General features: G+C 70.2%; 104 protein-coding genes and 1 pseudogene. 59 read left to right on the forward strand and 46 right to left on the reverse strand.

Translation table 11 applies throughout. The features are described 5' to 3' along the window. The first annotated feature begins 586 nt into the window (after positions 1–586). The gene (locus IZR01_RS02960; protein WP_194922779.1) at positions 587–1,417 is read left to right on the forward strand and encodes an alpha/beta fold hydrolase; all 831 of its coding nucleotides are present in this window, start codon (positions 587–589) and stop codon (positions 1,415–1,417) included. Positions 1,418–1,541: 124 nt separating this feature from the next. Here IZR01_RS02960 and IZR01_RS02965 read toward each other — a convergent pair whose 3' ends face one another. From IZR01_RS02965 to IZR01_RS02975, 3 genes are all read right to left on the reverse strand, one after another. After that, on the reverse strand, positions 1,542–4,526 hold the full coding sequence (locus IZR01_RS02965; RefSeq protein ID WP_194922780.1) for a carbohydrate-binding protein: 2,985 nt from the start codon (positions 4,524–4,526) through the stop codon (positions 1,542–1,544). A 277-nt stretch (positions 4,527–4,803) separates the two neighbouring features. Beyond that, positions 4,804–5,823, reverse strand: a complete 1,020-nt coding sequence (locus IZR01_RS02970) for a LacI family DNA-binding transcriptional regulator (protein ID WP_194891829.1) — start codon at positions 5,821–5,823, stop codon at positions 4,804–4,806. A 65-nt stretch (positions 5,824–5,888) separates the two neighbouring features. Continuing rightward, on the reverse strand, positions 5,889–6,923 hold the full coding sequence (locus IZR01_RS02975) for a LacI family DNA-binding transcriptional regulator (RefSeq protein WP_194891828.1): 1,035 nt from the start codon (positions 6,921–6,923) through the stop codon (positions 5,889–5,891). A 373-nt stretch (positions 6,924–7,296) separates the two neighbouring features. On the opposite strand from IZR01_RS02975, the gene IZR01_RS02980 reads away from it, so the two are divergent. The 7 genes from IZR01_RS02980 to IZR01_RS03010 all read left to right on the forward strand — a co-directional run bounded on the left by IZR01_RS02980 (position 7,297) and on the right by IZR01_RS03010 (position 18,280). Further along, entirely contained in the window at positions 7,297–8,691 is a 1,395-nt protein-coding gene (locus IZR01_RS02980; protein ID WP_194922781.1) for an ABC transporter substrate-binding protein, read from the forward strand. 101 nt (positions 8,692–8,792) lie between these two features. Next, positions 8,793–9,797 (forward strand): carbohydrate ABC transporter permease, encoded by a 1,005-nt coding sequence (locus tag IZR01_RS02985; protein ID WP_194891826.1) that lies wholly within the window; start codon positions 8,793–8,795, stop codon positions 9,795–9,797. Between the two features lie 13 nt (positions 9,798–9,810). Then, on the forward strand, positions 9,811–10,692 hold the full coding sequence (locus IZR01_RS02990; RefSeq protein ID WP_194922782.1) for a carbohydrate ABC transporter permease: 882 nt from the start codon (positions 9,811–9,813) through the stop codon (positions 10,690–10,692). 20 nt (positions 10,693–10,712) lie between these two features. Continuing rightward, the gene (locus tag IZR01_RS02995) at positions 10,713–12,416 is read left to right on the forward strand and encodes a glycoside hydrolase family 13 protein (protein ID WP_194922783.1); all 1,704 of its coding nucleotides are present in this window, start codon (positions 10,713–10,715) and stop codon (positions 12,414–12,416) included. 245 nt (positions 12,417–12,661) lie between these two features. Beyond that, positions 12,662–15,007 (forward strand): serine/threonine-protein kinase, encoded by a 2,346-nt coding sequence (locus tag IZR01_RS03000; RefSeq protein WP_194922784.1) that lies wholly within the window; start codon positions 12,662–12,664, stop codon positions 15,005–15,007. 68 nt (positions 15,008–15,075) lie between these two features. Then, complete coding sequence (locus IZR01_RS03005; protein WP_194922785.1) at positions 15,076–17,646, forward strand: protein kinase domain-containing protein; 2,571 nt, start codon at positions 15,076–15,078, stop codon at positions 17,644–17,646. A 97-nt stretch (positions 17,647–17,743) separates the two neighbouring features. Next, positions 17,744–18,280: a hypothetical protein gene (locus IZR01_RS03010; RefSeq protein WP_194922786.1), complete on the forward strand. Its 537-nt coding sequence runs from the start codon at positions 17,744–17,746 to the stop codon at positions 18,278–18,280. Positions 18,281–18,323: 43 nt separating this feature from the next. On the opposite strand, the gene IZR01_RS03015 is transcribed toward IZR01_RS03010, so the two are convergent. The 3 genes from IZR01_RS03015 to IZR01_RS03025 form a co-directional block, all read right to left on the reverse strand. Continuing rightward, positions 18,324–19,862 carry a flavin-containing monooxygenase gene (locus IZR01_RS03015; RefSeq protein WP_194922787.1) on the reverse strand — a complete coding sequence of 513 codons (1,539 nt, stop codon included), beginning with the start codon at positions 19,860–19,862 and terminating at the stop codon, positions 18,324–18,326. A 2-nt stretch (positions 19,863–19,864) separates the two neighbouring features. After that, positions 19,865–20,329 (reverse strand): cupin domain-containing protein, encoded by a 465-nt coding sequence (locus tag IZR01_RS03020; RefSeq protein ID WP_228553876.1) that lies wholly within the window; start codon positions 20,327–20,329, stop codon positions 19,865–19,867. Positions 20,330–20,447: 118 nt separating this feature from the next. Beyond that, the gene (locus IZR01_RS03025) at positions 20,448–21,215 is read right to left on the reverse strand and encodes an IclR family transcriptional regulator (protein ID WP_228553875.1); all 768 of its coding nucleotides are present in this window, start codon (positions 21,213–21,215) and stop codon (positions 20,448–20,450) included. A gap of 97 nt (positions 21,216–21,312) precedes the next feature. On the opposite strand from IZR01_RS03025, the gene IZR01_RS03030 reads away from it, so the two are divergent. From IZR01_RS03030 to dmpG, 7 genes are read left to right on the forward strand one after another with little or no spacing between them, the layout of a single operon-like run. Continuing rightward, positions 21,313–22,077 carry an SDR family oxidoreductase gene (locus IZR01_RS03030; protein ID WP_194922841.1) on the forward strand — a complete coding sequence of 255 codons (765 nt, stop codon included), beginning with the start codon at positions 21,313–21,315 and terminating at the stop codon, positions 22,075–22,077. After that, on the forward strand, positions 22,077–22,580 hold the full coding sequence (locus tag IZR01_RS03035; protein WP_194891818.1) for a cupin domain-containing protein: 504 nt from the start codon (positions 22,077–22,079) through the stop codon (positions 22,578–22,580). The genes IZR01_RS03030 and IZR01_RS03035 overlap by 1 nt, the downstream gene beginning before the upstream one ends. After that, complete coding sequence (locus IZR01_RS03040) at positions 22,577–23,455, forward strand: alpha/beta fold hydrolase (protein ID WP_194922788.1); 879 nt, start codon at positions 22,577–22,579, stop codon at positions 23,453–23,455. The genes IZR01_RS03035 and IZR01_RS03040 overlap by 4 nt, the downstream gene beginning before the upstream one ends. Continuing rightward, positions 23,452–24,387 carry a DODA-type extradiol aromatic ring-opening family dioxygenase gene (locus IZR01_RS03045; RefSeq protein WP_194922789.1) on the forward strand — a complete coding sequence of 312 codons (936 nt, stop codon included), beginning with the start codon at positions 23,452–23,454 and terminating at the stop codon, positions 24,385–24,387. Before IZR01_RS03040 ends, IZR01_RS03045 begins: the two co-directional genes overlap by 4 nt. Before the next feature lie 19 nt (positions 24,388–24,406). Beyond that, positions 24,407–25,255 (forward strand): 2-keto-4-pentenoate hydratase, encoded by an 849-nt coding sequence (locus IZR01_RS03050; protein WP_194922790.1) that lies wholly within the window; start codon positions 24,407–24,409, stop codon positions 25,253–25,255. Further along, entirely contained in the window at positions 25,252–26,211 is a 960-nt protein-coding gene (locus tag IZR01_RS03055; RefSeq protein WP_323746887.1) for an acetaldehyde dehydrogenase (acetylating), read from the forward strand. Before IZR01_RS03050 ends, IZR01_RS03055 begins: the two co-directional genes overlap by 4 nt. Then, complete coding sequence (gene dmpG / locus IZR01_RS03060; protein ID WP_194922791.1) at positions 26,208–27,239, forward strand: 4-hydroxy-2-oxovalerate aldolase; 1,032 nt, start codon at positions 26,208–26,210, stop codon at positions 27,237–27,239. The genes IZR01_RS03055 and dmpG overlap by 4 nt, the downstream gene beginning before the upstream one ends. 57 nt (positions 27,240–27,296) lie before the next feature. On the opposite strand, the gene IZR01_RS03065 is transcribed toward dmpG, so the two are convergent. Further along, positions 27,297–27,743 carry a winged helix-turn-helix transcriptional regulator gene (locus tag IZR01_RS03065; RefSeq protein ID WP_194922792.1) on the reverse strand — a complete coding sequence of 149 codons (447 nt, stop codon included), beginning with the start codon at positions 27,741–27,743 and terminating at the stop codon, positions 27,297–27,299. 195 nt (positions 27,744–27,938) lie between these two features. Here IZR01_RS03065 and IZR01_RS03070 point away from each other — a divergent pair, with 195 nt between their 5' ends. Genes IZR01_RS03070 through IZR01_RS03080 form a run of 3 tightly spaced genes read left to right on the forward strand, consistent with a single transcriptional unit; the run spans position 27,939 to position 30,793 of the window. Beyond that, positions 27,939–28,202, forward strand: coding sequence for a ferredoxin (locus IZR01_RS03070; RefSeq protein WP_194891811.1), 264 nt, complete (start codon positions 27,939–27,941; stop codon positions 28,200–28,202). Beyond that, positions 28,199–29,503: an NAD(P)/FAD-dependent oxidoreductase gene (locus IZR01_RS03075; protein ID WP_323746888.1), complete on the forward strand. Its 1,305-nt coding sequence runs from the start codon at positions 28,199–28,201 to the stop codon at positions 29,501–29,503. The genes IZR01_RS03070 and IZR01_RS03075 overlap by 4 nt, the downstream gene beginning before the upstream one ends. 54 nt (positions 29,504–29,557) lie before the next feature. After that, on the forward strand, positions 29,558–30,793 hold the full coding sequence (locus tag IZR01_RS03080) for a cytochrome P450 (protein ID WP_194922793.1): 1,236 nt from the start codon (positions 29,558–29,560) through the stop codon (positions 30,791–30,793). 98 nt (positions 30,794–30,891) lie between these two features. On the opposite strand, the gene IZR01_RS03085 is transcribed toward IZR01_RS03080, so the two are convergent. The 4 genes from IZR01_RS03085 to IZR01_RS03100 all read right to left on the reverse strand — a co-directional run bounded on the left by IZR01_RS03085 (position 30,892) and on the right by IZR01_RS03100 (position 33,450). After that, positions 30,892–31,332 (reverse strand): putative quinol monooxygenase, encoded by a 441-nt coding sequence (locus tag IZR01_RS03085; protein ID WP_194891809.1) that lies wholly within the window; start codon positions 31,330–31,332, stop codon positions 30,892–30,894. A 3-nt stretch (positions 31,333–31,335) separates the two neighbouring features. Continuing rightward, positions 31,336–32,082 (reverse strand): MBL fold metallo-hydrolase, encoded by a 747-nt coding sequence (locus IZR01_RS03090; RefSeq protein WP_194922794.1) that lies wholly within the window; start codon positions 32,080–32,082, stop codon positions 31,336–31,338. 13 nt (positions 32,083–32,095) lie between these two features. Beyond that, entirely contained in the window at positions 32,096–32,902 is an 807-nt protein-coding gene (locus tag IZR01_RS03095) for an alpha/beta fold hydrolase (RefSeq protein WP_194922795.1), read from the reverse strand. 110 nt (positions 32,903–33,012) lie between these two features. After that, the gene (locus IZR01_RS03100) at positions 33,013–33,450 is read right to left on the reverse strand and encodes an ester cyclase (RefSeq protein WP_323746102.1); all 438 of its coding nucleotides are present in this window, start codon (positions 33,448–33,450) and stop codon (positions 33,013–33,015) included. Between the two features lie 192 nt (positions 33,451–33,642). On the opposite strand from IZR01_RS03100, the gene IZR01_RS03105 reads away from it, so the two are divergent. Further along, positions 33,643–34,632 (forward strand): helix-turn-helix domain-containing protein, encoded by a 990-nt coding sequence (locus IZR01_RS03105; protein WP_194922796.1) that lies wholly within the window; start codon positions 33,643–33,645, stop codon positions 34,630–34,632. 80 nt (positions 34,633–34,712) lie between these two features. On the opposite strand, the gene IZR01_RS03110 is transcribed toward IZR01_RS03105, so the two are convergent. After that, positions 34,713–35,186 (reverse strand): MarR family winged helix-turn-helix transcriptional regulator, encoded by a 474-nt coding sequence (locus tag IZR01_RS03110; RefSeq protein ID WP_194922797.1) that lies wholly within the window; start codon positions 35,184–35,186, stop codon positions 34,713–34,715. A 132-nt stretch (positions 35,187–35,318) separates the two neighbouring features. Between IZR01_RS03110 and IZR01_RS03115 the strand changes: the two genes are divergently transcribed. Then, entirely contained in the window at positions 35,319–36,212 is an 894-nt protein-coding gene (locus IZR01_RS03115; RefSeq protein ID WP_194922844.1) for a dioxygenase family protein, read from the forward strand. A gap of 90 nt (positions 36,213–36,302) precedes the next feature. Then, positions 36,303–37,238, forward strand: a complete 936-nt coding sequence (locus IZR01_RS03120; RefSeq protein ID WP_194922845.1) for an NADP-dependent oxidoreductase — start codon at positions 36,303–36,305, stop codon at positions 37,236–37,238. Positions 37,239–37,364: 126 nt separating this feature from the next. Here IZR01_RS03120 and IZR01_RS03125 read toward each other — a convergent pair whose 3' ends face one another. The 3 genes from IZR01_RS03125 to IZR01_RS03135 are packed head-to-tail and all read right to left on the reverse strand — an operon-like array spanning position 37,365 to position 39,980. Beyond that, entirely contained in the window at positions 37,365–38,447 is a 1,083-nt protein-coding gene (locus IZR01_RS03125; RefSeq protein WP_194922798.1) for an L-idonate 5-dehydrogenase, read from the reverse strand. Position 38,448: 1 nt separating this feature from the next. Then, complete coding sequence (locus IZR01_RS03130; RefSeq protein ID WP_323746890.1) at positions 38,449–39,264, reverse strand: SDR family oxidoreductase; 816 nt, start codon at positions 39,262–39,264, stop codon at positions 38,449–38,451. Beyond that, positions 39,261–39,980: a FadR/GntR family transcriptional regulator gene (locus IZR01_RS03135; RefSeq protein ID WP_194922799.1), complete on the reverse strand. Its 720-nt coding sequence runs from the start codon at positions 39,978–39,980 to the stop codon at positions 39,261–39,263. The genes IZR01_RS03130 and IZR01_RS03135 overlap by 4 nt, the downstream gene beginning before the upstream one ends. A 67-nt stretch (positions 39,981–40,047) precedes the next feature. Between IZR01_RS03135 and dgoD the strand changes: the two genes are divergently transcribed. From dgoD to IZR01_RS03175, 8 genes are all read left to right on the forward strand, one after another. Beyond that, complete coding sequence (gene dgoD, locus IZR01_RS03140; RefSeq protein WP_194891802.1) at positions 40,048–41,199, forward strand: galactonate dehydratase; 1,152 nt, start codon at positions 40,048–40,050, stop codon at positions 41,197–41,199. Positions 41,200–41,238: 39 nt separating this feature from the next. Continuing rightward, entirely contained in the window at positions 41,239–42,207 is a 969-nt protein-coding gene (locus IZR01_RS03145; RefSeq protein WP_194922800.1) for a sugar kinase, read from the forward strand. A 350-nt stretch (positions 42,208–42,557) separates the two neighbouring features. Next, positions 42,558–43,706 carry a substrate-binding domain-containing protein gene (locus IZR01_RS03150; RefSeq protein ID WP_194922801.1) on the forward strand — a complete coding sequence of 383 codons (1,149 nt, stop codon included), beginning with the start codon at positions 42,558–42,560 and terminating at the stop codon, positions 43,704–43,706. Beyond that, positions 43,703–44,110 carry an ATP-binding cassette domain-containing protein gene (locus IZR01_RS03155; protein ID WP_194891799.1) on the forward strand — a complete coding sequence of 136 codons (408 nt, stop codon included), beginning with the start codon at positions 43,703–43,705 and terminating at the stop codon, positions 44,108–44,110. The genes IZR01_RS03150 and IZR01_RS03155 overlap by 4 nt, the downstream gene beginning before the upstream one ends. Positions 44,111–44,154: 44 nt before the next feature. Further along, complete coding sequence (locus IZR01_RS03160; protein ID WP_194922802.1) at positions 44,155–45,237, forward strand: Gfo/Idh/MocA family protein; 1,083 nt, start codon at positions 44,155–44,157, stop codon at positions 45,235–45,237. Between the two features lie 3 nt (positions 45,238–45,240). Then, complete coding sequence (locus IZR01_RS03165; protein WP_194922803.1) at positions 45,241–46,143, forward strand: SMP-30/gluconolactonase/LRE family protein; 903 nt, start codon at positions 45,241–45,243, stop codon at positions 46,141–46,143. Positions 46,144–46,192: 49 nt separating this feature from the next. Beyond that, positions 46,193–46,870, forward strand: a complete 678-nt coding sequence (locus tag IZR01_RS03170; protein ID WP_194922804.1) for a bifunctional 4-hydroxy-2-oxoglutarate aldolase/2-dehydro-3-deoxy-phosphogluconate aldolase — start codon at positions 46,193–46,195, stop codon at positions 46,868–46,870. Between the two features lie 109 nt (positions 46,871–46,979). Beyond that, the gene (locus tag IZR01_RS03175; protein ID WP_194922805.1) at positions 46,980–49,841 is read left to right on the forward strand and encodes an RICIN domain-containing protein; all 2,862 of its coding nucleotides are present in this window, start codon (positions 46,980–46,982) and stop codon (positions 49,839–49,841) included. 36 nt (positions 49,842–49,877) lie between these two features. Here the strand turns inward: IZR01_RS03175 and IZR01_RS03180 are convergent, their stop codons facing one another. Next, positions 49,878–50,072 (reverse strand): hypothetical protein, encoded by a 195-nt coding sequence (locus IZR01_RS03180; protein ID WP_194891844.1) that lies wholly within the window; start codon positions 50,070–50,072, stop codon positions 49,878–49,880. 50 nt (positions 50,073–50,122) lie between these two features. After that, positions 50,123–51,154 (reverse strand): aldo/keto reductase, encoded by a 1,032-nt coding sequence (locus tag IZR01_RS03185; protein WP_194922806.1) that lies wholly within the window; start codon positions 51,152–51,154, stop codon positions 50,123–50,125. 207 nt (positions 51,155–51,361) lie between these two features. On the opposite strand from IZR01_RS03185, the gene IZR01_RS03190 reads away from it, so the two are divergent. Further along, complete coding sequence (locus IZR01_RS03190; protein ID WP_194922807.1) at positions 51,362–51,886, forward strand: hypothetical protein; 525 nt, start codon at positions 51,362–51,364, stop codon at positions 51,884–51,886. Between the two features lie 16 nt (positions 51,887–51,902). Here the strand turns inward: IZR01_RS03190 and IZR01_RS03195 are convergent, their stop codons facing one another. Together IZR01_RS03195 and IZR01_RS03200 are read right to left on the reverse strand one after the other, a co-directional pair. Continuing rightward, positions 51,903–52,343: a nitroreductase family deazaflavin-dependent oxidoreductase gene (locus tag IZR01_RS03195; RefSeq protein ID WP_194922847.1), complete on the reverse strand. Its 441-nt coding sequence runs from the start codon at positions 52,341–52,343 to the stop codon at positions 51,903–51,905. Positions 52,344–52,504: 161 nt separating this feature from the next. Then, a complete protein-coding gene (locus IZR01_RS03200) occupies positions 52,505–53,119 on the reverse strand; it encodes a TetR/AcrR family transcriptional regulator (RefSeq protein ID WP_194922808.1) in 615 nt (204 codons plus the stop codon). A gap of 104 nt (positions 53,120–53,223) precedes the next feature. Here IZR01_RS03200 and IZR01_RS03205 point away from each other — a divergent pair, with 104 nt between their 5' ends. Both IZR01_RS03205 and IZR01_RS03210 read left to right on the forward strand, forming a co-directional pair. Next, on the forward strand, positions 53,224–53,787 hold the full coding sequence (locus IZR01_RS03205; RefSeq protein WP_194891790.1) for an NADPH-dependent FMN reductase: 564 nt from the start codon (positions 53,224–53,226) through the stop codon (positions 53,785–53,787). A gap of 177 nt (positions 53,788–53,964) precedes the next feature. Then, positions 53,965–55,272: an SAM-dependent methyltransferase gene (locus IZR01_RS03210; protein ID WP_194922809.1), complete on the forward strand. Its 1,308-nt coding sequence runs from the start codon at positions 53,965–53,967 to the stop codon at positions 55,270–55,272. Positions 55,273–55,339: 67 nt separating this feature from the next. On the opposite strand, the gene IZR01_RS03215 is transcribed toward IZR01_RS03210, so the two are convergent. After that, positions 55,340–56,038 (reverse strand): TetR family transcriptional regulator, encoded by a 699-nt coding sequence (locus tag IZR01_RS03215; protein WP_323746892.1) that lies wholly within the window; start codon positions 56,036–56,038, stop codon positions 55,340–55,342. Positions 56,039–56,164: 126 nt separating this feature from the next. On the opposite strand from IZR01_RS03215, the gene IZR01_RS03220 reads away from it, so the two are divergent. The 5 genes from IZR01_RS03220 to ppgK all read left to right on the forward strand — a co-directional run bounded on the left by IZR01_RS03220 (position 56,165) and on the right by ppgK (position 60,097). Further along, a complete protein-coding gene (locus tag IZR01_RS03220) occupies positions 56,165–57,064 on the forward strand; it encodes an esterase/lipase family protein (RefSeq protein ID WP_194922810.1) in 900 nt (299 codons plus the stop codon). A gap of 52 nt (positions 57,065–57,116) precedes the next feature. After that, a complete protein-coding gene (locus IZR01_RS03225; RefSeq protein WP_194891787.1) occupies positions 57,117–57,560 on the forward strand; it encodes a hypothetical protein in 444 nt (147 codons plus the stop codon). Positions 57,561–57,571: 11 nt separating this feature from the next. Continuing rightward, on the forward strand, positions 57,572–58,480 hold the full coding sequence (locus tag IZR01_RS03230) for a TIGR01777 family oxidoreductase (protein WP_194922811.1): 909 nt from the start codon (positions 57,572–57,574) through the stop codon (positions 58,478–58,480). A 77-nt stretch (positions 58,481–58,557) separates the two neighbouring features. Further along, the gene (locus IZR01_RS03235; protein ID WP_194922812.1) at positions 58,558–59,271 is read left to right on the forward strand and encodes a methyltransferase domain-containing protein; all 714 of its coding nucleotides are present in this window, start codon (positions 58,558–58,560) and stop codon (positions 59,269–59,271) included. 85 nt (positions 59,272–59,356) lie between these two features. Continuing rightward, positions 59,357–60,097 carry a polyphosphate--glucose phosphotransferase gene (ppgK, locus tag IZR01_RS03240; RefSeq protein ID WP_194891784.1) on the forward strand — a complete coding sequence of 247 codons (741 nt, stop codon included), beginning with the start codon at positions 59,357–59,359 and terminating at the stop codon, positions 60,095–60,097. A gap of 16 nt (positions 60,098–60,113) precedes the next feature. On the opposite strand, the gene IZR01_RS03245 is transcribed toward ppgK, so the two are convergent. After that, the gene (locus tag IZR01_RS03245; RefSeq protein ID WP_323746893.1) at positions 60,114–60,722 is read right to left on the reverse strand and encodes a TetR/AcrR family transcriptional regulator; all 609 of its coding nucleotides are present in this window, start codon (positions 60,720–60,722) and stop codon (positions 60,114–60,116) included. 107 nt (positions 60,723–60,829) lie between these two features. On the opposite strand from IZR01_RS03245, the gene IZR01_RS03250 reads away from it, so the two are divergent. The 3 genes from IZR01_RS03250 (at position 60,830) to IZR01_RS03260 (ending at position 63,644) form a co-directional block, all read left to right on the forward strand. After that, positions 60,830–61,774, forward strand: a complete 945-nt coding sequence (locus tag IZR01_RS03250) for a zinc-binding dehydrogenase (protein ID WP_194922814.1) — start codon at positions 60,830–60,832, stop codon at positions 61,772–61,774. A gap of 27 nt (positions 61,775–61,801) precedes the next feature. After that, a complete protein-coding gene (locus IZR01_RS03255; protein ID WP_194922815.1) occupies positions 61,802–62,554 on the forward strand; it encodes an SDR family oxidoreductase in 753 nt (250 codons plus the stop codon). 121 nt (positions 62,555–62,675) lie between these two features. Further along, positions 62,676–63,644, forward strand: a complete 969-nt coding sequence (locus IZR01_RS03260; RefSeq protein WP_194922816.1) for an NADPH:quinone oxidoreductase family protein — start codon at positions 62,676–62,678, stop codon at positions 63,642–63,644. A 32-nt stretch (positions 63,645–63,676) separates the two neighbouring features. Here IZR01_RS03260 and IZR01_RS03265 read toward each other — a convergent pair whose 3' ends face one another. The 12 genes and pseudogenes from IZR01_RS03265 to IZR01_RS03320 all read right to left on the reverse strand — a co-directional run bounded on the left by IZR01_RS03265 (position 63,677) and on the right by IZR01_RS03320 (position 75,076). Further along, complete coding sequence (locus IZR01_RS03265; RefSeq protein WP_194922817.1) at positions 63,677–65,014, reverse strand: ammonium transporter; 1,338 nt, start codon at positions 65,012–65,014, stop codon at positions 63,677–63,679. 31 nt (positions 65,015–65,045) lie between these two features. Beyond that, the gene (locus IZR01_RS03270; RefSeq protein WP_194922818.1) at positions 65,046–66,410 is read right to left on the reverse strand and encodes an ammonium transporter; all 1,365 of its coding nucleotides are present in this window, start codon (positions 66,408–66,410) and stop codon (positions 65,046–65,048) included. 27 nt (positions 66,411–66,437) lie between these two features. Beyond that, positions 66,438–67,391, reverse strand: coding sequence for an urease accessory protein UreD (locus tag IZR01_RS03275; RefSeq protein WP_194922849.1), 954 nt, complete (start codon positions 67,389–67,391; stop codon positions 66,438–66,440). A 35-nt stretch (positions 67,392–67,426) separates the two neighbouring features. Next, positions 67,427–68,059, reverse strand: a pseudogene (ureG, locus tag IZR01_RS03280) (urease accessory protein UreG); the annotation flags it as partial. Between the two features lie 33 nt (positions 68,060–68,092). Further along, a complete protein-coding gene (locus IZR01_RS03285; RefSeq protein WP_228558860.1) occupies positions 68,093–68,806 on the reverse strand; it encodes an urease accessory protein UreF in 714 nt (237 codons plus the stop codon). A gap of 17 nt (positions 68,807–68,823) precedes the next feature. Continuing rightward, positions 68,824–70,548: an urease subunit alpha gene (gene ureC, locus IZR01_RS03290; RefSeq protein ID WP_194922820.1), complete on the reverse strand. Its 1,725-nt coding sequence runs from the start codon at positions 70,546–70,548 to the stop codon at positions 68,824–68,826. Further along, positions 70,548–70,946, reverse strand: coding sequence for an urease subunit beta (locus IZR01_RS52085; RefSeq protein ID WP_194891775.1), 399 nt, complete (start codon positions 70,944–70,946; stop codon positions 70,548–70,550). Before IZR01_RS52085 ends, ureC begins: the two co-directional genes overlap by 1 nt. Positions 70,947–70,977: 31 nt before the next feature. After that, positions 70,978–71,778: a sirohydrochlorin chelatase gene (locus IZR01_RS03300; protein WP_228558861.1), complete on the reverse strand. Its 801-nt coding sequence runs from the start codon at positions 71,776–71,778 to the stop codon at positions 70,978–70,980. A gap of 2 nt (positions 71,779–71,780) precedes the next feature. Then, complete coding sequence (locus tag IZR01_RS03305) at positions 71,781–72,086, reverse strand: urease subunit gamma (protein ID WP_194891774.1); 306 nt, start codon at positions 72,084–72,086, stop codon at positions 71,781–71,783. A gap of 63 nt (positions 72,087–72,149) precedes the next feature. Next, complete coding sequence (locus IZR01_RS03310; protein WP_194922821.1) at positions 72,150–73,133, reverse strand: urea transporter; 984 nt, start codon at positions 73,131–73,133, stop codon at positions 72,150–72,152. A gap of 135 nt (positions 73,134–73,268) precedes the next feature. Further along, positions 73,269–74,066 carry an ABC-2 transporter permease gene (locus IZR01_RS03315; protein ID WP_194891772.1) on the reverse strand — a complete coding sequence of 266 codons (798 nt, stop codon included), beginning with the start codon at positions 74,064–74,066 and terminating at the stop codon, positions 73,269–73,271. Next, complete coding sequence (locus IZR01_RS03320) at positions 74,063–75,076, reverse strand: ABC transporter ATP-binding protein (protein ID WP_323746894.1); 1,014 nt, start codon at positions 75,074–75,076, stop codon at positions 74,063–74,065. The genes IZR01_RS03315 and IZR01_RS03320 overlap by 4 nt, the downstream gene beginning before the upstream one ends. A gap of 156 nt (positions 75,077–75,232) precedes the next feature. Here IZR01_RS03320 and IZR01_RS03325 point away from each other — a divergent pair, with 156 nt between their 5' ends. The 3 genes from IZR01_RS03325 to IZR01_RS03335 all read left to right on the forward strand — a co-directional run bounded on the left by IZR01_RS03325 (position 75,233) and on the right by IZR01_RS03335 (position 78,953). Next, a complete protein-coding gene (locus IZR01_RS03325; protein ID WP_194922822.1) occupies positions 75,233–76,450 on the forward strand; it encodes a sensor histidine kinase in 1,218 nt (405 codons plus the stop codon). Next, positions 76,447–77,133: a response regulator gene (locus IZR01_RS03330; RefSeq protein ID WP_194922823.1), complete on the forward strand. Its 687-nt coding sequence runs from the start codon at positions 76,447–76,449 to the stop codon at positions 77,131–77,133. Before IZR01_RS03325 ends, IZR01_RS03330 begins: the two co-directional genes overlap by 4 nt. 98 nt (positions 77,134–77,231) lie before the next feature. Continuing rightward, complete coding sequence (locus IZR01_RS03335) at positions 77,232–78,953, forward strand: alpha/beta fold hydrolase (protein ID WP_194922824.1); 1,722 nt, start codon at positions 77,232–77,234, stop codon at positions 78,951–78,953. 173 nt (positions 78,954–79,126) lie between these two features. Here IZR01_RS03335 and IZR01_RS03340 read toward each other — a convergent pair whose 3' ends face one another. From IZR01_RS03340 to IZR01_RS03355, 4 genes are all read right to left on the reverse strand, one after another. After that, positions 79,127–79,648 (reverse strand): glycoside hydrolase family 26 protein, encoded by a 522-nt coding sequence (locus tag IZR01_RS03340; protein WP_228558862.1) that lies wholly within the window; start codon positions 79,646–79,648, stop codon positions 79,127–79,129. 95 nt (positions 79,649–79,743) lie between these two features. Next, positions 79,744–80,805 carry a glycosyl hydrolase family 18 protein gene (locus tag IZR01_RS03345; protein WP_194922825.1) on the reverse strand — a complete coding sequence of 354 codons (1,062 nt, stop codon included), beginning with the start codon at positions 80,803–80,805 and terminating at the stop codon, positions 79,744–79,746. A gap of 46 nt (positions 80,806–80,851) precedes the next feature. Continuing rightward, positions 80,852–81,964 (reverse strand): glycosyl hydrolase family 18 protein, encoded by a 1,113-nt coding sequence (locus IZR01_RS03350; RefSeq protein ID WP_228558863.1) that lies wholly within the window; start codon positions 81,962–81,964, stop codon positions 80,852–80,854. Positions 81,965–82,070: 106 nt separating this feature from the next. After that, the gene (locus IZR01_RS03355; protein ID WP_194922826.1) at positions 82,071–82,901 is read right to left on the reverse strand and encodes a GntR family transcriptional regulator; all 831 of its coding nucleotides are present in this window, start codon (positions 82,899–82,901) and stop codon (positions 82,071–82,073) included. Positions 82,902–83,140: 239 nt separating this feature from the next. Here IZR01_RS03355 and IZR01_RS03360 point away from each other — a divergent pair, with 239 nt between their 5' ends. From IZR01_RS03360 to IZR01_RS03380, 5 genes are read left to right on the forward strand one after another with little or no spacing between them, the layout of a single operon-like run. After that, on the forward strand, positions 83,141–84,538 hold the full coding sequence (locus IZR01_RS03360) for an ABC transporter substrate-binding protein (RefSeq protein ID WP_228558864.1): 1,398 nt from the start codon (positions 83,141–83,143) through the stop codon (positions 84,536–84,538). Positions 84,539–84,561: 23 nt separating this feature from the next. Continuing rightward, on the forward strand, positions 84,562–85,551 hold the full coding sequence (locus IZR01_RS52950; RefSeq protein ID WP_194922854.1) for a carbohydrate ABC transporter permease: 990 nt from the start codon (positions 84,562–84,564) through the stop codon (positions 85,549–85,551). Next, a complete protein-coding gene (locus IZR01_RS03370) occupies positions 85,548–86,450 on the forward strand; it encodes a carbohydrate ABC transporter permease (RefSeq protein WP_323746896.1) in 903 nt (300 codons plus the stop codon). Before IZR01_RS52950 ends, IZR01_RS03370 begins: the two co-directional genes overlap by 4 nt. Next, on the forward strand, positions 86,447–87,706 hold the full coding sequence (locus IZR01_RS03375; RefSeq protein WP_194897929.1) for a 6-phospho-beta-glucosidase: 1,260 nt from the start codon (positions 86,447–86,449) through the stop codon (positions 87,704–87,706). The genes IZR01_RS03370 and IZR01_RS03375 overlap by 4 nt, the downstream gene beginning before the upstream one ends. Further along, a complete protein-coding gene (locus tag IZR01_RS03380; RefSeq protein ID WP_323746897.1) occupies positions 87,703–88,689 on the forward strand; it encodes an N-acetylglucosamine kinase in 987 nt (328 codons plus the stop codon). The genes IZR01_RS03375 and IZR01_RS03380 overlap by 4 nt, the downstream gene beginning before the upstream one ends. Before the next feature lie 5 nt (positions 88,690–88,694). Here IZR01_RS03380 and IZR01_RS03385 read toward each other — a convergent pair whose 3' ends face one another. Next, on the reverse strand, positions 88,695–89,537 hold the full coding sequence (locus tag IZR01_RS03385) for a helix-turn-helix domain-containing protein (protein ID WP_194922827.1): 843 nt from the start codon (positions 89,535–89,537) through the stop codon (positions 88,695–88,697). A 139-nt stretch (positions 89,538–89,676) separates the two neighbouring features. On the opposite strand from IZR01_RS03385, the gene IZR01_RS03390 reads away from it, so the two are divergent. The 3 genes from IZR01_RS03390 (at position 89,677) to IZR01_RS03400 (ending at position 92,065) form a co-directional block, all read left to right on the forward strand. After that, on the forward strand, positions 89,677–90,480 hold the full coding sequence (locus IZR01_RS03390; RefSeq protein ID WP_194922828.1) for an SDR family oxidoreductase: 804 nt from the start codon (positions 89,677–89,679) through the stop codon (positions 90,478–90,480). 44 nt (positions 90,481–90,524) lie between these two features. Next, entirely contained in the window at positions 90,525–90,881 is a 357-nt protein-coding gene (locus tag IZR01_RS03395) for a nuclear transport factor 2 family protein (RefSeq protein ID WP_194897928.1), read from the forward strand. Between the two features lie 119 nt (positions 90,882–91,000). Then, on the forward strand, positions 91,001–92,065 hold the full coding sequence (locus IZR01_RS03400) for a cobalamin-independent methionine synthase II family protein (RefSeq protein WP_194922829.1): 1,065 nt from the start codon (positions 91,001–91,003) through the stop codon (positions 92,063–92,065). 181 nt (positions 92,066–92,246) lie between these two features. Here IZR01_RS03400 and IZR01_RS03405 read toward each other — a convergent pair whose 3' ends face one another. The 4 genes from IZR01_RS03405 to IZR01_RS03420 all read right to left on the reverse strand — a co-directional run bounded on the left by IZR01_RS03405 (position 92,247) and on the right by IZR01_RS03420 (position 95,787). Next, complete coding sequence (locus tag IZR01_RS03405) at positions 92,247–93,011, reverse strand: helix-turn-helix transcriptional regulator (RefSeq protein ID WP_194899895.1); 765 nt, start codon at positions 93,009–93,011, stop codon at positions 92,247–92,249. A 141-nt stretch (positions 93,012–93,152) separates the two neighbouring features. Next, positions 93,153–93,719 (reverse strand): carboxymuconolactone decarboxylase family protein, encoded by a 567-nt coding sequence (locus tag IZR01_RS03410; RefSeq protein ID WP_194922830.1) that lies wholly within the window; start codon positions 93,717–93,719, stop codon positions 93,153–93,155. Positions 93,720–93,938: 219 nt separating this feature from the next. Next, positions 93,939–94,934, reverse strand: coding sequence for a DUF1702 family protein (locus tag IZR01_RS03415; RefSeq protein ID WP_194922831.1), 996 nt, complete (start codon positions 94,932–94,934; stop codon positions 93,939–93,941). A gap of 52 nt (positions 94,935–94,986) precedes the next feature. Beyond that, positions 94,987–95,787, reverse strand: coding sequence for a TIGR03084 family metal-binding protein (locus tag IZR01_RS03420; protein WP_194922832.1), 801 nt, complete (start codon positions 95,785–95,787; stop codon positions 94,987–94,989). Positions 95,788–96,092: 305 nt separating this feature from the next. Here IZR01_RS03420 and IZR01_RS03425 point away from each other — a divergent pair, with 305 nt between their 5' ends. Together IZR01_RS03425 and IZR01_RS03430 are read left to right on the forward strand one after the other, a co-directional pair. Then, on the forward strand, positions 96,093–96,515 hold the full coding sequence (locus IZR01_RS03425; RefSeq protein WP_194922833.1) for an SgcJ/EcaC family oxidoreductase: 423 nt from the start codon (positions 96,093–96,095) through the stop codon (positions 96,513–96,515). A 970-nt stretch (positions 96,516–97,485) separates the two neighbouring features. After that, positions 97,486–98,205: a maleylpyruvate isomerase family mycothiol-dependent enzyme gene (locus IZR01_RS03430; protein WP_194897525.1), complete on the forward strand. Its 720-nt coding sequence runs from the start codon at positions 97,486–97,488 to the stop codon at positions 98,203–98,205. Positions 98,206–98,355: 150 nt separating this feature from the next. On the opposite strand, the gene IZR01_RS03435 is transcribed toward IZR01_RS03430, so the two are convergent. After that, positions 98,356–100,014: a GMC family oxidoreductase N-terminal domain-containing protein gene (locus IZR01_RS03435; protein ID WP_194922834.1), complete on the reverse strand. Its 1,659-nt coding sequence runs from the start codon at positions 100,012–100,014 to the stop codon at positions 98,356–98,358. Further along, positions 100,011–100,583, reverse strand: a complete 573-nt coding sequence (locus IZR01_RS03440) for a DUF5987 family protein (protein WP_194922835.1) — start codon at positions 100,581–100,583, stop codon at positions 100,011–100,013. The genes IZR01_RS03435 and IZR01_RS03440 overlap by 4 nt, the downstream gene beginning before the upstream one ends. Before the next feature lie 320 nt (positions 100,584–100,903). Between IZR01_RS03440 and IZR01_RS03445 the strand changes: the two genes are divergently transcribed. Both IZR01_RS03445 and IZR01_RS03450 read left to right on the forward strand, forming a co-directional pair. After that, the gene (locus IZR01_RS03445) at positions 100,904–101,959 is read left to right on the forward strand and encodes a sigma-70 family RNA polymerase sigma factor (RefSeq protein ID WP_194897526.1); all 1,056 of its coding nucleotides are present in this window, start codon (positions 100,904–100,906) and stop codon (positions 101,957–101,959) included. Continuing rightward, positions 101,947–102,570, forward strand: a complete 624-nt coding sequence (locus tag IZR01_RS03450; protein ID WP_194922836.1) for a maleylpyruvate isomerase N-terminal domain-containing protein — start codon at positions 101,947–101,949, stop codon at positions 102,568–102,570. Before IZR01_RS03445 ends, IZR01_RS03450 begins: the two co-directional genes overlap by 13 nt. Positions 102,571–102,712: 142 nt before the next feature. On the opposite strand, the gene IZR01_RS03455 is transcribed toward IZR01_RS03450, so the two are convergent. Beyond that, complete coding sequence (locus IZR01_RS03455; protein ID WP_194897521.1) at positions 102,713–103,480, reverse strand: helix-turn-helix transcriptional regulator; 768 nt, start codon at positions 103,478–103,480, stop codon at positions 102,713–102,715. Between the two features lie 668 nt (positions 103,481–104,148). Between IZR01_RS03455 and IZR01_RS03460 the strand changes: the two genes are divergently transcribed. From IZR01_RS03460 to IZR01_RS03470, 3 genes are all read left to right on the forward strand, one after another. After that, a complete protein-coding gene (locus IZR01_RS03460) occupies positions 104,149–105,135 on the forward strand; it encodes a DUF1702 family protein (protein WP_194922837.1) in 987 nt (328 codons plus the stop codon). Positions 105,136–105,230: 95 nt separating this feature from the next. Continuing rightward, positions 105,231–106,598, forward strand: a complete 1,368-nt coding sequence (locus tag IZR01_RS03465) for a cytochrome P450 (RefSeq protein ID WP_194922838.1) — start codon at positions 105,231–105,233, stop codon at positions 106,596–106,598. 248 nt (positions 106,599–106,846) lie between these two features. Continuing rightward, positions 106,847–107,596, forward strand: coding sequence for an SDR family oxidoreductase (locus tag IZR01_RS03470; protein ID WP_194922839.1), 750 nt, complete (start codon positions 106,847–106,849; stop codon positions 107,594–107,596). Positions 107,597–107,672: 76 nt separating this feature from the next. Here the strand turns inward: IZR01_RS03470 and IZR01_RS03475 are convergent, their stop codons facing one another. After that, positions 107,673–107,858, reverse strand: a complete 186-nt coding sequence (locus IZR01_RS03475; protein ID WP_194897517.1) for a hypothetical protein — start codon at positions 107,856–107,858, stop codon at positions 107,673–107,675. A 302-nt stretch (positions 107,859–108,160) separates the two neighbouring features. On the opposite strand from IZR01_RS03475, the gene IZR01_RS03480 reads away from it, so the two are divergent. Then, positions 108,161–109,739: acetyl-CoA carboxylase biotin carboxylase subunit (locus tag IZR01_RS03480; RefSeq protein WP_194922840.1), on the forward strand; the 1,579-nt coding region annotated here is incomplete at its 3' end.

Raw genomic sequence — 109,739 nt, forward strand, 5'->3', positions numbered from 1 at the left:
GGGTCGGGCCGTGCGAGCAGCCTGCGGGTGGCGATCGCCGCCGCCAGTAGGCGACCGAACGTTCGGTAGTGTTCGCGCCTTCCGAGGGGCCGTCAAGAGGGCGTCCGGGATATGAGATATCCGGTATCCGTTTTTTCCGGATCGCCTGCTCCGGGCCCCGCGGTACCGGGATCTGGCCGTTCCGAGGTAGCCCTCCGCGGTCATGCACACAGTGCGGCTCCGGGCGCCGCACTCGACGAGGGTGGGGAAGGCCGTCAGTGGCCAGGAACAACAAGGACAAGAACAGCGGGGACCCCGCGGAGGGGCCGATCCTCTCCGACGAGGCGTGGGCCGAGTTCGAGCGGTCGTTCACCAAGGAGTCGACCCAGAGCGCGCGGCCTACAAGGAGCCGTCGGCCCGGTAGCACCCGACTGGCGCAACGGTGTCCCGCGGCGACTCGCGGAATCCGCTGGTCGGCCGGTCGGGGGCTCGCGGGCTGGCCGATACCCGGAAGCGTCGCTGTCCGACCGGGGGAAGGGTGGCGATTGGCGTCGGTCATCGCGCCGATCCAGCGAGTCGACCCGCTAGCAGCGAAGGAGCGTCCGCCATGCCGTACGTCACCGTGGGGCGAGAGAACGGTGCGCCGATCGACCTGTATTACGAAGACCACGGTTCGGGGCGTCCGGTGGCGCTCATTCACGGCTTCCCGCTCAGCGGCCGGGCCTGGGAGCGCCAGGAGCGGGCGCTGCTGGCCGCCGGGCGGCGGGTGATCACGTACGACCGGCGCGGGTTCGGCCGGTCGAGCCAGCCGACCACCGGGTACGACTACGACACGTTCGCGGCCGACCTCGACAAGTTGCTTCAGGCGCTCGACCTGCAAGACGCGGACCTGGCCGGGCACTCCATGGGCGGCGGCGAGATCGCCCGGTACCTGGGGTCCTTCGGCTCGTCCCGGATCCGCAAGGCCGCGATCATCTCCGGTGTCCCGCCGTATCTGCTCAAAACGCCCGAGACGCCCGACGGCGTGCCGATCGAGGTCTTCACCGAGATCGCGGCGGCGCTGACCGCGGACCGCGCGGCGTACTTCACCGAATGGAACAAGAACTTCTTCAACCTGGACCAGACGCTGGGATCGCGCATCAGCCCGGAGGAGGTCCAGGACTGCTGGAACACGGCCGTCGGGGCGTCGCCGACCGGCACGATCGCGTGCGTGGCGACGTGGTACACGGACTTCCGCGCCGACCTGCCGAAGATCGATGTCCCGGTGTTGGTGCTGCACGGCACCGCCGACCGGATCCTGCCGATCGACGCGTGCGGGCCCCGGACCCACGCGCTGATCCGGGGCAGCGAGTACAAGGCGATCGAGGGAGCGGACCACGGCTTGTGCTGGACTCATGCCGAGGAAGTCAACGCGGAGCTGTTGAGGTTCCTGGGGTAGGCAGGACGCGGCCGCCGAAGGCGGGACGGCTCGGGCGCCCCGCTCGCCGGGACGCCCGAGTACTCGTGTGATGTGCGACGTGTGATGCGCGCGCGATATGCGTGCTCTGCGTTGCCGGGACCGGCTACCAGCCGGTGTCCCCGGGCCCGCGGGTGATGGTGAAGCCGGCGCCGGGGTTGTTCAGGCCTGCGGAGCCGGTGCCGCTCACGGCGACGTAGTCCGCCGTCATCGCGCCGGTCACGTCGTTGACGTTGATGCCGTACGTCCCCGCCCCGTTGATCGTGAGGTGGTCGACGGTCAGGTCGCTGATCTGTTTGGCGTAGCTGAGAAGTACGCCTTCATACGTCGCGGAGTCGATGGTGTTGTCGGTGACGGTCACCGGTTGGGTGATGTCGTCGAGGTCGGCGTAGATCCACAGCGCACCGAGGCTTGACCCCCAGCCGGAGTTGTAGGAGCCGGCTCGGGTCAGGACGTTGCCGCTGACGGTGGTCGGCCCGCTGAACCCGGCGCCGAATCGGGTGCTGATGGTGATCCCGGCCCCGAACGCGACGGTGTCGGACACCTGGTTGTTCTCCACCACGTTGCCCGAGCCGCCGTAGACGCCGATTCCGTTGGCCTGGATCGGGCTCTGCACCGTGTTGTCCGCCAGGACGCAGTTCGTGACGTCGCCGCCTTCGGTGTCCAGCGCGAGTTCGTCGTCGCCGGTGTTGCGGACCACGCTCTGGTCGACGCGCGAGTCCGCGCTTCCGCCGTGGAGGTGGACGCCGTCGGCGAAGACGTCGCGGATGCGCAGCCCGGTCGCGTACAGCCCGTCCGCCGGCACGGCCCACAGCCCGACTTTCAGGTGCTCCATCCAGACGTCGAAGACCAGCGATCCGGGCTGGAACGTTCCCTCGATGCCGGCAGCGCCGGAGTCGTTGTTGCGGTCGGTCTGGTCGCCGTCGATCGTCAGGTCGGCGATCTGGTTCACGCCGCCGGAGGTGTACAGGCCGCCGCTGCCGTTCACCGCGGTGGACTGGATGGTGGTGTACCACTCGCCGGCGCCGCGAACCGGGACGCCGTTGATGGTCACGCGCCCTGAGATGTCGTACGTTCCGGCCGGGAACCACAGGCCCTTGCCGGTGCCGCTGAGCGCGCTCAGCGCGTTGTTGATCGCGGTGGTGTCGTCGGCGCCGTTGTTCGGGGTGACGCCGTAGTCGGTGATCGACGCGAAGCCCGAGGGCATGCTGTACGCCGAGTCGACCTGTTCGGTGTCGATGACGTCGAAGGTGTAGGAGGCCGCGGTGTCGGCGGTGTCCTTCTGGAGTTTGAGGACGGTCCCGGCGGGCCAGTCGCCGATCAGCGACCTGGTCTCGTCGTAGAAGTGGTGCGCCGGGCCGTTGGCCGGGCTGTGTGTGTCGGTGTAGCCGCCGCCATAGAGCCAGCTGTACTCGCTGGTCAGGCTGAGGTCCTGGACCTTGTTCCCGTTGGCGTACAAGGTGATCGGCGCGGTCGCCGTCGATCCGTCGGAGTTGTCGGGGATGGAGTAGCGCACGACGATCGAGTTCGCCGGCCGGGTGAGCGTGATCTGGACGTACTGGCCGGTCGCCGTGAGCTGGACCGCCTGGCGGCCGGTTGATTCGGACTGGATGCTGGGGTAGCTGCGGCTCGCCGCGAGGACGGTCCCGTTCGTCTGCGCGGATGAGGCGACGTATTCGGTGTAGGGAACCGTCGCGCCGACGGCGGCTGGAGCAGTCCCGTTCGCGACGGTGATGTCGTCGACGGCGATGTTCCCGGTGTCGCCGGCGTCGTTCTGGAAGCCGATGAGGTTCTCACCGGAGCGGAGCGCCAGATTCCACGTCGTGGTGAGCCAGCCGGATCCGGCCGGAAGTGTGAGCTGCTGCTGCTTCAGACCGTTGACATACAACGAGATGGTCTGCGCCGCGCCGGCGGCGTCGGCGTATCGCAAGGTGACGGCACTTGTTCCGGCAGCTGGGACGAACGCGTCGATGACGGTGCGCGCACCCTGCGACGTGAAGCCGGTCAGGTAACCCGAACCGCTGTATCCGGCGATGGACGTCGCCACGCTCGGGCCGCCGGAGAAGAACGCCGTCTCCGCCTCATAGGCCTGGCCTGACGGCGGCGGTGTCGAAGGGGAACTCGTGGCGGTCGTCGGCGGTGTGCTCGTCGGTGGGGTGATCGGGGCGACGACGATGTTGTCGAGGTTGACGTTCCCGAGGTCGGTGCTGTCGAACTTGTAGGAGATCGTGTTGCTGCCGGCGTTGAGGCCGACGTTCTCCGACTCCGTCGTCCACGTGTTCCAGTCGGCTGTCGCCGGGAGCGGGATCTGCTTCAGCTTCGTGCCGTTGATGTAGAGCGAGAGCGACATCTGTGCGCCGGTCCCGTTGGCGTAGCGCAGGGTCGCGGTCGTCGACCCGGCAGCCGATGCGGACACGCTGAAGGTCGTGTCCGCGTTGCCCTTGTCGGTGTCCGTGTATCCCTCGACGAAGCCTGTCCCCGTGTAGCCGCTGTGGTCGCTGCCGGCGACCGCGCCGCCGGACAGGGCCGCGTTCTCGGCTTCGTACTGCCCGGGCGGCGGAGCCTGGAGCGGCGCCACCGTGATGTTGTCGAGGTTCACGTTCCCGAGGTCGCTGGAGTCGAACTTGTAGGAGATGGTGTCGGTGCCGGCGTTCAGGGACACCGTCTCGGTCTCGGTGGTCCAGGTGTTCCAGTCGGCTGTCGCCGGGAGCGGGATCTGCTTCAGCTTCGTGCCGTTGACGTAGAGCGATAGCGACATCTGTGAGCCGGTCCCGTTGGCATAGCGCAGAGCGACGGTTTCGTTCTCGGCGCTGCCTGCCGTGACTGTGAAGGTCGTGTCCGCGTTGCCTTTGTCGGTGTCCGTGTATCCCTCGACGAAGCCTGATCCCGTGTAGCCGCTGTGGTCGCCGCCGACGACCGCACCGCCGGACAGGGCCGCGTTCTCTGCCTCGTACGTGGTGCTGGTCGCGGATGCGGGCTGGGCGATCGTCCAGATGGCGACTGTCGTGCTGGCGAGGGCTGCGGCGGTCAGCAGGCCGAGCGTTCGCCGACGGCGGTGCCCGGGGGTGGATCTGAGTGTGGGACGGAGCATCGTGCGTACTCCTTACTCCTGACATGAGGCATGGGGGTACCGTCGCGTGACCTATTGCGCTGGTGGCGGGGTTACGACGGAGTTTCGAAGAGCTGGAGGACCAGCGAAACCGTACGACCGCGAGAAGCTGAAGTCCAGAGGTCGACGCAAAAACCGACCAGAAGCAACGGCTGTTCTTGCGCTGTGACGCAGATTCCCGACGCGGAGCTGAAGTGCGGCTCCGAGCGTCTTGAGTTTCAAAGAGTCCTGAGTGTTCGAAAAGCGAGCGGCAGGGCCGTTAGGCAGACCGCACGACCCCGGTCGAAGCCCGGACGATCAGCTCGGGCTCGTACAGCGTCTCCTCCGGCGGACCCGCGTTCCCGCCGATCTGCGCCTTCAAGGCGTCCACCGCCGCGGCGCCCATCGTGCGCACCGGCTGGCGGACCGTCGTCAGCGGCGGATCGGTGGCGATCATGTAGGGCGAGTCGTCGAAGCCGACCACCGACAGATCACCGGGAACGCTCAGGCGCCGCCGGTAGGCGGCGCGGACCGCGCCGAGCGCCAACGCGTCGCTGGCGCAGATCAGGGCTGTGACGCCGGCGCCCAGCAGCCGGGTCGTGGCCGTGCGGCCGTCCTCCATCGAGAATCCCGTGTGCGCGACCGACTCCCGCCACGCACCGGGATCGCTGCCGGGCGCCGCGCGCCGTTCCCAGTCCGCGACGAACGCGCCGAGCTTGCGCGCCGAGGGGATGTGGCCCATCGGGCCCAGCAGCATGCCGACCCGGCTGTGCCCCAACGATCGAAGGTGTTCCAGCGACTGGTCGACGGCCGAGGCGTCGTCGACGGTGATCCGGCGGACGCCGTCGTTGGCGTCGGCCGGGTTGATCAGGACGACCGGGATCCCGCGCTCTTCCAGGGCGCGCCCGTGCTCCGGTCCGGCGTCGGCGTAGGACGAGCCGATGAAGATGATGCCCGCGACCTCGTGGTCCATCAGCAGCTTGATGTAGTTGGCCTCGGACACGCCGTCGGCGGTGCGGGTGCACAGCACCGGCATGAGGCCCTGCTTCACCAAGCCGGCCGACACGGTCTCCACGAAGGCCGGGAAGATCGGGTTCTGCAAGTCCGGCACGACCAGGCCCACCAGGCCGGCCCGATTCCCGCGCAGCCTGGACGGCCGCTCGTGTCCGAGCACGTCCAAGGCGGTCAGGACGCGCTCGCGCGTCTCCTGGGCTATGAACGGCTGGTCGTTGAGGACGCGGCGGACCGTGGCGAGGCTCACGCCCGCGAACGCGGCTACCTCGGTCAGTTTCGTGGCCACGGGCGTCAGCGTACAACCGATCTACGCAAGAAACGACGCGATCTTTGACGTCGATCGGCAGTGGATCACCGTGCGGCCCCGGTGCCGCCGCGCGCCGGCCCGGTCGACCCCCGCACGACGAGCTCCGGCTCGAACAAGAGCTCCTCGTCGGCGGCCGGCGCGCCTTCGACCTGGTTCAGCAACATGGTCACCGCCGCGCGGCCCATCGCCTCGATCGGCTGGCGGACGGTCGTCAGCGGCGGGTCGGTGCAGTTCATGAACGCGGAGTCGTCGTAGCCGATCACTGAGACGTCCGCCGGCACATCCAGCCCGGCCCGGCGAACGGCCCGGATCGCGCCCAGAGCCAGGATGTCGCTGCCGCATACCAGCCCGCTGACGCCCTGGGCGAGCAGCCGCGCGGCCGCCGCGCGACCGGCTTCCATGGAGAACTGCGCGTGCGCGATCTGGACCGTCACCGTTCCCGAGGACTGCGAGGCCTGCCTGAGCAGGGAGGCGACGCGACGCTGCGAGGGCATGTGGTCCTGCGGGCCGACGACGGCGCCCAGGCGGGTGTGGCCCATCGAGACCAGGTGCCCGTACGACTGCTCGGAAGCGACTTCGTCGTCGGTCGCCACGCAGGGGAAACCGAGGTGGCCGACGGCCGCGTTGAACAGCACGACCGGCACGCCGCGCTCCCGGAGCCGGCGGTAGTGCTCGTGCGGTGCGTCCCCCTCGGCGTAGTGGCCGCCGCAGAAGACGACGCCGGACACCTGTTGGTCGAGCAGCATCTCGACATAGTCCGCCTCCGACAGGCCGCCGGCGGTGCGGGTGCACAGCACCGGGGTGAAGCCGCGCTGGGCCAGGGCGCCGCCGACCACCTCGGCCAGGGCCGGGAAGATCGGGTTCTGGAGTTCCGGCAGTACCAGTCCGATCAGCCGCGCTCGCTCGCCGCGCAGCTGCGTGGGGCGTTCGTAGCCGAGCACGTCCAGAGCTGTCAGGACCGCCTCGCGCGTCGCCTCGGCCACGCCGGGCCGGTTGTTGAGGACCCTGCTCACGGTCGCCTCGCTGACCCCGACCTTCTTGGCGACTTCGGCGAGGCGGCGGGCTGGTGTGGGAGTCATGGTCGCAACGATACGACACCGGTGTGCAAAGAATTCCAGCGATCCGTTCACTTTCTGAGGGACCGGCTGTGTCACCAGCACCGGTGTCGGCGGTGTCCGGTGCGGGTTCGCGCGACGTGCGGCACCGTTCGGCCTTGATCCGACCCGTTCTGCCGACCATGCTCGTGCTCTGAGAACGGGCGGGTATCAACCGATTCGTCTATCCCGGCCGCGGCGAAGTCGTGCCCTTGCGTTCTTTCATCGACATCTTGCGCTCATCTTTGACCGCCGCTACGGTGTGGCCCACTCGGCACCACATCGCAAGCGCTCGCCATCACATCCAGGTTTCCCGCGGATCACTCTCCGCGCAGGTCCCCCTCATGGAAGGTGTTCGATGATGAGTCCCGCCCGACGGCCCGCGGCGCGCAAGATAGCCGCCGCCGTGCTCGTCGCAGGCCTCGGCGTCAGTGCCGCGGCGTGCTCCAGCAGCAAGAGCTCCAAGGACGCGGCCGCCCCGGCCGGCGGCGACGGCCCGGTCACCATCTCGGTCGCGTGCGAGCCGCCGACCAGCCAGGCCAAGCAGCGCGCCGAATGGCTCCAGGACGTCGCGACGTTCCAGAAGGCCAACCCGAACATCACGATCCACGGTGTCGACACCTACCCGTGCGAGAACACCGCGACGTTCACGGCGCAGCTGAGGGCCGGCACCGAGCCGGACGTGTTCCACATGTACTTCACCGACCTGAACCAGGTGCTGGACGCCGGACAGGCCGCGGACATCACGTCCTACGTCAACGACACCACCGTTCCCGGCTTCAGCGACCTCGCGCCGTCGGCGATGGCGGCGGTCACCGCCGGCAAGACCGTCTACGGGCTGCCGACCGGCATCTACACCCAGGGCCTGATCATCAACCGGAAGCTGTTCCAGCAGGCCGGGCTCAACCCGGACCGGCCGCCGACGACCTGGGCCGACGTCGAGAAGGACGCCAAGGCGATCGCCGCGCTCGGCAACGGGATCTACGGCTATGGGGAGTACAGCGCCGGCAACAACGGCGGCTGGCACTTCTCCTCGGAGGTCGACGCCGACGGCGGCCAGATGGTCGGGGGCGACGGCAAGGCGGCCTTCGACGCGCAGCCGGCGACCGAGGTCTTGCAGGCGCTGCACCAGATGCGCTTCGTCGACGGCTCGATGAGCCCGACGCAGCAGCTGAAGTGGGGCGACCTGCAGAAGCAGATGGGCGCCGGCAAGCTCGGCATGTACATCGCCGCGCCGGACGACATCTACAACGTGATCGTCCCGCAGGACGGCGGCGACGTCGACGACTACGGCGTCGGTCCGCTGCCGAGTACCAGCGGCACCCCGGCCGGCTCGCTGTCCGGCGGCGACGCGCTGGCGTTCAACAAGCACGACACCCCGGCCCAGATCCGCGCCGGCGTCAAGTGGGTCGCCTTCTCCGAGCTGACGCCGGGACAGGGCCAGTTCGACTACGCCCGCACCAAGGCCGACGGGCTGCCGGTCGGCTTCCCCGAGCCGCTGGACTGGGTCGGCGCGACGTCCGCGAAGAACGAGCAGTTGAAGGCCGCGAGTCAGACCGTCGACACGGCGCACTTCAAGACGTTCGTGGACGCGCAGGAGAAGGGCATGGGTGAGCCCACCGACGCGCAGGCCGTCTACAAGACCCTCGACGCGACGATGCTCAGCGTGCTCCAGGACCCGAACGCCGATATCGCCTCGCTGCTGAAGACCGCCGAGGCCCAGGTGAACACGCTCCTCGCGAACGCGAGCTAGTCCCGGCGGCCGCGGGTCCGGCCGCCTGTGGTGCCCGGACCCCGCAGCACTCCGGCGTGCGGTCATCAACGGCAACGACAGCAGAGCAGCAGGGAGCAGCGATGGCGGAGCAAGTGCTCAGCAGACCCGGGCGGCGCGATCCCGGCCGAGCCCGCGGCAGGTCTGGCGGACCTGTGGCCGCGGTGCCGGACGGCGGACCGAACGGCAGGTTCCTCAGGACCCTGCGTCGGCATCTGGCCGCGCACGGCTTCCTGATCGGCGCGGTGCTGTGCTTCGCGATGTTCTCCTGGTACCCGATGATCCGCGAGATCATCATGAGCTTCCAGCAGACGCACCGCGACAAGATCACCCGGCAGCCGAAGACCACCTGGGCGGGGCTCCAGAACTACACCCGGATCATCCACGACCCGACGTTCGCGCAGGCGTGGAAGAACACTGTCGAGTTCAGCCTCCTGGCGCTGCTGATCGGTTTCGCGGTTCCGTTCGTCACCGCGATCATCCTCAACGAGCTGCGGCACGCGCGCGGGTATCTCCGGATCCTGGTCTACCTCCCGGTGATGCTGCCCCCGGCATCGGCGCTGCTGCTGTTCCAGTACTTCTACGACCCGAACTACGGCCTGTTCGACCACCTGTTGCGGATAATGCACCTGCCGACGTCGCAGTTCGTCCAGTCCTCCAGCAGCGCGCTGGTCTCCGTGACCGTCGCCTCGACCTGGATGAACATGGGCGGCACGACGCTTATCTACCTGGCAGCCCTACAGAACATTCCCGGCGAGCTTTATGAGGCCGCCGAGTTGGACGGTGCCGGCATCCTCGGCCGGATCCGGCACGTCACGATCCCACAGACCCGGCTGATCCTGTCGATGATGCTGATGCTCCAGATCGTGGGCACGATGCAGCTGTTCATCGAGCCGTTCATCCTCACCAACGGCGGGGCCGGGCCGGGCAACTCGACCGTGTCGGTCGTGAACCTGATCTACCAGTACGCCTTCAACCTGTCCGGCTCCAGCAACTACAACAGCGCCTCGGCGCTCGGCGTCCTGCTGATGCTCGTGCTCGGCGTGTTCTCCGCCGGATACCTGTGGCTCAGCCGGGACCGGGACTAGGGAGCAGAAGACGATGTCGACCAGAACCCTCGTCTCGACCAGCGCGCTCAACCGCCGCCGCGGCCGGATCGTCTACCGGTTCACGGCCACGACCGTGATCGTCGGCTTCACGCTGATCTTCATAGGCCCGTTGTACTTCCTGTTCACCGACGGCCTGAAATCCACGCATGAGTCCGTCCAGGTCCCGCCGACGCTGTATCCGCACGCGATCCACCCCGGCACCTACGCCGACGCCTGGACCGTCGGCGGCGTGGGCCGGCTGCTCTTCAACACCCTGTATTACGCGTTCGGCGCGCTGGCCTTCCAGCTCGTGTTCGACGTGGCCGCCGCCTATGCGCTGTCCAAGCTGCGTCCGGTGTTCGGCAACGCCATCTTCGGTCTGATGCTGTCGACTCTGATGATCCCGGCGACCGTTCTGGTGGTGCCGCAGTACATCACGGTCTCGGACCTGCCGATCGTGCACATGAACCTGGTCGGCACTCCCGAGGCGATCTGGCTGCCGGCGGTCGCCAACGGTTTCAGCATCTTCCTGCTCAAGCGCTTCTTCGACTCCATCCCGGACGACCTGCTGGCGGCGGCGGCGATCGACGGCGCGGGACGGATGCGGACGCTGTGGTCCGTCGTGCTGCCGATGTCACGCCCGATCCTCGGCGTCGTGTCCATCTTCGCGGTGACCGCGGTATGGAAGGACTACCTGTGGCCGCTACTCGTCGAGGCCGGCTACAGCCCGACCCGGGAGACCCTGAACGTCGGTATCACGCAGGCCGCCGCGACCTCACCGCAGAACGTGGTCATCGCCGCCGCGGCCATCGCGGCGATCCCGCCCCTGATCTTCTTCCTGATCTTCCAGCGCAACATCATGTCCGGCCTGACCACCGGAAGCCTTAAAGGCTGAGCTCGAAAGCGGGTCTTTCCATGACGACCGTCCAAGAGAACACGCTCAACGACACTGACACTGACACCGGCGTCGATACCGACACCGGCGACGCAGCGCCGGCCCGGGCCCGGGCGTGGTGGCGATCAGCGACGATCTACCAGGTCTACACCCGCAGCTTCGCCGACTCCAACGGCGACGGCATCGGCGACCTGCCCGGCGTCCGGGCCAAGCTGCCCTACCTCGCCGCGCTCGGCGTCGACGCGCTGTGGTTCAACCCCTGGTACCCCTCGCCGATGGCGGACGCCGGCTACGACATCGCCGACTACCGCGACATCGAGCCGGCCTTCGGCACCCTGGCCGACGCCGACGCGCTGATCGCCCAGGCCCATGCCCGGGGCATCCGCATCATCGTCGACATCGTGCCGAACCACTGCTCGGACCGGCACCGCTGGTTCCTCCAAGCGGTGGACTCCGAGCCCGGATCGCGGGAACGCTCGCGCTTCTGGTTCCGTCCCGGGCGCGGCGAGGACGGCTCGCAGCCGCCGAACGACTGGCGGTCCATCTTCGGCGGACCGGCCTGGACGCGCCTGACGGCGTCGGACGGGACGCCGGGGGAGTGGTACCTGCACCTGTTCGCCCCCGAGCAGCCGGACCTGAACTGGAGCTCGCCGGACGTCCGTGCAGAGTTCGAGGACGTGCTGCGGTTCTGGTTCGACCGCGGCGCCGACGGGATCCGGATCGACTCCGCGGCCCTGGTGACGAAGGACCCTGATCTCCCCGACCTGTCGTCGAACCCTGACCCGCACCCGTACGAGGACCGCGACGACGTCCATGAGATCTACCGCGCGTGGCGCGCGGTAGCCGAGTCCTATGGCGGCGACCGCGCGCTGATCGGCGAGCTGTGGATCCCGGACGCCGAGCGCTTCGCCCGCTACTTCCGGCCGGACGAGCTGCACAGCGCGTTCAACTTCCCGTATCTGTGCAGCGCCTGGGACGCCGCACAGCTGCGGTCGGTCATCGAGCAGACGCTCGCGGTCCACGCCCGGGTCGATGCCCCGGCCACGTGGGTGCTGTCGAACCACGACGTGGACCGGCACGTGTCGCGCTACGGCCGCTCCGACACCTCGTTCGGCCTGGACCGGCGCGAGCACGGACGCCCCGTCGACGTCGGGCTCGGCACCCGCCGCGCCCGGGCGGCGGCCATGCTGACCTTCGCACTGCCGGGAGCCGCATACGTCTACCAGGGCGACGAGCTGGGGCTGTGGGAGGTCGAGAACATCCCGGCGGACCTGCGCCAGGACCCGATCTGGCGGCGGACCGGCGGATCGGACCCGGGCCGGGACGGCTGCCGGGTGCCGCTGCCGTGGTCCGGGGCGGCACCGCCGTTCGGCTTCTCGCCGGACGGCGCGCCCGCCGACCCCTGGCTTCCACAGCCGCCGGCCTGGTCGGGCCTGACCGTCGAGGCCGAGGACGGCGACCTGCGCTCGATGCTGGAACTGTACCGGGCCGCACTGCGCATCCGGCGTCAGGACCCGGCCCTCGGCGACGGCACGCTGACGTGGATGCCGAGCGGCGAATCAGTCCTGGACTTCCTTCGGGACGGCCGCTTCCGGTGTGTGGCGAACCTGTCGCCGACAGACATTGCGCTGCCGCCGCACGAGGACGTCCTACTACAGAGCACTGACCTGGCCGAGGGGCTCCTGCCGCCCGACGCCACCGTTTGGCTCCGCGTCGCGGACTGACCCGGAGGAATCAGAGAACGGCCAGGCCGGGCGGATTTCCGGCGAGTTCCGGAATGCCTGTCCTGGTCGAAAGCCCGATCCCGATCCCGGCGATGTCCGGACGAACGACGTTCCGGGAGCCTGGACGAACGTGTCCTTTGAGCTGCGAGGTCTTCGTTCTGTTCGACGTGTGGGCGGCCGTCGGCAAACTGAACGGCGTTGGTACTAGCGCACCGTTCCGGACTGCTGACAGGATTCTGCGAGCCATGACGTCGGGGGGCGGGGAGGAAACACGGGTGGAACTGCTCGACGACGCAGATCCGCGCCGGGTCGGGCCGTACACGCTGTTCGGCCGTCTGGGCTCAGGCGGCATGGGCGCGGTGTACCTGGGCCGCTCAGCCGGGGGCCGCACGGTGGCGATCAAGGTGATCCGGCCCGATCTGGCGCGCGATACCGAGTTCCGCGGCCGCTTCCGTGCGGAGGTGGCGGCGGCACGTGCGGTCTCGGGGGCGTTCACGGCACCGGTGGTGGACGCCGACCCCGAGGGCCCGACGCCGTGGATGGCCACCGCGTTCGTGCCCGGCGTGTCGCTGCATCAGGCCGTGGCGACCCGCGGGCCGCTGCCGGAGCCGGCGCTGCGGATGCTCGCAGCCGGGATCGCCGAGGCGCTGGCCGGGATCCACGCGGCGGGGCTGGTGCACCGCGACCTCAAGCCCGCGAACGTGCTCCTGGCCGCCACCGGCCCGCACGTCATCGACTTCGGCATCGCGCGGGCGGTGGAGGGCACCTCGGCGTTGACCGCGACCGGCGCGGTGATCGGCTCGCCCGGCTACATGTCGCCGGAACAGGCCCTGGGGCACCGGCTGACCCCGGCCAGCGACGTGTTCTCGCTCGGCGCCACGCTGGTCTACGCAGCCGTCGGCCGCGGGCCGTTCGGCCAGGGCGGCCCGGCGGTGCTGCTGTACCGGGTGGCGAACATCGAGCCGGACCTCAGCGCCGTGCCGGGCTCGCTGCTGGACCTGGTCACGGCCTGCGTGGCCAAGGACCCCGGCGCCCGCCCGACCCCGCGGCAGGTGGTCGACGAGCTCGACCGCCGGGCGTCGGCGGTGACCGCCGGGAGCTGGCTGCCGCCGGCGCTCACCGCGGACATCGTCGCCGCCGGGCAGGCGATCAATGCCCTGCCGGTCCCGGCGCCGGTCGCGGGCGCCGGCACCGCTGGTGAAGCGGGCCCCGGCAGCTGGGAGGCGGGAGCCGGCGCCGTCGGATCCGCCGGTCCGGCGCGGCCGGCCGGGGACCGAGGGCCGATAGCGGCGGAAGCCGGGGTCGCCGGTCTGGCTCGCCGCAAGGTGGTGTTCGGCGCGGCGGGCTCGGCCGCCGTGGTGCTCGGCGGCGGGGCGGCGATCTGGGCGGCGCTGGCCGAGAACGGCGCCGGCAGCGGCAAGGGCGACCAGGGATCGTCGGCCGGCACGGGAGCCCGGCCCCCGTCTGAACAGCCCTCCTCGTCCGGGGCGGCACCGACCGCCGTCCTGGACGTCGCGAGCGTGCCGAGCGCGGCGGCGGCCTGGACGCAGACCCAGCCCAGCCAGGTGCTGTCGGTGGCGATCGCCGGGCAGACGGTGGTCTGCGTCGGCAGCGAGGTGTCCTTCCTCGGCCCGGACGGCAAGCCGCGCTTCGCCGCGCTGAACTGGTCGACGCTCGGCACCGGCGCGCCGCCGGCTGTGAGCGGGACCACGGTGTACGCCCTGCTGATCCCGGTGGCCGCCTTCACCTCGCAGCTCGTGGCGATCGACACGTCCGTCGGCAAGGCCGTGTGGACCTTCACCCCGTCCGCGGCCGACGGGCTGGCGGACACGGTCTGGCCGGTCGGCGACGGCGTCTACCTCAGCGGCCTGGAAGGCGGCGGGACGGAGGCCACCGCGGACCGGCGCGGATTCGTCACCGCGCTGGACGCCAAGCGCAACCAGCTCTGGCGGGTGGACGGCAAGGACATCGTCAACGTTCTGGTGCCGGCCGCGGGCACGCGCTGGCTGGCCGGCAGCCAGCCGAACGACACCACGATCCAGGTCCAGGTCCACGACGCGGCCGCCAAGGGCGGGGCCGGGTGGAAGGACACGGTGAAGACCGCCGGCTTCCTCTCCTCCGGCGACACAGTGTTCGCCTACGCTTCCGGCAAGTTCCTGTACGGGTCCGGCCTGCTGATCGCCGCCGACGCTCAGACCGGAGCCCACGCGTGGACCTTCGAAGGCTCCGGGGCGGACGAACAGTTCGGACCGCCGCTGGCGGCGCCGGACGGCCAGACCGTGTATGTCGCGGGGTTCTCGCACCTCTACGCCCTCAACGCGGCCGACGGCACGCCGCGCTGGACGGCGCGGCTGACCGCCTCCAACCAGACGTTCAGCAGCACGACTCCGATGAAGGCCGCCGACGGGAACGTCTATGTCGGCGACACCGCGCTGAACATCTGGGCGCTGGCGGCCGACACCGGGCAGGCCCGCTGGAAGTACAGCGACCCACGGCAGGGCGGCAGCCCGCTGATGTTCGACGCCGGCGGGGGCCGGCTGTACGTGATCGCCGGCCGCCTGGTGACGGCGGTGAACGCGGCCGGCAGGTGACAGGCGGAGGACGGCCGCCGTCGTCCGCGCCGAATCGGACCACTTCTGGATGCACATGGGGGCACGCAGTGGATCAGCTCAAGGCCGGCGACCCGGAACGGGTCGGCCCGTACACCCTGCTCGGCCGGCTCGGAGCCGGCGGCATGGGTGCCGTCTACCTGGGACGGTCGGCCGCCGGCCGGACCGTCGCGGTGAAGGTGGTGATCGCGGAGCTGGCGCGCGAGGAGGGCTTCCGCGCCCGGTTCCGCGCCGAGGTGGCAGCGGCCCGCTCGGTGCGCGGGGCGTTCACGGCACCGGTGGTGGACGCCGACCCGGATGCCGACCCGCCGTGGATGGCCACGGCGTTCGTGCCCGGTGTGCCGCTGTCCGCGGCCGTGGCCGCCTACGGGCCGCTGCCGGAGCGCACGCTGTCCGCGCTCGCCGCCGGGATCGCCGAAGCGCTGCTGAGCGTGCACGCCGCCGGGTTGGTGCACCGCGACCTGAAGCCGGGCAACGTGCTGCTGGCCGCCGACGGACCGCACGTCATCGACTTCGGCATCGCCCGGGCCGTCGAGGGCGCCGCGGCCTTCACCGCGCCCGGGGCCGTCGTCGGCTCGCCCGCCTTCATGTCCCCGGAGCAGGCCTCGGGGCGGCAGATCACGCCGGCCGGCGACGTGTTCTCGCTCGGCGGGACCCTGGTCTACGCGGCTACCGGGCGCGCACCGTTCGGCTCCGGTCCGACGCCGGAGCAGTTGGAGCGGGTCGCGAACGGCACGCCGGATCTGAGCGGCGTGCCGGCGGCTCTGCTGGAGATGGTCGGGGCCTGCCTGGCGAAGGACCCCGCGGCGCGCGCCACGCCCCGGCAGATCATCGATTTCGTGGAGCGGACGGCGCCGCCTTCCGAGGGCGGCGCGTGGCTGCCGGCGGCCGTGTCGGCGGCGGTCGACGCGGCGGGTGCGGTGATCACCGCGGGCGTCGGGGGTGATCCGGACGTGGCGGCGGCGGGGATGCCGGCGTCGCCGGTGTGGCCCTCGGAACCTGTGCCGCCTGGGTCGTCGGTGCCATCAGTGCCGTCGGGGCCGGTCAGCCCGTATCCGCCGACGGCTGCCACGCCCCTTCCGATGGGCCCGAACGCGCCGACGGTGGCGCTGCCGACCGGTCCCGGCGCTGTGGCCCCGGTCGATCCGGGCCGTCGCAAGGTCCTGATCGCCCTGGCCGGCGGTGCGGTGGTGGTCGCGGCCGGCGGCGGTGTCGCCGGGGCGTTGTCCGGCGGCAAGTCGACGCGGACCGGGCCGGTCGCGCTGCCCACGCCTGCGCGGTCCGCCACGGCATCCGGCCCGGCCCCGACTCCGGGCGGCGCCTCGACGTCGGGGACGAGCGTCACCGGCGGCGCCTCGGCCACCCCGTCCGACACCGCCTTCGAATCCCCGAGCCTGCCGGCCGAGACGACGCCGTCGACCGTGCCCGGCGTCACCAAGCCCTGGGTCCCGCCGGGCCCGCTCCCGGCGCCGGCCGGGAAACCGGGTGTTCTCGACGGTCCGGCCGCCCAGCCGTTGTGGACCCAGCCGATCAGCGACAGCTCTGACGCGGTGGGCACCATGGCCTCTGCGAACGGCCTGGTCATCGTCGCCCGGGAGGGCACCTCGGGGATCGGGGCCGTCGACCGCGCGGGCAAGACGGTATGGCAGAACAAGGACCTGATCGGTTCGGTCGGATCCGGGCTCGGCGCCACCGCCGACGGCCTGGTCTTCCTGGCGGTGGGCGGCAACGGGGAGAGCATCGGGGACATTTCGAACGTCGCGGCCGTGGACGCCGCGACCGGCGGGACGAAGTGGAACGTGCCGATGCCGGGCCAGAACTGGATGAATCCCTCGGTCCGGGGGGTCCTCGGTCCGGCGGTCTTCGTGGTCGGCAGCGCTGACATGGGGACGGACTCGGACTTCGTGTGGGCCCTGGACCGCGCCACCGGTAAGACCCTGTGGACCAAGACCGGCCCGGAGTACAAGAACCTCCTGATCCCGAGCATCGGCACCCAGGTGCTGGTCGTCGGAGGGGTCGCGGACAACCCGGACTACACCGTCTACACCCTCGCCCTCAAGGACGGCTCCCAGGTCTGGCAGCATCACTCGGAGAACGGCACCGACTACGCCGTCGACGGTCCGGAACGGGTCTGCTACGCCGCCGACCGCTACGTGTTCATGCAGAATTCGACGACTCCCAGCTTCTTCGGCGCCTACCCGACCAGCGGCGAGCTGGCCTGGGAGGTGCATCTGCCGGACAGCGCGGGGGCACCCGACACGCTGCTGGCCGTCATCACCGGGCCCGGCGGCGACCTCGTGCTGGGACTCGGCCAACGCGGTCTGTACGCGGCGGACGCCAAGACCCAGAAGATGGTGTGGGCGATGACGCTGCCGGAGGACTCCAGCGACAGTTTCGACAACTTCGGCGCCGTGCCGTTGCAGACCGCGGACGGCCAGGCGTACGCGATGACCAGCAACGGCACGCTCTACGCCGTAGACATCGCCACCGGCAGGCTGCGCTGGAAGTACAACGACCCAAGCTTCTCCAACGGTCTGCAGGCGTGCTGGATCGCGGTGCCGGGCGGCGTGCTGACCGGGACGAACACCATGCTGACGGCGCTGCCGGTGGCCGGGACGTGACCGCCGCCGCGTACCGGGTGCGACCGGTCGTGCCCGTCACCCGGGCGGCGGGGCAACGGTAGCCGTGCGCACGTGATGACCGTGCATGATCGCTGACATGGCGATCAACGAACGGGACCACGTGCTCCTCTTGTCCTTCACCGACGCCGAACGTTGCCGAGCGGCATTCGAGGAGGCGAAGAACCTGCCGGGCCTGCGACAGTCCGCGATCCTGGCCCGCACCTCCGACGAGGACCTGCGGGTGCTCGACGGGTACGTGCGCCGTGCGGGAATCCCGACCCTGGGGTCCAGCGTCGTCGGAATGCTGATCGGCTTGATCGGCGGCCCTGTCGGAGGCTTTCTGGGGCTTTCGGCGGGAGCGCTGCTCGGTAATGCGGCCGAGGCCAAGAACCTCACTGACGGCGGGGCCGCGTTGATCACGCTGAGCACCCGCGTAGAGGCCAATAGCAGCTTGTTGATTCTGGACGCTCGCGAGAGCTCTGCGGAGCCTGCCGACACCCTGGCCCAGGCCTACGGCGTGCGGCTGGAGCGGCTGCCGGCCGCGGAGTTCGCCGAACAGGTCCGCGAAGTCGAGCGGGCAGCGGACCAGGTGGACGCCGAGGAGACTGCCGACTCCGGCGGGGAGAAGGGGTAGGCGATGGTGCTGCCCGGAAGCGTCGCCGATTGATCTCTCGCTCTCAGCCCAGCAGCGCCGGCGGACGATCCGCCGAGTCTGCCTTGCTCTGGCCCGGAGCCAGCTGCCGGAGAAGCGATCGGGTCATCCGCCGGTACGCCGCGGGATTGACCGGGTTCAGCCAGTGCGTGGCCCGGACCGCCCTGCTGATGTTGAGATCGAGGTCGCCGAGTACCTCGTCGACGTTGTGCATCGAGAAGGGGATGATCTTGGTGCCGCGGCAGTGGTGCGTGTCTGTGGCGTCGTCCATGAACGCCAGCTGCTCGACGACCGCCTGGCGCATCGCCTCGGGGGCGGGCCGAGCCACTGCTCCGGCGAGGTCGGCGGCGATCCACAGGGCTGCCATCTCGGCGTTCAGGGGGCTGAAGAAGGAGGAGTTGTAGCCGTTGAAGTACAGCCCGGGGATGCCGAGGGGCAGGATCTGGCGGTAGAGCATGAAGTTGCCGCGTTCGTCGAACAGGCGGGCCTGGGTGTCCTCGGGGAGGAAGGGCACGCCCTGGGCGAAGCCGGTGGCGCACACGACCAGGTCGGCGCGCAGTGTGGTGCCGTCGGCGAGTTCGGCTGTGGGGCCGTCGTCGGCGGCGGACAGGCGGGTGATGGTGGTGTCCCGGTGGACGGTGATGCTCCCGGCCTGGACGCCTTCGAAGAAGCCTTCGCTCGCCAGGCCGATGGCTCCGCGGACGATGTCCTCCATGTGGCCGGCGGGAATCAGGCCGAGTTCCGCCAGGCCGAACTGTCGGACCGAGACCGAGCCGATGGAGTTGATCATGCGGCGGCGCAGGCGGTTTCCCGGGCCGTGCAGGAACTTCTCGAAGCCGCGCGGTCGCAGGTAGCGGAACAGGCCCTCGCCCATCCGAGTCAGTAGCAGCATTTTGAAGTTCAAGAAGCCGCCGATTCTGCGCGGCACCTTCCACAGCAGCTGGCGGGCGATGACGTCGGTCCCCGCGGCGACCCCGCTGATCGCCACCGCGATGTCGCAGGCGGACTTGCCGTAGCCGACGATGAGGACGTGCCGGCCGCGGGCCTGCTCGGCGTCGTCGAACTCCGTCCCCGCGGACAAGCGTCCGCCTGCCGCGGTGAACTCATCGACGCCCGGATAGGCCGGCACCAGAGGTTCGCAGAACACTCCGTTCGCGACGACGAGGCGGTCGAATTCCTCGGTGGACTCCGTGCCCGCGACCGAGCCCCCGGCCTCGCGGGTCCGCAGGGTCCACCGGCCGTCGCCGACCGGGCTCGCCGCCGTCACCTCGGTGTCCAGGCGCAGAGCGGGATCGAGGCCGAACTCGGTGGCGTAGGCCGCGAAGTAGGCCTGGACCTGGGCTCCGCTGGGCCACTCCGGATAGTCCTTGGGCATGGGGAAGTCCGAGAGCGAATACTGCGCCTTCGGGCTCTGCGTCGTCACCCCCGGGTAGCGCCGAGTCCGGCTCCATACGCCGCCGACGTCCGGGCACTTGTCGAACACCCGCACCTCGTGTCCGGCCTGGGACAGCACCTTCGCGGTGGCGAGTCCGGCGACGCCGGCACCGATGACCCCGACTCGCATGGCTACCGGGCCTCGGGCGGCAGCCGCAGTTCGAGGCCGAACTCGGCCATGATCTTCTTCATCAGCGAGATGTCCTTGGGGCCGGGCGGCATGTCCGCCAAGGCCTGGTAGTAGCGTTCGAGCCCGGCCGGCGAGACCACGGAGATGACGCGCGACTCCTCCCGGTACGGGTTGCGGAAGGCGTGCACCACATCGCGCGGCAGGTAGAGGTAGTCGCCGTGTTCGATCACGAAGTCCTCGCCGCCGAGGTGGACGTCGAGGCGGCCGGCGAGGCAGATGAAGGACTCGTCCTCGCGGGTGTGCACGTGCGGCGGCGGCCCGTCGGTCTCCGGGGGAATCGTGTACTCGAACAGGGAGTACGCCTCGCGCGTCGATTCACCGTTCGTCTTCATGGTGACGCCGAGCCCGATCGCCGAGATCGCATGTCCTTGGCGCGAGGGCAACATGTAGCCGCCGCCTAGAGTCATCGCCGTCTCCTTCAGGTCGCCGCACCGGCACGACGTCGGTGGGTCAGCGCTCACAGCGTGCGGTGCGCCCGGCCGGGTCGGCAATCGGGAGTCCCGCTGAGTGGGACGCTCAGAGCGGTCAGCGGCGCGCGCAGTAGGCGCGGGACGCCGCCGCGGCGGCCAGCCGCACCGCCGGGCCGGCTGCCTGCGGCCGGATCTGGCCGGAGGGCCCGGTGACCGACATCGCGGCGGCGACCTCACCGAGCGGGCCGAAGATCGGGGCCGCCACGCAGCTGACCCCGATGTTGCCCTCCTCGCGTTCGACCGCCCAGCCGCGCGGCGGGATCGCGGTCAGCTCGCGCAGGACGGCCACCGGATCGGTCAGGGTGCGCGGCGTCCTGCGCTCCAGGCCGGCGGCCAGCACCGCGTCGATGGTCGCGGGGTCGCTGTAGGCGAGGATCGCGCGGCCCAGCGCCGAGCAGTGCGTCGGGATGATGCCGCCGGTCTGGGAGAGCATGGGCATCGGCCGGTGTCCGGTGATCTTCTCCACGACCAGGATCTGCGCGCCGTCGAGGACTCCGAGCTGCACGGTGTGCTTCGTCGCGCTGTGCAGGTCCTGGAGGAAGGGCAGCACGGCCTCGCGCAGTCGCAGCCGGATCGGCGCCAGGCTGGCGATCTCGAACAAGCGGTTGCCGATCCGGTAGCGGTCTTTCGGCTTGTCGAGCCACCCGAGCCCGATCATGCGCTCGGCGGTGCGGTGGGTGGTCGAGCGGGGCAGGCCGGTGCGGGCGACCAGCGCGGCCAGCGTCAGCTCGCGGTGGGCCGCGTCGAAGGCGCCGAGAATCGCCGCGGCGCGGTCGAGTCCGCCGGCGGCCGGGGCCGCGGTGTCCCACTCAGCGGGACTCAACGTTGGTTCCCGGCTTCCATGCGGCTCACGATAGACCCGCTGCGGCCGGCGGCCCAGCACGCGACGACAGGAGGCCACCATCAACGCTCGCAACGCTCTGGTCGGCGGCGGCGGCGCCGGGATCGGATACGCGGTCGCCGAACAGCTGCTGGGGTCGGGCCACCGCGTGGTGATCACGGGCCGGCGGGCCGGGCCGCTGGAGTCCGCGGCGTCGCGGCTCGCGGAGAAGACCGGCGGCACTATCAATGCCCTGGTGAACGACGTGGCGGAGCCCCGGGCCGCAGCAACGGCAGCGGTGCTGGCCGAGGTCGAGAGCCGGCACGGCCCGCTCGACGTGCTCGTGCTCAACGCCGGGGGACCGCCGCCCGGACGCGTCCTGGAAGTCGATGACGAGCACTGGCAGCGCGCCTTCGAGCTCCTGCTGCTCGGCCCGCTGCGCCTGGCCAGGCTCGCCCTGCCGGGTATGGCCGCGCGGGGTTTCGGCCGGGTCGTCTTCGTGACCTCCGGGGCGGTGCGCCAGCCCCAGCCGGACCTCGCGACGTCCGTGGTCCTGCGGTCCGCGGTCACGGCCGCCGCCAAACTGCTCTCGCGGGAGTTCGCGTCCGACGGGGTCACGGTCAACTGCGTGGCGCCGGGAGCCACGGCCACCGAGCGCCGCCGCGAGATCCTCGACGCCCGCGCCCGGACCACCGGCGTTGCGTTCGAGGACCTCGACGCCGCCGACGCCGCGGGGATCCCGGCCGGCCGTGCCGGGCGGCCGGAGGAGATCGGAGCGGCTGTGGCCTTCCTCGCCTCGTCGGCGGCGAGTTACATCAACGGGACCGTGCTCACGGTCGACGGCGGAAGAACGGAAACCATCTGATGGCCCGATCAGGAGACGAATTCGCACTCGCCGACTTCCTCGGCGCGCTCTCGGACACCGTGCGGCCCAGCGCCGCACGGCCGGTCGTCGTGCACGCCGCGGAGCTCGAAACCCTGCCGGCGGACCAGGTGCACAACCCCACCAAGCTGTCCATCGCCGGAAAGCTGCCGACCGCCACCTTCGAGATCTTCCGGCAGACCATCCCGGCCGGGCTCAGCTCGGACATGCAGCGCCACCACCACGAGACGGTGCACTTCGTCATCAGCGGCGAGGGGCACAGCGAGGTCGAGGACGAGACGGAGTCCTGGTCGGCCGGAGACTTCGTCTACACGCCGCCGTGGACCTGGCACCGCCACTACAACGACTCGGCCACCGAGCCGGTCGAGTTCCTGACCATCGAGAACTCCCGCCTGCTCGGTCTGCTCGGCGTCGGCCGGCGGCAGAGCGCGGGCCTGGCGACCCTGGCCGAGGCCCGCGCCCGATTCGGGGAGGACCCGCGATGAGCGCGCTGCCCGAGCACATCAGCATCTGGGGCGAGCTGGCCGACGTCGACCACGAACTCCGCCACGTCGAAGTGGGCGGCGTGCGTACCAGGGTGCTGCGAGCCGGGTCGGGGCCCGACCTGATCCTGCTGCACGGCACCGGAGGACACCTGGAGGCGTACGCACGCGACATCGCCGGACTGGCCGCCGACTTCCGCGTCACCGCCTACGACATGGTCGGCCACGGCTGGTCCGACCTCCCGAACCGGCCCTACACCATCGACGTCCTGTCCGAGCACCTGCTCGGCCTGATGGACGCCCTCGGTATCGACTCGGCGCACCTGTCCGGCGAGTCGCTCGGCGGCTGGGTCGTCGCCTGGACCGCCGCGCACCACCCGGAGCGCGTGGAGCGGCTGGTCCTCAACACCCCGGGCAACATCGCCGACAAGCCGGAGGTGATGGTCCGGATGCGCGAGAGCACGCTGGCCGCCGTCCGGGATCCCAGCGATGGGACGGTGCGCCGCCGGGTGGAGTTCCTGTTCCACCACAAGGAGATGGTGACCGACGAACTGGTGAACCTGCGCCGCGCGGTCTACAGCCGCCCCGGGTTCCTCCAGGCGATCACCAACACATTGGTCCTGCAGGATCCCGAGGTGCGCAAGGATTTCGCCTGGCGCCCGGCCTGGGTCGGCCGGGTCACCGCTCCGACGCTGCTGCTGTGGACCGATCACGATCCCACCGGCGGACTCGACGAGGCCGAACTGCTGCTGGGCTGGCTGCCCGACGCCCGCCTGCACGTGATCGCGGACGCCGGCCACTGGCCGCAGTGGGAGAAGAAGGACGAATTCCTGCGCGCCCACCACGATTTCCTCCTCCTCGGCAAGGACCCGGCATGAGCGAGATCATCGGCCTGGTCGGCATCTCGCACTCGCCGTTCGCGACGATGACCCCGCCGCGCAGCTCGGCCGAGCCCGGCGGCCGATTCCTCGCCGACGCCGCCCGAGTGGCCTCGGCCGTGGACCGGCTGGCACCCGACGCCGTCATCGTCATCGGCCCGGATCACTTCCACGCGAACTTCTACGACCAGATGCCGCCGTTCGTCCTCGGCGTGGAAGAGGCCACCGGGTTCGGCGACTTCGGCAGCCGGTCCGGACCGTTGCCGGTCGCGCGGGCTCTGGCCTGGTCGGTGCGGGACGCGTTGGCGGGAGCCGGATTCGACCTGTCGCTGTCCTACGCCCTCACCGTGGACCACGGAGTGACACAGAGCTATGAGATGGTCCGAGGCGCGCGCCCGGTCCCGCTCGTCCCGCTGGTCGTCAACACCGCCGCCCCGCCGCTGCCGAGCATGCCGCGCTGCGTGCAGCTCGGCCGGGCGCTCGGCGCGGCGGTCCGCGGCGCGGACTTCGCCGGGCGCGTCCTGGTCGTCGCCAGCGGCGGACTGTCGCACTGGCTGCCGTCCAACGATCCGCGTGACCCGGCGGTCGACGGTGAACGGCGGGCGGCGGTGATCCACGGTCGTGCGGACCTCCAGGCGTTCGCCGCGGCGCGCGAACCCCGGGTCCGGGCCATGGGAGGCGATCCGAACGCCCCGGTCAACGCCGCCTGGGACACCTGGTTCCTCAAGCAGCTGACCACCCCGGACCTCGCGCCGGTCACCACGCTGGGTGACGCAGGGCTCGAAGAACAGGCCGGTAGCGGCGGCCACGAGATCCGCACGTGGCTCATCGGGCGGGCCGCCGTGGACCGGCCGTTCGTGTGGACCGGCTACGAGCCCGTCCCGGAGTGGATCACCGGCATGGGCATCGCCACGACTTTCGAGGTGGTCTGATATGCCGCGGTCCGCTGACATGTCTGTGCCCGCCACGACGCTCGATGCCAATGCCAATGCCAATGCCGACGCCAATGCCGACGCCAACGCCGCCGAGGCGCTGCACCGGCTCAGCGCGGCGCGCGCGACGCGGCAGCCGTGTGCCCCGGTGCGCGCCTTGCTGCCCGCCGGTGACGTGGACGCCGCGTACGCCGTCCAGTCCGCCTGGGTCGCCGGACAGCAGGCGGCCGGAGCCAGGATCGTGGGACGCAAGATCGGCCTGACCAATCCGCTCGTGCAGCGGCAGCTCGGTGTCGACCAGCCCGATTTCGGCGTCCTGCTCGACACCATGCAATGTCGGACCGATGTACCCATCGATACCGCGCGCACCCTGCAACCCAAGATCGAGACGGAGATCGCCTTCGTGCTCGCGCGCGATCTGACCTCTGCGGCGATCGACCGCGACGAGGTGGCCGCCGCCACCGCGTATGTCGTCGCCGCATTGGAGATCGTCGACAGCCGGATCGCCGAATGGGACATCGATATCGTGGACACCGTCGCGGACAACGCTTCCTCGGGTCTGTTCGTCCTGGGGGACCGGCACGTCGATCTCGCCGGACTCGATCTGCCCGCCTGTCGCATGACTCTGCTTCGCGCCGGGGGAGTGGTCTCGACCGGTTCGGGCGCCGACTGCCTTGGCGATCCGCTCACCGCGGTCGCCTGGCTGGCCACGACGGCGCGCGATCGTGGCCGACCGCTGCGGGCCGGGGAGATCGTCCTGTCCGGCGCGCTGGGACCCATGGTGCCGGTCACGCCGGGCGACAGTTTTCACGCGCGGATCAGCGGCGTCGGTGAGGTTAGAGCGAGCTTCGCGGGAGGCGCTTCGTGAACGACGAGAGCGGAGTGAACGAGCGAGTGAAGGCGGCCGTCATCGGCTCGGGCAACATCGGCACCGACCTGATGATCAAGATGCTGCGATTCAGCCGACACCTGGAGATCGCGGCGATGGTGGGCATCGACCCCGGCTCCGACGGTCTGGCAAGAGCCCGCCGCCTCGGGGTGCCGACCACCGATCAGGGTGTCAATGGTCTGATGGCGATGCCAGGCTTCGATGATATCGGGGTCGTGTTCGACGCCACCTCGGCCGGGGCGCACGTGGCCAACGCCCGGGCGCTCGCGCGGTATGGCAAACGCCTGATAGACCTGACTCCGGCCGCGCTCGGCCCGTTCGTGGTCCCCGCGGTCAATCTCGAAGAGAACCTGGACGCGGCCGACATCAACATGGTCACCTGCGGCGGCCAGGCGACCATCCCCGTCGTCGCGGCCGTCGCGCGAGCAGCGCCGGTGCGCTACGCCGAGATCGTCGCCTCGATCGCTTCCAAATCGGCCGGTCCCGGCACGCGCGCCAACATCGACGAGTTCACCCAGACCACCGCACGCGCCATCGAATCCGTCGGCGGTGCCGAGCGCGGCAAGGCCGTGATCATCCTCAATCCGGCCGAGCCCGCCCTCATCATGCGCGACACGGTGCTCTGCCTGGTGGACGCTCCCGATCCCGAGGTCCGTGCGCGGATCGCCGCAGCCGTCGAGCGCATGATCGCGGACGTGTCCGCCTACGTCCCCGGCTATCGCCTCAAGCGCCCGGTGCAGATCACGGCCGTCGACGGCCGACCGCACACCCTGGTGCCGGACCGGCCGGTGACCCACCAGGTCACCGTCCTGCTCGAAGTCGAAGGCGCCGGGCACTACCTCCCGGCCTACGCCGGGAATCTGGACATCATGACCTCGGCCGCCCTGCGCGTCGGCGAACAGATCGCGGCCCGGACCCCGCAGGCGGTGAAATGAGCACCCGGTTGTTCATCCAGGACGTCACCCTTCGCGACGGCATGCATGCCACCCGGCACCGCATCGACCCCGAACAGGCCGCGCGGATCGCCGCCGCCCTCGACGCGGCGGGTGTCGACGGGATCGAAGTCGCCCACGGAGACGGCCTGGCCGGAACCAGCCTCACCTATGGGCCCGGCAGCCATACCGACGCGGAGTGGATCGAGGCGGTGGCGCAGAGCCTGACCACGGCGCGGCTTACCACCCTGCTGCTGCCGGGTATCGGTACCGTCGAAGACCTGAAGCGGGCGTACGGACTCGGCGTGCGTTCGGTGCGCGTTGCCACGCACTGCACCGAGGCCGATATCTCAGCCCAACACATCGCCACGGCACGCGAACTCGGTATGGACGTCTCGGGATTCCTGATGATGAGCCACATGTCGCCGGCCGCGGACCTGGCGCGCCAAGCCGCCCTGATGGAGTCCTACGGCGCGCACTGCGTCTACGTGACCGACTCCGGCGGCCACCTGACGATGACCGGGGTGCGCGAGCGGGTCCGCGCCTATCGGGACCTCCTGGATCCGGCTACTGAGATCGGCATCCATGCGCACGAGAACTTGTCGCAGTCGGTCGCCAACTCGCTGGCCGCGGTCGAGGAGGGCGCCATCCGCGTCGACGCCTCGCTGGCCGGCCACGGCGCCGGGGCGGGCAACTGCCCGATCGAGGCCTTCATCGCCGTCGCGGACCTCGAAGGCTTGCAGCACGGTTGCGACCTGCTGGCCCTGCAAGACGCCGCGGACGATCTCGTCCGGCCGCTCCAGGACCGGCCCGTGCGGGTGGATCGCGAGACCCTCACCCTCGGCTACGCCGGGGTCTATTCCAGCTTCCTGCGGCATGCCGAGGCCGCGGCCGACCGGTACGGCGTCGACGTCCGCACGCTGCTCATCGAAGCCGGTCGGCGAGGTCTGGTCGGTGGCCAGGAGGACATGCTCGTCGACATCGCACTGGGGATGGAAGGGATGGAACGACCGGCGTCGACCGGTTCGTGACGGCGCGGCCTGGAGCTTGTTCCAGGGGTTGTTCCACGGCTTGTCTCAGGGCTTGTCTCAGGGTCCGTCGGGACGCAAGACGTCCTCGCTCTCCGTCGAAAGCTCGACGGGTTCGAGGTCGCGGCCGCTCATCTCCTCGCCGCAGTGGCTACAGGTCAGCACGGGTACGGCGATCTGGCCGCAGAGCTTGTGCCGCAGCCGGCGCTGGGCGGTCCGCTCGTGGTCCAGGTGGGTGCTGGCCCACTGGGACATCGTGATCCAGGCCGGGACCAGTTCCCGGGCGGCCGCGGTGAGCCGGTAGTCGAACCATTCCTTGTCCGCGCGGTACTGGTGGCGTTCGAGCAGACCGAGTTCGACCAGCGTCGTCAGGCGGGCGGTCAGCGTCCGGGGAGCGATGTCCAGGGCGCGTTGGAGCGTGCCGAACCGTTCCACGCCGAAGAACACTTGGCGCAGGATCGCGTAGTTCCAGCGCTCGCCCAGCAAGGCGAACAGCTCCTGCCCCATCGGCAGAGCGGGTCCTTCCGGCGCGTGCGCATCGCTGTCGCTGCCTCGATCGCTACCTCGATCGCTACTTCGATCACTGCTTCGGTCGCTGGTCGGCACGGCGGCAAGCCTACCCATCGCAGTACCCTCTTTCACTCCTACCGGTTCGGAAGTACTATCCCAATGGTAGTGGTTGTTCGGAAGGAGTACTCAGTGATGCGAGTCATGGTCGATCTGGCGCGCTGTCAGAGTTATGGGCAGTGCGTATTCGCCGCCCCGGAGATCTTCGAGATCAGCGGGCGGGAAGTCCTGGAATATGACAGCGCCCCGTCGGACGAGTGGCGGCTGCACCTGGAGCGGGCCCGCGCCGCGTGCCCGGTCCAGGCCATCACGATCGGGCCGGCCGCTGGTCCCGGCAAGGACGACGGGCAACCGTCGACCGTGCGCCCGGCAGCCGATTCCATGGGGGTACTCCGGTGAGCGGCCACCCGGGCAACCGCGGCGAGCATGTGGTGGGCGAGCACGTGGTGATCGTCGGTGCGTCGCTGACCGGCCTGCACGCCGCCGAGGCGCTTCGTGGCGGCGGGTTCGCGGGGCGCGTCACGCTTGTCGGAGCGGAGCCCCATCCTCCTTACGACCGGCCGTCATTGTCCAAGCGGGTGTTGGCCGGCCGCATGTCCGCCGACAGCACCGGACTGCCCCAACGGCAGGACCTCGACGCGCACTGGCGCCTGGGCAACGCGGCGGTCGCCCTCGACCGCGATACCAAGACCCTGACCCTCGACGACGGCACGGCGCTCGGCTTCGACAAGCTGCTGATCGCCACCGGAACGCGGGCCCGGCGCTGGCCGGACACCGCCGAGGCGGCTCTCACCGGCGTCCTGAGCATTCGCACCCGCGACGACGCCCTGGAACTCCAGGCCCGGCTGGCCGCGCGCCCCCGCCGGGTGCTGGTGATCGGCGCCGGGTTCGTGGGTTCGGAAGTGGCGTCGGTCTGCCGCGAACTGGATCTCGACGTCACCGTCGTCGAACGCTCGGCGGCTCCCCTGGCCGGTGCCCTGGGCCAGTGGGCCGGGGCCGCGGCCGGACGTCTTCAGCGCGGTCACGGCGTCGACCTGCGTACCGAGACGTCGGTGCTCGCCCTCGAAGGCGATGCCGACGGCCGGCTGCGGCGCGTCCGGCTCTCCGACGGCGACGTGCTCGACGTCGACGTGGCCGTGGTCGCGCTGGGCGCGGTCCGCAACGTCGAATGGCTGGCCGGCTCCGGGCTCGCCATCGACGCCCGCGGGGTCCAGTGCGATCCCTTCTGCCGTGCCGTCGACACCGATGGCCGGCCCTGCGACGACATCCTCGTGGCCGGAGATGTCGCCTGCTGGCCGCACCCGCTCTATGAGGGCCTGCTCGCCGTCGAGCACTGGGACAACGCCGTGCGGCAGGCACGTGTCGCAGCCACGACCATCCTTCACGGGGCGGTCCGCGCGCACACCGCGCTCCCGACGTTCTGGTCCAACCAGTTCGGCGTGAACATCAAGGTGGTCGGGGTGCCCGGGCGCGCGGACCAGGTCGCGGTTCTCCAAGGCTCGGTGGAGCGGGCCGCCTTCGTCGCCGCCTACGGCCGCGGCGGCAGGATCATCGGCGCGCTGGCCGTCAACACCCCCCGGGCGCTCGACGCTTACGCCGAGATGATCAGCAGCCGGATGAGCTTCCCGCCCGATCTGAACGCGGCCGACGCCCCTGACCCGATACGCGTCCTCGACCTCGCCGTGCCTGCGGCCGGATAGGCCGTCCGCGCCCCGCACAAAGCTCCACTGACCAGACAATCGGAGGGTTTCATCATGTCGAAAAGCACTGGGGTCGACTCCCGGCCCGTCTCCGTCTCCGACGTGTCGACTCCGCGGGCCGAGTTGTTCGCCCGCGTCCTCGACCCCGCCAGCCGCGCGAACCCCTACCCGATCTACGCCGCCCTGCGCTCGGAGCCGGTGTCCCGCCAGTCCGACGGAACCTGGGTGGTCAGCGGCTTCGACGAGATCGCCGCTCTGCTCCACGACCCGCGGATCAGCTCGGATCTGCGCAATGCCGGCCAGCCGGCCGGCGGCCAGTCCCTGATCATGCAGGATCCGCCGAACCACGACCGCCTCCGCGCCGCCGTCATGGGCAGGTTCACCCCGGAAGTCGTCGAATCCCTGCGCCAGGGAGTCCACGATCTCGTAGCCGGACTGCTGGACGCGGCCGGGCCCGGTACGCGGCTGGACCTGGTCGAAGAGATCGCCTACCCGCTGCCGGTCAGCGTGATCTGCAAGTTGCTCGGCATCCCGCCGCAGGACGAGGCCCGGTTCCACGGCTGGGCCGACACTCTGGCGCGAACCCTCGACCTGGATCCGACCATGTCGCGGGAAGAACAGGACGCCATCGATCACGCGTTCACCGAGCTGCACCATTACCTTGAGAACCTGGTCGCAGACCGCGCCGAGCACCGGGGCGACGACCTGGTCTCCGGACTGCTGACCGGTGGCGACCACGGCGAGCCGCTCCGCGGCGAGGAGCTGCTGATCACCGTGCGCCTGCTGCTCATCGCCGGCCACGAGACCACCGTCAACCTCATCACCAACGGCATGCTCACCCTGCTGCGCCACCCGGACATCCTGGAGCGCTTCCGCCACGAGCCGGACCTGGTGGTGCCGATGGTCGAGGAACTGGTGCGCTACGAGCCGTCGGTCCAGTTCCGCTACCGCGCCGCCCTCGCGGACATCGAGATCGCGGGCACCACGATCCCGCGCGGATCCGTCGTGGTCTTGCTCCTGGCGGCGGGCAGCCGCGACCCGGGACACTTCACCGACCCCGACCGCTTCGTCCCGGACCGGCTCCCCAACGAGCACTTCGGTTTCGGCGGCGGGATCCACTACTGCATCGGCGCACCCCTGGCCCGCATGGAGGCGCAGATCGTTCTACCGGAGCTGGTCCGGCGCCTCGTCAACCCCCGCCTCACGATGGACCCGCCGCCGTATCGACCGACGGCGGCGTTGCGCGGCCCGCGCCATCTGTGGGTCGAGGTGGACGGCGTCCGGCCCTGATCCGCAGACCATGTCTGGCGTCGCGGAAAATCGGCGGCGACTCGACCCCCGGTAGAGATCCACGGTACCGCCTCCCGGGACGCCTCGGTGTCGGCGGATTACTGCGTGCTCCACGTGGCAGGGGCCTCGGGGATGGCGATCTCGTTGAGCTGGAAGAGGCTGCCGGGCCCGCTGGTACTCAGGTCTGGGATGGACGAGATGAAGGCGTGGACGTGGTCGGTTCGCAGATGCGCGGCGAACGCGGCGGCGTCGGCGTAGACCTCGTAGAGGTAGAACCGGCCGGGTATGTCACGTGCCTCATACCCGATGAAGGTGACGCAGCCGGGCTCCTGGCGCACGGCGCGGATCAGCTCGATGATGCGCTCGCGGAAGGCGTCGGCCAGGCCGGGCTTGGCGTCCAGGATGGCGATCATCGGGCGCGGGTTCGGGTCGTCGGTGTCAGCTTGCAGGTTGTCGTGGTGCAGGGTCGCGGTGAGGAAGTCCTCGGTGTCGGTCATGGTGGTGGTGGCTGTGTCGGTGACTGTGTCGGTGATGGTCATGGTCTACAGCTCGATTCGGATGCCGGGTTCGACGATGCGAACGCTGGTTTCGGGAGCCAGGGTGCGGGATGCGTCCTGGAAGTGCAGTGGGTTCTTGTCGCTGTGGGTGATGAGCCGGTCCCCGAGGAAGCCCTTGGTGAAGGTGTAGTGGTGCGGGATGGCCAGTTCGGGCTTGAGGATCGCGGTGAGTTCGGCGGCCTCGTCGGCGTTCATGACGACCTGCATGTTGTTCGCGGGCCGGATGTGCAGGCCGTTGGTGGGCAGCAGCGCCAGGGAGATGTGGCCGAGCCGCTTGGGGATGTCGGCGAGTTCGGGGATGAGCATGGTGTCGCCGGCGAAGTACACCGCGTCCGAACCTGCCCGAAGGACGAACGTGACCTCGTAGACGCCGTGCTTGCCGGGGGCGGCGGTGATGCTCACCCCGCCGACTTCCGCCTGCTCCCAGGGGGCGAGGGCGGTGACGTTCGTGAAGCCGTGGCGGCGGGCGGTGCTGACGACGGTCTCGGCGACGAACAGCGGGACCGAGCGGTCGCGGTAGGCGGCGAACGCGTCCAGGTCGCAGTGGTCGTAGTGCTCGTGGCTGATCAGGACGCCGTCGAGCTTGGGCAGGTCGGGGATGGCGACGGCGATCGGCTCGCCCTGGTAGTAGCCGGGTCTGGTGCTGAACCAGGGGTCGGTCAGGAAGGTGCGGCCGCCGATCTCGATCAGGTGGCAGCTGTGGGTGATGCGGGTGACTGCGGTCTTGGACATGGTCGTGGCGTCCTTAGCGGGTGAAGGCGGAGAAGTCAGTGTTCGCGCTGTCCCAGATCGCCGTGATGACCTGGTCCGGGGTCTCCAACTGCGGGGAGTGCCCGGTGTCGGGCAGCAGCTGGAACTGGGCCATCGGGATCGCGGCGGCGTAGGCGCGTCCGTAGTCGACGTCGACCATCCCGTCGCTCTCGCCCCAGAGCACGAGCGTGGGGATCTCCAGCGTCCCGAGCCGCCCGACAAGAGCCGGATCGGTCATGCCGGAACCCGCATACGTGGCGATCGCGGCCCGGTTCCCGGCGGCGATCGCCTGCGCGGCCGGGGGCAGCGTCGCCGGGTCGATGCGGAACTGGTCGGGGTCGTGGAAGCTGCGCGCGAAGACCTCGTCCATGGTCAGGGTGAAGAAGTCGGCGACCGGATGGCCGGGCACCTCGATGCCGACGGCGTCGATCAGGACGATGCCGCTTACCCGCGCAGACTCCAGCAGCGCGATCTCGGCGGCGATCCAGCCGCCGAGCGAGTTGCCGATGACGGTGACGTCGGCCAGGTCCAGCTGATCGAGCAGCCCCTGATACAGCGCGGCCAGCGCGGGGATCGTGCCGACGGACTCGGGCCGCGCGGTGCCGCCGAAGCCGGGATGGGTCGGGACGAGCACGCGCACCTGGTGCGTGGCGGCGAACTTCTCGGCGAAGCCGGCGACGGACTGCGGCCCGGCGCCGCCGTGCAGCAGCAGGAACGGCTGGCCGGCGCCGTATTCGGCGACGCTCACCTCGGCCGGGCCGGCTCCGTCGACGGCCACGGAGTAGGTCTTGGTGGTGCTCATGGAGCTCTCCTTCATGGTTTTTGGATTTCAGTGGCTTGATTCGGGCCGGTCGGGTCGGTCGCGCCGATCGGGTCGGTGGAGCCGGTCGAGCTGATCGAGCCGCTGGGGGATCAGCCCAGCGCGCCGGTCTGGCGCAACAAGGTCACTCCGTCGGCGACGGCCCAGTGCTCGATCCACTGCCCGTCCCGGAAGCGCACCAGGTCCATGACCCGGAACTCGATCGGGTTGCCCGAGGGCGGCAGCCCGAACCACGTCCCGGTGTGGCGGCCGCGGAACATCTTGTGGGTGGCCACGAGATCGCCGTCCCCGACGCAGTGCAGGATCTCGATCCGCAGGTCGGAGAACGCCTGGTGCATGGCCGCCACGGTCTCGCCGATCCCGGCGCGGTCGGCCTGCTGACCCGGCTCGACGGTGTGGTTGCGGAAGGCGGGGTGGACGAGCCGGTCGATCAGCTCCAACCGGCCCATCTGCTGCACCTGCCCGACGAAGTACCGCATGAGCTCGCTGTCGGACAGCCGGCCCGGATCCTGTTGATCCACAAGTCTCACGTCTCCCTCATGCGCTGGGTCTGAACTGGGGATTGCCCCCACGACCGAGCCTAGGAAGACTGGGGACGCACCGGCGTGGACCGCAGCGCCAACCGAACAGAACATCGGCGCCACGCCGATGCGCGTCGGAACAGTGAACCCAACAGCGCATACCGCCGAACCCCAACGCCGAAACCCAACGGATCGAGTCACATGGACCGCAATGGAGCGGAAAGCGGTAAGGCAGCCGGAGACCGCTCGCCGGACGCCACGACTCCCGGCGGCGTATCGCAGGCCTTCGAAGCCTTCCGCCGCGGCTGGGAGGCGGAGTTCGGCCAGGGCGTCCCCCTGCCGACCTTCACCCCGGCCACGACCGCCGACTTCCGCGTCAAACACCGCGCGACCCGGGTGGACGACGTGGCGATCACCGACCTGCACGGCGCGTCGGTGATCCGCACCGACGGCCCGCTCACCAGCTCGGAGGACGTGGTTCGGCTCTACGTCGTGCAGCGTGGTGCCTGGACTCTGGGCGGTCCCCACGATCGCGCCGAGCGCACGATATCGGCCGGTCAGTTCCTGCTGAAGCATGTCGGCCGGCCGTCCCACTTCCAGACGGTGCCCGACACGGCGGCGACGGTCCTGGTCCTGCCCGCCGCCATCCTCAAACCGCTGCTCGGCGGCCGGATCCTCACCGGCCCGAGCAACTCGGCCGAACTGCGCCTGCTCACCGCCCACACGAACATGGTCCGGCTGACGATGCCCGACCTCACCCCGGCCGGCGTGCAGGCGGCGCACAGCACGCTCATCGAACTGACCAAGGCGGTGGCCCGCCGGCGCTTCGACGATGCCGAACCGGTGCTCGCACCGGCCCTGGTCCAGGCCGCGAAAGACCTGGCGGACAGCCGGCTCGCGGACCCCGAGCTGTCCGCGGTGGTGCTGGCGCGGGAGCTCAACGTCTCGCTGCGGACCTTGCAGCGGGCGTTCACCGTCGCGGGGGAGTCAGTGATCTCCTATATCCGCGAGCGGCGCCTGGAGGAGGCCCGGCTGGCGCTGACCGCGCCGCCCGCCAGTCGGCTGAGCGTCTCAGAGCTCGCCGCGCACTGGCAGTTCGCTGACAGCAGCCACTTCATCCGGACTTTCAAGAAGCGCTACGGCCGCACGCCCACCGACTACGCCCGCTCCATCTCGTCGGCCCGGGGCTGAACGCGGCCAGCGGGACTGTGGGACTGCGCGCGCGCTGACAGCCGAGAGCAGGACGTCAGGATTCTCCGGTCGCAGGACCCTCACTCTCCTTCGAGCTCCCGGCGCACGGTGGCGGCGATGCGCGTGAGTCCGGCGCCGAGCTGTCGGCGTTGCGCGGCGCTGAGCGGATCGAGCACGAGGCGTTTCACCTGCGCGACGTGGTCCGGTGCATTCGCGACGACCTTCTGCCGACCGGCGTCGGTCAGGGTGGCCAGGGTGTACCGGCCGTTGCTCGGATCGGGCCGGCGCGCGACCCAGTCGCGGGCTTCGAAGCGGTCCATCACCTTCGACAGGCGAGGCAGGGTGCTGCCGAAGTCCCTGGCCAGCTCGCCCAGGCGCATCGTGGCCTCGTCGGCCATCGACAGCCGGGCCAGGACGCCGTACTCGAAGTTGGAGATGCCGGCATCTCGTTGCAGCTGACGGTCGAGGGCTACCGGGAGGGCGATGACGACGGTCAGCAGCGCCTGCCACAGGTCCTGCTGGTCGTCGTCGAGCCAGGGTGACGGGGTGTCCATGCGGCCCATCATACTTGCCCAGGCAACTCGCTTGACTTGCCAAGGCAAGTGTCGCCGGGTTAGCTTGGGACTTGCCCAGGCAAGTGAATAGGCACCTTTTCGAAGGTGATCCCTGTGGAGGACCCGATACCGATGACCACCGTGAGCAGCCAGAATTCCGGCCTCGGCGCCCGCATACCCGCCGGTGCATACCCGGCCGCGGCGTACGACGATCACCTGGCGCGGGTCCTGCCGCAGGCGCACGAGCAACGCTTGTGGAGCCCCTCAGACGGACCCCTACCCAGTCTGTTCGTCAGCCACGGTGCCCCGTTCACCCTCGACGATCCGCAGTGGATCGGCGACCTGTTCGCCTGGGCCCAGTCGATGCCGAAGCCCAAGGCCGTGGTCGTCGTCTCAGCACACTGGGAGCAGGCACACGCCGCGATCTCCGGTACGGCAGCCGGTACCCCGCTCTACTACGACTTCAGCGGCTTCCACCCGCGCTACAAGACCCTTCCTTACGCGACCCCGGATGCGACCGACCTGGCTCGGCGACTCAAGGGCCTGCTGGGCCGGACGCCGGTGCACGAGTTCAGCGACCGCGGCCTCGACCACGGCGCCTTCATCCCCCTCATGGCCATGTACCCGGCGGCCGACGTCCCGATCGTGCAGCTGTCGATGCCGAGCCTGGACCCCGGAGCCCTGCTCAAACTCGGGGCGCGCCTGCGGCCTCTGCGGGACGAGGGCGTCCTCGTCCTCGGCTCGGGCTTCATGACGCACAGCTTCGCTGTCTTCCGCAGCCCGGCGCTCGCCGCGCACACCGTGGCCTTCGACGAATGGGCCGTCGACGCTCTGGCCCGGGCCGACGTCGACGCCCTCACCGACTTCCGCGGCAAGGCACCCGGCGCCGCGGTCGCCCATCCGACTGCCGAGCACTTCGTCCCGCTGTTGCTCAGCGTCGGCGCCGCCGATGATCCGGCCAGCGTCACGAGCGCCATCGATCGCATCGTGATGGGCAACTCCACGCGATCAGTGCAGATGGCTTGACCCACTCAGCCTGGCAATCGCTTGGCTCATCGCAGCTAACTCACCACATAACACTCACCACACAACAAAGGACATGTCATGAACGCAGTCATGAAAGCAGTGCGTTTCCACGAGTTCGGCGACAGCGAGGTCCTGCGCTTCGAGGACGTCGACCGCCCGGTCCCCGGCGCCGGGCAGGTCTTGGTGCGGGTGGCGGCGACGTCGTTCAACCCGGTCGACGACCACATCCGGGCCGGCGTCCTGGCCGAGATGATCCCGATCAGCCTGCCTTACGTGCCGGGGATCGACGTGGCCGGCACCGTCGCCGAACTCGGCGCGGACGTGACGAGCGTGCGGGTCGGCGACCGGGTCGTGGCGATGCTGCCGCTGGACTCCGCCGGCGGCGCCGCCGAGTATGTGCTCGCCTCGGCCGAGTACCTGGCCCCGGCGCCGGCGACGATCGATCTGGTCGACGCCGCGGCGCTGCCCCTGACCGGACTGGCCGCTTGGCAGACCGTTTTCGAGCTCGCCGAGCTGAAGCCGGGGCAGACCGTCCTGGTCAACGGGGCCGGCGGGGCGGTGGGCGCTCTCGTGGTGCAGCTGGCCGTGGAGCTGGGAGCGCACGTGACCGCGGTGGACGTACCGCAGAACGCAGACCGCCTCCGGTCCTACGGCGCGCACCGGGTCGTCGGGCCGCTCGACCTCGCCGCCGGCCCGGACGCCGTGGGCGGTTCGTTCCAGGTCGTGGTGAACCACGTGCGCGTCGCCCCCGCGGAGCTCGCGCAGCTGGCGGCCTACATCGCCGACGGCGGGGTCGCCGCCAGCACCGCCGGCCCGATTCCCGAGGACCCGGCCCGCGGCGTGCGCAGCGCGAGCCTGTGGGTCCGCAGCGACGCGGCTCAGCTGTCCGAGCTGGTCGCCAGGGTGGACGCCGGCAAGCTCCGGCTCCACGTCGCCGACCGCCGCCCGGTGGCCGAGCTGGCCGCCGTGCACGCCGACGCCGGCGCCGGGCGCGTGACCGGCAAGATCGTCGTGCTCGCTCCCTGACCCCGACCGGGGCGACTCCGGCGGGTTGACTCGGCATCAGGCCGCGGTGGAGTAACGGACTGCGTGACTACCGCAGTCGTGAAGCGCCAGGTCGGAGCTGGTGGTGGTTCTTGGTGTAGTCGCAGCTCAGAAGCGCAGGAGCACCTTGGCGGACCGGCCGGGGTCCGCGGCGACCGTGAAAGCGTCCGCGAGGTCGTCCAGGGCGAACTCGTGGCTGATGATGGCCTCGACGCCCGAGTCGGGTTCGGCGAGGAAGCGCAGTGACGCGGGTAGTTCGGTGCCCATGCGCAGGGAGCCGGTGACTGTCAGTTCGTTGGTCACGATCTGCGAGGCGGGCAATGGGAAATCGGCGAGTGGGAGTTGTCCGACAGCCACCACAGTGCCTCCGCGGCACGCCGCACCGAGCGCCGTGGCCAGGCCCGCGGGCGCACCGGAGGACTCGAAGACGATGTCGGCCGGGGGGATCGGCGTGCCGTTGGACAGCTGCTCGACCGTGAGGGTCCGGTCGGCCCCTATCCGGGCGGCGACCTGGAGCGGGCGGGCGTGCAGGTCGGTGACGGTCACCGCGCCGGCGCCTCGGTGCCGGGCGATGGCGGCGACCAGCAGTCCGATGGGGCCGGCGCCCACTATCAGGACGTGCGCGCCGTGCAGGGGCGGCCCGTCGGCTTGTTCGGCGCGGGTGACCGCGTGCCAGGCGATCGCCGTCGGTTCGGCCAGGGCGGCGCGGCGCAGTTCCATGCCGTCGGGGATCGGGACGAGCCGGCCGGTCGGGACGGTCATCCAGGTGGCGAATCCGCCATCGGTGTGCGGCCACTGCGCGGCGCTGCCCAGGTAGCGGCACTTCGGGCACAGGTGTTCCCGGCCGCCGCGGCACCACTGGCAGACTCCGCAGGTCTGCGCCGGGTGTACGACCACTGCGGTGGACTCCGCCGGCCCCGAGCCGTCGACGGCGGCCTGCGCGATCGTGCCGACGACCTCGTGGCCCAGGACCATCGGGGCCCGCAGGACGGAGGCGCCGACCGCGCCGTGACGCCAGTAGTGGATGTCGGAGCCGCAGATGCCGCCGTACGCGATGCGCAGAACCGCTTCGTGCGGTTGCGGTGCGGCCAGTTCCAGCCGGTCCAGCCGAAGATCGCCGGCGGCGTGGATCCGGACGGCCTCGACGGTGCGCTCTGGCGTGAGTACGGCCTGGCCGGATGGGAGCGCCATGTCAGATGACCGCCGTCATTCCGCCGTCGACGAAGACGACCTGCCCGTTGACGAAGTCCGAAGCGGCCGACGCCAGCCACACGGCGGGGCCGGCCAGGTCCTGCGGGGTTCCCCAGCGGCCAGCCGGTGTCCGGGACCGGATCCAGTCGACCATCTCAGGGTCCTGTTGTAGGGCGGCGTTCAGGTCGGTGTCGATGTAGCCCGGCGCCAGCCCGTTGACCTGGATTCCGGCCGCGGCCCACTCCGCGCACATGACCTGTCCCAGGGCGCCCAGACCCGCCTTGGCCGCGGCGTAGGCGGAGGTGGAACCGCGGACCAGCCGGTTCTGCACCGAGCAGACGTTGATGATCTTGCCCCGGCCGCGGACGATCATTGCCGGGGCGAGCTGCCGGGCGAGCAGGAAGCAGCTGGTGAGATTCGCTGACAGCACTTCCTGCCAGGCGTGTAGCGGGAAGTCGACCAAGGCCGACCGGTGTTGGATGCCGGCGTTGTTGACCAGGATGTCGATGCCGCCCAAGTCCTGCTCCAGCCGGGCGACGGCGGACAGCATGGCCTCGGCATCGGTGACGTCGAAGGCCACGGAGTCCACCGAGGCCTCGATGCCGTCGTCGGCGAGCGCGTCGCGCAGCCGATTCGCCGCGGCCTTGACGCCGGGCTCATCACGGCCGTGTACGGCGATGTGCGCGCCGGCGCGGGCCAGGCCCTCGGCGATGCCGGCGCCGATGCCCCGGGTGGAACCCGTGACCAACGCTCGCCGGCCGGACAGGTCGAACGGTGAAGTGCGGTTGCGCTCTTCCAAGATCACCGATGTCCTCACGCCTGGAATCCGAGTTCGACGCTCGCCAGGTCGACGAGTTCGCGGGCGATTCGCTCGGCCTGGGTCGCGGCCTGACCGGCGTTGCCGCCGCCGGCCCGCTCCAGGGCCAGCAGGAGTTTGCGGTGCAGGACGAGCGAAGGCGGCGTCAGCTCGGTGATGGCCGTGCGCGACTCGTGCTGCCGGGCCTCCAGGGCGGCGACGACCACCTGCCCGAAGCGCGCGACCAGCTCGTTGCCGCAGCCGATCAGGATCGTGCTGTGGAACACCTCGTCGGCGGGCAGGAATGTGCGCCGGTCCGCGGTCTGGGCGGCGGCTTCCATCGTGTCGCAGGACTCGCGCAGGGTCTGAAGCGCCGCGGCGTCCAGCCGGCCGGCCGCCAGCCGGGCGGCCAGCGGCTCGATGCCGCTGCGCAGCTGCAGCAGGTCGTGCAGTTGCAGGTCGCTGTCCTTGCCTTCGGAGCGCCATGCGATTACCTGAGTGTCCAGCAGGTTCCATTCGGCGCGGGGCAGTACGCGTGTGCCGACCTTGTGCCGGGCCACGATCATGCCGAGGCTGGACAGGACGCGAAGGGCCTCACGGGTCACCGAGCGTGACACGTCCAGCTCCTGCTCGATCTTGTCCAGGTCGATGATCTCCCCTTCGGCGAGGTGACCGTCGACGATCGCAGCCCCGAGTTCGTTGACGACGCGCGTGTGAAGATCGCCGCGGCGCTGCATCCGCCCCCCTTGTGGTCCGGTTCCTGCTGCCGATACTAATCATAGTAATCCGAGGATTGGAAGGTTCGTGAAGGTAATTCAGATCGAGACGTTCCAGGTGGCGCCTCGCTGGTTGTTCGTCAAGGTGGACACCGATGAAGGAGTGAGCGGCTGGGGCGAGGCATCCTTGGAAGGGCACGGCGACGTCGTCCGCCAAGCGGTGGCGGCCCAGGCCGACTACCTGATCGGCCGGGACCCGGGGCGGATCGAAGACCACTGGCAGACGATGGCCAAGGGCGGCTTCTACCGCGGCGGCCCGGTGCTGTCCTCAGCACTCGCGGGGTTGGATCAGGCGCTGTGGGACATCGCCGGCAAGACCCACGGCGTGCCGGTCTACCAACTGCTGGGCGGACCGGTCCGCGACCGGGTCCGGGTCTACGGCTGGGTCGGGGGCGACGACCCGCACGAGGTCGGCGAGGCTGTTGCCGCCCAGGTCGAGGCCGGCCTGACCGCCGTCAAGATGAACGCCTCCGGTGCCGTGGGCCATTTGCCGCCCCAGGCGCAGACCACTGCCATCGTGGAGCGGGCGGCGGCCGCCCGCGAAGTTCTGGGCCCCGACCGGGATGTGGCCATCGACTTCCACGGCCGCGTCTCCGCTCCGGCCGCCCGCCGCCTGCTGCCGCTGCTCGAACCCTTCCATCCGCTGTTCGTCGAGGAACCGGTCCTGCCCGGCAACAACCACGCGGCCCTGGCGCGACTGATCGCCGGCTCCAGCACGCCGATCGCCACCGGCGAACGGCTGTACTCCCGCTGGGACTTCCTCCCCGTTCTGCAGGCCGGGGTCGCCGTGGTGCAGCCGGATCTGTCGCACGCCTGCGGTATCTCCGAGGTGCGGCGGATCGCTGCCCTGGCAGAGACCTTCGACGCGACTCTGGCCGCGCACTGCCCGCTGGGCCCGCTGGCCCTGGCGGCCTGTCTGCAGGTCGACTTCGCCACTCCCAACCTGCTGATCCAGGAGCAGTCCCTGGGCATCCACTACAACGAGCCGGGGGAAGACCTGCTCGACTATCTGCTGGACACCACGGTGTTCGACTTCCACGACGGCCATGTCCACCGCGGAGACGCTCCCGGCCTGGGCGTCGCCATCGACGAGGCCGCGGTGCGCCGCGCCGATGCGGTCAGTACCCCGTGGCGCACGCCGGTGTGGCGGCACGACGACGGCGCCTTCGCCGAGTGGTAGCGGTCACCGGCCCGGAACCCACACCGAGGAGCGCCTCCCATGCCTCAAGACCAAGATCCCCTGCCGCGCGTGGTCTGCTTCGGGGAGACCATGGCCCAACTTGTCCCCGATGACGGGCTGCCCCTGAGCACCGCTGCCAGGTTCACGGTGCGGACGGCGGGCGCGGAGTCGAACGTTGCCCAGGCGCTGGCCCAACTCGGCATCCCCGTGTCCTGGGTCAGCCGTCTGGGCGAGGACGCCCTGGGCCAGCGCATCACCCGAGACCTCGCCGTCACCGGCGTCGATGTCTCAGCTGTTCGGTTCCTGCCCGGCCAGCGCACCGGGCTGTTCCTGAAAGACCCCGACCCGCACGGCTCGACGGTCACCTACTACCGGGCGGGTTCCGCCGCGTCCACCATGTCGCAGGCCGACGTTGACACCGCCCTGGCCTTTCAGCCGGCGGTCCTGCACCTGTCCGGAGTGACGCCCGCGCTCTCGGACAGCTGCGCGGCGGCCGTTCGCCATGCGCTGGCCGCATGCCGGGCCCAGGGCATCCACGCCTCCTTCGACGTCAATTACCGCCCGGCTCTGTGGCCTTCCCCGGCCGTTGCGGCCAACTGTCTGCTGGACCTGGCCAACGCGGCCGACACCGTGTTCGTCGGTCTGGACGAGGCCGAGGCGCTGTGGGGCGTGGTCACCGCGACCGAGGTGCGCCGGCTGATTGGCCGGCCGTCAACCCTCGTGGTCAAGGACGGCGCCCGCGCGGCCGTCGCCTTCGACCGGGCCGATGAACCGGTCGTCGTGCCCGCGCTGCCGATCGTCGTCCGGGAGCCCGTCGGAGCCGGAGACGCGTTCGCGGCCGGTTGGTTGTACGGAAGGCTCCACGATCTCCCGTGCACCGCCCGGCTCCGCCTCGGGCACCTCATGGCCGGGGCCGCCCTGACCTCCCTCGGCGACCACTTCACCATCCCCGACACCCCCGAACGCCTGCTGGCCGCGGCTTGCGCGTCGCACTGGGCAGGGGACTGAGCATTCTGATCCGGCCGGGACCTTCGAGGTCTTCCGGTCCGGGTCTGGGCGGGCCGTCGGCGGGGTGGGGCGCGGCACCCGCAGCGTCCCAGGCTTCGTAGCCGCTGGGTCTTCCATTGCTGTGATTACTCTGATTATTATCTCCCACAGCACGTTGCGTGACAGTTTCAGCCGCCGCATTCGGATGCCTGACAACGGCACAGCAAGCACCGCGCTTCGGCGGGGTCACCACGCTTCGGCGGGGCCGGCACGAGCCGCGACCCCCGGAACACCGCCCTCATCTGTGGCGATCGATGCACGAGTAAGGCGCCACTCCCAGGTTCGAGATCCGACCTGAACAGGAGCCCTGCATGGGTTACAGAGTTCGTAAGCATCTACTGTCGGCCGTCCTCGTCGCAGCCGTGTTCACCATGAGCGCCTGCGGCACCAACTCTTCGGGGGCCTCCACCGCGAGCCCGAGCGGCACGTCGGCCGCCGGCGGCTCCGCCGCCGTGGCGTTGCAGGGGTCGATCGCGTTCAATGACGACAAGCTCGCCGAGTTGCGAGACAAAATCAAGGCGGCGCTGGCGGGAAAGGACCTGTCGAAGGTCGACAACGCGATCGTGGTCAACGTGGTGTCGGCTTACTGGGACGCGGCGAAGACCGGCGCGGAGAAGGGCGCCTCCGAGCTCGGCGTCAAGTCGACGTTCCAGGAGCCCCCCACCGAGGACGTGACTCTACAGCTGTCGATGATCAACACGCTGGTATCCCAGGGCGTCACCGGCTTTTCCGTCTCGGCGATCCAACCCGCGGCGATGGGTGGCGCAGTGGCCGCGGCCGCCGCCCGCGGGGTCGGCATCCTGCCGATCGACGGGCCGATGCAGCAGTACCAGAGTGCCGCGCCGGTGTATCTGGGCACTCCGAACTACGCCGCCGGGCAGCAGGCCGGCAGCGTCATGGCCCGGATGCTGCCCAACGGCGGGGACGTGGCACTGCTGACCGGTTCGCTGACCGCGACCAACGCCACCCAGCGCATCGCGGGCTTCAAGGACGCCATCAAGGACACCAAGATCAAGGTGTTCCAGGTGTACAACGACAACGGTGATGCCGGCGTGGCGCTGCAGAACGCCTCGGCGGCGATGCAGGCGGACCCGAACCTGAAGGCCTTCTACACGGTGTGGTCTTATGACGGTCCGTCGGCCGGGCAGGCCGTGCAGAGCGCCGGCCAGGCCGGCAAGGTGCAGATCCTGGCCGACGACTCCGAGCCGAAGACGCTGCAGATGCTCAAGTCCGGCGTGATACAGGCCATGGTGCTGCAGCAGCCCTATCGGCAGGGTTACATGGCCGAGTACATCCTGACCGCGACGAAGGTCCTGGGCCAGGCCGCGACGATGGCACTGCTCAAGCCCTACCTTGAGTCGGACGGCTACACCCTGTCCTCGGGCATCGGCGTGGTCACCGCCGCCAACCTCGACGCCTACGATGCCAAGCTCGCCAGCTTCGGCCTCGCCTCGTCATGACGGCGGCCGACGTCGCCGCCGGCCCGGCGGTGCACCTGCGCCAGGTGACCAAGGCGTACGGGCAGGTGCGCGTCCTGGACGTGCCCGACCTGGTGCTGCGCCGCGGTGAGGTCGTGGCGCTGGTGGGCGAGAACGGTGCGGGCAAGTCCACGATGATGGGCGCCATCGCCGGCACCGTCACCCCCACCACCGGGGTGGTCGACGTCGGCGGCAAAGAGGTCGCGGCCGGTCATCCGGCCGCGGCGGCCGCCGCGGGGGTGGCCATGGTCTCCCAGGAGTTCCCGTTGGTGGCCCAGCTGTCGGTCGCTGAGAACCTGCTCCTGGGGCGCACTCCCGAGGGCACCCGCGCCGGCCGAGCGATCCGGCCACCAGCCGACGCGGCACCGGAAGACTCCACCCGGTGAGCCGCATACAACAACCCACTGACAACACAAAGGACGTTCATGCCGTGAACACCGCGTCCCCCGTGCCCTCCGACGAGGTCGATCCCGCGAGCGTGCGGATCGTGCTGGTCGGCTGCGGAGCGATCGGCTGGGAGGTGGCCACCGGGGTCTACGCGCACCCGACCGGCGGCCGCTATCGCCTCGTGGCGGCCGTCGACCCGTACCCCGACCGGGCCGACGCCGTCGGCGCCCTGCTGGGTATACCGGCCTTCGCCTCCCTCGCCGAGGTGCTGGCCGCCGGAATCGAGTTCGACGCTGTCGACCAGCGCCTGCCGCACCACCTGCATGCCGACGCCGCCGTCGAGGTATTGACCGCCGGCCGGCACGTACTGGTGGAGAAGCCGCTGGCCACCTCCATCGCCGACGCCGCGCGCATGGTCGCCGCCAGCGATCGCGGTGGCGTGGTGGCGGCCGTCGCGGAGAACTACCCGCACCTGTCGGCGGTCAAGGCCGCCCGCCACGCCATCGCGGCCGGGCGGGCCGGTGCGATTCGGGCACTGCGCACCACCCGTGCCTACACCCTGGGCGGCGTCTGGGTCCGCGACGGCTGGCGGACCGGCACCGGCCCGTCCGCCGGGATCATGCTGGACCAGGGCACCCACCACACGTCGCTGCTGCGCCAGCTCGGCGGAGAGATCACAGCCGTGGCCGCCCAGCACAGCACCGCGCCCGAGGACGCTGGAGACGGTGCGGTGGAAACCGTCCTGCTCACCGTCCGGTTCGCCTCCGGGCTCCTCGCACACTCCTTGTACTCCTGGGGCGCCGCTGCCCTGGCCGACGAGGTCGAAGCCACGGTCTTCGGCTCGAAGGCCCGCATCGACGTGCGCGTCAGCTATGAGGCCGACCTCGGCCACGCCCACTGCTTCGACGCGCGGGCGCCGCAGGGCACCGCCATCAGCCCGCCGGAGAACTACTACGACAGCCACCGGCTCATGGTCGACGACTGGGTGGCGGCGATCACCGAGGAGCGCCGGCCGCTGGTGACCTTCGCCGACGCCGCGGCCGACCTCGCGGTCGTGTTCGCCGCGGCGGCCTCTCTGCGGCACGGCGGTGACTTCGTCGAAGTCGCCGAGATCGCAAAGGGCTGAGCCGTGCGAACCGTTGTGAGCCGCGTGGCCGGGAACCACCGCGCCGAACACGCCGAAGGGCCGTTCTGGGACCCGCGCCTGGAGAAGCTGCTGTGGGTCGACCAATACGCCGGTCTCGTGCATCAGGCCGACTTCGACGCCGACACCGGCCGCCTGGAGGTCGAGCGCAGCTTTCGGGTCGGCGTTCCCGTCGGGGCCCTGGCACCCTCGATCGGACCCGACGGCGGATGGCTGCTGGCCGCCGGCCACGGTTTCGCCCACCTGTCGTACGACGGCACGGTGACGCCTCTGGGGCAGCCCGAGGCCGACGCGGGTCAGCCAATGCGGATGAACGACGGCAAAGCCGATCCGCGCGGCGCGCTGTGGGCCGGGAGCATGGCCTTCGGCAAGCAGTCCGGCGCCGGCTCGCTGTACCGGCTGGACCCCGACGGCACCATCACCGTGGCCCGGGCGCGCACCACCATCTCCAACGGCCTGGCCTTCTCCCCGGACGGGGATCGGCTGTACTACATCGACACGCCCACTCAGCGCGTCGACCGCTTCCACGTCGCCGCCGACGGCCGCTTGACCGAGCAGGCCACGGTAGTCACCATCGACCCCTCCCGCGGCCATCCCGACGGCATGTGCATCGACGCCGAAGGCTGCCTGTGGGTCGCGCTGTGGGACGGCTCCGCGGTCCATCGCTACACGCCGTCCGGGGAGTTGCTGGCCATTGTCGAAGTCGACGCCCCGCAGGTCTCCAGTTGCACCTTCGGCGGGCCCGATCTGGGCACCCTGTTCATCACCACCTCCGCCGAGAACATGACCGGCGCCCAGCGGGCCCGGCACGAGCACTCCGGCAAGTTGTTCTGCGCCGACGTGGGCGTGAAAGGACTCCCCGCCGACGCCTACGTCCCCAAACCGTGATCGGCCCTCCGGCCGGCCCGGAGCAACCGCACCCCAGCAGGAGAAAGCAATGACCGGCTCCCACCCGGCGCCCCAGGACGTCTTCGACGAGATGTTCCGCCACAGTCCGGTGCTGGCGATCCTGCGCGGCCTGGACCAGCCGACCACCCTCGACCTCTGTCACCGACTCTGGGACCTGGGCGTGGTGGCCGTCGAGATCCCCGTCCAGCGCGAGAGGGACCTGGCCACCCTCGCCGCCGCCGCGACCGCGGGCAAGCACCGCCGGCGACTGGTCGGCGCCGGAACCGTCACCAGCGTCGAGCTCGTCGCGCAAGTCGCCGCCGCCGGCGCCGCCTTCACCGTCGCCCCCGGACTGGACGAGCACGTCCTGACCGCCTGCACCGGTCTGGGGCTGGCCCACCTGCCGGGCGTCGCCACCGGCACCGAGGTGCAACACGCGACCCGGCTCCGGCTGCGGTGGCTGAAGGCGTTCCCGGCCGCCCAGCTGGGCAGCGCCTGGATCACCGCGATGCTCGCGCCTTTCCCCGACGCCCGCTTCGTCGCCACCGGAGGCATCACCACCGGCAACGCGGGCGCGTTCCTGGCCGCCGGCGCGGCCGCCGTGTCCCTGGGCGCCTCACTCGCCGACGCCGACGACGACGCCATCCAGACCCTGATCGCACGCTCCTCGCCGACCCCCGGCGGGGCAGCGGGCCAAGGTCGCCCAACCGCCTGGACCGAGAACTGAGATCCGCGACACCGCACCACGTCAACCGACCCCGGCCGACAGCCCGACAGCCCGACAGCCCTCCGGAGTAGCACCACCGACCCACGAAAGCGAGCCCATGATGTCGCCCTTGTCCTTCTCGCGCAGGCAGGTCATCGCCGCCACGGGCGCCACGCTGCTGGCGAGCAGCGTCAGGACGCTGGCAGCCCCGTCCCCGGCCCATGCCGACACGGGCTACAGCCCGACCGTGTACTACAAGATCAAGAATGTGGCGTCCGGGCGGTTGCTGTCCGTGCTCGGCGGCGGCACCGACAACGGCGACAACGACATCCTCTACGACGATGTGAATGCGACGGACCAGTTCTGGTACATCCAGGACTCGGCGCAGGGCTACAAGAAGTTCATCAATGTGCGCAGCGGCCGCGCGTTGTCGTTGGACCAAGGCGCTACGGCGAACGGCACCCTCGTCCACCTCTGGCAGTACCTGAACGGGTACCCCGATCAGGATTGGCTGGTCGCGCCGGGCGCCACGTCGGGCACGGTGACGATCACGAACCGGAAGCGGGCCGACGCCGCGCTGTCGACGGTGAGCGCCGGCACGGCGAACAACACCCTCGTGCAGGTCTGGGACGACATCAACGCCTCTGATCAGTCGTGGCAGATCGTCCCGGTGCAGACGTTCGAGGACCCGACCGTGCTCTACCAGATCGTGAACAAGAACAGCGGATCTTCGCTGTCGGTACAGGGCGGGGGCACCACGAATGACTCCCCGGCCATCGTCTACACGGACATCACCGCACCGGACCAGTACTGGACGATCCAGGACATCGGCGGCGGCTACTACCACCTGACCAACAACAAGAGTGGCCGGATCCTGTCCATGACGGGAGGCGGTACCGGCAACGGCACGATCGCCATGATCTATGACGACGTCAGCGCCACCGACCAGGGATGGACGATCACAGCTCAGCCGAACGGCTACTACAAGTTCTCCAATCTGCGCCGTACCACGGGGGTGCTGTCCGTCGTGGGCGCGGGAACCGCGAACAGCACACAAGCCCAGATCTGGGACGACATCAGCGCGAACGACCAGTACTGGACGATCGTCCCGGTGGGGAACTCGATCAGCGTGAACGCGATCAACAACCAGGCCCTGAATTCGACGCGGATGACCGGCGTCGGCATGGAGGACGTCAACCACGAGATCTACGGAGGCCTCTACAGCCAAATGGTGTTCGGGGAGAGCTTCGCGGAACCGCAGAGCGACGCCGGGATCAGCGGCATGTGGCGTACAGCGATCTCGGGCGGGGCGAGCGGATCCTTCGTGCTGGACACAAGCAATCCGTTCAAGGGCTCGCAGAGTCAGCAGATCACCTTCACGGGCGGCTCCGGCTCGGTAGGTGTCGACAACATGGGCTTGAACCGATGGGGAACCGATTGGCAGGCGGGCAACTCCTACGACGGCTACGCCTATATGCGAAGCTCCGGTCCGGTCACCGTACAGGTGGCCGCCGAGAGCAGCGCCGGCACCGTCTACGGATCACAGTCGCTGACCGTGGACGGCACGGCGTGGACGAAGTACTCGTTCTCCTTCACTCCGAACACGACGGACGAGGCCGGCCGATTCACGATCAAGCTGACCGGTCCGGGAACGGTCAACATCGGGTACGTGTATCTCCAGCCGGGTGCCTGGGGACGATTCGCTGGTCTGCCGGTCCGAGGCGATATCGCCAATGCGCTGCGGTCTCAGCACAACACCGTGCTTCGCCTCGGCGGATCAAGCGCCGACCCGGGAACCTTCGGTCCCGGAACGTGGAGCAACTACCGGTGGAAGAACATGGTCGGCCCGCGGGAGAACCGGCCGGACTACACCGGATGGTGGTACGCGCACGAGTCGAACGGCTGGGGGATCCCGGATTTCCTCAACTTCGCCGAGGCCCTGGGCGTCCTTGCGATTCCCACGTTCAACTCGTACGAGACTCCCCAAGACATGGCCGACTTCGTCGACTACCTGAACGGCTCCACCAGCACCACCTGGGGTGCCCAGCGCGCCGCTGACGGGCACCCGGCCCCCTACGCGTTCCGTCAGATCGAGTTCGGCAACGAGGAGTACGTCGACTCGAACTACGCCACCCGCTTCAACAACGCCGCGAACGCGATCTGGGCGAAGGACCCGTCGATCATCGTGACGGTCGCCGACGTGGGGTACACGGACGTCATCACCGATCCCGACCACGTGACCGGCGCGGGGAGCGGGCTCGGCTCCCTGTCGGCCTACCAATCGATCCTGAGCAACGCGGTCGCCCACAACGCACAGATCACGGTCGACCTCCACATCTTCGACGACGCCCCCGAAGGGGTGCAGCAATCGATCGATGCGCTCAGGAGCTTCGACTACTGGCTCCACCAGTACAACCAGGCCGCCGACTACCAGATCAACGTCTTCGAGCTCAACTCCGGGCAGCACGACATGGAACGCGCGCTGGCGAACGCGAAGGCGATCTCGCTCCTGCAGCAGTACGGAGACCGGGTAACCGTGGTCTCATCGGCGAACGCCCTGCAGCCGGACGGGCAGAACGACAACTGCTGGGACCAGGGCCTGGTGTTCTTCGACACCCACCGCAGCTGGTTCCAGCCGCCCGGGTACGTCACCACGATGTTCTCCGACGGCAACTTGGGAACCGTCGTGCACGCCGAGACGAACAACCCGTACCTGGCCGTGAGCGCGCAGTTCAACGGCGGCAGGCTGGTCCTCAACGTGACGAATGAGTCCTCGACGGCGCAGTCGCCCACGATCGCGCTCACGGGCTTCACGCCGACGAGCCAGACTGCTCAGATCACCAGCCTCAGCGGCGCGCGCACCGATCAGAACAACGCCGGTGACGTCAGCCAGGTGACACCGCAGAGCACCACGACTGGCTACACGCTCGTCGGCAACGCGCTGAACCTGACGTTCGCGGCCGACTCGGTCACCGTCGTCACACTGTCCTAGCGTCCTGAGTCGAGCGTGCCGCGCCTCCAAGACGCCTCAGGCGTACTCGGTTGTGGGGGTCGTGGCGTAGCGGGGCATGGCATCGGCGGTGGCATCCTGCATCGACGCGCCGGCGGACATGGCATCGCGCAGATCGCGGAAGTACCGCACGTACAGGTCGGGGGTGAAGGTGTTGACCATCACCAGTGGTTCGTCGCCGGGGTTGGCGAAGGTGTGCGGTGCGCCGACCACCACGCCGAGCAGAACGTTGCGTGGTGATCGGCGCGGACGCGGTCGCGACTTCAGCCGGCGGGGTGCAGGACCCGCGAGCGCTGGTGGATTCCTGGTGCGCCGTAGGGGTAGTCGGCCACGATGGGCGAACTGGCCTCGGACAGTACCGCTGTCTCCTTGTCCGACAGGTGCAGTCCGGCGGCGGCGAGGTTGTCGTCGAGTTGCTCGACCGTGCGCGCGCCGAGGATCACCGAGGTGACCGCGGGGCGGTCCGCGACCCAGGCCAGTGCCGTCTGTGCCGGGGAGACGCCGCGGCCGTCGGCGACCTGTCGGAGTGCGTCGATGACCTGCCAGGTGCGCTCCTGGGCGTTGCGGGGGGCGTAGGCCTCCATGCCGCGCTTGGGGTCCTCGCCGAGGCGGGTCGCGCCGGAGGGCGTGTGGTCGCGCGAGTACTTGCCGCTCAGCCAGCCGCCGGCGAGGGGTGACCAGGGCAGGATCCCGATGCCCTCGTTGCGGCACACGTCGACCAGTTCGAACTCGATGTCGCGCACCAGGAGGTTGTACTGGGGTTGCAGCGTCACGATCGGTGCGAGGCCGCGGAACCGGGTCAGCAGGGCTGCCTTCTGGAGCTGCCAGCCGAGGAAGTTGCTGACGCCGGGGTAGCGGATCTTGCCGGCGCGTACCGCGTCGTCGAAGAAGCCGAGCGTCTCCTCGATCGGGGTCAGCGGGTCCCACGCGTGGGCCTGGTACAGGTCGACGGTCTCGATCCCGAGCCGGCGCAGGCTCGCGTCCAGGGCCCGGGACAGGTGGGTCCGGGTCAGGCCGGCGTCGTTGGGCCCGGGGCCCATCGGAAAGCGCCCCTTCGTCGCGATGACGAGCTGATCGCGCACTCCCGGCCGGGCGGCGAGCCAGCGGCCGATGATCTGCTCGGAGACGCCGGCGGAGTAGACGTCGGCGGTGTCGATGAAGTTCCCCCCGGCCTCGACGAACCGGTCGAGCTGGGCGTGGGACACCTCCTCGCTGCTCTCCTTGCCGAACGTCATCGTGCCCAGACACTGCGCGGACACCACAGTGCCGGTGCTGCCCAGGGTGCGATATTCCATCGGTCTGCCTCCCTCTCCGAGTTCTGATCCCGAGTCTGCCGGGCGATGATTGAGCGGTCCAACAGAAGAAACCGATCGCTGTGATCGGTCAGGGTGATGAATCGGCCGCCCACCCCGGGCGCATTCGCAAGTGTTGGTGCGGTGTCGCTTGAGGCCGGGCGGCATGCCGGAACCGGCGGCGGACCTTGACATGACTAGGGTTGGGCCGTGGCCGACGGATTGGATGGCGCGCACCGGGTTCCGCCGTGGGCGAGGTGGTGCGGGTGGGTGGCCGTCGCGGCGGCGATGCCGACCGTCGTGTGGCGGGTGGTGGTCGGGGCCGGTGCGAGTCTCGGGACGCCCGAGCACTGGCGGCAGGTTCAGAGACTGCCTGGCAGCGGGACCGGTTATGTGGTGTCGCTGTCCGTGATTCAGGTGTGTGCCGCGTTGCTGACGTTCGTCCTGATCCGGCCCGGCGCGGACCGGATCCCGCAGTGGAGCCCGCTGGCTCCCGGGCAGCGACTGTCGAGGCGTGTGGTGGTGGGGTCGAGTGCGGCTGGAGTCTGCGCTCTGACTGTCCTGTGCATCGCCTCGGTCGCCAATTGGGCGAAGGTCGATCCGTTCGCGGGGGCGGAGATGACCGGTTGGGCTTGGCTGTGCATCGCGAGCTGCGCGGCCGCGCTGGTCTGGCCGCCAGCGCTGGCCGCTGCCACGGTCGGTTACGCGCGGACCCGCCGCGTTCCCGTTCCTTGACGAATCGCCCGAGTCCCTACGCCTCGAAAGGCGTCAGGACGAAGATCGGCATCGTCCTACTCGTCTTCTTCCGGTATTCGGCGTAGTCGGGCCAGGCCGCGACGGCGCGGTCGAACCAGGCCGCGTACTCCTCGTCGTGGACTTCCCTGGCCTGGTAGTCCTTCTTGACCGGGCCGTCCTGCAGCTCCACGTGCGGGTTCGCGACCAGGTTGTGGTACCAGACGGGGTGCTTGGGCGCGCCGCCCAGCGACGCGACGACGGCGTATTCGCCGTCGTGCTCGACGCGCATCAGCGGTGTCTTGCGCAGCTTGCCGGACTTGGCGCCCACCGAGGTCAGCACGATCACCGGCTTGCCCTGGTTCTCGGTGCCCTCGGTGCCTCCGGAACGCTCGTAGAGGTCCACCTGGTCGCGGCTGAAGTCGAATGCGCTGGGCTCGTACTCCCCGGTGAGAGGCATGGTCTCGCCATCCAATCCGTAGATCCACTGGGCTGTCGCCGAGCGGTAGGTCGGCACCGTCAGTTTAAACGGACCTTACCCCGTTTCGTATTCCCGAGGCCAGCGGACGCGCGGATCGATCCCCCGTCTGGGGGAAGCGACGGTCCGTGGTCCCGTGCAGGTCACGTACCGCACAGCCGCCGGACGAGGTCCTGCCACGCCAGGCCGATCCGTTCCTCGATCCCGGTGGGCTCGGTGAAGTCGGAGGCCGACAAGTAGAGCAGCAGGGGGCCGTCCAAAGCGGCGGTGAGCTGGATGGCGAGCATCTCGAGGTCGGCGCCGTCCAGCGGCATCTGCGCCAGCAGCATGCGGATATGCGCCCGGGACAGCGGGGACTCCGTCCCGGCCGGAATCGGCTGCCGGCCGTCGAGCGAGGCGCGGGCGATGTCGCGGTTTCTGATCATGAACGCGACCCTGGCCCGGCCGTACGCGATCAGCCGGTCCAGTGCGGGGGCGCCGGGGCCCAGCGGCGCGGGTCCGGCCAGCACCTGCTCCTGGAAGGCGTGCTCGTCGTCTTCGAGCAGCGCCTGGAAGATCCCCGCGCGGGTGCCGAACCGGCGGAAGACCGTGCCCTTGCCGAGTCCGGCGCGCTCGGCGAGGCCGTCCATGGTCAGGCCGTCCGCGCCGCACTGCTCGGCCAGCATCTCCCGGGCGGTGGCCAGCAGATGCTTGCGGTTGCGCACGGCGTCGGCGCGCCCGGTCGGAGGTGAACCCAGAGGCAGAGCGGGTCGTTCCATGCGGCCATCCTACCGGCGGGAAGGTTAATCGGGGTAAAGTCCGTTTAGCCTCGTGCGCGGCGAACACCGCCCGCGCCAAGCACTTTCACAGATCGGAAGCACCCATGAGCGACTTGAAGATCGCGATCATCCTCGGCAGCACCCGGCCCGGCCGCAACGGCAAGGCGGTGGCCGACTGGGTCGTGGAGAAGGCCGCGGCGCGCACCGGCGCCAAGTACGAGCTGGTGGACCTGGCCGACTACCCGCTGCCGCACCTGGACGAGGCCCTGCCGCCGGCCATGGGCCAGTACGCGGGCGAGCACACCAAGGCCTGGGCCGCGACCATCGCCGGGTTCGACGGCTACATATTCGTCAGCCCCGAATACAACCACTCCACCTCCGGCGTGCTGAAGAACGCGATCGACTACCTGCACGCCGAGTGGAACAACAAGGCGGCCGGGTTCGTCTCCTACGGCTCCCTCGGCGGCGCCCGGGCCATCGAGCACCTGCGGGCGATCGCCAGCGAGCTGCAGATCGCCACGGTCCGCCAGCAGCTGTCCTTCTCGCTCTTCACCGACTTCGAGAACTTCTCCACCTTCAACCCCGGCCCGCAGCACAACGACGCCGCCACGGTCCTGTTCGACCAGCTTGAGGCGTGGGCCGGCGCGCTGAAGACCCTCCGGGTCTGAGCAACGCACGTACTGATCGGCCGGATTGAGTCCGGACGTTGATGGGGTGCCGGCTTCGGTCCCGCCGCTGAAACGGCGGGACCGAAGCCGGCCGCTGACCGACATCGAGCTCTACGGCATCTAGATCGTCCCGCCCTATCGCCGGTATGATACCGGCAATACTGAGGAGGAGTACGGATGTCCACTGACGAGCGGGAGCGCACTTCGGAGCAGACAACGCGCAAGACGGCGGCCGGGCTCTTCGACCCGCTGCTGCGCGCGGTCCTGGGCGATTCGCCGCCGGTGCGGTTCGAGTTCTGGGACGGCAGCTCGGCCGGTCCGCCGGACGGCTCGGACAGCGTCAAGGTGAAGTCTTCGAACGCGCTGCGCCGGCTGATGTGGTCGCCGGGGGAGCTGGGTCTGGGCCGGGCATACGTGGCCGGCGATCTGGACGTGGAAGGCGACGTCTTCACCGTGCTGCGCACCTTGCAGGGCGCGGCGTCCAACGACGCCCATCTCGGCATCGGCGCGGCCGTGTCGGCCCTCGGGGTCGCCCGCCGGCTCGGGGCGCTCGGGCTGCCGCCGTCCCCGCCGCCCGAGGAGGCCCGCCAGCACGGCCGCCGCCACTCAAGACGCCGGGACGCCGACGCGATCAGCCACCACTATGACGTGGGCAACGACTTCTACCGGCTGTTCCTCGGGCCGAGCCTGACTTACTCCTGCGCCCGCTTCACCGACGACGACACCTCGCTGGAAGACGCCCAGTCCGCGAAACACGAGCTGATCAGCCGCAAGCTCGGCCTCGGCGAACGCCCGGGGATGCGCCTGCTCGACATCGGCTGCGGCTGGGGATCGATGGCGCTGCACGCGGCCACCCGGCACGGAGCGGAGGTCGTGGGCGTGACCATCAGCGCCGAGCAGGCCGCCGCGGCCCGGGAGCGCGTGGCCGAGGCGGGCCTGTCCGACCGCGTCGAGATCCGGTTGCAGGACTACCGGGATCTGGCCGGCGAGACCTTCGACGCGGTCAGCTCGGTCGGCATGTTCGAACACGTCGGAACGGCGCGGACCGCCGAGTACTTCAGCGTGGTCCGCTCGCTGCTGGGACCGCACGGCCGACTCCTCAACCACGCCATCTCCTCGGTCGGCGGCTCGGTGATGGGCCGCAAGTCCTTCATCGCCCGCTACGTGTTCCCCGACGGCGAACTACTCGACGTCGGCGAGGTCGTGCTGGCCATGGAGCGGGCCGGGTTCGAGGTCCGCGACGTCGAGTCCCTGCGTGAGCACTACGCCAGGACCCTGAGATGCTGGGTCGCCAACCTCGAAGCGAACTGGGACCAGGCCGTGGCGCTGGTGGGCCCGGCGCGCGCCCGGATCTGGCGGCTGTACATGGCCGCCAGCGCGCTCGGGTTCGAGGACGGCGGCATCGCCGTCCACCAGGTCCTCGGTGTCGTGCCCGACAGCTCCGGCGGTGCGGACATGCCTGCTACCCGCGGCGACTGGGAGTAGATCGGCGCGGCGTGACGACGCCCGGGGCGGGGGTCGGCCCGGGCGGGGTTGCCCGGGCGGGCCCGCGTCAGCTATCCGACCGGGTCCGTGCCGCGGTGACGGCATCGCCCGCGATCAGAAGCAGCACCCTGCCCAGGAGGTCTTCGGGGACGGCATCGGGGTCGATATCGGCCTCGACCGCGAGTCCGTTGCTCAAAGCCAGCATCACCGTCGCCATCTCGGCGGGGGTGAAAGGCAGTTCGGTGTCGAGGCCGTCGGCGACCCGGGCCACGGCCCGGGCCGCGGTGTCGCGGACTTCGCGGCGGCGCCGGCGCAGGCCTTCGCGGCGTCGGGGGTCGTGTGCGGACATCGCGAAGTACTCGGCGAGGAGTCGGTGCCAGGCGGCGTCGGCGCGCATCGCGTGGGCCAGTGCGGCCGCCAGATCCACCAGGCCGTGCCGGGAGTCCTCGGCGCTCGCGAATCCGGCCAGGGCGGCGTCGGTTCGAGCGGCGGCGTGTTCCTCCATCAAGGCGAGTACCAGGTCGTCTTTGGAGGCGAAGTTCGAGTAGACGGCCCCTTTCGTGAGCCCGGCGGCCGCGGCGACCTCGTTCAGGCTGCCGGCCGCTATGCCGTGCTCGCTGAACACGGCGAAGGCCGCGTCCAGCACCTGTCGGCGAGTCTGTGACCGGTAGGGACGTTTCCGTGTGGGCACGGCGTCCGCGAGCCGGTCCGCGTGCTCCGGCTCGCGGTTTGCCGCGTCCCCCGACCCGCTGGGCGGATACGCCACGTCGGCCTCCAGAAGAGCGTCGTCGAGTATTGACTTTCAATCTAACAGGTCGATACTTCCGAGTATCCGATACCGCACGGAATCGTGTTTTCCAGGCGCCATCCCACCCCCGCAGAAGGGATCGTCATGAGATCGAAAGGCACCCGCTCTCCCTCACCTCGTCGCGCGTGGAAGATCGCGGTCCCGTTGGCGGCCGGCGCCCTCGCGCTGGCGACCTCGTTCACGGCCGGCGCGGCCCAGGCGACGGCCGCGACCGGCGGCGGTGACAACGATCCGTCCTGCAGGCCCACCGCGGCCCATCCGTACCCGGTCGTGCTGCTGCACGGGCTCGGCGCGACCTACTACGAGGACTTGAACTTCCTCCAGACCGATCTGGCAGCCAAGGGCTATTGCACCTTCAGCGCGACCTACGGCGCCTACCCCGGGTTCCCGCTGGTCGGCGGGCTGCGGCCGATCAACGCCTCCGCACCGGAGATCGCAGCCTTCGTCCATCAGGTGCTCGCCGAGACCGGCGCGACGAAGGTCGACCTGGTCGGCCACTCCGAGGGCGCGTTCCAGGCGCTGTACGTGACCAAGACCCAGAACCTCGCCGCCGGCATCGACAAGGTCGTGGCGCTCGCGCCGCCGACCCACGGCACCACTTTCGCCGGGCTGTACTCGATCGCCCAGGCGCTCGGCATCCAGCCGCAGACGCAAGCCGTGCTCGACGCGTTCGGCTGCGGTGCGTGCTCCGACCTCGTCACCGGCGGCGCCGCCGTCACCACGCTCGACAGCGGTCCGATCGCGCAGCCCGGCGTCCATTACACGGTCATCACGTCGCGCACCGACGAACTCGTCACGCCGACCAGCACCTCCTTCGTCGCCGAACCCGGCGTCACGAACGAGTACGTGCAGGACACCTGCCCGTTCGACCCGGTCGGGCACATCGGCGAGGCCTACGACACCAACGTGTGGCACCTCATCGAGAACGCGCTGGACCCCCAGCACGCGACCGGGTTCCTGTGCGTCCTCGGCTCGCCGGGCTGAGCTACCGGGCTTCACCTTCTGTGACATGGGCCGATGGCGTACTGTGCCGATCGTGATCCTGGAAGCCGTATATCTCCTGCCGGCCGCGGTGTGGACCGGCTCCATGACCTACAGTCTCGCGGTTGTACAGCCTCGAAGCGCAGGGTTCTTCCGCGAGGATGACCAGCTGGAGGAGTTCCTCACGGTTCTCGCCCATGGCAATCGTTGGCGAGTGCTGGCGATGGCGGCGACGTTGATCGCCAGCGCCTCGGCGATCATCGTCGTGTGCCCGTGGTCGGGGTCGCGGGTGGTCTACGGCATCGCGCTCGTACTGGACGTGGCCGCTACCGCCGTGTTCGTGCACGTGTCGTGGCGGCACTGGCCGGCGCGGGTCTTCGCGCTCGCGCAGGAGCGTCCGGACTTCCGTCGCAAGCTGCGGATGAGCGCACGGGCGATCTGGCTGCTGGTCGGGGCCGGGTTTGTGCTTACGCTCGTAGCTAGTGTCGGGCACGGGTAGGTGCCGCGCACGTGCGGGTAGTCATCGCCGGGTCGAGCGGGCTGATCGGCGGCGCCCTTTGTACCGCTTATCGGGCTGCCGGCCATGAGGTGGTCCGCCTCGTTCGTCGACCAGCGCAGAGCCCTGATGAGGAACAATGGGATCCGGGCCGTCCCGATCCGCACCTTGTCGATCGCGCTGACGTGGTGATCAACCTGGCAGGCGCGCCGCTCGGTGACCGGCGATGGAACGCCCGCTATCGCGAACTGATCGCGTCCAGCCGGATCGGCACCGGATCGGCGCTGGCGGCGATGACGGCGCGGGCCGCCACACCGCCACCGGTCCTGGTCTCGATGTCCGGGATCAGGTACTACGGCGTCGAGCGTGGAGATGAAGAACTCACCGAGGCGAGCGCGGCGGGGACCGGCGGGTTTCTGCCGCCGGTCACCGCGCGGTGGGAGGCTGCCACCCGGCCGGCTACCGAGGCGGGTGTGCGGGTCTGTCACCTGCGGACCGCCTTGGTGCTGTCGGCGGCCGGCGGTTTGGTGCCGCGGCTGCTGACGCCGTTCCGGTTCGGCTTGGGCGCCACCTTGGGGTCGGGACGGGCCTATTGGAGCTTTCTTTCGTTGCACGACGCGGTCGAAGCTGTCCGTTTTCTGGCCGAGCGCCCGGAGGCCGAAGGTCCCTACAACTTGTCGGCTCCGGCTCCACTTCGGGCAACCGACTTCACGCAGGCGCTGGCTTCGGCCGTCGGCAGGAAGGCGTGGCTGCGGTTGCCGGTGTGGGCGTTGCGTATCGGCGTCGGACAGATGGGGCCGGAGGTGCTGGGCAGCTTGCGGGTTCTGCCGGAGCGGTTGTCGGCGGCCGGGTTCCGATTTCGTGACGCGGACATCGAGTCCGCGCTGCGGGTGGCGCTTCGGGAGCGGTCGGGCACAGGCTAGAGATCAAAACCGTAGCGGGTGCTTCCGGCTGCTGATCAGAGATCCGGATCCGGGCGCATTGTGCCATGGTCATGGTCATGGCTGATGCGTTTGCGGGTGTCCGTCTGCTGGGGCCGCCGGAGGCTGACGGCGAGTACATAGCGTTGAGCGAGCACGATGTAGTGCACTTGCACGAGTACGAGCGGGTGTATGCCGTGCCCGGCCTGTACGAGTATGTCGTCCAGGAACGGCTGCGGTGCAGATCGCCGCAGGTCGCGGCGGAGGGCTTCCTGAGGACGGCCGCGCGGCGCGGGCTGGATCCGGGTTCGATGACGGTCCTCGACGTCGGTGCCGGCACGGGATTGGTCGGCGAGCTGGTGCGTCGCGGCGGTGTGGCCCGGGTCGTCGGGGTCGACTCGCTGCCGGCGGCGCGGGCGGCGAGCATGCGCGACCGGCCGGGCGTCTACGCCGACTACGTGGTGGGCGACTTCTTGCTGGGCGACGCGCTGAGTGCGGCGCTACGCCCGTACGCGTTCGGCGGCCTGGTGTCGGCAGGAGCGTTCGGCGGCACGCATGCCACGCCGAAGGCGCTGCAAAACGCACTCGCGATCCTGCCGGCCGGCGCGCCGGCGACCTTCACCATCGATGAGCGGTGGATGGACGAATCGGATCCGGACGGGTTCGGCGCCGCAGTCGAGCGGCTGGTGGCCGGCGGGGGCCTGGTGGTGACGGAACGAACCCGGTTCCGGCACCGGGTGACGACGACCGGCGAGCCGATCTTCTATGAGCTCATCACGGGGTATGTCGGGTGAAAGCCCTCGGCGAAGGGGCGGCTCGGAATGGACACGTCGCTCATCCCGGCTGCGGCCGTCGCCGTCCGGTTCTATCGTCGAGTCCGTGCAGATTTTCGGCGTGGACATCGGCGGGTCCGGGATCAAGGGTGCTCCGGTGGACCTGGACAGCGGGGATCTCGCGGCCGGGCGTTACAAGGTCGCGACGCCGCAGCCGTCCGCTCCCGACGCCGTCGCTGACGCCGTCGCCGAGGTGGTCGGCCACTTCGGGTGGACCGGGCCGGTCGGTATGACGTTCCCGGGGGTCGTCACGGCGGGTGTCACCCGCACGGCCGCCAACATGGACAAGCAATGGATCGGCCTGGACACCCACGCGCTGTTGGGTGCCCGGTTGGGCCTGCCCGTGACGGTGCTCAACGACGCCGACGCGGCCGGCATCGCCGAGATGACCTTCGGGGCCGGCCGCGATCGCGACGGCACGGTCATCTTGTTGACCTTCGGGACCGGTATCGGCAGCGCGGTCTTCACCGACGGCCGCCTCGTTCGCAACACCGAGCTCGGTCATCTGGAGCTGCACGGCCGCGACGCGGAGACGCACGCGTCGTCCAAAGCCAAGGAGGACGAGGACCTGAGCTGGGCGCACTGGGCGCGCCGGGTCCAGAAGTACCTGGCGCACGTGGAGATGCTCTTCTCACCGGACCTGTTCATCATCGGCGGCGGCGTCAGCCGCGAGGCCGACCGGTTCCTGCCGCTCATCGAGGGGATCAGGGCCGAGATCGTTCCCGCCACGCTCCGGAACAGCGCGGGGATCGTCGGGGCCGCGATGACGGCTTCCAGGGCGCGGTGACGCTCTCCCCGGTGACTCACGGCGCGTCGTCGCGCGCCCCCGAGCCGAGACCGACCTGACCGAGCATGGTCTGCACGACTGAGCGGATCATGGCGTCCAGCGCCGGCCGGTCGTCCGCGGCGAGTTTGCCGTCCATGACCAGCGCGGCCAGGCCGTGGACGAGGGCCCAGGCGCCGGTCAGGAAAGCGTCGTGCCGGTCGGCCGGGACGGCGGTGCCGACGCGTTCGGCGAGCACCGCCATCGTCTCGGCGGCGGCGGCCGAGGTCTCCGGATGGTCGCGGCCGCAGGGGTGCCCGAACATGAGTCCGAACAGCGCCGGGTTGCTGATGCCGAAGCCGACGTAGGCCTGGGCCATCGGGACGAACCTGTCCTCTTCCGCGGCGTGGGTGCCGGCTTGTATCAGCGCGTCGCGCAGATCATGGAATCCCCGGGTGGCCATCGCCGCCAGCAGCGCGTCCTTGTCCGGGTAGTGGCGGTAGGGCGCGTTGGGCGACACGCCCGCGCGCCGGGCCACCGCGCGCAGCGACACCGTCGACTCGTCGCCCTCGGCCAGCAGCTCCAGCGCCGCGGTCAGACACGCGGCCCGCAGGTCGCCGTGGTGGTAGCCGAGCTTCGATGTTGACACTGCACACATCCTCTCTCTAATGTGGGCATTGTATACATCCGCAGGTGGAGGCCGCCATACCGCGATCGGCGGCACGTCCCGGCCACCCCCGAAAGCAGGAGATCGCCATGCGCGCCGCCACCATCCGCGACGGGAAGATCGTCGTCGCCGAGCACCCCGACCCGGTACCGGGCGCCGGACAGGTCCTGGTCCGCGTCCACGCCGCCGGGCTGAACGGCGCCGACCAGGCGCAGCTGATCGGCCTGTATCCGCCGCCGCCAGGCTCCGGCGTCCCGGACGACATCCCGGGTCTGGAACTGGCCGGCGAGGTCGCGGGCATCGGGCCGGGCGTCACCGGCTTCAGGGTCGGGGACCGGGTGATGGCCCTGGTCGCCGGCGCCGGGCAGGCCGAACTGGCGGTCGTGAACGAGCGCCAGCTGATGCCCGTCCCCGAGAGCTTGGACAGTCCGCAGGACGGCGCGTTCCCCGAGGTGTTCTCCACCGCCTACGACGCCCTGTTCAACCAGGGTCGGCTCCAGGCCGGGGACCACCTGCTGGTGCACGGTGCCGCCGGGGGAGTGGGTACCGCAGCCGTCCAACTCGCGGCCGCCGTGGGTGCCCGCGTCACCGCCACGGTCCGCAATCCCGGCGCGCGTTCGGCCGTGGCCGCCCTCGGCGCGCACGTCATCGCCCCGGACGACTTCATCTCCGGCGGGCCTTACGACGTGATCCTGGAACTCGTCGGCGGCCCGAACATCGCCACCGACCTACAGTCGCTGGCCGTCGGCGGCCGCATCGTGGTGATCGGGGTCGGCGGCGGCTTCAGCGCCGACCTCAATCTCATCGACCTGGTGTACCGGCGCGCCAGCATCGTCGGGACCAACCTGCGCACCCGCTCCCTGGAGGAGAAGGCGCTGTTGGCCCGACAGGTCGAACGGCACGTGCTCCCGGCGGTGAGCGCGGGACGCGTCCACGTGCCGCTGGCCGCGGCCTACCCGCTGGACCAGGTCGCCGAGGCCTACGCGTCCTTCGCGGCCGGGGGCAAGATCGGCAAGATCGTCCTCACCTTCTGAGTCCCACTACCGACAGGGAAGCCAATCGTGAGCATCCGTAAACGCATACTCATCACCGGCGCCAGCTCCGGGCTCGGGGAACAGATGGCCCGGGACTTCGCCGCCAAGGGACGCGACCTGGCTTTGTGTGCCCGCCGTACCGACCGCCTGGACCGGCTGCGCGAGGAACTCCTGGCCGCGCACCCGGGGATCAAGGTCTCGGTCCGGGTCCTGGACGTCAACGACCACGCGCGGGTCTTCGAGGTCTTCCAAGCCTTCCGCGACGACCTCGGGGGGCTGGACCGGGTCGTCGTCAACGCCGGAGTCGGCAAGGGGCAGCCGATCGGTACCGGCGGCTTCGCGGCCAACGTGCAGACCGCCCAGACCAACTTCGTCGCCGCCCTGGCGCAGTGCGAGGCCGCGCTGGAGATCTTCCGGCTCCAGCAGGCCGGCCACCTCGTAGTGGTCTCGTCCATGAGCGCCGTGCGGGGCATGCCTCGCACCATGACGACCTATGCCGCTAGTAAGGCCGGGATCGCGGCTCTGGCCGAGGGGATCCGCGCGGACTTGATCGGCACCCCGATCAAGGTGTCGACGGTCTTGCCCGGTTACATAGCCTCCGAACTGAGTTCCCGCTCGGCGAAGATGCCGCTCACCGTGTCGACCGAGAAGGGTGTGCGGGCGATGGTCAAGGCGATCGAGGCCGAGCGTGCGCAGGCGAAGGTTCCCGGCTGGCCCTGGATTCCGCTCGGCTTCGTCATCCGCCACGTTCCGCTGCGCTTCGTGGCCAAGATGGGCTGAGGGCCGAGCCGGAACCCGGCGGTCAAGGACTTGTTGCTCGCCGTGGCCTACCTTGGGCACCGGTGCTGTACGGCCCTCAATGCCGCTTGATGCTCACCTACCGACAGGACGGATCCGAAGTATGCGCGCTGCCCAGGTCACCCGGCTCGACGGCCCCGGCTCGATCGTCATCGCCGAGGTCGACGAACCCCGGCCGAACGACACCGAAGTCCTCATCGACGTGCACGCGGCCGGGGTCACCTTCCCGGACGTGCTCCTGACCCGAGGCGAGTATCAGCTCAAGCCCGAGCTGCCGTTCACGCCGGGCAGCGAGGTCGCCGGTGTCGTCCGCCACGCGCCGGCCGGATCCGGTTTCGCCGAAGGCGACCGGGTCGCGGCGTTCCCCGGCTTCGGCGGCTTCGCCGAGCAGGTCGCCGTCGATCCCGGGTTCGTCTTCCCGCTGCCGGAGAACCTGTCGTTCACCGCCGGGGCCGGGCTCGCGATGAACTACCTCACCGTGCATTTCGCTCTGGTCCGCCGGGGCGGGTTGCGAGCCGGGGAATCAGTGCTCGTCCACGGTGCGGCCGGCGGCGTCGGAACCGCCGCCGTACAGCTGGCCCGCGCGCTCGGGGCGCAGGTGATCGCCGTGGTCTCGACCGAGGCCAAGGCCGAGGCGGCACGCCGGGCCGGAGCCCACCACACCGTCCCGGCCGACGGGTTCCGCGCGGCGGTGGCCGAACTCACCGGCGGCCGCGGTGTCGACGTCGTCGTGGACCCGGTCGGCGGCGACCGCTTCACCGACTCGCTGCGCAGCCTGGCCCCCGAGGGCCGCCTGCTCGTCATCGGCTTCACCGGCGGCGAGATCCCCACCGTCAAGGTCAACCGGCTCCTGCTGAACAACATCAGCGTCGTCGGCGTCGGCTGGGGCGCGTACTGGATGGCGCGACCCGAATACCCGCGCCAGCAGTGGGACGAACTCCTCCCGCTGCTCACGGACGGCTCGCTCGATCCGGTTCTGGCGTCGGTCCACGACCTGGAGAACGCCTCGGCGGCCGTCCTCGAACTGGCCGAACGCGCCGCCGCGGGCAAGGTGGTTCTCCAGGTCCGCTGATCGTCCACGGTGAACGGATCGAGCGGGGCCGCCTACTGTCCCGAGGACGGTTTCGAGCCGTGGGCGATGACTTCTCGAAGCCTGGCCAGTACCGCGCCGGCTTCTGTCGGTTCCTCGCCGGTCCCGCGGATCGAGTCGGCCAGCCCGGCCAGCTGCTCGGACACGTCGCCTTCGTAAGCCTGCTCTTCGTCGATCGCGCCGCCGGGCAGGCGCAGCCCGACGGTGAGATCGATGATCTTCCCGATCAGGGACGTCATGATGAAGGAGAACAGGCCGATGGCGACGATGGCGGTCAGCTGTCGTCCGACCAGGGTCCAGCCGCCGCCGGAGAACAGGCCCTTGTGGCCGGACAGCACGCCGGTGCCGGCCAGTCCGAGCATCACCATGCCGAACAGCCCGCCCCAGCCGTGGATGCCGACCACGTCCAGGGTGTCGTCCACGCCCAGGCGGTACTTCCAGCTGACGGCGACGGCGCAGGTCAGGCCGGTCAGGAAGCCGATGATGACGGCCCAGGTCGGGGTGACGTCGCCGGCCGCCGGGGTCATCGCGACCATGCCGGTCACCGCGCCCATGCACATGTCCAGCAGGCCGACCTGGCGTTTGCGCCACCAACTGGTGACCGCCCAGCCGATCATCGCGGCGCCCGCCGCCATCTGGGTGTTGACCAGGGCCATCGCCGCGCCGCCGGGGACCTCCAGCGAGGAGCCGGTGTTGAAGCCGAACCAGCCGAACCACAGCAGCGACAGCCCGATGACGACCAGCGGGAGGTTGTGCGGGCGGATGGGCTGCCGTTCGAAGTCCTCCCGCTTGCCCGCGACCGCGGCCAGGGCGAGTCCGGCGGCGCCGGAGCCGAGTTCCACGACCGTGCCACCGGAGAAGTCGACCGCTCCGACCTGCTTGTGGATCCAGCCGTCGGGGTCGAACACCCAGTGCGCCATCGGGACGTAGACGAGCAGGGTCCAGAAGCAGACGAAGACCATCCAGCCGCGCATCGTCGCGCGGCCGGCGACCGATCCGCTGATCAGCGCGACGGTGACGATCGCGAACATCATGTGGAACAGGGCGAACAGGATGGTCGGGACCGATCCGGTCTTGGTGGTCAGGCCGATGCCGATCATGAAGGAGTGGCTGAAGTCCCCGATCACCCCCGCGCCGCCGGCGTCGGGGCCGAAGGCCAGGCTGTAGCCGACCGCGAACCAGATGACCGTGACGAACGAGACGCACCCGAAGCACATCTTGAGCATCGCGATGACCTGGCCGGTCTTGACCATGCCGCCGTAGAAGAACGCCAGACCGGGCGCCATCAGCAGCACCATGGCGGTGGCGACCATCAGCCACGCGGTGTTCCCGCTTCCGAAGTCACCGGTCATGAGCTGGCACCTTCATCCTCGTCCTTGTGCGTCATTTCTCCCGCTCCCGCTGGTCCAGGACCTTGACGACCTGTTCGAGCAGTTCCACGTCGCTGGGCGCCGAGCCGGTCCCGTTCCCGGCCCGTACCGGCGCCGGTTCCGAGGGGCCCAGGCGCTGGCGGATCTGGTCGAGGGTCTCGGTGTCGTAGGCGATCTCCGCGTCCTGGCCGGGGACGTCCTCGTAGAGCTCGCGGGTCCGGAACCCGATCGTCCGGTCGACGGCCTGCGCGATCAGCCAGGTCGCGAGGAACGAGAAGGCCCCGCAGGCCAGGACGGCCACGGCCTGCCGCCACAGCAGGTCCAGGCCGCCGCCGTAGAAGAGCCCTTTCTTACCGCTGACCTGCGTGGTGGCGAACACGCCGATCGACAGGACGCCGACGATGCCGCCCCAGCCGTGCACGCCCACCACGTCCAGGGTGTCGTCGACGTGGATCTTGTACTTCATGTTGACGGCGAAGCAGCACACGATGCCGGCGGCGAACCCGATGACCAGCGCTCCGACCGGGTCCACCGCCCCGCAGGACGGCGTGATCGCCACCATCCCGGCCACGGCGGCCGAGGCGACGCCGAGCATCTCCACCCGGCCCAGGCGCCAGCGCTCGATCAGCGGCCAGCCGATCATCGCCCCGGCCGCCGCCAGCTGGGTGTTCAGGAACGCGACCGGGGCGACGCCGGCGGTTTGCAGGGCCGAGCCGGAGTTGAAGCCGAACCAGCCGAACCACAGCAGGGCCAAGCCGATGACGACCAGCGGCAGGTTGTTCGGCCGCACCTGCCGGCGCTCGAAGTCCTTGCGGCTGCGCAGAGTGATGGCCACGGCCAGACCGGCCGCACCGGAGTTGAGCTCCACCGGCAGGCCGCCGGCGAAGTCCAGCGCGCCCAGGTGTCCGGTGACCCAGCCGTCGGGGGCGAACACCCAGTGCGCCAGCGGCACGTAGACCAGCAGGGCCCAGATCACCGCGAACCACAGCCAGCCGCGCATCGTGGCCCGCCCGGCGATGGACCCGCTGATCAGCGCGACGGTGATGATCGCGAACGACATCTGGAAGCAGGAGAAGAGGATCGTCGGGACGCTGCCGTGCAGGGTGGTCAGGCCGATACCGCGCAGGAAGGCGTGGTCGAGGTTGCCGATCAGGCCGACGCCGCCGACGTCGGTGCCGAACGCCAGGCTGTAGCCGACCGCCAGCCACAGCACCGTGACGACCGCCAGACAGGCGAAGCTCATCTTGATCATCACCAGGACGTGCCTGGTCTGGACCATCCCGCCGTAGAAGAAGGCCAGGCCCGGGGTCATCAGCAGGACCATGGCGGTGCTGGCCAGCAGCCAGGCGGTGTCTCCGGAGTCGAAGGCGCGTGGCATGTCAGGGCTGCTTCTCTCTGCTCGGCTCTACGATTTCCGGAGGTCCGGCGCGGGGACGCCGATCAGCAGCCGGCGCACCGCGTCCCAGGCCCGGCGCATCGCCTCGTTGACGGCGGGGGAGAGGTCGCCCAGGATCCGCACCCAGGCGCCGCAGTCGCCGGGCAGGATGCTGACGCCGTACCGGACACCGGCATCAGCCACGGCATCGTGCAGGGTGTCGGCGACCACCGCGGCGTCCGCCCCAGCCGTGACGACGAAGAGCGTCGCCATGACGTCGTGCCCGCCGAGCACCGCGGGCCCGGTCACGCCGAGGCCGGCGGGCTCCAGGCGGACGGTGTCCAGGGCGAGGAGTTCACCGTCCGGGCGGCGGAGTTCGAAGTCAGAGGCGAAGGCGTCGTAACCGTGGCGCTCGCCCCGGGCGAGCCGTCCGGCCAGGACGGTCTCGCCGGCCAGGACCGTCGCGGACGGATCGGCGGTGATCACCGTGTGCTGATAGAAGCGGGATCCGCCGAAGGGGATGACCGCCTCGGGCAGGTACTCGACGTGGGAGTTCGGTCCGGCCCGCAGATTGACGATCTGCGTGGCGTAGTCGAAGTCCATGCGGTGGACCTTGGTCGCGGCCTGGGTGGTGATGTGGACAGCGGTGTCCGCGCCGCAGTCGAGGTCGGTGCGCAGCCGGTCCGCTTGCAGGATTCCGCCGCCGGTCGACATCAGGTAGACGAACGCGAGGTCCGGGCGGGCCGGGTCGATGTACAGCGGCCTCATGATCTGGAGCGGCGACTTCTGGTAGTGCGCGACCAGCTCGGTGCGTCCGCCGATCCGCTGGAAGCCGAGTTCCAGGACGCCGACCTTGCCCGGGCTTCCGACCGCCAGGGTGTCCGGGCGGCCGGCGTGTCGGAGTATCTCCGGTGGTACCCGCTCCGGTTCGTAGTGCTCGGGGCGGAGTCGGCGCTCGACGGACGGCGGCTGCGGCCCGGGCATCGGTGCCGCCTCCGGTCCGGCTTCGGCCGTCGCCGTCATGCCGGGACCTTGCGGAAGCTGTCGAGGAAGTCGGCGACGGCCTCCAGGCCCTGTCCGGTCAGGCAGTTGGTGAGCGCGACCGGTCGGCCGTCGCGGACCCGGTAGGCGTCGGACTCCATCACGGCCAGGTCGGTCCGCACGTATTGCGCGATGTCGACCTTGTTGATGACCAGCAGGTCGGACTCGGTGATGCCGGGTCCGCCCTTGCGCGGCATCTTCTCGCCCTCGGCGGTGTCCAGGACGAACAGGAACATGTCGACCAGGGCCGGGCTGAACGTCAGGGTCAGGTTGTCGCCGCCGGATTCGAACAGCAGGGTGTCGACGTCGGGGAAGCGGTCCAGCATCTCCGCGCCGGCGGCCAGGTTCATGGTCGGGTCGTCACGCACGGCCGTGTGCGGGCAGGCGCCGGTCTCCACGCCGACGACCCGTTCGGGATCCAGAACGCCGACCAGCGTCCGGCGTACGTGTGCGGCGTCCTCTTGGGTGTAGATGTCGTTGGTGATGACCGCGGGCCGGTGCCCTCGGCCGATGAGCATCGGCACCAGGGCCTCGATGAGGGCTGTCTTGCCGGAGCCGACCGGGCCGCCGATGCCGACCCGCAGAACGCTGTCCGCCATGGGGATTGCCTTCCTTGCCGTTTGCCGTAGGTGTCTGTGTGCTGCTCAGCTGGCGAACAGCCGGGCCGGGGCTCGTTCGTGGCGTCCGGACATGACGTCGGCGACCGGGACGCAGCCGCCGATGTCGGCCGGGTCGCGGCCGAGCGCGGCCTGGGCGACCTCGGTGATGACCGGCGCCATGGCCCGCAGCAGGACCTGCGCCTTGCGGAAGTCGGTCAGCCGCAGTCGTACCGCCGCGCCGGCGAAGCTCGACGAGAAGGCGAACAGGTCGCCGGCCACTGCCTGCTCGGCGGGGACTCCGGCGGCCGCGTAGGCGACGCCGAGCGCGACGGCTTGCGAACCCGGCGTGCGTTTGGCGGCGACCAGTTCGGCGTACCGGCTGATCTCGGCGGCGTCGAGGACTTCACCGGCCAGGTCCAACAACTGCCGTCCGGTTCGCGTCGAGGCCTGCCGCAGCTCCCGGTTCAGCTTGGTCGCGTGCAGCCGCCGGTCGGCGTCGATGACGAGCTCCCAGTCACCGCCGCGGACAGCCCGATGGGCCACCGCCAGGGCGGTGGCGTCGGCCGGGCCGACCGAGTGCCGCAGCAGATCGGCCAGGAGCGCCGGCAGCGATTCCGGCGTCACGGCCTTGGCCTGGGCGTAGCCCTCGAGCCCGTGCGAGAGCGTGTAGAAGCCGCTCGGGAACGCCGAGTCCGTGAGCTGGAGGCTCACCAGCAGCGCGTCCAGGCCGTCCTGCGTCGTCGCCATCGTCGTCGTCATCGCCGTCACCATCGTGCTCAGGCCAGGAAGAACAGCTGGTTCAGCGGCAGCGTGCGGGCCGGCTCGATGGTGGCGGGCACCCCGTCGAGCGTGACCTTGTAGTTCTCCGGGTCGACCACGATCTTCGGCAGCGCGTCGTTGCGGACCATGTGCTGTTTGCCGACCGAGCGGCAGTGCTGGACCGCCAGCACCTTGCTTTCCAGGCCGAGCCGCCGCGGTACGCCCAGGTCGATCGCGGCCTGCGACATGAACGAGACGCGGGTGGCCTGCCTGGCCCTGCCGAAGGCGCCGAACATCGGCCGGTAGTAGACCGGCTGCGGCGTCGGCAGCGAGGCGTTGGGGTCGCCCATCAGCGCCCAGTTGATGGCGCCGCCCTTGATGACCATCTTGGGCTTGGCCGCGAAGGAGGTGATCGGCCACAGCACGATGTCGGCCAGCTTCCCGGTCTCCAGCGAGCCGATGTACTGCGCCGTGCCGGTCGTGATGGCGGGGTTGATGGTGATCTTCGCCAGGTAACGCAGAACCCTGTGGTTGTCGTTGCGCTCGCTGTCGCCGTCGAGCTTGCCGCGCTTGTCCTTGCAGTGGTGCGCGGTCTGGAACGCGCGGGTCCAGGATTCCCCGACCCGGCCCATCGCCTGGGAGTCCGAGGAGAACATCGAGATGACGCCCTCGTCGTGCAGGACCGTCTCGGCGGCGATGGTCTCGGCGCGCACCCGGGAGTCGGCGAAGGAGACGTCCTCGGGGATGTCGTGGGACAGGTGGTGGCAGACCATCACCATGTCCAGCAACTCGTCCACGGAGTTCGCGGTGTACGGCAGCGTCGGGTTGGTCGAGGACGGCAGCACGTTCGGCTCGCCGGCCACCCGCATGATGTCCGGGGCGTGGCCGCCGCCGGCGCCCTCGGTGTGGAAGGTGTGGATGGTGCGGCCGTCGATCGCCGAGCGGGTGTCCTCGAAGAACCCTGATTCGTTGAGGGTGTCGGTGTGCACCGCCACCTGGACGTCGTACTCGTCGGCGACGTCCAGCGCGCACGACAGCGCGGCCGGGGTGCTGCCCCAGTCCTCGTGCACCTTCAGCCCGCACACCCCGGCCTCGACCTGTTCGCGCAGGGAGAACGGCAGCGAGCTGTTGCCCTTGCCGAGCAGCCCGACGTTCACCGGCAGACCCTCGACGGCCTGGTACATCCAGCCGATGTTGAAGGGCCCGGGCGTGCAGGTGGTGCCGTTGGTGCCGTCCGAGGGGCCGGTACCGCCGCCGATCAGGGTCGTGATGCCGTTGGACAGGCCGGCCTCGGCCTGCTGCGGGGAGATGAAGTGGATGTGGCAGTCGATGCCGCCGGCGGTGGCGATCAGGTGCTCCCCGGAGATCACCTCGGTGCCCGGGCCGATCACCAGAGCCGGGTCCACACCGCTTTGGGTGTGCGGGTTCCCGGACTTGCCGATCCCGGCGATGAAGCCGTCCTTGATCCCGATGTCGCCCTTGACGACGCCCAGGACCGCGTCCATCACGACCACGTTGGTGATCACCGTGTCCAGCGCGCCGTTGGCGGCGGTGGCCACCGGATCCTGGGCCATACCGTCGCGGATGCTCTTCCCGCCGCCGTAGACGGCCTCATCCCCGTAGTGCCCGACGTTGTAGTCCTTCTCCACCTCGACGACCAGGTTCGTGTCGGCCAGGTGGAAGCGGTCTCCGACGGTCGGACCGAACATGTCCGTGTACTGCTTGCGGGGCAGCGTGGCCATCAGCGCTCACCTTCCTGGTCTTCCAGACGCGCGCCGCGGAAGCCGCGTTCGACGGCCTTGCGGAACGCCTTGCCGCGGGTGTCGGTGGAGTTGACGCCGCCGTCGGTCAGGCCGCTGAAGCCCACCAGCCGCTTGTGACCGCTGTACTCGGTGAGCGCCACCTCCTTGGTGTCGCCGGGCTCGAAGCGGACGGCGGTGCCGGCCGGCAGGTCCAGGTGCATGCCGAAGGCCTGGTCGCGATCGAAGTCCAGGGCGCGGTTGGCTTCGAAGAAGTGGTAGTGCGATCCGACCTGGACGGCCCGGTCGCCGGTGTTGCGGACGGTGAGCGAGGCCTTCCTGCGGCCCGCGTTGATCTCCACTGGCTCGTCGCCGTAGATGTACCTCGAGTCACCTGACATCGTGCTCGTCCCTTCCTGCGGTCGGTGGTGGTCAGCGTCCTGATGCGTGGCTGTGGCTATGGGCGTGGCTGTGGTTGTGGTGCTCCGCGTGCAGTCCTGCCGCGATCCCGTCCTCGCCGGCTCGCAGCCGGTCCAGAGCGGCCCCGATCCGCGCGGCGAGCACGCCGGAGATCGCGGACGGTGCCAGGAGCGGACCGGCGTCGACCGCTCCGGCCACCTCGGCCGCCGGGGCGAACCCGGCGGGCACCAAGGCGACCCGGCGCGCGCCGAGCCGCCGGCAACGATCGACGGCGGTCTGGACGTCTGGATCGCCCCCGTGGAACGCGACGTCCACCCACGGTGCCCGCCCCTGCACCTGGACCAGGCGGGCGATCCGGAACAGTTCGGCGTCGTCGAAGGGGTTCGAGGGGTTCGCAGTGACCAGAACCGCGACATCGGCCGGGTCGGCATCGGTCGCCCGGGCGGCGGCGACGGCGGCCCGGCCCGCCGCGGCCCGGAGCCATCCGATGAGATGCTCCGCGGTTCCGAAGGGCTCGGCCAGCGCGATGCGCGGATCCGGACCGGCGGTTCGGGCCACCCACGCGAGCGTCCTGGCGGCGTCCGCGACCAGCTTGGGGTCGCGGCCCAGCGTCATCGGCACGACGCAGACCGGTAGCTCAGAGCCGATCAGCGCTTCGCGGACAGCTTCTTCGAGCTCCTGACCGGACGCGCAGGCCCGAGTCAGCGGGCTGTCCTGGGTCAGCGCGTGCAGAGCCTCGGCCCGGTCGCTCTCGTGTCCGCCGACGAGGACGACCGTGGCCTGCGTGGTGTTCTCCACGGCCGGGGCGCTCACCGTCAGGCACCGACCGGGTCGTGGCAGGAGACGAGCTTGGTGCCGTCCACGAACGCGGCCTCGACCTGGAGCAGCGCGAGCATCTCCCGCACGCCGTCCATGACGTCGCCGGCCGAGACGACCTGCTTGCCGATCTCCATGCACTGCGCGACGCTCTTGCCGTCCCGGGCGCCCTCCAGGATGGCCTCGCTGATCAGCGCGCACGCCTCGCTGTAGTTCAGCTTCACCCCGCGGGCCCGGCGCTTGGCCGCGAGGTCTGCCACGACGTAGATGTAGAGCTTGTCGATCTCGCGGGGGGCCAGGTTCATGCTCGCCTCACATTCGGGGGTGGTCCGGTCAGGTCTGGTCGGGTCAGGTCAGTTCCGGTCAGGTCAGGTCCGCCGGAGTCGGGGGAAGGAGGGGACCGCGGCGACGAAAGCCAGCGCTGTCAGGACGAAAGGCCAGGTGAAGGCATGCCCGCCGAAGGTGCTGGTGAAGTTGCCCAGCCCCGTGGTCAGCACCGTCGCGACGGCGGCGCCGAGGACGGCGTAGGCGACGCTCCAACCGCTGACCTTGATGAACACGCCGCACAGGGCCATGGCGACCAGGACCGCGTTGTAGCCCATCAGCCCCTGGGCCACGCTGTCGGCCGGTGACCCGAGGGTCCAGGCGACCAGGATCCCGACGGCGCTGCCGAGACAGGCCATGGCGCCGGCCAGCCGGCTCGCGGCGAAGATGCCGAGCAGGAAGAGCAGGCCGACGTACCACTGCGGCATGAAGAAGATCTGCCCGACGTTGCCCAGGAACGCGTGCCAGGTATCGTGCCAGTTCAGAGCGGTCTTACCGGTCGCCACTCCGGGAAACGCCGCGAGGTTCTTCTCGCTGTGCCACACGCGCCGGAAGCCGGGCGCCGCGACGATCATGACGGTCGCGATGATGCAGAACGGCGCCGTGAAGGTCGGAATGTTCCAGGTCGACAGCACCTGGTCCAAGGCGGCGGTCACGACGGTGACGGTGATCGCGCCGGCCGCGGCGAGCAGCCAGGTCGAGGCGTGGTCCGCGCCGAGGAAGACCGCGAACCCGACCGCGACCAGGCACCCGTTGAACCCTTCCAGCCCCGCGGTGACCCGGTCCCGGTCGACGCCCAGCGCGATCGCCGTGCCGGTGGCCAAAGCGGTGCCGAGCAGTCCGTAGAAGCCGTACCGCCAGCCGGAGACGAACAGCGCGACGGTGAAGAACACACCGCACAGCGCGCTGGGCATGAAGTCCACCTGAGCCTGGCCCCGAAGCACTTCGACGATGAAGTGGATCGGCGCGGACGAGGCGGCAGCGTCCGCACGATTCCGGCCGGCCTCGTCGGTCCGCTGAGTTGCCACAGATCATGTCTAGCCTCGGCGCGGCCACCGCACCCGGCCGGCGATACAAACGGGTGAGCGGGTCGCTCTCCTGTTTCAGTGGTCGGACGATGGCCACGGCCGCTGACGGCTGCTCCGCGCTTCTAAGCTCTGGCGCTAAGCGTCCCGCGTCGCGCGCCAAGCGCCCAGGCCGAGGAAGACCACGAGGTAGAGCGCCAGGTCGAAGTATGCGAATCCGAGGGACGGGACGCGGGCCGCGTGTGGTCCGGTCGGGGCGTGCGTGGTGGCCAGGACGTCCACCGCGTTGGGGAGCACCAGGTGGTCCGGGAGGTAGCTGAAGCCTTCGAGTGCTCGGGCGGCCGGGTAGGTGAGGAAGACCAGGGCGAACATGGCGGCCATCGCCCCGGCGGTGTGGCGGATGATCGCGCCCAGTCCGAAGCCCACCATCGTCACCACGGCCAGGTAGAATCCGGCCATGCTCACCGCCCGCAGGACGTTGGGCTCCGCGAGTCCGACGTCCAGGTGCTTGCCCGACAGCACGGCCTGGCCGATGAAGAACGCGCCGAACACGAAGACCTGCGATACGGCGAGCGCGAACAGGCCCGCGGTCAGGACTTTGGCCGCGTACAGGGCGCCGCGCCGCGGCGTCGCGGCGAGTGTGGTGCGGATCATGCCGGTGGCGTATTCGGTGCTGACGGCCAGGACGCCGAGGGCCCCGAGCGCCAGTTCTCCGAACTGGAAGCCGCTGAGCGAATCGCCGACCGGGTCGAAGGCGGCCTTGTCGGTGGCGTTCATCGTGTCCCAGTGGCCGGCGATGGAGCTGACGTCGAGCAGGCCGACGCCCACGCCGATGATGACTGCCACGGCGAGGGTGGCATAGGTGGAGCGAACGGTGCGCAGCTTGATCCACTCCGAGCGGAGCGTCGCTCGGTAGCCGGTGGGTGCGGTGGTCATCGGCGGGGTCCTTCGGGGGTCGTGGTGGATGCGGATGCGGAGGCCGGTGCGGTTGTCGTCGCCCGCGACGCGCGGTATTCGACGGCTGATTCGGTGAGGTTCATGTAGGCCTGCTCCAGCGAGGCCCGTCGGGTGGTCAGCTCGTGGACGTCGGCGCCGTGCGCGGCCGCGAGTTGGCTGATCGCCTCGGACGTCAGTCCGGTGACGGCCAGCGCGCCGTCCGGTTCGCCTCTGACGATGCCGCCCCGGCCGCGCAGGACGTCGGCGAGTAGCGCGGGGTGCGGTGTCCGGACCAGTACGTCGGCGGGGGCGTGGGAGGCGATGAGGTCGGGCATGGACATGTCGGCGATCAGGCGGCCCCGTCCGATGACGATCAGGTGGTCGGCGGTCAGCTCCATCTCGCTCATCAGGTGGCTGGAGACCAGGACGGTGCGGCCGTGCGCGGCCAGCGACGTCATCAGGGTCCGGATCCACAGGACGCCCTCGGGATCGAGCCCGTTGACCGGCTCGTCCAGGAGCACGATCCGCGGATCGCCGAGCAGCGCCGCGGCGATGCCCAGCCGCTGCTTCATCCCGAGGGAGAAACCGCCCACCCGCTTGCCTGCGACGCCGGACAGCCCGGTCTGCTCCAGAACCTCACCCACGCGCCGGGCCGGCAGCGAGTTGCTCGCGGCGAGCCAGCCCAGGTGGTCCCGGGCCCGCCGCCCGGGATGCAGGGCCGCCGGATCCAGCAGCGAACCCACCGTCCGCAGGGGGTCGGCCAGATCCCGGTAGGCCCGGCCGCCGACCAGCGCCTGGCCGCCCGTCGGGGTGTCCATGCCCAGGATCATCCGCAGCGTCGTGGACTTCCCGGCGCCGTTGGGCCCCAGGAAGCCGGTGACCCTGCCGCTCCTGACCTGGAAGGTGAGGGCGTCGACCGCGACGGTCGGACCGAAGCGTTTGGTCAGTCCGCGCGCCTCGATCGTCGTCTCGCCGGGCACCTCGATCGTTGTCTGTCTTGTCATTCTCATGGGCTCAACGGTGCCGGGAGCCCCACCCCGGCGCGTCCCTCTCGGGAGTGGGCCGGCGCTTCTCCCCGCGGGCACAGACCACGGCCGTTCTATGCCCTGGGGCATAGGTCCAGCGGGTCATGACTGGACCGGGCAGCCCCGCCTACCCTGGGAAACATGCAGTTCGCACCGCAAGCGGCCGTGATCAGGCGGGTACGCCCCGGCCACTGGCGTGCACTGGACCGCCTGGCCGCCGGCGCCTACGCGCTCCTGGTCGCGTCGTATCTCGCCAAGCACGCCGACAGCCCGGCCGCGATACTCGGCGCGTTGGCTGGCGCCGCGTGCTTCGCCTATCCGATCGCTTGGCGCAGACGACAGCCGATGGCCGCGGCCGCCCTGCTCCTGGCCGCCTTCGCGGTGACCGCTCCGACGGATCCCTCCTCGGCCGTCCTGGCCCTGGTTCCGCTGGCCTACGTCCTATACACCGTCGCCACCGACTGCCGGCCGCGGAACGCGGTGCTCATGCTCGCGATCACCCAGACCGCCGCGTGGTCGACGGCACTGCCGGACTTCCAGCACACCGGTGCGGCGGTGTTCTTCTCAGTGCTCTACTTCACTGCTTGGACCCTCGGCTACATCGTGGGAATGCACCGCCGCTACACCGGCGACCTGCTGCGAACCCAAGCCGAACTGGCCGACGCACAGCTGGAGGCGACCAGGCGCAGCGTCACCGAGCAGCGCATGCTCATAGCGCGCGAACTCCACGACGTCGTCGCGCACCACATGACCGTGATCACCGTGCAAGCCGGCTTCGGCAGCCTGGTCCTGGAAGACGACCCGCAGAAGGCGCGCGCCGCGCTTGAGGCGGTGGAGACCGCCGGCCGGCAGACTCTCAGCGAGATGCGACGCCTCCTTGAGGTCCTGCACACAGAACCGGTCGGCGTGCCCGCGCAGATCGCGTCGCTGACCCCGGCTCCAGGGCTGGCGGACCTCGATCAGGTCATCAAGCAAGTCGCGCAGGCCGGGGTCCAGGTCGACCTCACCATCGCCGGGGCTCCGCGCGCCCTGCCCGCCGGAGTCGATCTGTCCGCCTACCGGATCGTCCAAGAAGCCTTGACGAACGTGGTCAAGCACGCCGGCACCGGCACGGCTCGGGCCCGGATCGACTATCGCGACGACGGCCTGGTCATCGAAGTCTGCGACTCCGGACCCGGCCACTGTGAGCCCCAGCCCCAGCACAAGCCCCAGCCCCAGCCCACCTCCAGCGGCCGCGGCCTGCTCGGCCTCCGTGAGCGCGTCCAGCTCTACGGCGGCGACTTTCAGGCCGGTCCCGCACCCGGGGGCGGGTTCACGGTCAGCGCGCGCCTGCCCCTGGACCCGGAGGCGGTCCGGTGACGGTGCGCGTCCTGGTGGCCGACGATCAGGCCCTGCTGCGGGCCGGGCTGAGCGGAATCGTCGAGACCGCGCCGGACCTGACCGTCGTCGGCGAAGCCGGAACCGGCCGCGAGGCTGTGAACCTGGCCTCGGCCCTGGCGCCCGACGTGGTGCTCATGGACATCCGGATGCCGGAGCTGGACGGCATCGAGGCGACGCGGCTCATCACCGGGTCCACAGACGTCAAGGTCCTGATCCTGACCACCTTCGACCTCGATGAATACGTCTACGCGGCCCTGCGCAACGGCGCCAGCGGATTCGTCCTCAAAGACAGCCCGGCGCGTGACCTTCTCGACGCGATCCGCACGGTCGCGGCCGGCCAGGCGCTCCTTGCGCCGGCGGTCACCAAACGCCTCATCCGACAGTTCACCGCACGTCCGCCGGCGCCGCCGCTCCCGGACGCCCAGCGGCTGCGAGCCGTCACCGAGCGCGAGCGCGAGATCCTCACCCTCATCGCCCTGGGCCTGTCCAACGGCGAGATCGTCGAACACCTCGGGATCGGGCCGGGCACCGTCAAGACGCATATCAGGAGCCTGCTGCACAAGCTCGGCGCGCGAGACCGCGTCCAGCTGGTCATCATCGCCTACCGGTCCGGTCTGGTCGGCGATGGCGGTGGCGTTCATCCCAGTGGTCACGAGATGTAGTCATAGCACAGCGGAGAGTGAAGCAGAAGACTGTTTTTGTCCCCTTTCCGGTGAGAGTGTGGGAGACGTTCCCGATCGGGATCCTCCCCTCACGGAAAGTGGGTACATCCATGCCCGGCGACGCCTACTCGGCCACCCCGTTCGCCCTCGACGACGACAGCCTCCACCAACTGGACGCGATCCGCGAGGCGCTGCTCGACCCCTCGCCGCGGCGTATCGGCCGCCTCGACCAGTGGGGGCTCGCCGACACCTACGAGGTGTACTCCGAGGTCGCCGCGTACCAGGAGACCCAGATCGTGATGTCGGACGGGACGCGGATCGACGCGGCGTTGAGCGTCCCGCGGAACCTGGCGCCGGGGCAGACCTGCCCCACGGTCGTGATGCCCGCCCCGTTGGTCGGGATCGGCCGCAAGGCCTACCTCGGCATGTTCCCGCGCTTGGCGCTCGGCGGGTACGTCGTGCTCGCCTACAGCCAGCGCGGCCTGGCCGAGTCCGACGGTGAGATACAGGTGGCCGGGCCCACGGACTGGTCCGACGGCAGCGAGATCCTCAACTGGGTGAGCGAGCAGGAGGCCGTCGACCAGGACCGGATCGGCTGCTTCGGCGCCTCCTACGGAGCCGGGACCAGCCTGCTGCTGGCCGCGCACGACTCGCGCGTCAAGGTCGTGGCCGGTGCCAGCGCCTGGGGGGACCTGTTCGCCTCGTTGTACGAGAACGGCACAACGCACCTGGCAGCCTTCGACGCGCTGGTCACCCTGTTCGGCGAGGACCGCTGTTCCAAGGAGTTCCGGGAGGTCATCGAGAAGATCCGCAACAACGTCATCGACGACGACGTCCGCGAGTTCGCCCGGGTCCGCTCGCCGAAGGAGTACCTGTCGGCGTACTACGAGTATCAGACGCCTGTCCTGATGGGCACCTACTGGCACGAGACCATCTTCTCGGTGCCGGCGGTCATCGACTTCTTCACTCAGCTTCAGACCCCGAAATCGCTGCTGATCCAGATCGGCGACCACGGCAACGGCGAAGGGCCCGGGCTGCTCGGCCTGATCGCCAAGCCGACCGAGATGTCCTACCGCTGGCTGGACCACTACCTGGGCGGCAGCGCCGGCGGCGGGGGCGAGACGCCGCGGCTCGGCGTGCGCTCGGAGTACATGCACAACCTGCTGTCCGAGGTGAATCACGACAGCTGGGAGGACTACGCCCTGGCCAAGCAGCGGTTCCACCTGGGGTCCGTCCAGTCGGGGCAGACCGACGCGACGATGGCGCAGGGCCCGGCGCAGCCGGGGTGGACCCGCTCGCTGCGGGCGACCGGTGCGGACACCGAAGTCGTCGTCGCCCCGAAGCTGGTGCAGACCGGCATGGCCGAGCGTATGGGGCTGCCGAAGGTCTACAAGACCCCGGACGAGGACCGCGCCCGAGCGGCGGTCTGGACGTCCGCGCCCCTTGAGCAGCCGATGCGGGTCCAGGGCGACCTGGAACTGCGGGTGACGGTCAAGCCCGCCGCCGGCCGCACCGAGGCCACCATCGTGGCCTACCTGCTGGACTGCAACCCGGCCAACGGCAACGCGTACATCATCACCAACGCGCCCTTCACCCTCACCGGCGGAAAGGCCGGCGAAGCCCGCACCGCGACCTTCCCCCTCCAGCCCGCGCACTACGTCCTGGCCAAGGGCCGCCAACTCCAGCTGATCATCGACACCTACGACCCGTTCTTCGCCGACGCCAACGGCGGGACCGAAGCCAAGCCCACGGTCGTCCAGATCACGTCGCCGAAGGGCGCCGAGTCCTACATCGACATCCCCCTGCACCCGCTGCCGTAGCGCTGATTCGCGAGGCCCAGCTCACTCACGTGAGCTGGGCCTCGCCTGAGCCCATGTGCCGGTGAATCCGAACGTCACGGATTGAAGTACGGGTCCTGTGCCATGCGCTGGTAGGACGCGAGCGACTCCGGCGAGGAGTTGATCTGCCAGTGTCGTTCCTTGTCGATGTCGAACTACACCAGGGCCTTGATCAGCGGGAAGTCGGCCTTCGGCGTGGGGATGACGTCGTCGATCCACTGCGCCTTGCCGCCGCCGACTTCGTCGGAGGCCATCTCGCCGATGATGATCGGCTTGCCCTTGGCCGCGAGCCGCGGGTAGATGTCGGCGAAGACGTCGTGGAAGCTCTGCCAGGCGAAGCTCGGGTCGGAGGTGCCCCAGTTGTAGCCGTCGACGCCGGTCCAGTCGACGTAGGCGTCGCCCGGGTAGTAGTCCATCGCGGAGGGTGCGCCGTCGGAGTCCGTGACGTTCGGGCACCAGGCCCACACGACGTTGGTCGCGCCGGCGGCGGTGAAGATGTCGTGGATATGGCGCCAGGCGGCGATGTACTTCGCCGGGTCGTGGCCGCCCCAGCCTTCGTCTTCTTTCATCTCCGCGGCGAAGTCGGCGTCGGTGCGTTGCAGCACTGCCGTGATCCGCGACGCGCCGGCGAGTTCGTCCTCGGACAAGGGATCCAGATGCAGCACGCCCTGGTCCATCCAGACGGCACGCGACAGCGCCTCGGCCCGACCGGCCAGCGCACTGATCCCGCCCTGATGCTCCCGGTCTCAGGCCGGGAGCATCAGGCGCCCGGCTACTGCTGGATCGGGTCGGAAAGGGCCAGGTCCCACACGGCCAGGCCGTGGATGCCGGCGTTCGCGGCCATCGTCCGGCGCAGGGCCAGGGACTGCGCGTCCGACCACCACAGGACGGTGCCGTCCGAGAGCGTCGCGGTCCACTCCCCGGAGGCGTCGTCGAACTGCGCCGTGGCGCCGTCGGCGGCGACGAGGTCGCGCGCGCCCTGATCGCTGACCTGGGTCGCGCCGCCGCCGGGCGGCCAGGAATAGCCGTAGCCGGCGACGCCCAGGTCCACCTTGCCCGCCGGGACCTCGCTCACCAGCACGTCCAGGCCCTGCTGCTGCCAGGACAGCGCGCCGACCGGCCCGGGACCGGAGTCCTGGGTGTGCTGGTCGTAGGCCATCAGCACCAGGTGGTCGACGACCTGGCCGAGGGCGGGCAGGTCGTATCCGAGGTCTGAGTACTCCGCCGCGCTCTGGCCGTTCATCAGGTCCAGGCTGACGGTCTTGCCGGACGGCAGGGCCTGCTTCAGCGCGGTCACGAACGCCGTGAGGCCGTCGGTGTCCCGGGATCGCAGGGACTCGATGTCGACCGTGACGCCGTCCCAGCCCTGGGAGGCGACCGCATCGCTGAGGCTGGCGACCACATTTTTGATGTTGTCCTGGCTACTCAGCAGGTTGTAGGCGGCCGACTCGTCGAAGTCGCCGATGGCCTGGCTGAAGTTCCCGACGAGGAACTCGGCGGGCAGGCCGTCGGCGTGCGCGGTGGCCAGTTGGTTCAGGGCGCCGTCATCGGGTACTGAGACGCTCGTACCGTCGGAGGTGATGTTGACGCCGTCGACGCCGACCGAGCCCAGGGCGCCGGCGCCGGCGTCGATGAGCGAGGTGGCGTCGCCCTCTTCCTGGTAGCCGACCACCGGCAGTCCGGTGAACGCCGAGGCGGTGCCGGTCGGCAGGGTCAGGACCGCGGTGGCCAGCACGCCGACCGCTGAGGCGGCGAGCGTGCGGCGGGCGGTTCGGTGGGCAGTCAGGCCGCTGATTCGGCGGGTGATTCGGTGGGCGGTGCGGTGGTTTCTCATGGTCTCTCTTTCGCGCTGTGGGGGGGTGTTCGGTGTCGCGTGGGGGTCAGCCGAACCAGGGGTTCCCGCCGCCCAGGGACCACACCGAGACCTTGGTGACCCCCAAGCCGGTGAGGACCTTCAGCTTCGCGGCCAGGGAAGCGCTGTCGACGTAGTCGTAGAGGACGCCGCCAGAGACCCAGCGGATCTCACCAGAGGAGGGGTCACGCCGAGCGGCGATGACGGCCGGGTCGGTGGCGAATCCGGGGCTCTTGCGCATATCGCTGAACTGGATGTTGCCGGTGACGTTGGTCAGATCGCAGGGGTCGGGGGCGTGGTAGCCGTACGACGGCAGGCCGATGACCAGCCGCGAGTGGTCCGGGACCTTGCTCTGGGCATAAGCGGTGACCTGCTTCAGCCAGGCGTAGGGGGTGATCGCCAGGCACCGGGCGCCCGGCGGCGTGTCGAACTCCTCGTCGTAGGCCATGATGACCAGTTCGTCGACGCCGGTCGCCGACACCTGCGCGTAGTCGTAGAACGAGGCGTCCGCGGTCATCGCCGGAGCATCGACCTGGAGGCGCTTGCCCTTGGCGTGCAGCGAGGCGGCGAGCTGGGTCAGGAACTTCTTGTAGTTCGTGAAGTCCGCGGCGGACCAGGACCAGTAGTCCTCCAGGTCGACGTCGACGCCGGACAGTCCGTTGCCGACGACCAGCGAGGTCAGCTGGGACACCGCCTTGGACCGGTTGCCGGAGCTGCTGACCAGTGCGTGGACGTCGGCGGTGGTCATGCCGGAGATGGTCGGGTACTGATACGCCGAGTGGGCTTTCAGGTCCGCGACGTTCGCCGCGCTGAAGGTGTTGCACGTCCCGTCGGCGGTGGTCTCCAGCCGGACTGAGCCGTCGGCCTGGACGGACCAGTACTCGGGCTTCAGGGCGCCGGTCAGGACCCGGTTGTCGGCGTACTCGGCCTGAGCGGTGCACGTGGAGTCCCCGGGGGACCCGGGGTAGAGCCAGGTCTGGAACTGCACGCCGGTCGCACGAACTGTGGGGGCGGCGGCGGTGGCCGTGGCGGTCGCGTTCGCGGTCGTGGCGACCAACCCCGCGGTCGCGCAGGCGGCCATCAAGGCCAGGGGTGTTCTGGTGCGCAGTGTTCTGGCGCGCGATGTTCTGGCACGAAGCATGTGTCCTCCGGAAGGCGTGGCGGATCACCGCACGGACCGGGTGGTCCGCGCGGGGCGTGGCGATGGTTCCGGTGGTGCTTTTTGTGCGGCGGGCAGCGCCTGATGCTCAGCCGGACCAGTAGGAGTCCAGGACGAGCGTGTCGGCGCCGGGGACGGCTGAGGCCGTGGACCAGGAGCCGCCCACCACCCGCCCGCTGTCGTCGTCGGCGGCGAGCGAGAGCTGGGTGAGGATGCGGTAGCGGTCACCGCGGTAGACGGAGTGCGTGAACTCCACGATCCGGCCGTCGGCGTCGGCGGTCACCCGATCGAAGAGCAGCGCCGGGGTGTGGACCGGCACCCCGAGCAGTTCGGCCTCCGCCTCGTCGACGACGGTGGGTTCGATGATCTGCGTGGCGGTGGCGAGCCGGACGCCGTAGCGCCGGCCCAGGGTCCGGTAGAACGAGCCGTCCTCAAGGTCCTGGGAAGCAAGTCCCGGCACCAGGGCGGCGGGAACGTGCAGCGTGTCCACAGACATCGGATCGCCGTCGGCCAGCCGCAGCCTGGTGATCCGCAGGACCTGTTCGGCCGGGGACACCTGGAGGCGCCGGCCGATCCTGGCACCGGCCGCGACGGTCTGGAAGTCCACCATCCGGCTGGTCCAGACACCGTCCACGCCGCCGACGGCCAGCGGCTGGCCGGGCTGCGCGGCGGGCGTCCCCAGACGCTGGGCCACCTTGGCCTTGGCGACGAAGACCCCGCGGCCGTGCTCCCTGGTGAGGAGCCCGTCGCGGACCAGGTCGTCGACGACCGAACGCAGCGTGGGGCGGGACACCGACAGTTCCTCGCTCAACTGCCGCTCGCCGGGGATCGCCCGGCCCGGACCGTACTCCTCGACCAGGTCCAGCAGGTGCCCGCGAATGCGCTCGCGCTTCTGCCAGCGGCTCTCGCCCACGTTCATCGCCCGTTCCGTTCCCTTCTGCGACGTCGGCCCCGGCCCCGGCGCCGGGTCTCGGCGCCCGCCGTGCCGGACTGGTTGTCCGGAGCCCTTGACGTTGGCCAAATAATGACCCACGATAAGCCAACTGGTCAAGGGTTGGTAAGTTTTCCGCGCTGGAGGCGCCTGGAACTCGCCAAATGTGACCGTCATCCAGACCAATCCTGTACCACTGGACCACTCGTCCCCGAGGTGGAGGCACCATGTCCATACACCGGCACAGCTTCATACGTCGACACCGCCCCGCAGTCCCCGCAAGGGCTCCGCGCCGCCGCCTGGCCGCGTTCGTACTCGCGCCGATGCTGGCGCTCGCCGCCGCGGGCTGTTCCGCCGGCGGCTCCGGCTCCCCGGCCGAGGCCGACGTCGGAGCCGACGACACCACCCCGGTCACCATCACCTTCTGGCACGGGCTGAGCTCGACGCACGAGGTCGCCGCGGTCAACGCGGTGCTGGCCAAGTTCCACCAGAAGTACCCCTACATCACGGTCCAGGCCGTCTCAGGGCAGACCGATGACAAGGTGAACCAGGCGATCCGCGGCGGCACGGCCCCCGACGTCGCGTCCTCCTTCAACGCCGCCAACGTCGGCGGCTGGTGCGCCAGCGGCGCCTTCCAGGACCTCAGCGCGGACATCGCCGCCGACCACGTGGACATGTCGCAGATACCGCAGGCGGTCCAGTCCTACACCGCCTTCGACGGCAAGCGCTGCACGATGCCGTGGCTGGCCGACACCTTCGGGCTCTACTACAACAAGAAGCTGTTCGCCGCGGCCGGGATCACGGCGCCGCCCAAGACGATGACCGAGCTGACCGCCGATGCCGAGAAGCTGACCGCGTTCAACCCGGACGGCTCGATCAAGACCGCCGGGTTCATGCCCTACCTGGGCACCTACCAGATGGTCACCGAGCACCTGGTGACCAGCTGGGGCGGCAAGTGGCTCAAGCCGGACGGCACCTCGAACGTGGCCTCCGACCAGGCCTTCGCCGCGGCGCTGACCTGGCAGAAGAACCTGGTCGACTGGTTCGGCGCCGGCAAGCTCGCCAAATTCAAAGCCGGCCTGGGCGACGAGATGTCGGCGCAGAACGCCTTCGAGACCGGGAACGTGGCGATGATGGTCGACGGGGAGTGGCGCACCGCGTTCATCAAGAGCGACAAGTCAGACGTCGACTACGGCACCGCGCCCATGCCGGTCGCCGACGACAAGCCCGAGCTGTACGGCTCCGGCTACGTCGGCGGCAACGTCATCGGCATCCCCAAGGGCAGCAAGCACCCGGCCGCGGCCTGGAAGCTGGTCAAGTTCCTCACCACCGACACCGATGCCGTCGCCTCCTTCGCCGACGCCATCGGCAACGTCCCCACCACCATCGCGGCCCTGGACTCCCCGGAGCTCACGCTGGCCCAGGACCCGAACTTCGCGACCTTCCTGGAGGTCTTCAAGAACCCGGCGACCTCGACCACCCCGGCCAGCCCGGACGGCGGCGCCTACCTGACGAACTTCGGTCCCTTCGCCGAGAAGTGGCAGAACGGCCAGGTACCCGACCTCCAAGCCGGGCTGGCCGAGGTGGACAAGCAGAACGACGCCGCCCTCAAGCTCAGCCAGTGAGCCCCGGAAAGCCGGCCGCCACCATGGGCACCTTGTCACTGGCCACCCGGACGGCCCGCCGGCCGCCCGGCCCGGACCCCCAGACCTCACCCGCCGTGCGCGCCAAGCGTCGGCGCACCCGCGTCAGGATCCTGCTGTTCCTTTCGCCGTGGATCGTCGGGTTCACCGTGTTCCTGGCCTATCCGCTGGTCATGACGCTCTGGCTGTCGTTCACCAACTCTGACATGATCTCCAGCCCGCACTTCGTGGGCCTGCGCAACTACCGCTACATGTTCAGCGACGACCCGCAGATCTGGCAGGCGGTGCGCAACACCGGCTGGCTGATGGCGGTCATGGTCCCGGCGCAGGTGCTCTTCGCGCTCGGCGTCGCCATGGTCACCGCCCGGCTCAAAGCCGGGGCGGGCCTGTTCCGGACGCTGTTCTACCTGCCGGCGCTCGCGCCGCCGGTCGCGGCGACCGTGGCCTTCGTGTGCCTGTTCAACCCGTCCTCCGGGCCGGTGAACAAGATCCTGGGCCTGCTCGGCGTGCACGGACCGCTGTGGTTCGACTCCCCGGTCTGGTCCAAGCCGGCGCTGACGATGCTTACGCTGTGGGGGAGCGGGACGATGATGGTCATCTTCCTGGCCGCGCTGCTGGACGTGCCCGCCGAACTCTACGAAGCCGCCGAGCTCGACGGCACCAACCCGCTACAGCGGTTCCGCTACGTGACGCTGCCCACCATCTCCCCGGTCGTGCTGTTCGCGACCGTGACGGCAGTCATCGCCGCCCTCCAGTACTTCACCCAGGCGATGGTCGCCTCCCAGACCGCCGACGGCAGCATCCAGGCTCCGCCGGGTTACCCCGGCGGCTCGACGCTCACCTTCTCCCAGCAGCTGTACACCGCCGGATTCACCCAGTTCCACATGGGCTACGCCTGCGCCCTGGCGGTCGTCCTGTTCATCGTGGCGATGGTCTTCACCGTCGCGCTGCTGCGCCGGGCATCAGGCTTCAACACCGAGGAGGCGACCCAGTGACCGCCCTGGCACCCGCGGCGCGCGACCGGTCCGCCCGCGGCGTATCCGCCCACAACGCCGCCCGGCGCCGGTCCGGGCGCCGCAGAACCCTGATCTGGATCGCGGAACACGCGCTGGCCTGCGGACTGGCCGTGGCGTTCCTCGGACCCGTCGTCTTCATCCTGCTCACGTCCGTGATGACCGACCAGCAGTCGCTGACCTCGAACCTGTGGCCCGCGCACTGGCAGTGGTCCAACTACACGGCGGTGTTCTCCAAGGCCCCGACCGGTACCTGGATCAAGAACACGGTGGTCTACGCCGGGCTGGTGACCATGTGCACGCTGGTCTCCAGCGTCCCGGTCGCCTACGCCCTGGCCCGGTTCCGCTTCCGGGCCCGCAACGGGGTCTTCCTCGCCGTGATCATGATGATGATGCTGCCGCCGCAGGTCCTGGTGATCCCGATGTACATCATGTGGGCGCGCCTGCACCTGACCGGCACCATCTGGCCTCTGGTCATCCCCTGCGCGTTCGGCGACGCGTTCTCCATCTTCCTGCTCCGCCAGTTCCTGCTGACCATTCCGGAGGACTACCTGAACGCGGCGCGGATCGACGGCTGTAGCGAAGTACGGGTCCTGCTTCGCGTGGTCCTGCCGATGATGCGTCCCGCGATCGTGGCCGTCGGCCTGTTCGCGTTCTTCAACGCCTGGAACGACTACTACGGACCGCTCATCTACACCGGCGAGAAGCCGGAGCACTGGACGCTCGCCGTCGGACTGGCCAGCTTCAAGTCCGCCCACGCCGTCCAGTGGAACCTCACCATGGCCGCCACCGTCATCGCGATGGCGCCGGTGATCATCGTGTTCTTCTTCGCCCAGAAGGCCTTCATCGAAGGCGTCACCCTGACAGGAGTCAAAGGTTGAAAATCGTCGTCGTCGGTGGCGGATCCACCTACACCCCCGAACTGGTCGACGGGTTCGCCCGGCTGCCAGACACCCTCGCCGTGGACGAGCTGGTCCTCATCGACCCGGACGCCGAACGCGTCGGCCTGGTCGGGGGCGTATCGGCGCGCATCCTGGCCAAGCAGGGGCATCCCGGCCGCCTGGTCACCGGCAGCGATCTGGACGAGCACCTGGACGGCGCCGCCGCGATCCTGCTCCAACTGCGCGTCGGCGGCCAGGCCGCGCGGCACACCGATGAGACCCTGCCGCTGATGTGCGACTGCGTCGGCCAGGAGACCACCGGCGCCGGCGGCCTGGCCAAGGCGCTGCGCACCGTCCCGGTCGTCCTGGACATCGCCGACCGGATCCGCAAGCGCGCGCCCGAGGCCTGGATCGTGGACTTCACCAATCCCGTCGGCATCGTCACCCGGGCCCTGCTGGACGCCGGACACAAGGCCGTCGGGCTGTGCAACGTCGCCAAGGGCTTCCAGCACACCTTCGGCGACTGGTTCGGGGTCGACCCCGGCCGGATCGAGCTCGACCACGTCGGCCTCAACCACCTGACCTGGGAACGCGGCGTCCGCGTCGACGGGGTGGAGGTGCTGCCGCGGATCTTCGCCGAGCGCGGCGAGGAGCTGGCCGCGCGGGTGCGGATCCCGATCGAGGTGATGCGGCGCCACGGGGCCATCCCGTCCTACTACCTGCGGTTCTACTACGCCCACGACGCCGTCGTCGCCGAGCAGCGGGTCCAGGAGTCCCGCGCACAGCAGGTCGCGGCGCTGGAGCGGCAGCTGCTCCAGATGTACGCCGACCCGGCGCTCGACGAGAAGCCCGCGCTGCTGGACCAGCGGGGCGGCGCCTACTACTCCGAGGCCGCGATCGAGCTGGTCGCCGGGCTGCTCGGGGCGGGCGGCACCGTCCAGGTCGCCAACGTGCGCAACGGCGACACCATGCCGTTCCTGCCGCGGGACGCCGTCATCGAAGTGCCCTGCCGCATCGACGGCGGCGGCGCGCACCCGCTGCCGATCGCGCCGGTCGATCCGTTGCAGGCGGGTCTGATCGCCCACGTCGCGGCCTATGAGGAACTCGCCCTGCAAGCTGCCGTGCACGGCGGGATCGGACGGGTCGAAGACGCTCTCATCGCCCACCCGCTGATCGGACAGACCGAGCCGGCCCAGGTGCTCGCCGCCGAGATGGAGTCGGTCAACCGCGACTATCTGCCGTGGGCCGAGCTGTGAGCCAGACCTTGATGCGGACCTTCCTGGCCATGGACGGCGGCAACAGCAAGACCGATGTGGTGCTGGGCGACGGCACCGGCAAGATCCACGCCCGGGCCCGCGGCGGACCCTTCCGGCCCCAGGTCACCGGAGTCCCGGCGGCCCTCGACGCGCTGGCGGAGACGGTCGCGCGGGTGCGGGCTCGCGCCGGTGTCGAAGGGCCCGTCGAGCGGCTGTCGGCCTTCGTGGCCGGCGCCGACCTGCGGCCGGAGGAAGCCGCTCTTCAGGACGCCTTCGCCCGGCGCGGCTGGGCCCGGGAGGTCCACGTCGCCAACGACACGTTCGCGCTGCTGCACGGCGGCTCACCGGACGGGACCGGGGTCGCAGTGGTCTGCGGTACCGGCATCAACTGCGTCGGCATCGCCCCGGACGGCTCGGTCGCACGCTTCCCGGCCCTGGGCATCCTGTCGGGTGACTGGGGCGGCGGCATGGACATCGGGACCCTGATGCTGTGGCACGCGGTACGCGGCGAAGACGGCCGCGGCCCGCGCACCGCCCTGGCCTCGGCGGTCGCCGGCCACTTCGGACTGCCGAGCGCACTGGACGTCACCCTGGCGATCCACACCGGCGCCCTCGCCGAGACCGAACTGCGAACCCTGACACCGGTGTTGTTCACCCTGACGTCAGACCCGACCGCGCGATCGATCCTGGACCGCCAGGCCGACGAGGTGTGCGCCCTGGGATTGTCGGCCCTGCGCCGGCTCGGCCTGGACCGGACGCCGACCCCGGTGATCCTGGGCGGCGGCGTCCTCGGCGCCGCTGACCCCTACCTCCTCGGCCGGATCGGCGACGGGTTCGCCCGGCAGGCGAAGGCCGAACTGCGGGTCGTGACCGAGCCGCCGGTGACCGGTGCCGCTCTGCACGCGCTCGGAGTGGAGGCCGACGTCGCGGTACGTGAGCTGTTGCTGCGGCAGCTCTCGGCTGGCGCGGCTCTCGTGGGATAGGCGCGTTAAGCGAGGCTTGAAGCGAACCCGCCGGCTGGGCTCGGAGAGCTGAGCAGGGCCAAGCGGCGGGCGTCGGGGCTGGCGGGCTCGGCGGTGCCGACCAGCAAGCACTGGCCCGGCGCGTTCTGGACCTCGAAGGTTTGGTAGGCGAGCGTCAGGCGCCCGGCGTCCGGGTGCTGGAAGGTCTTGGTCCTGCTGCCCAGGCGGGCGACGTCCTGGCGGCTCCAGAGTGCTGCGAAGTCCTGGCTGTCGGCGAGCAGGCCGTCGATCAGGGCGGCGGTGCGGGGGTCGTTCCGCTCGTGTCCGTGCGCCAGCCGTAGTGCGGCGACGGTGTCGCGGGCCACGCTGTGCCAGTCGGCGAACAGCTCGCGGGCCGCGGGGTCGCAGAACAGTGCACGGGCCATGCCGCGCGGGTCCGCGAGCGGGGAGAGCAGGGCGTCGGCCAGGGTGTTGGAGGCCAGGATGTCCAGGCGCCGGTTGATGACGTAGGCCACGGCGTCGGGGAAGGAGCCCATCAGCCGCAGCAGTTCCGGTGCGACTGTCTCGGCATCGGGGGAGGGCTCTTCGGACGTGGGCACGAGTCCGGCCAGGCGGTAGGCGTGCCAGCAGGCGTCGGAGTCCAGGTGCAGGGCCCGGGCGAGGGCGTCGAGGACCTGTCCGGAGGGGTGACGTTCGCGGCCTTGCTCCAGGCGGGCGTAGTAGTCGGCACTGACGCCGGCCAGCACCGCGACCTCCTCCCGCCGCAATCCGGTGACCCGGCGGCCCTGGGAGCAGGGAAACCCCACGTCAGCCGGGCGGACGCGGGAGCGGCGCGTCAGTAGGAACTCGCCCAGTTCATTGCCCGTCATATCTAGATCGTACGACGCCGGTTCCTAGGAGCCGGGCACCCAGGAAGACCCGTCCTGCCGCTCGCCCGCGATCGGACACATGCTGGTCGGTACCGGCCGATGCACCACGCCGGCCGCCTGAATGCCGAAGGGCTCGAACATGACGCACCCGCACCCGCTCACCGCAGTCGCCCCGGTGGCCCCGGGCGCAACGCTCGCTCCGGGCGCCCCGCTCGCCCCGGGGGCGCCGAAAGTGGTCCTGATCACCGGCGCCAGCAGTGGTATCGGCGAGGCCACCGCCAGACGGCTGGCCGCCGCCGGCCACCGCCTGGTACTCGGGGCGCGCCGCACCGACCGCCTCGCGGCCCTCGCCGAGGACCTCGAAAACTTGGCGGGCAGCGCCATCGCGCACGCGTTGGACGTGACCGACCCGGCCAGCGTGCGGTCCTTCGTCACGGCCGCCCATGACCGGTATGGGCGGGTGGACGTCCTGGTCAACAACGCCGGCGTGATGCCGCTGTCGAGAATGGACGCGCTGCGCGTCGACGAGTGGGACCGCATGATCGACGTGAACCTGCGCGGGGTCCTGCACGGCATCGCCGCCGTCCTGCCGATCATGAAGGAGCAGCGCAGCGGGCACATCGTGAACGTCTCCTCGGTATCAGGGCTGAGGGTCGATCCGACCGCCGCCGTCTACAGCGCCACCAAGTACGCGGTGCGCGCCCTGTCGGAGGGTCTGCGGCAGGAGAGCCGCGAGCTGCGGGTCACCGTGATCAGCCCGGGCCTGACCCGCAGCGAGCTGGCCGCGACCATCGGCGAGGCCGCGGTCAAGGACGCGGTCGAGGAACAGATGGGCATCGCGCTCCCGGCCGCCGCCATCGCCGAGGCGATCCGGTACGCCATCGACCAGCCCGCCGAGGTGGACGTCAACGAACTCGTCGTCCGGCCCACGGCCCAGGGCTGAAAGGGCTCAGAGGCACGAACATCCAGCACGGAAAGGTGACATCGATGGTGACCGATCAGCAGGTACGAGACTGGGCCGAGGGCTACATCCGGGCCTGGACCACCGGCAGCAAGAAGGACATCACCGCGCTGTTCTCCCCGCGCGCCGAGTACCACGAGTGGCCCTACGAGACCGACTGGATCGGCCGTGAGGCGATCATCGACGGCTGGCTCAGCCGCGCACCATGGCAGGAGGGCGGCTGGGAATTCGAGTGGTCCGTCCTGGCCATCAACGGCGACACCGCGGCGATCGAGGGCACCGGCCGTTACAAGGAGCTGGGCACGTTCGCCAACTTGTGGACCGTGACGTTCGACAAGAACGCCAAGTGCGTCATGTTCCGGATGTGGAACAACCAGGTCTGAATCAGGGATCGCCGACCGTGTCGATGGCCGCCGGTTGCCATCATCGCTCTGACTCTGTGTCGCGAAGTAATCACTTATAGTCATTGACCGCGTAGTCATAAATCAGTATTTTTACATCTATGTCGCTACCTACCGAACCCATCGGCAGCATCCCGCGCTCCGCCGAACTCCTTGCCACGCTGTCAGCCCACGAACAGGGGCGGCTGGCGTCGAAGGACCTCGCCGGTGCGGTCGACCAGGCTGTCGCCGAGACGATCCAGCGCCTTCAGGCCGCGGGCTCGCCGGTCGTCACCGACGGCGAGCAGGGCAAGCCGAGTTTCGCCACCTACCCGATCGCCGGGCTGAAAGGCCTCAGTCCCGACGGCGTCGTCATCCCTTTCGCTGATGGGCATGTGCGCCAGCTGCCGTCTCTCACTGCCGGACCGTTCCGCTACCAGCAGCATGCCGACGGCTATCTGAAGGCTGCTCTCGCGCATGCGGGTGTCCCGGTCAAGCAGGCGGTGATCGCGCCTTCGGCGCTGAGCCTGCTCTATCCGGCCGAGGGGATCGGCGGCTATTCGCGCGAGGAGTTCCTCGCCGACCTCGCCGACGAAGCCGAGGCTGACATCCGCGGCTGCCTGGACGCCGGCGCCCACAAGGTGCAACTCGACTTCACCGAGGGCCGGCTCTCCCTCAAGCTCGATCCGAGCGGGGGCGTGCTCGCGGACTTCATCGCGCTCAACAACCGGGTCCTGGACAGGTTCACCCCGGCCGAGCGGGCCCGGATCGGCGTGCACACCTGCCCGGGCGGGGATCAGGACTCCACCCACAGCCTCGACGTCGACTACGCCGGCCTGCTTCCGCAGCTGTTCCAGCTCAACGTCGGCTCCTTCTACGTCCAGCTCGCCAGCGAGCCGGACCCCGACCGGGTCCTGGCGGTCATCGCCGATCAGCTGCCGGCTTCGGCCCAGGTGTTCGTGGGCGTCATCGACCCGATCGATCCCCGGGTGGAGACGCCCGAGGAAGTGCGGGACCGGGTCCTGAACGCGGCCCGCCACCTCCCCGCCGACCGCCTGGGCACCTGCGATGACTGCGGGTTCTCGCCGTTCGCCGACGACACCTCCACCTCGCGGGAGACGGCCTTCGCGAAGGTCCGCGCCCGCGTCGAGGGCACCGCGCTCGCCGCTGAACTGCTGGGGGTGTAGCGGTTCCATGAGGTGACCCGGCGCTGGTCGTTGCCGACTGATCAGGCGGTGTGGCCAGGTGGTGGTGAGCATCGCGGCGTACGTCAGCGAGGTGTCGTGCGCCGCGACAAGCCGGTACGCGGCTTCAGGACAGTTCACAGATAGTCCACAGGTAGTCCACTGATAGTCCGCACCCCCGCCGCTATGCGGGAGTGGCCACCGGCTGCCGCGCGTCGTAGCGGTCGAGGACCACCGGCAGCGCCAGGAGCAGCGGTGGATCGATCGGGCGGCAAGGGCGCAGGCGCAGGTCCACCATCGTGGTCTGACCGCGCACGCTGGTCACCGGGCCTTCGCGGGCCACGAGGCGGGCGACGCGCGCCCCGTACCCGTCGACCGGGGCCTCGTCGGGGTTCACCGCCGCGGCGAAGACGTACCACTGGCCCTCCGGGACGCCGTCCAGCTGGAAGGCCGTGTCGTTCTCGACCATGGTGCAGGCGACCGGGAGGCGCTGGGGGATGGGGCCGTCGAAGACCCCGATGTACATCAGCGGCGCCTCGGTGCCGGGGGGCAGGCTCATCCAGCCGGCCATCGCGCCCACCGCCGTGCCGTCCTCGGCCGCGCGGCCGCCGGTGCCGACGGCCAGATCGGCCTGGGCGAAGCTGCGGTACTGGATCGGAGTGACGCCGACGCTCTTGGTGAAGCGGCTGGTGAAGGTGCCGAGACTGTTGTAGCCGACCATGTAGGAGATGTCGGTGACGGTCAGTTCGGTCGTCGTCAGCAGGCCCTTGGCCCGCTGTAGGCGGATGGCGCTGAGGAATCTGCCGGGGGAGACGCCGGTGACCTCGCGGAAGGTGCGCGCGAAGTGGAACTGGCTCAGGATCGCGACGTCCGCCATGTCGGCCAGGGTGATCGGCTGGTCGTACTGTTCGTACAGGTAGTCCACAACGCGCTCGACAGCCTCGTTCAAGGTTCCTCCTGTGGTGCGCGACGGATCGCTGAGCGCCGTTCGGTCGGGACACGGGCCTGAACGTGCTGACGCAGTCGGGTCACCCCAAGCGTTACAGGAGTTGCCGGGCCTGGCTTCTTCCTGGTTGCCCCGCGCCGGGCGCTATGCCGACGGAGCCTTCCCGGCCAGGGGGAGATAGCCGTTGGCGACCACGACCTCCGCCACGGCCTCGTAGTCCTCGGCCCGGCCGGCGGGCAGGGTGCCGAGGCCGTCGACGTAGCGGTTGAACATGCAGAAGGCCGCCGCTATCAGTACCGTGTCGTGGATCTCCTCGTCGCCCGCGCCCGCGGCGCGCGCGGTCTCGACCAGCTCCGCCGTCACCTTGCGGCCGCTTTCCGCCACCGCTTCGGCGATCCGCAGCAGCGCGGCCAGTTTGGGCGTGATCGGAGCCTGGTCGGGATCGGCGCGCACCTGGAGCACCAGCGGCATGCCCTGGTCCAGTTGCGCCGCGGCGAACGCGGAGTGCGAGTCGGTGCAGAACGCGCATTCGTTGCGGCTGGAGACGTAGGCGGCGATCAGCTCACGCTCGCCGCGGCTGAGCGTGTTCTCGCCGCGCAGCAGGGTTTCGGCGAGTTCGGTCAGGGGTCCGGCGGTCAGGGGCCGGAACAGCAGCGGTCCGGTTATCCCGGGGAACAGCTTCTCGTCCACGCCGAGTTCGATGTGGGACATGGGGGTACCTCCGAGGACTCTGCGCTGGGCCTTGCTCGACTCCGGTGACCGTAGCGCCGCGCGGCGAAGCCCGACTTCTCCCAGCTTGCGGTGATCGCGCGCACCACTGATGGCGATCGGCGACGGTGAACCGTCGTCGCCGATCGCCGACCAGGGCCGTGCCCGTTACCGGAGCCCTGCCTGTTACCAGAGCCCTGCCCATTTCCAGAGTCGTGCCCCTTACTGGAACCGGAGCCGCACCCGGCGCCGGAACTCCTCGTAGGTCGCCAGCGAGCCGTCCCGCGGCAGCTTCTGCGCGACGTCCTCGGCGATCTGCGAGGCCTCGGCCGCGCCGCATCCGCAGAACTGCCGGGCCGCGGCCTCGTTCTCCGGCGTGATCAGGTTCGACACGTCGCGGGCGCGCAGCGCGAACACCGCGCCCTGGGCCAGCTCGGGCCGGTACCGGCCGGCCTTGGTCCACAACAGGTCCAGCGAGTCCGGCTCGACCCCGCCGGCGTAGGCCGCGGCCAGGCCGGCCCCGGACATCAGGTCCGAGCGCCGCTCGGGGCCGAACCGCTCGACGGCTTCCAGCAGCCGCTCGACGTCGCCGCCGTAGACGAACCACATCGCGCGCCCCACGCCCTGGTCCACCACGCGCTGGGTGAGTGTGTGCGGAGCCGGCCAGCGGTAGCGCGCCGGCGCGTACTGCCCGTCGACCCACTTCGCGTGGTGGAAGAAGGCCATGTGGAACCCGTAGCCGTCCAGGATCAGCCCGCGCAGTGACGGATGGTCCGGCAGCTTGCTCTGCCGCGGCAGCGCGCGCTTCCACATCGCGCCGGGCAGTCGGGCGAGCGCGAAACCGAGACCGATGTAGGCCATGAAGATGTGCCGGGAGCCGGGACCGTCGTCGTACCCGGGCCCGGCCAGGAAGCTCTCGGTCCGCCGCCGGCCCGGCAGCGGGGACATCACGTCACGCATCGACAAGGCCATGACGGCCCCCTCATAGGCGAACCCGCGGTATTCCCGTTGCAAGGACTCCAGGCGGGCCACGAGCCCGGCGTGGTCGCGCTGTTCGATGCCGAATTCGTACCCGATGATGAATTGCCGGGCGCTGGTCTCCAATTGGGTGCGGGCTGGAGCGTGTCCGGTGTCGTATCCGAGCGTCTCGAAGCTTGTGCTCCCGAGGTCGGGGGCGGTCAGCAGCTTGCGGATCGAGCCGGCCATGGTGGCGGCCACGCGTGTCCCCTCTCCGAGTCGGTGCGGTTCGGTCCGTCCGCCGCCGGCGCCCTCAGGCGTCGAGGGCGGCGAACTGCCCGGGCCGGCGGCCCTCCCCGGCCGGGCCGCGGTAGGCCTGGGCGACGTCCAGCCAGTGCGAGGCCTCGGCGCCGTAGGCGGTCAGGTCCAGGTCGGCACGGTGCCGGCGGCGCAGGATCAGCAGGCAGAAGTCCCAGGCCGAGCCGGTGACGTACTCGGCGGCGTCCTCGGGCCCGAAGGTCCACTTCGCGCCGGAGGGGGCGACCAGGTCCAGCCGGACCGGCTCGGTCGGCGGCTCCTCGCCGTGCGCGACGTAGCCGAAGGCCCGGGTCAGCAGGCCGAAGTAGGTCAGGTGGACGATCCGGTCGGTGCGCTCGCGCTTGACCCGCAGCGCGTCGGCGACGTCCTGGCCGTGGCCGAACAGCTCCATGATCCCGGCGGTGGCCAGCACGGACGCCGGCAGCGGGGTCTGGAGCCAGGGCACCATCTGGCCCTCCATCGCGGCCAGCCCCTGGGCGCCCTTCTCCCGGTTGGTGCGCCAGCGCTGAAGGATCCCCTCGGGGCTGTCGGCCATGTACTCGGCGAGCTTGGCGTCCACCGAGCCCTGGAAGTCCACCCGGGACGGGGCCGCCTCGATCTCGAAGGCCTCGGGATCGGTCGAGGACAGCACCGCCAGGTGGGCGATGAAGGCCAGGTGGGCGATCTGGTCGGCGACGGTCCAGCCGGGGGAGGGGGTCGGGGTCGCCCAGCCGGGGCCGTCCAGGCCGGCGACCAGCCGGTCCAGCGCGTCGCCCTCGGCGGCCAGGTCGGCGTACACATCGTTCTGTCCGGTCATAGCGGATCCTTTCCACACGGAAGTCGGCGCGAGCTGGCGGACACCGGTGCGCCCCGCCGGCGGCGCCGGGCCGCGGAACGGAGGTGAACGGGGGGCGTGCGCGGACGGGGCGCACCGGGAATCCGAGTCGAGTATCTGGCCGGGCTTCGCAGCCGGGCTTCTCCTGACGTGCGGAACCGCACCGGCAGGCACGCGGCAATCCCGAAGATGCCGGCGCCCCGGCGGCGATCGGAGGATGGGATCGTGGCCGGCACCCGGCCGCCTGTGTGATCGGACTTCGATCAGCCCACTGAAAGGCGGAAGACATGACCCAGACCACCCCGGAGACCGCTGCCGACACCGCGGCGGTGCACGCGCTCGTCGACCAGCTGGAGGTCGCCTGGTCCGAGCACGACGCCAAGAAGTTCGCCGACCTGTTCGCGCCGGCCGGCACCGTGGTGCTGCCGGGCGACATCCTGCTCGACGGGCGCGCGCACATCCAGGGCTTCATGGCCCAGGCCTATCAGGGCCCTTACAAGGGTACCAAGGTCACCGGCCGCCCGCTGGTCACCCACTTCCACACCGCCGACACCGCGATCATGGTCACTGAGGGCGGCGTGCTGGCCCCCGGGGAGACCGAGGTGGCGCCGCAGCGCGCCATCCGGGCCACCTGGGTGTGCGTGAAGCTCCAGGGCAAGTGGCTGCTCGCCGCGTACCAGAACAGCCCGCTCAACGTGCCGGCGGCCTGACAGCGCTTCGGCGCCGTGGCGGCCGGGTGCCCGCGGCCGCCGGTCCGGATCCGGTCGGCCGGTGCGGGGCGGCGGCAGAGGGGCCGCCGCCGGCGTCGCGTGCGCGCTGCCTTCGGCGCGGGCGCGGGCCGACCGGTGCGGGAGATGGCCCGGACGTCATGACGTCCGGGCCATCCGGCGTGTCCGGGACGCGGCGGCGTGCGTGCGGGAAAGGGTCGTCGATCCCTTGTACTCCGGCACTGTTTCGTCCCGCGCACGCCGTGCCCGTTCCATCGCGGTGAGTTTCGCGCGCGAACCGAGTCTTCTTCTTAGCGCGCCCGGCCGGGGAGCGCGGCGGCGGCTGCCTCCGCCGCGGGACGAGACGCTCCTCGGCCGAGCCGTACGTACCCATGCCGACGTTGCCGATCGGAGCCGAGCATCGAACACCTCGCGACGCAAGACTGCTGTTCTGCCCCCGCCGATCGTGCCGGCCCCGAGCCGGCCGGCTGACCTGCTGAGTGTTCCGGCGCCGCCGCCTTGGCCTTGGCTGCGGTCCGCGCCGCCGCCGTGTTCACCGGCGGTGCGATGACGCCGCCCGCGCCCGCCCCGCGCCGCTGCCCGCCCGAGATCGGCTGCCGGGGGAGTTGAGCACGTTGCGAGAAACGTCGGCCTGCTCGGTATCCGACGATGTAACTCGACAGTAATCACACCTTCGGCATCGCCACTGCCACCGGCAGCGGACAGACGACGGCGAACCCGCGCGTCGAGCGTCATCGCCCGCTGGGTCGTCACCGAGGAGGCGATCGCCACCACAAGCCACAGATGATCGGTCCGCGCCGCCTCGGCCATCCCTCTCGCCGCGCCGGTCAGGCCGTCCTGGCCCTCGGCCGGGGCCGTAGTAGGGTCGGCTCCATGAACGGCCCTGATCTGCAGCGGTCGGTTACGGCCCACTACAACCGGGTACTCTGAGATAATACTGAGGGGCCTCCCCATGGCATACGATGCCGACGCCTTCACCCGCAGCGCCTCCTCGGCCTGGCAACCGGTTCCACACTACGTCGCCTACCGCAACACGCGCGAGCGTGTCACCGCTCTGATCCAGGCCCACCCGGACTCCGAGCGCCGGCCGGTGCCGGCCTGTCCGGGCTGGACCGTCGGCCGCCTGCTGGCCCACCTGGTCGAGAACTGCCGCCTCGCGGAGACGAACACCGCCACCCCCGAGCTGTCGGACCGGCCGATGTGCCTGGAGGCGCCGGGGCCGGGCGAGCTGTTGAGCGAGTGGGTCCGCAGCGCCGCCGTCGTCGAGCAGGCGGTGGCCGCTCTGCCGGGCCCGGCGGCCGGGTCCCTGCTGCTCATGGACGCCTTCACCCATGAGTACGACGCGCGGGTCGCGCTCGACGCGCCGCTGCCCCACGACCACCCCGCCTTCCCCGGGGCCTTCGAGGTGGCGCTGACCGGCTTCGCCGGCGCGGTCCTGTGGCGCGGGTTGCCGCCGATACGCATCGAGACCGAGGACTTCTCCCGGAACATCGGCAAGGGCCGGCCGGCCGCGGTCGTGCGCGGCAGCCGAGTGGAGGTGTACCGCTCGCTGGTCGGGCGCCGCACGCCCTACCAGATCGCCGCCCTGGACTGGAGCACGGACCCGCGGCCGTGGATGCCGGCCTTCGGGTGGGGTCCGTTCACCCCGCCGGCGGAGACGGTAGAACGCTGAGACGCCACGGGCCCTGTGCGCGCGTCCTATATATAAGGACAGCGCACAGGGTCCGTGGCGTCAGGTCCGGCGTCCAGTACAGATTCGGCGTCGAGTACAGATCTGGCGTCGAGTACAGATCCTGCGTCCAGTACAGATCCGGCGTCCGGTTCAGCGGGCGGCGGCGCGCGCGAACTCGCGGGTGGCCCGCCGTCCGCCGGCCGCGCCCGACGGGGACGGGGCGCCGTAGACGACCTGGACACCGCGCTCCCGCAGGGCCGCGACGATCCCGGGCACCGCGCGCTCGGCCAGCGCCGCGATGGTGAAGGCGGGGTTGACCGTCAGGCCGGCCGGTACCGCCGAGCCGTCGGTCACGAAGATCCCCGGGTGCCCGCGCAGCTCGTGCCGGTCGTCCAGGGCCGAGGTCGCCGGGTCGTCGCCGATCCGGCAGGACGCCAGCGGGTGCACCGTGTAGGCGCCGATCACGTCGTTGGTCCAGGGCAGGACCTCGGCCAGGCCGTCCTTCTCCAGGATCTCCCGTACGTCGGCGTCGGACTTCTCCCAGCCGCGCAGTGTGTTGTCGGTCGGCTCGTAGGAGATCGTGCCGAAGCCGAACATCTGCTGGGAGAAGCGGTTCGCGTTGCCGGTGGGCGGTGGCGCGCCGAAGACCCCTTCGTTGTCGTCCTCGGACATGGTGAAGATGGTCAGCCAGGACTTCCAGTCCCGCAGCAGCTCCTTCTTGCCCGGCCCGAACCAGCTGGGCCCGTCGGCGCCGGGGACCTGGGCCAGCACGGTGCCCAGGCCCGGCGGGAAGTACAGCTGCTCCAGCGAGTAGCGCTCGAATTCCGGACGGGAGCCGTCCAGCCGGTCCCAGGAGGCCACCGTGGGCCCGCGGCCGATCTGGTAGGCCTGGTACGCGCGGCCGTCCCCGCGGTCCAGGCCCAGCAGGTCGCGGGCCTTGTCCTCGTCGATCACGGCGGTGTTCAGCCGCTCGCCGTTGCCCGAGAAGTACCGGCCCACGGCGTGCGGCATCGTGCCCAGGGCGGGTTCGGAGCGTTGCAGGATCACCGGGGTGGCACCGGCGCCGGCGGCCACGATGACGACCTTCGCGTCCACCGTCCCGCCGCCGGTCACCACCCGGTAGTCGACCTCGTCGACGGTGTTGTAGTGCACGCGGTAGCCGCCGTCGGCGAGCCGGGTGATCCGCTGCACCTCGTGCAGCGGCCGGATCTCGGCGCCGTGTTCGAGTGCGGCCGGCAGGTAGTTCAGCAGCAGCGAGCGCTTTGCGTCGAACCGGCAGCCCGACATCATCCAGTTGCAGTTGGTGCACAGGTCCGAGTCGACCGCCGCCGGGACCGGGTTGCAGGTGCGCCCGGCGTGGTCGCACGCCGCGGCCCACAGCCCGCCGGCGTAGGTGGTGGTGTCCCAGCTCGCCTGGCTGATCGGCAGCGCCTCCTCCACCCGCTCGTACCAGGGCTCCAGGGCGTCGCGGGTGATCGCGGCCGGCCACAGCCGGTGCCCGATCGACCCCTGCCGGTCGAAGACGAACCGCGGCGCCCGCGGCATGGCGGCGAAGTACACCACGCTGCCGCCGCCGACGCAGTTGCCGCTCAGCACGCTCATCCCCTGGCCGACCACGAACTCGAACACCCGGGTCGAGGACGTGCCCAGCCGCAGGTCGTGGTCGAACTCCTCGGCGGCCAGCCACGGCCCGCGTTCCAGGACCAGCACCCGCGCACCGCCGGCGGCGAGGTGGTAGGCGGGGATGGACCCGCCGAACCCGCTGCCGATGATGAGTACGTCGGTGGATTCCACGCTCCCGGCGGTCATTTCAGGCTCCCGTTCTCCAGCGTGTCGGGGTGCAGCTTGGACAGTGGCCTGCGATAGGAGTAGTCGGGGAAGCGCCACAGGCCGTCGGCGTCGGGGGTCTCGAACCGCATCAGGGTCAGGCCCGGATGCCCCTCGGCGAGGGCTTCGGTGGTCGGCAGGTGGGCCCCGGTGTCGAAGGCCATGTAGCAGAACAACGCCAACCCGGTCCACAGCTCCTTCTCCGGATGGCCGACGGCCGTCAGCACGTTCAGTACGGCGGTACGGTCCGCCCACGGGAGCGCCGTGAACGGCGGCACTTCCTCGTCGGTGGGCAGGCCCACCCGGTCGCGGTGGTGCTCGGCATGGATGTTGAGCGCGGCGACCACGTCGTCGAGCGCCGGGGCCATGCCGCCCTCGGGCATTTCCAAGACGGCGAGCGCTCCGGCCTGCACGGATCCGCCGCCGGTGGAGACGCCCGCGATCGCCCGGTCCCCGGGCCAGCGTTTCTCTCCCGGGATGACGGTGTCCGCGAACGCCTCAAGGGTCAGTGTCCGTACGTCCGGAGCACGCTCGACAGAGGACTCTTCCACGCGTTCCTCCCTGTGGTCTGGTCTGGCAGACCGCGGTGGGCCGCGGCGATCCGCGGCCCGGTCTCATCATCGGAACTGCCCTTCGGGCCGGGCATCCTCCGGATTGCCCCGCTGCGCGCCGGGCGCGATCACCGGCGGTGGCGGATCGCACACAGCCGGTCTGGGCTCGGGGTGTGGGTACAGCCGTGGGGCGGAAGATACCGCAAGTGAGTAATCCTTCTCCTGGACCCGGTGAGTTTCGCGATCGACCGGAGTCCTTACCTGTGAGTGCGAAAATCCCCGCCGACGCCACGCCGGCGGACGCAGGCGAGGAGGACAAGATGGCCGACACGAACGGCGGGGTCGCGGTGACCCCGCGGACAGCCGTCGACCGGGCCCGTCCGGCCACCCCGCGCGACGACGAGGAGTTCATCCGGCTGGTCGAGCCGCACCGCCGCGAACTGCTGGTGCACTGCTACCGCATGCTCGGCTCGGTCCACGACGCCGAGGACCTGGTGCAGGAGACGTATCTGCGGGCCTGGCGCGGCTACGACCGGTTCGAAGGGCGCTCCTCGCTGCGCATCTGGCTGTACCGGATCGCGACCAGCGCCTGCCTGAGCGCCTTGGAGCACCGCAGCCGCCGGGTGCTGCCGACGGGCCTGGGCGGGCCGAACCCGGACGCCGACCGGCCCGGGCCCGCGCCCGGCGGCGGCGAGGTGCAGTGGCTCCAGCCGCTCCCGGATCTGCTGGTGAGCGACCCGGCGGCGATCGTGGCCGTCCGGGACTCGGTGCGCCTGGCGTTCGTCGCGGCGCTCCAGCATCTGTCGGCCAAGCAGCGCGCGGTGCTGATCCTGCGCGATGTGATGGAGTGGCCCGCCGCCGAGGTCGCCGACCTGCTCGGGACCACGACGATCGCCGTGAACAGCGCGCTGCGGCGGGCCCGAGCCCAGCTGGAGAAGGCGGCGCCGAGCGATGAGGAGCTGACCGAGCCGGACGATCCGCGGCGCCGGGCGATGATCGAGCAGTACACGGCGGCCTTCGAGAACGCCGACGTTCCCGGGCTGGTCCGGCTGCTGCGCGAGGAGGTCGTGCTGGAGATGCCGCCGAACCTGTTCTGGTTCGAAGGACGTGAGCCCGTCGGCCGCTTCCTGGGCACCAACGTGCTCGGCGGGCCCGCGTTCGCCATGCTCACCATCGCGGCGAACGGCCAGGAGGCCGCCGCCGGCTACCGGGCCGGGCCGGACGGGCGCTGGCACGCCCACGCGATCCAGGTGCTGACCATCACCACCACGGGTATCTCCCACATCGTCTCGTTCAACGATCCGGGCCTGTTCGCCGGCTTCGGGCTGCCCGCCGTGCTGGACGGCGTGTCCGGTGCCGGCCCATGGCGGCGCTGAGGCCCTCGGACGGTCTGTTCGAGCAGGTGGCCGCCTATACCGACGAGGCGATGTCGGTGGTCACCGGGGGAGACCTGTCCGCACCCACGCCCTGTTCGCAGTGGAATCTGCTGGACCTGATGCGGCACCTGAGCACCTCGCTCGGCGTTCTCATCCAGACCCTCCAAGACGGCCGCCCCGACCTGCTCGGCGCGGTCCGGTGCGCCACCGGGACCCGGCCCTACGCCGCCGATCTTCTCCTCGCCGACGACGTCGGCACCGTGCTCGCCACGGCCGTGCGGTACCGGACCGAACGCCTGGTGCGGGTCCACGAGGCCCTGCGCCGGGGCGAGGGTCCGGACGACGTCCTGGTCGGCGCGCATCCGCTGCCCCGCGACCTGGTCGCCGCGGCCGGGGCGGTGGAGTTGGCGGTGCACAGCTGGGACATCGCGACCGCGTGTGGCAGGACGCTGCCGATCCCGGACGCTCCCGCTCTCGAACTGCTGGAGCTGTCCGCGCTGGTCGTCGACGGGGTCGGGAGACTGGGGCTGTTCGCCTCCGCGGTGGCGGTACCGCCGCGGACGCCTCCCGGCGATCGGCTGGTCGCCTTGCTCGGCCGTACGCCGGCCTGATCCGCGTCTGGTTCCGGCCCGAGACCGTGCCCCGCGACCGGGGCCGGCGCCGCGCCGCGACCGGGTACGGCGCCGGCGGCGGACTAGAACCGCCGGCGTGTCAGGCGTGTGTCGACAAGCCGACCGACGGACTACGGATCCCTCAGGCGACCCGGTGCAGTTCGGTCAGCTCCCAGTTGTCGAGCTCGGGCAGCGCGCGAAGGATCGGCGGATCGAGGAACCCCGAAGGCCGCAGTGTCATCTCGCCCACCGGCACGTTCACGTGCGCGTCCACCTGGTGGTGGCCGTGCTCGCCGAGCAGTGCCGGACGGCGTTGCCAGGGAAGGGATTCGGCCTGCCGGAGTTCGACGGCGGCCGCGCGCAGGTACCAGGTTCCGGTCGGCACGTCCCGCAGCACGAACGGGCCCGGGGCCTGGAGGACTTCACAGGCCACCGGGATGCCCTCGACGACCGGGCTCGGGAACAGTCCGACATAGACCCGGAGCAGATCCGCGCTCTCAGGGAACGATAATGCCCCGGACACCTCCCCGTGCGGACCGGGACCGGGCACTGGCACCATGTCCAACACGGAGTGCGTGCCGGCCAGCGACATCGTCCGGTAGCGGCCCGGTGAGGCGCCGACGCTGCGGGTGAATCTGCTGGTGAAGGTCCCCAGGCTGTTGTAGCCTACGGCGTAGGCGACCTCGGTCACGCTCATCTCCGTTTCCAACAGCAGGTTTTTGGCCCTGAACAATCGGATGGCGGACAAGAAGCGCCCGGGCGAGGTGCCGGTCAGGGACCTGAACACCCGGGAGAAGTAGAATTTGCTGAGGATCGCGGAGTCGGCGATCTCGTCCAGCGACAGCGGATCGGCGTAGCGGTTCCACATGGTGGAGATCGCTTGTTCGGCAGCGAAACGTGTGATGTCCATTGCCACTCCAATGGTGCACTCGACACTCGTGACACGGCGGGTGGTCGGCAATCCTCCGTCGACCCCTGGCACGTCTGCACCCCCGCGGCCGCGTGGACGCCGGGTGCGCCGGCGGTACCGGGCTGCCGTGGTGGGCTGGGCCAGCAGGGTTTTGCTAACGGCGAAGAAACGCCTGTTCAGGGTTGAGGGGCCGCCGGTGCGCGGGACGATGGCGCGGCAAACCAGGATCCGACGGCAGAGCCCGAAGGGTGAAGCCGTCTAGGCGGTGGACGGTGCGGACGCAGAGTCGTGGATATGGCGCCCTGCCTGGCAGCACACCCGCAACATCGGCCAGCATACCCAAAACAATTGGATTGTCACGGTGCGCGACCTGTCTTGCTTGCGGTGATTGACGCCCCTTTGCGGCATACCGCGATCGGCGCCGACGGCCCGGCCCCGACCTGCGATCCCAATACTCTGACAACAGTGTTGCCAGGTCGGCGGGGTCCGGTGCCGCCCGGGGATGCCGCCCGCCCCACCCCCGGGAGATCGTCCTACTTTCTCAGGATTCTGATACAGCGGCGGTGCTGAGCCTCCCTCGGGCAATCAGGGAGATGTCGCGGCCGCGCCGGTCCACTGATGCTGGCGCCAGCGCCCGACTCGGCGTTTCCTCGACGGGAGGCCGCATCATGCCCACTTTCCTCGGCACCGCGCGCCGGATGGCGCTGACCCCGGCTCTGGACGCGGTCACCATCGGCAAACGCGGCTTCCCGGGGGCCGACTCGCCCGCGGCGAGCCGGCTGGACCTGGTCCCGCAGACCGTGATCTGCGGCTTCGAATGGGCCATCGAGGCGCGCAGCATGGCCCACGTGCAGCGCCGGCTCAGCGTCGTCGACCCCGAACTGCGGGGGTTCGCCTATGAGGGCGCGACGATGGCGTACACGGTGCGCGACGCCTTCGGCGGCCACCGCACCCGCGACCTGCTGCTCGACACCGGCGCGCCGCACCTGTTCGTGGCCTACATCGGCATCGGGTTCGCCATGGCCCGCCTGCCCCGGCGGCTGTGGAGCAAGGTCGTCCCCGACCTCGGCGACACCAGGTACCACCCGACGATGAGCTGGCTGGCCGTCGACGGCTACGGATTCGACCGCGCCTACTTCGACACCGACAAGTGGATCGGCCGCCAGTATCTCCCGGCCCCCTACCCTTGGGCCGGGGCCCCGCACTACTTTCCACGAGCGCTCGACCAGGGCATCGGCCGGGCGCTGTGGTTCATGCACGGCGCCCGGCCCGAGGGGGTGGCCGGGGCGGTCGGCCGGTTCGCCCCGGCCCGGCAGGCGGACCTGTGGAGCGGGGCCGGCCTGGCCGCCTCGTTCGCAGGGGGCTGCGACGCCGAGGGCTACGACCGGCTCCGGGAGCTGGCCGGCCCGCACCACGGGCAGCTGGCGCTGGGCGCGGTCCTGGCCGCGAAGGCGCGCGACTATGCCGGCCACGTCCCGGACTACACCTCGACCGCGGTCCAGGTGCTCGGCGGCGTGTCCGTCGCCGACGCCTCGGCCCTGGCCGACGAGGCCTCCTCGGCCGGCGAGGCGCCCGGGCCCGAGCCGTCCTACGAGTTGTGGCGGCGGGCCATCCGCGCGCACTTCGAGGCCGGTGCCCGGGCAACGTCCAAGTAGCCGCGCGCCGCGCCGCCTGGCGAGGATGCGAACGGAACTCACCACAAGAACCTGAACGGTCCGGCGCCCGCCGGACCTTGTCTAGGAGGTCCGCGTTGTCCGCGACGAGCATCCAAGCGCCGGTCGTCCGGCGGCCGCCGGGCCCATCCCGGGCCGCGGCCCTCGGGCTGCTGCCGAGAATGGTGCGCAACCGGCTGGAGGTGATGGCGTGGGCGGTGGCCGAGTACGGCGAGGCGGTCCGCGTCCCCCTCGGTCCCAAGACCCTGTATCTGTTCAACCATCCCGACCACGCCCGCCACGTCCTGGCCGACAACGCGGCGAACTACACCAAGGGCATCGGCCTGACCCACGCCCGCCGGGTGATCGGCGACGGCCTGCTGACCAGTGAGGGCGAGCTGTGGCGCAAGCAGCGCCGGGTGATCCAGCCGGTGTTCCAGGCCAAACGCCTGGCGCGCCAGGTGGACGCGATCGCGCTGGAGGCCGAGGCGCTGGTGGACCGGCTGCGCGAGCGGGCCGGCCAGGGCCCGGTGGACATGCGCCAGGAGATGACCGCCCTGACCCTCGGGGTGCTCGGACGCACCCTGATCGACGCCGACCTCGGCGCCTTCGAGGCGATCGGCGAGGCCTTCGAGACGGTCCAGGACCAGGCGATGTTCGAGATGATGTCGCTGGGCACGGTCCCGTTGTGGCTGCCGCTGCCGCGCACGCTGCGGTTCCGGAAGGCCAAGCGGTACCTACAAGAGGTGACCGACTCCCTGGCCGCGGACCGGGCGGCGCACCCGGACGGGTTCGGCGACGACGTCGTCTCCCGGCTCATCGAGTCGGTGGCCGACGAACCCGACCGGAACGCCGGGCGCGAACGCATGCGCGATGAGTTGGTCACCTTGCTGCTGGCCGGGCACGAGACGACGGCCAGCACCCTGAGTTGGGCGCTGCACCTGCTCGACCGGCATCCCGAGGTCCGGGAGCGGGTGCATCAAGAGGCGGTGGAGGTCTTCTCCCGCGGCCCATTGGACTCCGCCGCGCTGCACGGCTTCACCTATACCTCGATGGTCCTGGAGGAGGTCATGCGGATGTACCCGCCGGTATGGCTGCTGACCCGGATCGCGCGGGAACCGGACCGGATCGGCGGCTTCACCGTGCCGGCCGGCGCGGATGTGATCATCAGTCCTTATCTGCTGCACCGCAACGCCGCGTTCTGGCCGGACCCGGAGCGCTTCGACCCGGAGCGGTTCGCCTCGGCGTCCAGGGCGGGCCGCGAGCGCTACTCCTATATACCGTTCGGCGCCGGACCGCGGTTCTGCGTCGGCAACAACCTCGGCATGATGGAGGCCACGATCGTGCTCGCGGCCCTGTGCCGCGACCTGCGCCTGGCCTCGGTGCCCGGCCGGCCGGTCGAGGGCGAGCCGATGCTGACGCTGCGGGTGCGCGGCGGCCTGCCGATGACCGTGGCGGCCCGCTGAGGCCGCCGATCGCGGCCGATCGCCGCCGGACCGGCGAAGTCACCGGTTCCGACCCGGTGACTTCGCGGCGTCCGCGCGGTCTCCATATCTGGCGGGTGACACTCCCGCCGCGCGCCCGGTGTGGCCGAACACCGGACGCCTCCTTCTCGCCGCCTCCGCTGTTGGCACAGGCGGGGGCGGCGAGAGCCAGAAGCGATCACTGAGAACTGATCGCCGAGAACTGATCACTGAGAACTGAGGAGCCTGCCATGCCAACTTCGGATCTGACCGGGACCACCGCGCTCGTCACCGGCGCGGCGGGGGGATTCGGCCGCGCGGTGACCTCGGCCCTGGTCGCGGCCGGGGCCCAGGTGGTCACGGTGGTCCGGGACCAGGGCGCGGCCGCCGGCCTGACCGAGGAGTTCGGCGCGTCCGTCACCCCCGCAGTGGCCGACGCCGCCGACCCGGTGGCCGCCGGACGCCTGCTCGACACGTACCGGCCCCGCACCGTGGTGCTCAACGCCGGAGTGGTCCCACTGGGCCGGGCACTGCAATTGCACACCTGGGAGTCGTTCAGCCGGCCCTGGGAGGTGGACGTCAAGCAGGCGTTCAGCTGGGCCCGCGAGGCACTGTTGCTGCCTTTGGAACCGGGCAGCACCGTGGTGTCGGTCTCCAGCGGCGCCGCGATCGGCGGATCCCCGCTCAGCGGCGGCTACGCCGGCGCCAAGGCGACCGTCCGCTTCGTCTCCGCCTACGCGGCCGGCGAGGCCGAGCGTGCCGCCCTGGGCATCCGCTTCGTGGCGGTGCTGCCGACGCTGTCGCCCGGGACGGCGGTCGGCGCCGGCGGCGCCGCCGCATACGCGGCCCGCCAGGGCGTGCCGGTGGCCGACTTCGTGGCGGGCATGGGGCCGACGCTGACGCCGGAGCACGTGGGCAAGGCGGTGCTGGACATCGCTTCGGACACCTCGTTCGACCAGCTCGCGTACCTGCTGAAGCCCAACGGACCGGCGGCGCTGTAGCCGTCGTGCGGTGCGGCGGCGGCGCACCGCCGCCGCACCGTTTCATGGGCGTCCCGGGAACTGTCCCGCGGGCGCCCTATTCGAGTTCGGACTGCCAGAGCAGTTCGTCCGGGGTCAGGTTCTCGACCGGCGCCGGGTCATCAGGCTTGCGGTAAGGGCGGCCCTGGCCGGCCAAGCCGACGATGGATAATCCCCATACGGCGTATTTCGCCAGCCAGAGCGCCGACTTCGCCACCGCTCGTGCCGCACGGGCCGGGGTCACGGCACCACCTCCGCTCAGCTGTCACCGGGCTCTGTTTGACAGGGCTCTGTTCGGCAGGGCTCTTACTCGCCGGGCTCTGATTCACCGGTGCTGATTCGCAGGACTCTGCTGTCGCCGACCAGCATTTCCCGGCGCGGGTCGGCTCGGCTTCTTCGACGCTGCCGCCCGTGCGCCTGCGCACCTGCCCAAGCCTTGCGCGCCCGGCACCGGGCAATGTGGAAGGCGTGTCCCATTCGGCCCGCGGCTAGCTTGACCTCATTGGTTGGGTGTTCAACCGCCACTGTCCAGGGGAGGGCCGGCCGGTGTTCAGTCGTGTCGCCATCGTCAACCGTGGTGAGGCCGCGATGCGGCTTGTCCATGCGGTCCGTGAGTTGAGTGCGCAAAGTGGCGTGTTGATCGAGACTGTCGCCTTGCACACCGATGTGGACCGGGATGCCACCTTCGTTCGTGAGGCCGATATCGCCTACGATCTGGGTCCGGCTGCTGCGCGGCCTTATCTTGATTTGAAGTTGTTGGAGCGGGCGCTGGTGGAGTGTGGCGCGGATGCGGCGTGGGTGGGTTGGGGGTTTGTCGCGGAGGATCCGGCGTTCGCAGAGCTTTGCGACCGGATCGGTGTGACGTTCATCGGTCCGGATGCTGAGGCGATGCGTTCGCTCGGGGACAAGATCGGCGCGAAGTTGATCGCCGAGGAGGTGGGTGTGCCGGTGGCGCCGTGGAGTCGCGGCGCGGTGGAGACGCTGGAGTCGGCGGTCCAGGCGGCGGGGCGGATCGGGTATCCGCTGATGTTGAAGGCTACTGCCGGTGGTGGGGGGCGCGGGATCCGGGTGATCACCGGCGAGGCTGAGCTGGTCGATGCGTATGAGCGGACCAGTCAGGAGGCGGCGCGGGCGTTCGGCTCCGGTGTGGTGTTCCTGGAGCGTTTGGTGACTGGGGCGCGGCATGTCGAGGTGCAGGTGATCGCCGATGGTCAGGGCACGGCGTGGGCGTTGGGTGTGCGTGATTGTTCGGTGCAGCGGCGTAATCAGAAGGTGATTGAGGAGTCGGCTTCGCCGGTGCTGAGCCCGGAGCAGGTCGCGGAGTTGAAGTCTTCGGCGGAGCGGTTGGCGGTGCGGGTGGGTTATCGGGGTGCGGCGACGGTGGAGTTTCTGTATCACCCCGGGGATCGGCAGTTCGCGTTTCTGGAGGTCAACACCCGGCTTCAGGTGGAGCATCCGATCACGGAGTTGACTACCGGTTTCGATCTGGTCAAGGCGCAGTTGCATGTGGCCGGCGGGGGCCGGTTGGAGGGTGCGCCGCCGGCTGAGCGTGGGCATGCTATCGAGGCGCGGCTTAATGCTGAGGATCCGGATCGTGATTTCGCTCCGTCTCCGGGTCGGATTGCGCGGTTGGATCTGCCGTCGGGTCCGGGGATCCGGGTGGATACCGGGGTGTCTGAGGGTGACACGATTCCGGCTGATTTCGATTCGATGATCGCGAAGGTGATTGCCTACGGCCGGGATCGTGGCGAGGCTTTGGGGCGGTTGCGTCGGGCGATGGCTGAGACTTCGGTGGTGATCGAGGGCGGTACCACCAACAAGAGTTTCGTGCTGGATTTGTTGGATCAGCCGGAGGTGATCGATGCCTCGGCTGACACCGGCTGGATTGATCGGGTTCGGGCTGAGGGCCGGTTGGTTTCGCACCGCAACGCCGCGGTGGCGTTGGCCGCCGCCGCGATCGACGCCTACGAGGACGAGGAACAGGTGGAGCGGGCCCGGCTGTTGGCTACTGCCTCTGGTGGGCGTCCGCAGGTGCAGCATGAGTCGGGTCGGCCGTTGGATTTGAAGTTGCGTGGTGTGGGTTACCGGGTGCGGGTGGCGCAGGTCGGCGCGTCCCGGTTCCGGG

Source organism: Catenulispora pinisilvae (assembly GCF_015356865.1).
Taxonomy (GTDB): Bacteria; Actinomycetota; Actinomycetes; order Streptomycetales; family Catenulisporaceae; genus Catenulispora; species Catenulispora pinisilvae.

Coding starts and splice junctions, on each gene's coding strand:
- IZR01_RS02960 (WP_194922779.1), top strand. CDS start 587: ATGCCGTACGTCACCGTGGGGCGAGAGAACGGTGCGCCGATCGACCTG.
- IZR01_RS02965 (WP_194922780.1), bottom strand. CDS start 4,526: ATGCTCCGTCCCACACTCAGATCCACCCCCGGGCACCGCCGTCGGCGA.
- IZR01_RS02975 (WP_194891828.1), bottom strand. CDS start 6,923: ATGACTCCCACACCAGCCCGCCGCCTCGCCGAAGTCGCCAAGAAGGTC.
- IZR01_RS02980 (WP_194922781.1), top strand. CDS start 7,297: ATGATGAGTCCCGCCCGACGGCCCGCGGCGCGCAAGATAGCCGCCGCC.
- IZR01_RS02985 (WP_194891826.1), top strand. CDS start 8,793: ATGGCGGAGCAAGTGCTCAGCAGACCCGGGCGGCGCGATCCCGGCCGA.
- IZR01_RS02990 (WP_194922782.1), top strand. CDS start 9,811: ATGTCGACCAGAACCCTCGTCTCGACCAGCGCGCTCAACCGCCGCCGC.
- IZR01_RS02995 (WP_194922783.1), top strand. CDS start 10,713: ATGACGACCGTCCAAGAGAACACGCTCAACGACACTGACACTGACACC.
- IZR01_RS03000 (WP_194922784.1), top strand. CDS start 12,662: ATGACGTCGGGGGGCGGGGAGGAAACACGGGTGGAACTGCTCGACGAC.
- IZR01_RS03010 (WP_194922786.1), top strand. CDS start 17,744: ATGGCGATCAACGAACGGGACCACGTGCTCCTCTTGTCCTTCACCGAC.
- IZR01_RS03015 (WP_194922787.1), bottom strand. CDS start 19,862: ATGCGAGTCGGGGTCATCGGTGCCGGCGTCGCCGGACTCGCCACCGCG.
- IZR01_RS03020 (WP_228553876.1), bottom strand. CDS start 20,329: ATGACTCTAGGCGGCGGCTACATGTTGCCCTCGCGCCAAGGACATGCG.
- IZR01_RS03035 (WP_194891818.1), top strand. CDS start 22,077: ATGGCCCGATCAGGAGACGAATTCGCACTCGCCGACTTCCTCGGCGCG.
- IZR01_RS03040 (WP_194922788.1), top strand. CDS start 22,577: ATGAGCGCGCTGCCCGAGCACATCAGCATCTGGGGCGAGCTGGCCGAC.
- IZR01_RS03045 (WP_194922789.1), top strand. CDS start 23,452: ATGAGCGAGATCATCGGCCTGGTCGGCATCTCGCACTCGCCGTTCGCG.
- IZR01_RS03050 (WP_194922790.1), top strand. CDS start 24,407: ATGTCTGTGCCCGCCACGACGCTCGATGCCAATGCCAATGCCAATGCC.
- dmpG (WP_194922791.1), top strand. CDS start 26,208: ATGAGCACCCGGTTGTTCATCCAGGACGTCACCCTTCGCGACGGCATG.
- IZR01_RS03065 (WP_194922792.1), bottom strand. CDS start 27,743: ATGGGGCAGGAGCTGTTCGCCTTGCTGGGCGAGCGCTGGAACTACGCG.
- IZR01_RS03070 (WP_194891811.1), top strand. CDS start 27,939: ATGCGAGTCATGGTCGATCTGGCGCGCTGTCAGAGTTATGGGCAGTGC.
- IZR01_RS03080 (WP_194922793.1), top strand. CDS start 29,558: ATGTCGAAAAGCACTGGGGTCGACTCCCGGCCCGTCTCCGTCTCCGAC.
- IZR01_RS03085 (WP_194891809.1), bottom strand. CDS start 31,332: ATGACCATCACCGACACAGTCACCGACACAGCCACCACCACCATGACC.
- IZR01_RS03090 (WP_194922794.1), bottom strand. CDS start 32,082: ATGTCCAAGACCGCAGTCACCCGCATCACCCACAGCTGCCACCTGATC.
- IZR01_RS03095 (WP_194922795.1), bottom strand. CDS start 32,902: ATGAGCACCACCAAGACCTACTCCGTGGCCGTCGACGGAGCCGGCCCG.
- IZR01_RS03105 (WP_194922796.1), top strand. CDS start 33,643: ATGGACCGCAATGGAGCGGAAAGCGGTAAGGCAGCCGGAGACCGCTCG.
- IZR01_RS03110 (WP_194922797.1), bottom strand. CDS start 35,186: ATGGACACCCCGTCACCCTGGCTCGACGACGACCAGCAGGACCTGTGG.
- IZR01_RS03115 (WP_194922844.1), top strand. CDS start 35,319: ATGACCACCGTGAGCAGCCAGAATTCCGGCCTCGGCGCCCGCATACCC.
- IZR01_RS03120 (WP_194922845.1), top strand. CDS start 36,303: ATGAAAGCAGTGCGTTTCCACGAGTTCGGCGACAGCGAGGTCCTGCGC.
- IZR01_RS03125 (WP_194922798.1), bottom strand. CDS start 38,447: ATGGCGCTCCCATCCGGCCAGGCCGTACTCACGCCAGAGCGCACCGTC.
- IZR01_RS03135 (WP_194922799.1), bottom strand. CDS start 39,980: ATGCAGCGCCGCGGCGATCTTCACACGCGCGTCGTCAACGAACTCGGG.
- IZR01_RS03145 (WP_194922800.1), top strand. CDS start 41,239: ATGCCTCAAGACCAAGATCCCCTGCCGCGCGTGGTCTGCTTCGGGGAG.
- IZR01_RS03150 (WP_194922801.1), top strand. CDS start 42,558: ATGGGTTACAGAGTTCGTAAGCATCTACTGTCGGCCGTCCTCGTCGCA.
- IZR01_RS03155 (WP_194891799.1), top strand. CDS start 43,703: ATGACGGCGGCCGACGTCGCCGCCGGCCCGGCGGTGCACCTGCGCCAG.
- IZR01_RS03170 (WP_194922804.1), top strand. CDS start 46,193: ATGACCGGCTCCCACCCGGCGCCCCAGGACGTCTTCGACGAGATGTTC.
- IZR01_RS03185 (WP_194922806.1), bottom strand. CDS start 51,154: ATGGAATATCGCACCCTGGGCAGCACCGGCACTGTGGTGTCCGCGCAG.
- IZR01_RS03195 (WP_194922847.1), bottom strand. CDS start 52,343: ATGCCTCTCACCGGGGAGTACGAGCCCAGCGCATTCGACTTCAGCCGC.
- IZR01_RS03200 (WP_194922808.1), bottom strand. CDS start 53,119: ATGGAACGACCCGCTCTGCCTCTGGGTTCACCTCCGACCGGGCGCGCC.
- IZR01_RS03205 (WP_194891790.1), top strand. CDS start 53,224: ATGAGCGACTTGAAGATCGCGATCATCCTCGGCAGCACCCGGCCCGGC.
- IZR01_RS03210 (WP_194922809.1), top strand. CDS start 53,965: ATGTCCACTGACGAGCGGGAGCGCACTTCGGAGCAGACAACGCGCAAG.
- IZR01_RS03220 (WP_194922810.1), top strand. CDS start 56,165: ATGAGATCGAAAGGCACCCGCTCTCCCTCACCTCGTCGCGCGTGGAAG.
- IZR01_RS03235 (WP_194922812.1), top strand. CDS start 58,558: ATGGCTGATGCGTTTGCGGGTGTCCGTCTGCTGGGGCCGCCGGAGGCT.
- IZR01_RS03250 (WP_194922814.1), top strand. CDS start 60,830: ATGCGCGCCGCCACCATCCGCGACGGGAAGATCGTCGTCGCCGAGCAC.
- IZR01_RS03260 (WP_194922816.1), top strand. CDS start 62,676: ATGCGCGCTGCCCAGGTCACCCGGCTCGACGGCCCCGGCTCGATCGTC.
- IZR01_RS03265 (WP_194922817.1), bottom strand. CDS start 65,014: ATGACCGGTGACTTCGGAAGCGGGAACACCGCGTGGCTGATGGTCGCC.
- IZR01_RS03270 (WP_194922818.1), bottom strand. CDS start 66,410: ATGCCACGCGCCTTCGACTCCGGAGACACCGCCTGGCTGCTGGCCAGC.
- IZR01_RS03275 (WP_194922849.1), bottom strand. CDS start 67,391: ATGCCCGGGCCGCAGCCGCCGTCCGTCGAGCGCCGACTCCGCCCCGAG.
- IZR01_RS03285 (WP_228558860.1), bottom strand. CDS start 68,806: ATGACGACGACGATGGCGACGACGCAGGACGGCCTGGACGCGCTGCTG.
- ureC (WP_194922820.1), bottom strand. CDS start 70,548: ATGGCCACGCTGCCCCGCAAGCAGTACACGGACATGTTCGGTCCGACC.
- IZR01_RS52085 (WP_194891775.1), bottom strand. CDS start 70,946: ATGTCAGGTGACTCGAGGTACATCTACGGCGACGAGCCAGTGGAGATC.
- IZR01_RS03305 (WP_194891774.1), bottom strand. CDS start 72,086: ATGAACCTGGCCCCCCGCGAGATCGACAAGCTCTACATCTACGTCGTG.
- IZR01_RS03315 (WP_194891772.1), bottom strand. CDS start 74,066: ATGACCACCGCACCCACCGGCTACCGAGCGACGCTCCGCTCGGAGTGG.
- IZR01_RS03320 (WP_323746894.1), bottom strand. CDS start 75,076: ATGAGAATGACAAGACAGACAACGATCGAGGTGCCCGGCGAGACGACG.
- IZR01_RS03325 (WP_194922822.1), top strand. CDS start 75,233: ATGCAGTTCGCACCGCAAGCGGCCGTGATCAGGCGGGTACGCCCCGGC.
- IZR01_RS03340 (WP_228558862.1), bottom strand. CDS start 79,648: ATGGACCAGGGCGTGCTGCATCTGGATCCCTTGTCCGAGGACGAACTC.
- IZR01_RS03345 (WP_194922825.1), bottom strand. CDS start 80,805: ATGAGAAACCACCGCACCGCCCACCGAATCACCCGCCGAATCAGCGGC.
- IZR01_RS03350 (WP_228558863.1), bottom strand. CDS start 81,964: ATGCTTCGTGCCAGAACATCGCGCGCCAGAACACTGCGCACCAGAACA.
- IZR01_RS03355 (WP_194922826.1), bottom strand. CDS start 82,901: ATGAACGTGGGCGAGAGCCGCTGGCAGAAGCGCGAGCGCATTCGCGGG.
- IZR01_RS03360 (WP_228558864.1), top strand. CDS start 83,141: ATGTCCATACACCGGCACAGCTTCATACGTCGACACCGCCCCGCAGTC.
- IZR01_RS52950 (WP_194922854.1), top strand. CDS start 84,562: ATGGGCACCTTGTCACTGGCCACCCGGACGGCCCGCCGGCCGCCCGGC.
- IZR01_RS03385 (WP_194922827.1), bottom strand. CDS start 89,537: ATGACGGGCAATGAACTGGGCGAGTTCCTACTGACGCGCCGCTCCCGC.
- IZR01_RS03390 (WP_194922828.1), top strand. CDS start 89,677: ATGACGCACCCGCACCCGCTCACCGCAGTCGCCCCGGTGGCCCCGGGC.
- IZR01_RS03395 (WP_194897928.1), top strand. CDS start 90,525: ATGGTGACCGATCAGCAGGTACGAGACTGGGCCGAGGGCTACATCCGG.
- IZR01_RS03400 (WP_194922829.1), top strand. CDS start 91,001: ATGTCGCTACCTACCGAACCCATCGGCAGCATCCCGCGCTCCGCCGAA.
- IZR01_RS03410 (WP_194922830.1), bottom strand. CDS start 93,719: ATGTCCCACATCGAACTCGGCGTGGACGAGAAGCTGTTCCCCGGGATA.
- IZR01_RS03420 (WP_194922832.1), bottom strand. CDS start 95,787: ATGACCGGACAGAACGATGTGTACGCCGACCTGGCCGCCGAGGGCGAC.
- IZR01_RS03425 (WP_194922833.1), top strand. CDS start 96,093: ATGACCCAGACCACCCCGGAGACCGCTGCCGACACCGCGGCGGTGCAC.
- IZR01_RS03430 (WP_194897525.1), top strand. CDS start 97,486: ATGGCATACGATGCCGACGCCTTCACCCGCAGCGCCTCCTCGGCCTGG.
- IZR01_RS03435 (WP_194922834.1), bottom strand. CDS start 100,014: ATGACCGCCGGGAGCGTGGAATCCACCGACGTACTCATCATCGGCAGC.
- IZR01_RS03445 (WP_194897526.1), top strand. CDS start 100,904: ATGGCCGACACGAACGGCGGGGTCGCGGTGACCCCGCGGACAGCCGTC.
- IZR01_RS03450 (WP_194922836.1), top strand. CDS start 101,947: ATGGCGGCGCTGAGGCCCTCGGACGGTCTGTTCGAGCAGGTGGCCGCC.
- IZR01_RS03455 (WP_194897521.1), bottom strand. CDS start 103,480: ATGGACATCACACGTTTCGCTGCCGAACAAGCGATCTCCACCATGTGG.
- IZR01_RS03460 (WP_194922837.1), top strand. CDS start 104,149: ATGCCCACTTTCCTCGGCACCGCGCGCCGGATGGCGCTGACCCCGGCT.
- IZR01_RS03470 (WP_194922839.1), top strand. CDS start 106,847: ATGCCAACTTCGGATCTGACCGGGACCACCGCGCTCGTCACCGGCGCG.